We start from the raw sequence: 115,343 nt of genomic DNA on the forward strand, positions 1-115,343 counted from the left end.
ATCGGTTATATACTCAAATCTCTTTCGCATTTGGCGGAATGTGTTGAGAGATAGAGTAGCTACTCAGCTCCCGTTTGTCGACGGACAACGGGAGTTTTTGCTTATTGGTACTACATTTTTAACACATAATAGGAACGGCTCGAAAGAGCCTTATGTAACTGAAGTAACAAATACTGAAAACCTGCTTGTAGATGCGAGCAGGTTTTCTTTTTATTTATATTAAATACAGATAATACTTTGTGATAAAAGCATTTAAGCCATTCATTTAGAATAGTTTATTAAATTATTTGTCTGCTATTGAATTGTTATAAATTTATTTAACTATGGGCTAATTAAATTAGAAATAATCCTTGAATAATACGACTTTATGACTCAGGGGAGTTGAGAATTACACGTATCTTTGCTAATAACTACTGAAGTGCGTCTCGCCACCACCCATGAATAAAGATACTACACCGCGTAATTTTAGAAAGGCTAAACTTTTAGTGGTAGAAGATAACCCGGATCATTGGTTTTTAATTGAGTCGGTATTAAAGCAGCAGTTACCGGAGGTAGAAGTGATTTGGATGCCGGATGCTTCACAAACCATGACGTACCTTAATGATTGTAAGTCTAAATTACACGTTCTGCCTAAAGTAATTTTACTGGATTTGTATTTGCCCAGTTCGCAAGAAGGCTTACGTTTACTCCAAACCATAAAATCGAAAAACTCTTCGTTTTATCACATTCCAACCATCGTACTCAGCCACTCCAGTGATGCGACGGACATCAGCCGGTGTTATGAGACGGGCGGAAGTTCGTACATAATAAAACCCACGCTGATTCAGCAGTGGGTTGACTATTTTAAAGAATTTCGGCGGTACTGGTGGAATATCGTTTCTTTACCAGATCCTCAGTATCAATAAGTTCTCAGCTCTTTCACTGAGCCGAGAACTTATACTGACTATCATAGGCCAGGCCCAAACCGACACTCGAAAGTTTGTTTTCATCCGCCAGTGAAGCTTTCGGGAAAAGTCGGCGAAATTCCGATTGAATCAGTGGAACTTCTGTCGAGCCGCCCGTCAAAATGACCAGATCAATCGCTTCGGCCGAAACGCCCGCTGCCTGAAGACAAGCCGTTGCCGCTCCGGAAATTTTCTCAACTTCGTCGGTAATGGCTGATTCGAACTGGGATCGCTGAATGGGAATACTAAAATCTTTTTCCAAAAAGTCAAAGGGCATCTCGTGCTCCGTCAATGACGTGAGAGCGATTTTAGCTTGTTCAGCCGCTGCCAATAGGGTGTGGCCGGACTCTTGTTCGAGTACTTTCAACAGTCGTTGGTAGCGTTTGGGGTCCTGCGATTGCCCCAAAATTTGCCGGGTTTGCATGAGCATTTTCGGCGTATACAGAAAGTTTACCTTACTCCATTCCGCCAGGTCGTGAAAAGGCTTGAGGGGTACATCGAGTTTCTTCTCTCCAAACGTAGTTTTGTACCCCAGTTCGGGCATGATCTCACTTAGACTCAGATCTTTATCAAAGTCGTTGCCACCCACCCGTACGCCCGTATTGGCCAGAATATCCGAGGTACGATCGGCTTTTGTACGGTTTTTGGGTGATAAACGGATGACTGTAAAGTCAGAAGTACCACCACCCAAATCCACTACCAGGGCCAGCTTCTCTTCCGTCAAATTCACTTCGTGAGCAAAGGCGGCGGCGATGGGTTCGTATTGAAAATCAATGTGTTTGAAACCAATGCGTTCGGCGATGGCTTGTAATTCTCGCTGGGCCTGAGCATCCCCCGCGGGGTCATTATCAATAAAATGAACGGGCCGTCCCAGTACCACATGCTCAATGGACTGACCCGCATCTACTTCTGCTTTGTCTTTGAGTTGCAGTAAAAAAGTGGCGATGATGGTGCTGAAATTCATCAGGGTTCCATTCACAAAAGTACCCTGCTTCATAATGGACGTACCCAGCACTCGCTTAAGGCTTCGCATAAAACGGCCTTCCTCCCGATCCAGAAATAACTGAATGGCTTTGCGACCATAATACGTGTGGCGGTCATTGCGGCGATAAAACAAAGCACTCGGAATGGTAACCGATTCATTTTCAACGGGAACCAGATGAATAGTACCCTCGTGGGCTAGGGCAATGCTGGAATTAGACGTGCCAAAGTCAATCCCGCAGGAAATTTGGGTCATAGATAAAAGAATCTCAGTACTAGAAAGAATGGCAGGGAAAAGAAAGTGCCAGAATGTAATCTACTAAATTACAGACGGAAAAGTTCAGGTCAAAGAAAAGAAATGAAAGAGCAATCGAGAAAAGGAGACGGGAGTGGAAGGGTACTTAACAAAAAAATCCCGGTGACAAGCCGGGATTTTTTGTTCCTATTAAAAGAATCCTAATCCATGAACTTGATGGTCGAAACCGTCATCAGGGGTTGGATAGGTTTAGCTGTATCATTCTTGAAAACAAAGTACAAATCGTGTTGACCTTCCGTACTTTTCAGTTTCACCCGAACGGGGGGGCGGTAGAAGGGATCCCGTTTGGCAGGAACCTTACTGCCGGTCTTCGTGGTATCACCGGATTCGAGTTGGGCCATCACTTTTTCCACATCCACCGGGGGAGCCAGCGTTACTTTCGTTTCGCCCAAGAGGGGTCCGGTTGGAGAATCCAGGTGCACTTCAATGGTACCACCCACATTTCCTTCGCGATCCTGAACGGTCGCACCCATTTCCAGTTGTTTCACGCCCGTCAGGTCAATGTTCTTGAAACCAATGAGCGAGTTAGCGTAAGGGATTACGTTGGTACCCTTGCCCATGCCGCGTACTTTCAGGTCAGCACCCTGTACCACGGCGGCTTCGGCGGCATACATTTGCGGACTGTGCAGCACGATGAGTTGCTCAGAAGTCAGCATCGGAATGGTCTTCGCATTGATCGTATTGCCACGGTCGGTATACGCTACGCGAACCAGCACGGAACCCCGGCCGTTATCATCCTTCGGAATTTCCGGGGTGTACTTGCCTTTGGTCGGTAGGGTGCTGTAGGTTTTGGTCGTGACATTGAGAATGTAATTGACAATCACATTCGCGTCCGCTACCGACATCGCCGGGTGACCGGGCATGGCTACCTCACCCCAAACGCCAACACCACCGTTCCGAATTTTCTGTACCAGGCGGTCTTTCTCTTTTTCATCACCTTTGTACTTGTTGGCAATATCCGTAAAGCTCGGACCTACTGATTTCGTACTTACCTGATGACAGACTTTACAATCACTCTGACTGATCAGCGTTTGAGCAACGGCGTACTGGGTCGAAGCATCTACACTCCGTTGACCCTGAATGACTTCCGCGTAATCAAATCCTTCTGACGTATAGTCCATACTTAGAGCTACCCGGGCCGGAGTGATTTTCCCGTCTGCCAGACTTCCATCTTCCTTGTCCGCCACGTTTACTTCATACTGAATCGGCTGATTCGGGAAGAAGAAAGTTTTGTTACCCATGAGATTGATGGCGACTGCCGGAGGTTCATTGCCAGCCGTAATTTTCACCGACTGACTATTCGACGCTCCCTTGGCATCCGTCACGGTAAGGGTTGCCGTGTACACACCCGCTTTGTCAAGCGTGAGGGATGGATTCGCGGTGGTAAATACCTTGGGTGTACCGCCCGCCGAACTTACCTTCCATTGATATTTCAGAGCGTCACCGTCATAGTCTTTGGTACCATCAGCCGAGAGCGTTAGCTTCAGCGGAACGGTTCCGCCTTTTTTACTGGCCGATGCCTGGACGATGGGTTTGCGGTTTCCACTGTTATACTCGATGCGAACCAGCCGGGCGTTGTCACTTTTGCGGAACCAGTTGCTACCGTACTCTAGTACATACATATCACCCTCGGGACCAAACTTCATATCAATTGGTTCAACCGGATGGTAGCTGGGTAGTACCCGTTCCATCGACTGATAATCACCCTGTTCATTCATGGTGATGGCCATAATCCAGCCCCGGGAAAAATCCGTAACAATCCACTTGCCTTCGTAATACGCGGGCCAGGGACGTTTAGCTCCCTTGAAATCCGACTGGTGATAGACCGGTCCGCCGGTCGCACTTCGCGAACCCGTACCCACGAGTGGGAAGGTTTCCGAAACGCCGTAAGGATAGTAAATGAAGTTCGGAGCTACCGCAGGTAATTCCTTCAAACCCGTATTGTTCGGCGAATTATTCACCAATCGTTGCGGGTCTTTCTTCGCCAGTGGTTTATTATTTTCATAATCGTACACCGGAAATGCCTGATCGTTCCCGACAAACCAGGGCCAGCCAAAGTTACCCGGCTTACGAGCCTGGTTTAATTCATCGTAACCGCGAGGCCCAATTTCCGAGTCCTCCGTAGCATCCGGACCCACCTCTCCCCAGTACACGTAACCCGTTTTGCTATCCACCGAAATTCGCCAGGGGTTACGGTGACCCATCGAATAAATTTCTGGACGGGTTTGGGCGGTACCTTTGGGAAACAAGTTTCCGCTAGGAATCGTATAGGTTCCGTTCGCTTCCGGGTGAATGCGAAGAATTTTTCCGCGGAGGTCGTTGGTATTTCCAGCGTGTCCCTGATCGTCCCAGCTACTGCGACCGGGTCGTTCATCGGTTTGAGCCGCTTTCTGGTTCCCGGTATTGTTCCCAACGGTAAGGAATAGGTTGCCCGCTTTGTCCCAGGTCATGCCTCCACCCGTGTGGCAACATACTTCCCGTTGCGTCGGTACCTCAAGCAGTACTTTTTCGGAGTTTTCCTGCAAGTCATCTTCGCCCACTTTCCAGCGAGTTAACAGGTGTTTGTGCTCGGTGGGGTGGGCGTAATACAGGTAGATCCAGTGGTTTTGAGCGAAGTTAGGATCCACGGTCATGCCCATCAGTCCTTCTTCAGCTTCGGTAACTTTCCCTTCTTTACTGGTGTACTTGGTGTTAACCGGAATCGTCGCGAGTAGATCTACCGATTTAGTTTTAGGGTTGTAGCGTTTCAGTCCCCCTTTCCGTTCAATAATGAAAACGGTTCCATCTTTCATGACTTCAAACGTCATCGGCTCATCCAGGTCTTCCACGACGGTTACGGGGGTGAACCGGCTTTCGTCGGGTTTGTCCTGAACGTGCGTGTCCCTGGAAATAAACGAAGCCAAGCCCGCTGCCAGAGCGAGTTGGGCAGCCAGTGTAACCCGCCTATACGTACGGATTCGTTTCATAGATTTTGTCAGTTAAAATGCTGTTTAGAGTTAACAAATACTAGACTTGCGATCGGACGTTAATCGCTATTGAAATGAATAGATAAGTAGTTGCGGAATAGAAAATTAGCCCTTTTTCGATTTACTTTTAATCAATAATGAAGCAAAGATTGACCCGTATCAAACTATTGTATCAATTCGATACAATAATGCAGGTTGCGATTTTTGTTTCCAATTATTTTAATGTATTCTTGGAAAAATTGTAGAAAATAAAGTTGGTATTGGAAGCACCATGAAGTTTGGCGAAAACTGTATTCCTCAAGTATCCATCGATTGCGTCGTTTTTGGTTTTCACGCTCACCAGTTGAAAGTCTTATTACTACGAGTGCGGAGTATGGAATACTATGCACTGCCCGGAGGTTTTGTTGGACAGGAAGAAGATTTGGACGAAGCAGCTCAGCGTGTTTTACAGGAACGTACGGGCCTAACCGAATTGTACCTCGAACAATTTTACACCTTCGGCCAACGCAATCGAGGGGAGATAGAGATGCAGCAAAAACTGGCCGAAGTGAATCAACTCAAATCCGAGGGGTGGTTACAAAAGCGGTTTATTTCAGTAGGCTATTACGCATTGGTTGATTTTTCACTAGTGAAGGCAACACCTGATGAATTATCGGATAGCTGCGATTGGTACGACATCAATCAGCTACCTTTACTGATGATGGACCATCATCAGATGATACAGAAAGCGTTAGATACTTTACGTATTATGCTCGAATATAAGCCTATCGCTTTCAATCTATTACCGGAAAGTTTTACAATTGCTGAGTTACAGCGGGTGTACGAAACAATTTTAGGTAAGGAACTGATTCGTACCAATTTTCAACGCAAAATACTGAATCTGGAAATACTAGAGCGTATTGAAAAAAAGTATACGGGGAGAGCTCACAAAGCTCCGTATGTATACCGATTTAAATCCACAAAAAAACCGCATGAATCGTAGGCGATCCATGCGGTTTTTCTTCGACTAGAAAGTTACTTTTTGAGCGTAATCATAATCACGCCGTTCTTCGCTTTTTCTCCGTACTTTTCTACACCCTTGGCGTCTTTCAAAACGTTGATGCTTTCAATTTTATCGGGACTGATCTTCTCAGCGGATTGCTGATCCATTTCTTTTCCATCAACCAGATACAAAGCGGCGGGAAGTTCTGCTTTTTTCCCAGCTTTCGTACGAACGATTAAGATTCCATTCTCTGCCTTCGTTTTTCCTAATTTTTCAAGTAATTGAACAGGCTCTTTACCGGATTTAAAAACTTCAATAGAAGTGATATCGTCTGGGGATATCTTTTTTTCCAATTGTTCCGCGGTCCACTCTTTCCCATCCACAATAATTAATGGTGTATTCTTTCCAGTCAACTGGATTCGATTGGTGGCATTGGCGGATAAACGACTGTTCTCGTTTATCTGAATTTCTTTACCGGCACTGATTGGAGCAATGTCCGAACGCTTACTGCACGCACTCATTAGTAGGATACCAGCTACTACTAAAATCGGAGAAATTCGCTGTAGTGTATTCATAGCAATAAAAGTAAGGGTTTGAAAATGATTTAAATGTTTGATTCCGAAATTTAAGGAGTAATTCCGAAAATTTCGGAATTACAATGAATTTTTTTACTGCTGGAAAAAAAGGCATAAAAGAAGCACGGATGGATCGCCGTAGAGTTGCAGATTTATCCTGATGAATTAGTTAGAAAAATAGGAGGTATGTAACAGGTCAAAAAAATCACTGGAGAGCCTGGGGTAGGAGCGTACCCGCCGATGAAAAAAGCTTGAGAAAGTAACCTGTATCACCAATCTTCAAATTGGACAAAACAAAGAATAGCTGTACGATAGCTAGACTAAGTTCTTCAAACAAGGGCATTCGTGAGGAAATAAGGGCTTGCATTAAATCCGATGAGAATGCTTTATGCCTTTTATTATAGATAAGCGAGGTAAAATTACAAAATGAGAATGCCGCGAGAATCGCTTATACGCCCTAAATCCCGGATAGAATCGCTCTATCGAAATCTCAGCGACATGGTTTGATTGAAGTTTAGTGCCGTAAGATTCCTTGCACCGTGAGAGGTACGAAAAAGGTATACAGACCTAGTCAGGTTGAGCCAGATCTAAAGTGTTATAGTGTGTGAGTACACTTTGATTGTAGAGCTTTGAGCCTGACCATCTCACATGGAAGAGAACAGAGGTATTACCCTGCATTGTAGGCAGGAACAGGATAATCCTTCATCCGGCGTTGGGGTGCTCGATTGAACAGAGCAGGAGGTCAGATGCCAATCTTTAAAGGTGTATATCTACTAGAGCGTAGTTTCTAATGGGCCTGTTCCATAGTACTGGTTTAAATGAGAAAGGCAGATCAGAATTGGGGCGCCGATTGTTACAAGTTAAGAAGCTGTTCTACTGTGCGGAAAGACCGTTTTTGCTCACCTTGTATTCCCTGGATTTGATAAGGAACTAGGTGCTTGCAAGGGTTAAGTACTGGCTTCGGAAGGGTTCGGTTGAAGAGGCCGACTGGTACAGGTTTCCAAATCTGCACCAGTCACAATCATAAGGCAGCTGCTTAGCTACCGCCACTCCAGTTTAATGTCACCAGCTCGGCATGTCATTCCCAAATTCCTCTGCTGGGATGGCTTAATCTAACAAGGCAGTTATTAATTATTGGGTATTTAATAATTATGGTATAATATAACTATTGTATAATAGATGAATGTATAAAACTTGTAGTATATAAATTATTTTGAATACTCTAGAGTGGCTTGATGGAAGCGTTTGGTAAACCGATCGACGGCATTCCAGCAGGCAGCAGTGGAGCGTTGATTGACCGCAGATTGTGTAATACCCAGCATACCTGATATAGTGACTTCTGTATGCCCTAGTAACTTTAAATACATGATGTCAGCCTGCGGTCCCGTCCAGCGGCTGACGATGGTTTCAAGCAGTACCAAACCTGTATTCAACTCATCGTCGAAAGCCTTCCAGGGAGACTTTACCTCCACGCGATTGGGATGTTTTTTCATACCCGTTAAAAGTTGCTCCGAAGATTGAAAAGCCTCGCCGTCGGATTCGGCAACGTTCGGAGAGCGGTAGGTGATAGTACCCATACCTATGGAAATGCGGGCATCTATTGATTGTCCGGAATAGAAGTCACTCTTTAGATACGCCCGAATCAACAGGGCTACCCGTAAGGACTCGGCGGGTGTATCGACAATCCCTATAAAGCGATCGCCACGAAAGACTTCAAAGGGTAACTTTAGGTTCAATGGATTCTTTCCACCGAGGCGATGAAAGAGATCCTCCAGGTTTTTCTGAAGCTTTTTACGCTCGGGAATTTTTAAGGTTATAGAATCAATCACCTCGCCTGATAATACAGCAGCTATTTTCATAGATCGTTATTTTATCTTCAAATATAAGTCAATTATCTAATATTTCATAATAATAAGTATTAAGTCTTATAATACTAAAAAATTAGATTTAAAGCTAATATTTATGAAATTGAGGATCAATAGTGGTTTTCAATTTTATTTTCGACGTATAGAGGACCGTTGCAAAGAAATCCCCATCCATAGACACTTCTCTACAGGTACGATTTTCTTTGTCTACGAGCTGTCAAACAAACCTATGATTGTCATGAAAACCACAAAAAAAAACAATGTAGCCTCGGTTTCCGAGCAAGATTCTCCTGCTTTGAAAGAACTCTTCGTTGATGGCTTAAAAGATATTTACTGGGCCGAAAAGCATCTAGCCAAAGCCTTAACCAAACTTGCGAAAGCAGCTACGTCCTCTGATTTGAAAACGGCCTTTGAAACGCACAAACAAGAAACTGAAGTGCACGTGGAACGTCTGGAAAAAGTATTTTCCATGATCGATGTGAAGGCAGTCGCTAAGAAATGTGAAGCCATGGAAGGGCTTATCAAGGAAAGCGAAACCATTACCGAAGAAACCGAAAAAGGTACGATGGTTCGTGATTGCGGCCTGATCATGGCAGCTCAGAAAGTAGAGCACTACGAAATTGCGAGCTACGGTAGTCTACGTACGCTGGCCGAAAAATTAGGTTACCCTGAAGTAGCGGATCTGCTACAGACGACTCTAAATGAAGAGGGAGAGACCGATAAAAAGCTGACCGTCATTGCCGAAGAGTACGTTAACGAAGAAGCTGCGACGGAAGCGTAATAGTAAATAGTTTTTTAATACAATATATATTGTATGTAGAAAAAGCGGTATCCTACAAGGTATCGCTTTTTCATTTACTTTTGTCCCACACGAACAGCGTCATTTACTTCCATGAAAAAGATTATTCTATGGTGCTCGCTTCTGGCGGCAACCGTGAGTTTAACTCGTTGCGGCGTTAACAAGCAAATTGCCGAGGCAAAAGCCCTGGGAAATTGCCGATACGACATCGTCTCTGCCGACAGCATTTACCTGGCCGGCATTCCGATCCGCGAGTTGAAAAGCTTTGAAGCTCTGAACCCTTTGAAATACCCGCAGTTGAGTGCAGCATTACTCCGACAGAATGTACCCTTGGATGCTCGGGTCAATCTGGATATTCGGAATCCCTCGGGAAAAATGGCGGGTATCAATCAGCTTGAATATAAAGTATTGTTGACTGGACAGGAGCTAGCCACGGGTTTTATCAATCAGCGGATTGCCGTAGCTCCGGGCGGTCGCACGACGATTCCCATCCACGTATCGGCCAATGCTTTTCAGTTATTGTCAGACGCTAAGACGCGTGATTCCTTTATCCAGTTCGTGCAAAACCTGGCGGGTAATAAGTCAAGCCAGCCTAGTAAGCTGACCATCCGGATCAAACCTACGCTGTCGCTGGGTAACAAGCAGGTGAACTATCCCGGTTACATTACCATCGACCAAGAAGTAACGAATAAAATTCTGGTGGGCCGCTGATCGGTCTGATCATCCAGATAACGAAAGGGTAGAGCCAGGCTCTGCCCTTTTGTGTATCCATTAAAGCGAAGCAGCGTGACCATGAATCGTAGGTTTTTAGAAAGCTTTCAAAACTTTCTGCAAGAGGAAACGCCTCAGGAGAATTGGCAGAAAGTTGATGAGGTGATCTATGAAAATCAAACCCGCCGACTAGCCGTAGCCTTACGGAAAGAAGCAGATCCAATTGTACTTTTACAAGATTCTGAACGGTACGAAACCCGCGGCTGGCAATTGGTTCAGCTCTGGGAAGACGTATGGGTGACGCAACAAACCCTGGTTGAAAGTCGCCTGAAATCTTTAGTCGGTATTTCGCAACGCATACCCGCCCGACTGACGCTTATTCAGCCCATAACACCCGCTTTTTTTCAGGAATTTCTATCCCAGAATCATCTGCAAATTCCAGTGAAATGTGCGTTTCGATACGGCTTATTTTTGAAGGAAATGCATCAGAACGAACCGTTTTTAAACGATCCTACGATTGTTAACGATTGTGTAGCCGTAGCCGGATTTGGTCCCGTACGGCCCATGCCAAGTCGGGGTAATGACTATTATTCGGGCGAGTTAATTCGCTTTGCCAATGTGCGAAATCATACGGTAGTGGGGGGGCTGGATAAACTACTTAAAGCCTTTTTAGGGGAACATCCCATGCAGGATCTGATGACTTACGCGGACCGTGACTGGTCGACGGGAAAAAGCTACGAACGACTGGGGTTTGAACGCGTCAGTACCACGCCGCCGCAAGAACTCTGGCTCGATCCTGACGCGTTGATACGCTACTATCCGCACCGAGTTAAAGGCGAAAAACCCAGTCACTGGCGGTCGATTTTTAATACTGGAAATTACAAATACATCAAAAAACTGTAGCCGTCGTTTCGACGCATAGAATAGTTTGTATGCAGACACCAATCGTAGTACTGGGCCCTACGGCCTCTGGTAAAACCAGATTGGCCGTAGCCTTAGCCACGGAATTTGAAGGAGAAATTATCAGCGTTGATTCAAGGCAGGTATACCGAACTATGGACATTGGAACGGGAAAAGACCTGTCTGAGTATGGTACGATACCCTATCATCTCATTGATATTATTGAGGCCGGTAAGGCGTATAATCTGTACGAATTTCAGAAGGATTTTAAAGTAGTATATGAAGAAATACAGCGCCGGAATAAACGACCCATCTTATGCGGAGGTACGGGGTTGTATCTGGAAGCGATACTGAAAAATCACGCGTTTACCGCCATTCCTAATGATCCGGAATTACGAGAGCAGTTAAGTACGAAAAGCGATGAAGCCCTGCGTGAACACTTTCAGCAGCTTGATTCGCCGTATCACGCCGTAGCTGATTTGTCGACGCGTAAACGTACCCTGCGAGCCATTGAAATTGCGACGTACCTGCAGCAATTTCCCTTCGCTATTTCCGAAGAAAAACCCGCGTTAAATCCGCTGGTACTGGGTTTAAACCCGCCGGTTGAAATTCGGAGAGAGCGAATTACCAAACGCTTACACGAGCGTTTGCAAAACGGTATGATTGAAGAAGTACAGGGCTTACTGGATCAGGGAATTGCGGCAGACCAGTTAATCTACTACGGTCTGGAATATAAATTCATTACGGAATACTTGTCCGGCGTATGGGACTACGAAACCATGGTTGAACGACTCAATGTAGCGATTCACCAATACGCTAAACGACAAATGACCTTCTTCCGCAAAATGGAACGCGATAACTTACGCATTCATTGGCTAACGGACTCTTTCGAAGAACAGTTACTACAGGCCCGGCAGTGGGTGGAAGAAAAAAAGAATCGGATCGATTAAGGCTTTTATCCCGGTGGGAATACCCTGATCGATCCGATTCTATAGACCTAGTGCTTACTTAACGAACGACTTTAAAACACCGTCAGTATTGATAATGGATGTCAATTCGGCATACGGAATCAACAGCTCCGTGGGCCCTTCGGCGTAGGCTTTAATTTCGTACGGGTTGTAGCGAAACAATAGGCCTTCCGGACGAATGCTGAAATTATCGTTCAGGGCAAAAGCATTGTTTTCAAAAAAGTATTTTTCACCGTACGGATCACCTGCTTTCAGGCCTTCCTGCGTACGGAATAATTTCTCCGCCGTGGCCGCTAAGGTCTTCTCATAACCGGGCTTAAATAGTTCGTTCAATGTCAGTTGATGTCCTTTAGGTGTCAGGTTTACGTAAACCAGATTTGTGTTGGGATGAGCACCGCCCGAGTAGTTGTAGGTAAGCGTAGCCGCAGCGATACACTGGGGCGTTTGGTGGAGAACCTGCGTCCGGATGTCCGTTTCCCAGGCACTGCCCATGACGGGCTCATTGGGGAAGCGTTTCCGCTGATCGGCAATGAACGTATCGAAATCTTTGACGAAATCCTGAACGACCTGCGTAGGGGAAGCCTTCGCCTGAGCGGCCGTAGCATCGGGATTGTCGAGGTAGCCCGAGGCCGCTACCGAGTGTCGGAGAAGCGAATCCGTCAGGACCTGATTGCCTTCAAAAACCGGGTAGGTGAACTGAGCACGAGCACAGAGCGAGTCGGGGCGTACACAAAGCTGACTGCGAACGGAATCGCCCTTAATGGTGTACGCAAGGGTATCAGCTCCAGCGACCGATTGTTGCTCCGGTTTTTTCGATTCACAGGCCGCTAACAGCAGCAACAGGGGGAAGAAAAGGGAAACTTGTTTCATTACTAGAAAAGGGGATTGGGAATACAAGACTACCGAATTCAAAAAAAGGATGCAAGCAATAAAGAATCGGGATTGATTTTTAAGTAGTCCCCCTCTCTGGTTTCGGGAGAAGGGGACTGGGTGCTTAGGCTTTTTCCGCCCAGATCTGAGCGAGGTTAACGATGACTTCCACGGCTTTCTCCATATCCTGCCGGGATACCCATTCGTGGCGGGAGTGGAACGCGTGTTCGCCCGCGAAAAGGTTGGGGCAGGGCAGTCCCATAAAGGAAAGCCGCGAGCCGTCCGTACCCCCTCGGATGCTCATTTGGCGGGCCGCAATACCGCTGCGTTCAATGGCTTCTACCGCGTATTGAGCTACCTGCGGGTATTGATCGAGTACCTCTTTCATATTGCGGTACTGTTCAATCACCTTGAAATCTGCCGCTGAATTCGGGTACTGAGCCAGTACTTCCTCGGTCAGTTGTTTCAGAAAGGCTTCCTTTTCGTGTAGACCCGCTTCGGCGAAGTCCCGGATGATGAGTTCTACTTCGGCTTCCTCCACGGTACCGTGCAGATAAGTTGGGTGTACGAAACCCTCTTTGTCTTCGGTCGTTTCCGGAGAGAGGTGATCCTTGGGTAAGCGGGCTACCAGCTCCGAAGCGATTTTAATGGCACTTTCCATACGTCCTTTGGCAAAGCCGGGGTGCTGACTTACACCCTGAATGCGAATATGCACGGCGTCGGCCGAGAAGGTTTCGTCTTCCAGCGAGCCCAGTGTTTCGCCGTCGATGGTATAGCCGAAATCCGCACCCAGTTTTTCCAGGTCCACCTTGGCCGTACCCCGACCGATTTCTTCGTCGGGCGTAAAAAGGATTTTTATCGTTCCGTGTTCGAGTTCGGGATGGGAAATCAGGTAATGCACCGCATCCATGATTTCAGCCACACCGGCCTTATTGTCCGCTCCGAGCAGCGTGGTTCCGGAAGCCGTGATGAGGTCGTTTCCGATCTGGTCTTTCAGGTCGGGATGATCGCTCATGCGGATGATCTGGGCAGGATCGTCGGGTAGAACCAGATCTGAGCCGTCGTAGCGGGTATGAACGATGGGCTTCACGTTGGCCCCCGAACAATCGGGTGAGGTATCCACGTGCGAGCAAAAGCAAATCACGGGGACGCCCGTTTTGGCGGTGGTGGCGGGCAGCGTCGCGTACACATAGCCATAATCGTCGAGTTCGACCTCCGTAACACCCATCTGCTGCAATTCCTGCACCAGTACGCGACTCAAGTCTTTTTGCTTTTCGGTCGAAGGGTAGGTCTCGGAATGCGGATCAGACTGGGTGTCGATCTGTACGTAACGCAAAAAACGTTCGGTTACGGTAAAAGAATAAGGACTTAAAGGCATTGATAGTCAAACGAATAAAGGTTTTGTACAAAACAATATAGCAAATTAGCAAGTTTTTTTGGGGAATGAAGGCGGCTTTTTTCCCGCATTCAAATTTATTTTTGTGCCGGGTGAAGGGTTTTTGTGTATTTTCGCTGTCATCAAAACGTTGCCTCTCCTCATACTGGCCGTTGCCAAACAAATTTTTGCTTTATGTCTGATTTTGCAGAACTCTCCGTAGAAGGTAAGAAGGTTCAACTTCCCATTGTCGTTGGAACTGAGGCTGAAAAAGCCGTAGATATTAGTAAACTCCGCGATGAAACGGGTTTCGTCACGCTGGATTCCGGGTACAAAAATACCGGAGCAACCAAAAGTGCGATTACTTTTCTGGACGGTGAAAAAGGTATTCTGAATTACCGTGGATACAGTATTGAAGATTTAGCGGCTAAAGCGACTTTTCTCGAGGTCGCTTATTTGCTTATTTACGGGGAGTTACCCACCCAGGAGCAATACGCTGAGTTTGAAGACTCCATCCGTCGCCACACGATTGTAAACGAAGGCGTACGGGCCATTTTCGATAATTTCCCCGTAAACGCTCACCCGATGGCTACGTTGTCATCGCTGGTAAGTGCCCTGAGTGCGTTCTATCCGGATTCGTACGACGAAAAAGGAAAAGACGATCGTCACATCATTCGTTTGCTGGCTAAGTTGCCGACCATCGCTTCCTGGAGCTATAAGAAAGCTCAGGGACACCCAGTGAACTACCCCAAAAACGATCTCGACTACTGCTCGAACTTCCTGAACATGATGTTCTCGCTACCCGTTGAGAAATACGAGGTAGATCCCGTAGTTGCTTCTGCTCTGAACACGCTGCTGATTCTGCACGCGGATCACGAACAAAACTGCTCGACATCTACGGTACGTCTGGTAGGTTCTTCGCAGGCTAACCTGTACTCATCGATCTCTGCTGGCATCAGTGCCCTGTGGGGACCCCTGCACGGTGGTGCGAACCAGGAAGTGATCGAAATGCTGGAAGCCATCAAGGCCGACGGTGGCGATGTAAGCAAATATATCGACATGGCGAAGAATGCCAAGACGACGGGCTTCCGTCTGTTTGGTTTCGGCCACCGGGTATACAAAAACTTCGACCCCCGGGCTAAGATTATCAAGAAAGCAGCCGACGACGTGCTGACGAAACTGGGCGTTAATGATCCCGTACTGGAAATCGCCAAAGGACTCGAAGAGGCCGCTCTGAACGACGAATACTTCGTAGCTCGCAAGCTGTACCCGAACGTCGATTTCTACTCCGGAATCATCTACCGGGCCCTCGGTATTCCGACGAATATGTTTACGGTGATGTTCGCCATTGGCCGTCTGCCGGGCTGGATTGCTCAGTGGAAAGAAATGCGGGCGATGAAAGAACCCATCGGTCGTCCCCGTCAGATTTACACGGGAGCTACCCTGCGTGATTTCGTTCCCATGGAACAACGCTAATCATACGATTTTCAAAATGTGGGCACGTCCCACATTTTTTATGCTTTTTACTTTTTCATGGCTTTTATGGGAAAGGCTTTCTCGGTTCGGGAAAGCCTTCTTTGATTTCCGGGGTCAAAGTCGGGTAGCCTGCCTGACTACGCACAGCCAAATTTTTGAAAAGTCATTCCGCTGAAATTCCAAAGGTTGTTTTGGCCCGTGTCGGTACAGTGTTTTACGGGCCAATTGTATTCTTAAAACCACCAAATGCACTTTTTTAAGGCATTGAACGGGGGGAGAAAGAATGCAAAAATTTCAAACCGCCCAGCGGACAAATCTAGTACCTTAGCGGTTTAAGGCGTCTGTATAAATCAATCGAAAGACGCTCATTCAACAACAAACGTAGTAATGGAAGAGAAAAAAAATCTTCGCCGTCAGGACGCTCTGGATTACCACTCTAAGGGTCGTCCGGGAAAAATTGAAGTAGTTACGACGAAAGAAACGGCCACGCAACGCGACCTTTCCCTGGCGTATTCGCCGGGAGTAGCCGAGCCCTGTCTGGCCATTGCCGAAAATCCGGAAGATGTTTATAAATACACCGCCAAGGGTAACCTGGTAGCGGTGATTTCCAACGGTACGGCCGTGCTGGGTCTGGGCGATATTGGTCCGGAAGCCGGCAAACCCGTGATGGAAGGAAAAGGTCTGCTATTCAAAATCTACGCGGACATTGACGTTTTCGACATTGAACTCAATACCAAAGACGTCGATGAGTTTGTTCGGACGGTAAAAATTCTCGAACCTACCTTCGGAGGCGTGAACCTGGAGGACATCAAGGCTCCGGAATGTTTTGAAATCGAAGATCGGTTGCGGAAGGAGTTGAAAATTCCGGTAATGCACGACGATCAGCACGGTACGGCCATCATCTCTGGTGCGGCCCTGCTGAATGCTTTAGAAATCGTTGGGAAGAACATTCAGGACGCCAAATTTATTGTGAGTGGAGCCGGAGCCGCGGCCATTTCCTGTACGCAGATGTACGTGCAACTGGGAGCCCGCAAAGAGAACATCACCATGTTCGATAAGGACGGTGTCATTTGTCTGGAACGTACCAACCTGTTTGGCAAGCAAAAGGATTTTGCCGTTCCCACGCACATCACGATGGCTGAGGCCATTAAAGGTGCCGACGTATTCATCGGACTGAGTGCGGCAAACGTGCTTTCGCAGGACATGATACGCAGCATGGCGGACAATCCGATCGTATTCGCGATGGCGAACCCGACACCGGAAATCAGCTATGAAGACGCTACCGCCGCTCGTCCGGATATTATCATGGCCACCGGACGCAGTGACTACCCCAACCAGGTAAATAACGTACTGGGTTTCCCGTTCATTTTCCGGGGTGCCCTCGACGTACGGGCTACGGGTATCAACGAAGCCATGAAAATGGCCGCTACGTACGCTCTGGCTGAACTGGCGAAAGAACCCGTCCCAGATATTGTCAATATCGCTTACAACGAAAAGAATCTAACCTTTGGCCGGACGTATATCATTCCGAAGCCCATGGACCCTCGTTTGCTGACGACCGTAGCTCCGGCCGTGGCGAAAGCCGCGATGGAATCAGGACTGGCGACGCAACCCATTGAGGACTGGGAAGCCTACGAGCAGGTATTGGCCAAACGCCTGGGTCAGGATAACCAGTTGACGCGGGCCATTGTCAACAAAGCCAAGAAGGATCCTAAGAAAGTCGTATTTGCCGATGCCGAAAGTCAGACGGTACTCAAAGCCGTACAGCAGGTATACGACGATGGCATTTGCGAACCGATTCTGTTAGGAAACCGGGCTCGGATCGAAAAGATGATCAAAGAAGACCGACTGGAGCTGGAAGGTGTACAGATCATCGATCCGAAAGCCGACGACGTGCAACCGCTGGCTCGTGAATTTGCGAATGCCTACTACGAAAAACGGAAACGCCGGGGCGTAAGTCCCGCCGATGCCGAACAGATCATGCTGCGTCGGACGTATTTCGGAGCCATGATGGTAGAAACGGGTAAGGCTGATTGTTTGATTTCGGGTCTGACGCGGAACTATCCGGATACTGTTCGCCCGGCCCTTCAGGTGATTGGACGGCAGGAAGGCATTAAAAAGGTATCAGGTATGTACATCCTGCTTACTAAAAAGGGCCCCCTGTTCCTTTCCGATACCACGGTAAACTTTAATCCTTCGGTAACTGAACTGGTAGAGATTGCTGAACTAACGGCTATTTCCGTGGAAAGTCTGGGTATTAAGCCCCGCATCGCGTTATTGACGTACTCCAACTACGGTACCGCCGATGGGGAAGACGCCGAGAAAATGCGACAGGCGACGGCCATTCTACGCGGTAAACATCCTGACTGGGTGGTAGAAGGGGAAATGCAGGCTCACCTGGCCTTTAATACAGAATTGGTGAAGCAACAGTATCCCTTCTCTGATTTAGCCGAAGAAGGAGCAAACGTGCTTATTTTCCCGAACCTTTCGGCGGCGAACATTGCTTATAACTTATTGAAAGAGGTCGGCGAACTCGAATACATCGGTCCCGTACTCTTGGGTCTGAAGAAACCCGTACACGTCCTCCAGTTAGGAAGTACGGTTCGCGAGATCGTTAACATGGTGGCGATTGCCGTGGCTCAGGCTCAATAATTTTGATTGTATTTAGGAACGGGGTGATGATCCAACCATCACCCCGTTCTTTTCCAACCAACCAATCCGTATGAAAGACCTCTTTTCCAAACAATCGGATGCTTACGCGAAATACCGTCCTACGTATCCTACTGAACTATTCGAATTTATTTTGAAGTACGTACCGGGTCGGGAAGCCGCCTGGGATTGTGCTACGGGCAATGGACAGGTAGCCGTAGCTCTGGCCGATTACTTTGAACGCGTCGAAGCTACCGACATTAGCGAACAGCAACTGGCTCAGGCCGAGCCCGCTCAACGCGTACATTACCAAGTAAGCCGGGCGGAAGAGACAACCTTTCCTGCTGAGTCCTTCAATTTGGTTACCGTAGGGCAGGCTTTACACTGGTTCAATTTTGAAACTTTTCACTCGGAGGTAAAACGAGTACTTAAACCCGGGGGCGTACTGGCCGTCTGGGGATACGAGTTACTGGAGATCAGTCCAGAGATCGATCCCCTTATTCTTGATTTTTATACGACGGTGGTAGGACCCTACTGGGCTCCCGAGCGGCATCATATTCAGGAAAAATACACGAAGATTCCTTTCCCGTATCAGGAAGTGCAGGTTCCCGTTTTCTCTATGATCAAACACTGGAGTCTAGAGGAACTGTCCGGTTATTTTAGCTCTTGGTCGAGTGTACAGGCGTACAAGGAAGCCAATGGCGAAGATCCGGTTCCTGAACTCATCGATCAGATTAGTCCGTTGTGGGACGTTGATCAGGTACAGGAAATCGAGTTTCCCATCTTCATGCGATTAGGTATCAACGCCTGATGTAAAGCATACAGGTAACAAAAAAGCCCTCAACGTGTAGCGTTGAGGGCTTTTTATATAATGGCTCTGTTCGTTATTCCAAAGACTTCACTAATGCAGAACTAACCTTCAACACTGTACCATGCCGGATTCCTTTGGGAAATTCCACCTGATCGGATACATCTTCCCAGTGTTCCAGGTCTTTGGAGCGAATGGCCCCGTATTTGTGTTCGGTATACTTGTCGAAATACACGTACACATACGCACCGATTTGCACCGCGGTCGGACCTTCTGCCCAGTAGTTTCCCGTAATCGGAGCCGAAACTTCGGTCGGGTACGGCCCTGTGGCGTTACGCGATTTAGTGATGCGGATATTCTTCTCGGCGGGTTTCGGGTTTTCGTTTTTCAGGAACATGTAATACCACTTGCCTTTCTTTAAAAGCGTGGCATCAATCACGCTAAAGGTCGGATTGAAGAAAAGCTTCGTATCACTGAACGTTTTAAAATCGCGGGTGGTGACGTAGTAAATCCGGTGGTTGAGGCCCTTTTCCCGTTCCGACTCGGCTACATCCGAATGACGTCCGGGGATGGTCGTAGCCCAGTAGATGATAAACTGCTTCGCCTGATCGTCGTAGAATACTTCTGGAGCCCAGCTGTTCTTGGCCGTAGGTTCGTGCGTCATGACCGGAATGGCCTGTTGAGCGGACCAGTTTTTTAAATCTTTCGAGGAGGCATAGCCGATGATCTGGTCATTCCAGCCGGAGGTCCAGACCATATGAAAGGTTTGGTCCGGTCCCTGAATGACACAAGGGTCCCGCATGAGTTTATCTTTTCCGACTTCGGGTGTCAGGTACGAGGCTCCGTTACGGAGCGATTTCCAGTGCAGGCCATCGGTACTACTGGCCCAGTGCAAGCCGTCCTGACCATTATCGGTAAAGTAAGCAAAGAGATACGACTGAGCCTGAACCGTTAGACTGAACAGCCAGAAGCCGCAACTAAGAAGGGTACGCATAGATGTGTTGAAAAACGATGAATCAGAGAATGCCTCTGTTAAAGGGGACGGAAGTTTACGCAGAAATCCCTATTTTTCCGTACCTAAGATACTGGTATGATTTCATTAGAGAGTCAGCGTATCCTCTGATTGTCCGGCGGGCTGGGTTCATAAAGGCTAAAAAGAAATTCCATACGAGCCCTCTGCCGGAAGTCAGCACTGCGAACCCTGCTTGATTCCATCAACCATGAGTACCCCGAGTCAACCGAAACAAAATCTTCTTAAAAAAATCACCCATCAGGACGTCGAAAGTGCGGCTCTGCCCACCCTTGGTGTGTTTGTGGGTCTGCTGCTCGCTCAGATTCCGTTTTTCGGCCCTTTTGCCGGATTCATCGTCATGGTGATGCAGTGTTTGATGAATGTGCGTCCGAAGGGTACCTATAAAGAACGCTTACAGATTTTGAGCTACGTACTGCTGATTCTCTTGGGAACAACCCTCTGGGGGATCATTGGCACGTATCATTGGGTGAATGTCGTGCTGGGAGTTATCCTGCTGTCGGTGGCCCTGAGCTACTGGCGGCATTTTTTTCCGGACGACTGGCGAAGCATCAATGCCCCCGCCGCGGCTCTGTACTTCTTTTCACTAGCCGTCAAAGCCAACGAAATAGCCGTGGTAGCCGTATTGATCAGCGGAGTTCTGGCTATCCTGTTGCAGGCCCTGATGTGGCGGGTCTGGCCTTCCGCTTTTGAAAACCGATCGCCACTCATGCGACTGCGTAGTCGCCGGGCCCGCAAGCGTACCCATAAGCTGGATCTGTCGGTGGCTTCACTGAAACCGGACCTATGGCGGTATACCTTCCGCTTAGCTTTTCTACTGGTACTGAGCGTTTGGCTCATCAGCTATACGCATTCCTTTCATGCCTACTGGATTCCCCTGACGATTGTGATTGTCTTGCAGGACAATCACAGCGATACCCTCAAGCGGGTGGGGGGGCGAATCCTGGGAACCTTCATTGGAAGCATCATCGGGAGTTTTATCCTGGTGCTCCATCCCGAACCCGTCCTGGGCATGCCCTTACTGATTCTGTGCATGTTTACGTTCCTGTTAATCGTTAAACACAATTATCCAGTCGCCTGTATTTTCCTGACCATATACATTATCCTGCTGATTGGCCAGCAAACTACGCATTCGTTTACGGTGGCCATTGAACGCAGTTTATTTACGCTGGTGGGTGGTTTTCTGGTGTTCATTAGTTCGTTTATCCTGTTTTGGAATCGAAAACAGATACAATCTTCCTGAAGAAAACTGAACTTTAGGATAGACAACCGCCGTTACGGTATCTTTGTGAAAAGAATCGATGATGACTATGCCCCAAGTGCTTACCCCCGCTACGACACTACCCGTGATGGAATCCTTTTATACGCTGCAGGGCGAAGGCTTTCACGCGGGAAAATCCGCTTATTTTATTCGTCTGGGCGGTTGTGAAGTGGGTTGCCACTGGTGTGATGTGAAAGAAAGCTGGGATGCCAGCCTGCATCCTTCCTTTGGTATTGACTCCATTGTTGCGGGTGCTCTTCAGTACCCCGGACGGATGGCCGTGATTACCGGCGGCGAACCGCTCATGCATGACTTGACGGACTTAACCGCTGCTCTCCAAATCGCCGGATTCCAGACCAATATCGAAACCTCCGGCGTGTACGCCGTGACGGGTTCCTGGGACTGGATCTGTTTTTCCCCGAAAAAATTCAAGGAACCGCATTCCGATATTTATGAGCGGGCTGACGAGCTAAAAGTAATTATCTATAACAAATCGGATTTTGAATTTGCCGAGGAACATGCCTCGCGGCTTCAAACGGATGCCCAGCTCTTGTTGCAACCCGAATGGAGTAAACGTGACGTGATGCTGCCCCAAATCATTGACTACGTCAAGGACAATCCAAAGTGGCGGGTTTCGTTACAAACGCATAAGTACATGAATATTCCGTAATCCATGAACGCCATCCATCGAAGTCAGGAGTCCAGTCGGACCCGTATTCCCCAGGAAACGAAACGCATGTTACGCCGAGGAGGTCTCTTGCTTGGCCTGTTGCATGGGATATGGCTGATGACTCCAGAACTTCAGGCTCAGGATCGGCGGGCTCTGGACGCGTACGAAAAAGGACAGAAAGCACTCGCTAACCGGGATTTACCCGGTGCCCGGAAAGAATTTCAGCGAGCCGTGGAACGCGACGAATCCTACGGGGAGGCGTATTTTCGGCTCGCTCAATTAGCCGAGTACGACCGAAACCTGGATCAGGCGGCCGTACAGTACGAAAAGGCCATTACGCTCAAACCCGAGTCGCCGGAAGTGCAGCCGGCGTATCTCTGGCTGGGCAGTCACTATCTGCGTCGGGGACAGTATACGCAGGCAACTCCCTTACTTCAAAAGTACATTACGGGTCAACAAGCCCTGACCAAACCGACCGCCGCCCAGAAAATCGCTTTGAAGCGGGCCTCCCGCATGCTGGAGGTATGCCGCTTTTCAGAAGAAGCCATTAAACGTCCGTTGACGGTTCAGGTCAAACGCCTGCCCGATGCCGTGAACGGTTTCGAGTCGCAGTATTTTCCCGTCCTGACGGCGGATCGGCAAACGCTGTTTTTTACTGGCATTGAACAGGAAAATGGTGACGAAAACCTGTACACCTCCGCGTATACGGAAGAGGCTGGCTGGACGAAACCCCGCCTTCTACCCGGAGCTATCAATACCACGGAGAACGAAGGTACTTCCAGTATTTCTGCGGATGGGCGTACGCTGGTTTTTACGGTCTGTCAAAGCCGCTTACGCCACGGATTTGGGAACTGTGATTTGTACATCAGCTACCGAAACGGGCAGGAGTGGAGTGAACCCGAAAATCTGGGACCGGAAGTTAACTCCGGAGCCTGGGAATCTCAACCTACGCTTTCACCCGATGGTCGGGTCTTATTCTTCGTCTCGGATCGTCCGGGCGGTATTGGCAAACGCGACATCTGGATGAGTCGCAAGGATTCACTGGGTCGCTGGTTACCGTGCGTTAACGCCGGGGCGGCTATCAATACGACCGAAGATGAGGTTTCTCCTTTCCTGCACGCCAACGGCCGCAGTCTCTTCTTTGCCTCCGACGGGTATACGGGCCTGGGTGGTTTTGATCTGTGGCTGAGCGAATTTGACGGAACGCGTTTCTCGAAACCCGAAAATTTAGGCTATCCCATTAATACCCACGAAGATCAGGTCGCTCTGTACATCACGGCCGATGGCCGCAAAGGCTATTATTCCCAGGAAGAACGAATTCGGGCCGATCGCCATCAATCACGACTTTGGGAGCTGGACGTACCGGAAGCATTGGCTTCCCGTTTCAAACGAGCCAATGTACTGAAGGGTACTATTGTAGATGCTGCCAATCAAAAACCGCTGGCGGCTAATCTGGAAGTCATCAATCTGAAAACCAATGCTACCGAAGCCCTGCTAAGGAGCGATGCCAAAACGGGCGAATATGCGGTAGTATTGACGGATGGCAATGAATACGCCGTTTTTGTCAATCGTCCGGGGTATCTCTACAAAAGTTTGTCTTTCGATTTTTCGGGGAAAAGCACGGATAAGGTCCTCAATATGGCCTTGGAAAGTATTCGAAAAGACCAGCATGAAGTACTGAAAAATGTCTTTTTTGAATCCGGTCGCTGGAATTTGCAGGAAAAGTCGCAGGCGGAACTGGAAAAACTGGTCCGGTTGCTCAAAGAAAATCCTTCCGTATCCGTCGAAATCTCGGGCCATACGGATGATGTAGGCGAAGACAAAAACAATTTAGAGCTCTCCCTCAAGCGAGCCCGCTCCGTGATGGAATATCTCGCCGCTCATGGGATTGCGGCGACCCGGGTTAAGGCCGTTGGGCTGGGAGAGACCCGACCCGTGGTACCCAATACCAGCGAGGAAAATCGGGCTCAGAACCGTCGGATTGAGGTAAAGATTCTGTAGGAAATGCCTAGGGCGGAAAGATTGTTGGAAGCAGGAAAACCTTTTTTTACGGAAAATATGTTACCCTTGCGAGCCCAATACTGAAAACCGACAACCTTGATTTTCAGCAAGTCTTAAAAAAATCTTGCCTTTCCGGCTCGAATTGGCAATTTTTGTGAAAGCAACCGAGTTGCAACTAAGGTATTACTCCCATCATTTTATGTCAGCTGAACATATTCATTGCTTAATCATTGGTTCAGGCCCTGCTGGTTACACAGCCGCTATTTACGCTTCACGGGCAGGTCTTCAGCCAGTTTTATATACAGGTGCTCAACCGGGTGGTCAATTAACGACGACAACCGAAGTGGATAACTTTCCGGGCTATCCCGAAGGCGTAACCGGACCCGAAATGATGCAGGACCTGGAAAAACAGGCTCGTCGTTTTGGAACGGAAATTCGCTATGGTTTAGCCACGAAGGTAGATTTCTCGGATACTGCCAGTAAAAAAGTCTGGATAGACGATACGCACGAAATCTGTGCCGATGCTGTCATTATTTCCACGGGAGCTTCGGCCAAATGGCTAGGTCTGCCGGGTGAAGACATCTACAATGGTCGCGGGGTATCGGCCTGTGCCGTATGTGATGGCTTCTTCTATCGGGGTCAGGATGTTGTGGTTGTAGGTGGTGGCGATACCGCTGTGGAAGAGGCAAGCTATCTGGCTAAATTGTGCAAGAAAGTGTATCTGTTGGTTCGCCGGGATGAGTTACGGGCCTCGCAAATCATGCAGAACCGGGTAAAGACTATTGCTAACATCGAAATTCTCTGGAATACCGAAACCGAAGAATTGTTAGGTGACGAAACGGGTCTTACCGGTGCCCGTGTGAAAAACATTGTAACGGGTGAAGTGCAGGATTTATGCGTGACGGGCTTCTTCGTAGCCATTGGTCATAAACCCAATACTGATATTTTTAAAGATTTCATCGATATGGATACTACGGGTTACATCAAAACCGTTCCCGGTAGTAGCCGTACCAATGTAGCGGGTGTATTTGCCTGTGGCGATGCCCAGGACAATGTGTACCGCCAGGCCATTACTGCCGCTGGTACGGGCTGTATGGCCGCTCTGGACGCTGAACGCTGGCTGGCTGAAGTTGAAACGGCCGTAGCGGTAGGCTCAGCAGTCCTTTAAAACTAATCTTACGTAACTCCAGCTGCCCTTGGGTAGCATCAGCGGGGCTTTCGGAGCCAAGAACTCTCCTGAAAAGCTCCGCTTCTTTTTGGAGATCGACATACGAAGCCGTCAGAGACGCCCTGATGGCTTCCCTTTAGGCGTACCTAAACACATGATGAAACTAGTAACCGCTCTTTTCTTTTGTGGCATTTGTGTTTTTGCATCGACAGAAAGCTTTGCCCAACGAGAAAAAGGACTGTTTAAAAAAGCTCCCAGCATCAAGCCCAAGACGGATAGCAAGAAAACCGGTAACGAGTTTGAGCTTCCGCAGCAAACCACATCGAACTTACGTTTTTCGGAACAACTCGAACCTAAAAAGCCCGTTAATCCGGTGGTCAGCAACATGGACACCACACGGATCGACGATAAGACCGAGAAAATTCCTACGGAAACGGAAGATCAGGTTTACGACGATTCTGCGGGCGTATGGGTGACTACCCACCGCTACTTCTCCATCTGGGATCCCAACACGATTGATCCCTACAATATCAACCCACTTGATTTCGACGAGCCCGTTGAGCTTCAGTTGTATGACGATGCCAAAGGGCAATTCTGGGCAGCACCGCTGACGAAAGGGATTCTGACTTCGCAGTTTGGTCGTCGCTGGGGACGCTGGCACACCGGAGCCGACCTGGATCTGGATACGGGTGATGATGTATTTGCCGCTTTTGATGGCCAGGTACGGGTCGTTAGTTTCGACGGCGGTGGTTACGGTCGCTACGTAGTTATTCGGCATTATAACGGTTTAGAAACGTTATATGGTCATTTATCTTCCCAGTTAGTACAATCAGGCCAATTTGTAAAAGCGGGTGAAAAGATTGGACTAGGGGGCAGCACAGGCCGGAGTACCGGACCGCACCTCCACTATGAATTACGATACGAAGGGAATCCTTTTAACCCCTTAGAGGTTTATAAATTTCCGGAAAACGTAATTAAGTCCGACCGGTACCTGCTGACTTCTAAAGCGTGGGATTATCTGCGAGGCGGTGGAAATCGGGTTCAGTACGAGTACAACACCGGTGAGAAATCCAAACAGCACCGTCAGATTCGCTGGTACCGCGTACGTAAAGGCGATACGCTGTATGACATTGCTCACCGTTCAGGCGTTTCCGTATCCCAGTTGAAACGACTGAATGGATTACGGAATAGCAACCTGAGCATTGGTAAGAAATTACGGGTTAAGTAAGCCCATTGGTTTTCGCCAGCAACCGCAGGCACGCGTGCCTGCGGTTTTTTAGTATTTCCCCCTTCCGGATAGTTGAATTTATGAATTATGGTAGCATTCGCGGCTCCGGGGCCGCCTGTTGAGAGGTTCAGATGTTTTTTCAAAATACAATCAAAAGCGTTCTTTTTTTCTTGTGTTGGACTGCTGCATTGACGGTTTCCGCCCAGGAAAAGGGAGTTTTCAAAAAAACTCCATCCATTAAAGCTAAAGTTAACCCTTCCGTTTCCAGCCTTCCCGCCCGAATGGAACCCGTTCCCCTGCTTCATTCGCAACAACCCTTTGAACCTCAGAAAGTACTAAACCCGCTGGTTAGGAGTGCAGTGGATACCATGGTGGCTGCTCAATTACAGAATGATCAGTTAGTGGTGGAGACGATTCAGGAAATTCGGCCGCATGATTCGGAAAGCTGGGCGAAGGTCAGTGAGCGGTATCGCGTGTGGGATGAACACCACGTCAATCCGTACGGGTACGATATTCGGAACTTTGATGCTGCTATTTCCATTCAGTTGTATGACTCCACTCGTCAGCAGTATTGGTCAGCTCCCATGGAAACGGGTCGACCCACATCGGCCTTCGGTTGGAGACGAATTCGCTGGCATAAGGGCATTGACCTGAACCTGCAAACCGGGGACCCCGTAAAAACGGCCTTCGACGGCCAGGTACGGGTAGTAAGTTACGATAGTAGGGGATTTGGTCGCTATGTAGTAGTACGGCATTATAACGGTTTAGAGACCGTGTATGGCCATTTATCCAAGCAGCTGGTTCAGCCCAAACAACTCGTAAAGGCAGGAGAGATTGTTGGTTTAGGAGGCAATACCGGGCGGAGTACAGGTTCCCATTTGCACTTTGAGCTACGGTACGAAGGCCATCCGTTTAATCCGCTGGAAATCTTTGCGTTTCCAGAAAACATCATTCGCTTCAATCAGTATATTCTGACGCCCCGGGTATTTGCATACGTCACGGGTCGTAAGTTTGATGAAGTGCAGGCGGAAGGCGATAACGAAGAGGAAGAAGTAGAATATCGGGAAACGGATTGGTATACCGTGCGAAAGGGGGATACACTGGACGAAATCTCCCGACGTTCAGGCATCACCATTGCTCGCATTAAAGAATTAAATGGATTACGAACGACCCGACTGCAAATCGGGCAAAAATTGCGTATACGCTGATGAAATTAGATCTATTGGTGCTGGCCGCTCACCCCGACGATGCAGAAATGTCCTGCGGCGGTTTGATGGCTATGGAAGTGGCTAATGGCAAAAAGGTAGGGATTGTCGATTTCACCCAAGGAGAACTCGGTACGCGGGGAACCCCTGAAATTCGATTGCAAGAAGCAGCCGATGCGGCTAGAATGCTGGGCCTTTCGGCTCGTGAGAACCTGGGATTTCGGGATGGCTTTTTCGTCAATGACGAGGCTCATCAGTTGAAAGTCGTGGAAGTCATTCGCCGATATCAACCCGAAATTTTGATTGCAAATGCCATCGATGATCGGCATCCCGACCATGGAAAAGCGGCAGCTGTGGCCGAAACCGCTCATTTCCTGAGTGGTCTGCGTCGCATCGAAACGTTCGAACCGGATGGTACGCCCCAGGCTCCGTGGCGAGCGAGACAGGTTTTTCACTATATCCAGGATCGGTATATTAAGCCAGATGTAGTCGTCGATATTTCGGATTACTGGCAACAGAAAGTAGAGAGTATTAAGGCCTATCGCAGCCAATTCTTCAATCCAGACAGCGACGAACCGTCTTCGTATATCTCCAGCAAAGAATTTATGGATTTTCTGGTGGCCCGCTGGCGGGAGCTGGGACATCAGATTGGCGTAGAATTTGGGGAAGGGTATACTAATTACCGCCAGATCGGTGCAAAAAATCTGTCCTCGCTGATTTAAGCGTAGAATTTAATAAGACTTCATAGACGCCGGTGGTTTACAGAGATCATACTGTAAGCCACCGGCGTTTTGACTTTATGGATCAGAAGTAAAGCTAACCATTAATGTTATATATAACATTATAACGCTATTGAAACGTTAAAAAGCATTCTAAAGTTGAATAAAATGCTTTTGAAAGACTAAGTGAGCAGGACCGAGGTCATGGTCAGTGAGCCGCCAACGACTTTGTCATTGAAAAAATGGACCTCATCGGCTGATGTTTGCAGCCCGAGGGTGTACAGTAGGGGATAGTAATGGTCCGGCGTTGGGATGGCTAGCTGAGCAGCCGCTCCTAGCTTTTCGTACTGAATTAGCACTTCATGATTGCCGGAAGTAATGTGTTTTTTAAACGCTTCATTCATGGCAATGGACCAATCGTAGCCGTATTCGGGTTTATTAAGGTGTTCCCAGGCAACCATTCGCAGGTTGTGCACCATATTACCGCTACCCAAAATCAAAACCCCCTTTTTACGTAAGGCAGCTAATTCCTTAGCTAAGGCGTAGTGATAACTAGCGGGCTGATTATAATCGATGCTGAGTTGCAGTACCGGAATGTCGGCATCGGGGTACATGTGACGTACGACGGTCCAGGAACCATGATCCAGGCCCCAGTCGTGATCCAATCCTACGTGGGTGCTCGTGATGAGACGCTGGGTTTCCAGGGCGATGGGTAAGCTGCCCGGAGCAGGATACTGCACGTCAAAAAGTTCCTGGGGGAAGCCTCTGAAATCATGAATGGTCGGTGGAGTCTCCATAGCCGTCACGTGCGTACCTCTAGTAAGCCAGTGAGCTGAAATAACCAGTACGGCCGTCGGGCGGGGTAATTGCTGGCCCAGTTCCCGCCAACTTTGGCTGAAAAGGTTGTCTTCTATACCATTCATCGGTGATCCATGTCCCATAAACAATACGGGCATGGATTGAGTGGATGAATAAGAATCCGTTAGATTTTTAAGAGCGTGTAAATCCATATCGGTTAGGAATATATTAATCAAATGTAAAGTAATGGCCTGACGTTAAGGGGATTACTTCATACATACTGATAGTAGAAGTTATATGTTTTTACAATATATGTATAAACATATAAAAATAGTAAAAAATTCCCACAAGCTTATGATTAGCTTTGACGCTCCTTCACAACTTTAACCTATGCTCCGGTAGTGGGACTATGAAAATTGGTATCGAGGCCCAACGCTTATTTGACCCCCAAAAGCACGGTTCTGACTTTGTAGCCCTGGATTTAATTCACGCGTTACAAAAGATCGACCGGCGTAATGAGTACTTTATTTTTGCCCGGCCCGATGCCGACCGGGATTGTTTAGCCGAGGCTCCCAATTTCCACGTGGTAGAAATCCCCGGGTATAACTATCTGCATTGGGAGCAAGTACAACTGCCGCGTTACATGCGTCGGTTTCAGATTCACGTCTTGCACAGTACGGCCAATACCGCTCCCGTCCGTAGGGAGGTGCCCCTTATACTCAATCTGCACCATATTAATTTCATGGAAGATCGCCGAAAGACGGAAACCCGCTTTCAGCAGTTGAGTAATCGCTATCGGCGTTGGATTGTGCCCCGGGTAGTCGATCAGGCCGAACGCGTCATAACGGTATCGGAAGACGAGAAACAGCGGATTTTACAGAAATTTCCTAAAGTAAAATCTGAATGTGTACAGGTGGTCTACAACGGCGTAAACGAAGCCTTTCAGACGGTAGTACCCGAACGACAGCAATACGTCCAAACCCGCTATCGCTTACCCCAATCGTACGTATTAGGATTAGGAAGTACGGATCCTAAAAAAAATCTGACGGGTTTGCTTGAAGCTTTTTCACAACTAGCCGAAGCATTTCCTGAGGTATCGCTTGTCCTGTTGGATACCCCAGAATCCTTACTTAATGCCGCTTTAGGTTCACAGGTCCGACTTCGGTCACGAATAACGGCACTTGAAAACGTGGCTCATGAGGATATACCGGCCTTGTACCAGTTAGCCTCGGTGATGATTTATCCGTCGTTACGAGAAAGTTTTAGTGCTCCAGCTCTGGAAGCTCTAGCGGCAGGCGTGCCCTTGATATGTTCTGATTTGCCTTCGTTACGCGAGGTAGTGGGATCGGCGGCTCAGTACATTCAGCCACAGGCTCCTGACTCCATTGCTCAGGCATTAGCCGCACTGCTGTCCGACGAAAAGCTTCGCCATCAGCTAGTGGAGGATGGAAAAAAAGCCGTGCATCCTTTTACCTGGGAACGCACGGCTCGTCAAATGATCCAGATTTACGAATCATTTAAGTAAGTTGAACTTAAGGAGCTAAGCGTTCGATTGTCCAGCGTTCGTCTTCCGTCCATTCGTACTGAATACGGTCGTGGAGGCGGGAAGCCCGGCCCTGCCAGAATTCCAGCTGGCGGGGTAAAAGTCGGTAACCGCCCCAGTGCGGGGGACGAGGGATCGGCTGGTCGGCAAAGCGACTCATCATCTCTTGTTCACGAGCTTCCAGGATTTCCCGACTACTAATCACAGCACTTTGCGGCGAAGCCCAGGCTCCGATCTGACTGCCTCGGGGACGAACCGCAAAATAGGCGTCTGATTCTTCAGGGGAGACTTTTTTAACGATCCCTTCCACGCGTACCTGCCGTTCGAGTTCCACCCAGAAAAACGTGAGGGCCGCCCGGGCAGAAGAGGCCAGTTCCTGACCTTTTTTGCTGTCGTAATTGGTATACCAGACAAAGCCCCGTTCGTCCACCGTTTTCAACAAAACGATGCGGCCCGAAGGCTGACCGTTCGCTGCAACCGTGGCCAGGTGCATCGCGTTAGGTTCGGGAATCTGTAAAGAAGCGGCTTCGGTAAACCATTGACGGAACTGTTCGAGGGGATTGGCGTGTACCGTATTCTGGTCCAGAATACCCCTGGTATAGTTTTCTCGAAGAGCAGATAAGTCCAGCAGGGATGAAGCCATGGGTTTAAATCGTTGGTAAGAGGGGCAAAACAAATGCTTAATCCATAGAATTGAGCGGGGTTTCCCTGATTTTTATCAAAAAAAATGTTTCAAAACCTGCGGAATCGACGAAGCGACGCAGGCACTGGAGAAATTATTCTATTTTTGCCATTCCAATCAATGGGTAAAGGATTTCAATAATGATTGACGACAACCAACTGACCCCTGAAGAGCAACCTACGGAAGCGAATGCACCGGAAGGCCAATCTGCAGAGGAAACGACGCAACCCGCGGGTACGAGCGAACAACCCACTACTGAAGCACCGACGGAAGAAACGCAGGACGTTCCTGATTTTGGCGTTGAGGCTTCAGCTTCTGACGTACCTGCCTCTGAAAGCGTGACTCCCGATTTGGATTCTACGCCGGAAGTAGTAGCCGAGGCGGCTCCCGAGGTTGCGGAACCTTCTACGCCTACGTACGATACGAACGAATCAGAAGTCGTAGAAACGCCCGACGAACGCCCCGATGACACTACGGAAGAATCGGAAGAAATGCTTGAAACCCAAACCGACTACACGCATTGGTCGAAGCAGGACCTGGTAAATCTGGTGGAAACGACCCTGACGGCCGTGAAAGCTGGCACGGCCGACCTCAAGGTGACCGACGCCATGTTGCGGGAAATCCGTCCGGTATTCGATCATTTCAAGGTGACCGAACGTCAGGAAGCACTTCAGCGATTCATCGAAGAAGGAGGTGAGGAGGAAGGCTTTGCTTATAAAGCGGATGACTTAACGCAAAAGTTTGATCAGCTCTATGGTCAGATTCGTAGCGAACGTTCGCGTCAGTATCAGCAGGCCGAGAAAGCCCGTGAAGATAATTTTGCCAAGAAAACCGAGTTGCTCAACAAGCTGCGGGATCTGGTTGAAAATGAAGAAAAAAGCGGAGCAGGGGAGAAAAGCTGGGAAACCTTCAAACAGATCCAAACGGACTGGAAAGGTGCCGGCAACATTGCCTCGGCTCATAACAATACACTCTGGCAAACCTACCACGCTCTGGTAGACCGGTATTTTAACAACCGGAATATTTACTTTGAGCTGAAGGAACTGGATCGCAAGCGAAATATGCAATCCAAAATCGAGCTGATTGAACGTGTAGAAAAAACCGTCGCTTCCGTACAGGGTGGTGAGGAAGTTTCCGGTAAGATGCTCGACGAAGCTAACGAACAGTTCGAGGAGTTCAAGCACATCGGTCCCGCACCTAAGGAAGTAAACGAAGAACTCTGGCGTCGTTTCAAGGCGGCTCTGGATGTTTTATACGGTAAGAAACGCGAGCAAAACGAAACGAACAAAGTACAGGCCGAAGAAATCTATAAGCTCAAGCAGGAAATTGCTTCTCTGGCCGAAACCTTTACCAGTTTCCATTCCAATTCGATTAACGAATGGAATGATAAAACGAAAGCATTGCTAGCCGTTCAGGATCAGTGGAATGCGGTTAAAGGGCCAATGCCACGGGACAAAGGACGGGAGATGAGCCAGAAATTCTGGGCTGATATTAAAACATTCTTCCGTAACAAAGGCGAATTCTTCCGTCAGCTCGAAGCTAAACGCGATGAAAACCTGCGGCAGAAAACGGCTTTGTGCGAACAGGCAGAAGGACTGCTCGAAAGCGGAGACGATTCGGCTGAAGCTACGAATACGATCATTGAGTTACAGCGTCGCTGGAAGTCCATTGGTCATGTACCCGAAAAAATGCGGGACAAAATTTTCGACCGCTTCAAAAAAGCCTGTGATGCCTTCTTCGAGCGGAAGCGTAACAAAAACGCCGGTATCGAAAAAGAATACGAATCGAACCTGGAGCAGAAAAAAGCTCTTTGCGAGGAAATTGAAACGCAGGCCAAATCCGGTGAAACCGATCTGGAAAAGCTCAACGCGTTTAAAGCTCGCTGGGCCGCGATTGGGTTTGTGCCTCGTAAAGAGATGCAGAACATTCAGCAACGGTACATCAAAGCTGTAAATAGTTACGTAGCAGCAATGGGTAAACTGAGTGCTCACGAAAAAGAACAACTCGTGCTGGAAAGCGAAGTTGAGCTCATCAAGCAGGACCGCGGTCGGGGCGGCTCGGGTGATTTACGCGGACGGGAAAACGATATTCGCCGTAAAATCCGTACGCTGGAAGACGAAATCGCCCAGATGGAAAATAACCTGGCCTTTTTTGCCAACTCTAAAAATGCCGATAAGATCAAACTAGATTTTGAAAAACGGATTGATCGTTCGCGTAAGGATCTCGAACAACTCCAGCATCAGCTACGGGTCGTTCGCGAAGCTGAAGACTAGTAAAATAAAAAAAGCCTCACCGATACGTGAGGCTTTTTTATGAAAAATATCTTTGTGGATCAGCTACTTACAAAACTGCTCAAAAAAAATATAGCTGCAAGGTTGACAAGGGCTGAAAATTACTTTAGTTTTGCGGCACGTTTGAAGGAAAACAACACCGACAAACAAAATAAAGAGGCCTCCTTAGCTCAGCTGGTAGAGCAACTGACTTGTAATCAGTAGGTCATTGGTTCGATCCCGATAGGGGGCTCTTTTAAAGGTTACGTTGCGAAACGTAACCTTTTTTTATTGCCTGTGGTGGAATTAATGATGGTGATGGGTATCCAGGCAGGGGTCGTCCGGGCTTTCCGTTTCGAGCGTAGCATGTTGGATGGACAAGTGTTCCAGCGAATGCCGCAGCTCCTGTTTGACCTGGTACAGTTCAGTACCATTCAGTTCAGTAGCTATAACCACGTGGGCCGTTAACGCATTTTCGGTTGTACTCATGGCCCAGATGTGCAGGTGGTGGACATCGAGTACCGCAGGATTTTTCAGCATTTGGTTTCGGATGGTTTCTGGGTTCACGTTAGCAGGCACCCCATCCAGCGACAGCACCAAGCTATCCCGCAAGAGAGACCAAGTACTCGCTACGACCACCACGGCTACAACCAGACCAAGCACCGGATCCAGCCAGTACCAGTTCAGTCGGGGCATCAGTAAGCCCGCGACGACTACGGCGGCTGAAACCAAGGCGTCAGCCATCAGGTGTAGATAAGCTCCCTTCACATTCAAATCGTGTTCTTTCTGCCGGAAAAACAACAGAGCCGTCAGCGTGTTAATGACAATCCCAATCCCAGCTACCAGGGCAATAGTATCACCGGGTACGGTTTGGGGACTGTAAAAACGTTGAATGGCTTCGTAGCCAATACCACCCATGGCCACCAGTAGTAGTACGGCGTTACCTAGCGATACCAGAACAGTGCTTTTTTGAAATCCGTAAGTAAAACGGGACGTTGGCTGAGCTTTGGCCAGTCGAAAAGCTAACATCGACAGCAACAATCCCGCTACGTCCATCAAATTATGCCCTGCATCCGTAAGTAGAGCTAAGGAGTCGGTATACAAACCTGCCGCTGCTTCGACGAGTACGAAGGCCGCATTCAGTCCAATCCCCACTTTGAACGCCCGATTGATTTCGGCAGGGGCATGGCTGTGGCTGTGATCGTGGGAGTGACCCATTCGCTAAGTGTTTAAGGGGTTACGTATAATCTTTTTATTACTTTGCCGTAAAAGTATCGTCAGGAATCGTGCAACAGGGAATCAAAAAGAGGGTTTGTGAAGAAAGTTCAGTTTGATGTACGCTTGCCTTTTCTTCGCTCGTTGCTAAGCTTATAACTTGTACTGTATGAAATCAATTATTAACGGGGTGCTGCTTACCGGACTTGCGGGGCTACTCAGTTCGTGCTGGGCACCTAAGTGTCCGATGAAAAGTTGTCACGTAAAAATGGAGCACCGTCACGAAGGAAGGATTTACCGGGGTAGTTCCATTTTCGCTTCGCCTACGCACAGCTTTGGCTGGAAGATGAAAAACGCGAGGGGCGAAGCTGAAGAAAAATCACTGTATCGGGAGAACAAAGATCCTAAAACCAAGAAGAAGTTTAAAAAACTACTTCCCTGGGAAAAAGTATAGGCGAAAACAGAAGGCCCGTGAGCGTGGAAAAAAGGCCAAATCAGGCCCTTTGTCTTGCCGTTGGTGTATTCTTTTAAAAATACAAATAATAACGTCTCAGCGGGCCTGATTTGTTGGGTAAATCTTTGAAAAAACGGCAAAAAATCAGTATTTTTGGTACTTCTTACATAGAATCCCTCATTTGATCGGGAAATTCTGCAATTGATTTAAAATGGCTGAAACTACAGAAGACCATCTGCCCGAAAACAGTAACTCAGGTAACATTATTCCCATTAACATCGAGGACGAAATGCGAGGTGCCTACATCGATTATTCGATGTCGGTTATCGTGTCGCGTGCCTTACCCGACGTACGGGACGGCTTGAAGCCCGTACACCGCCGGGTGCTTTTTGGGATGGACGAGTTGGGCGTTAATTACAATCGAGCACATAAGAAATCAGCCCGTATTGTTGGAGAAGTTTTAGGTAAATACCACCCGCACGGGGATTCCTCGGTCTACGATACCATGGTACGTATGGCCCAGGACTGGTCCCTGCGATATCCGTTGGTGGACGGCCAGGGTAACTTTGGTTCGATTGACGGCGATTCACCGGCGGCGATGCGTTATACGGAAGCCCGTCTGAAACGGATCGCCGAAGAAATGTTAGCCGATTTGGGTAAAGAAACGGTTGACTTTCAGAACAACTTCGATGATTCGTTGCAGGAACCCACGGTAATGCCCGCTAAAATCCCGAACCTGTTACTGAATGGTTCAGCCGGGATTGCGGTGGGTATGGCCACTAACATGGCTCCGCATAACCTGACGGAAGTAGTGGATGGCATTGCCGCCTACGTAGATAATCCGGAGATTACGATTGCCGAACTGATGCACCACATCAAAGGCCCCGATTTTCCAACGGGTGGTACTATTTACGGTTTAAGTGGAATCAAGAATGCGTTTGAAACGGGCCGGGGGCGTATCGTCATCCGGGCCAATGCTACGTTCGAGCAAACCAAGACGGGCAAGGATCAGATCGTGGTGACGGATATGCCGTACCAGGTCAATAAAGCCGTTCTTCAGGAAAAAATTGCCGAACTGGTTGAAGATAAAAAGCTGGAAGGAATTTCAGCCATTCGCGATGAAAGCTCCAACCGCGAAGGCATTCGTCTGGTGATTGAGCTGAAACGGGATGCCGTACCCAATGTGGTACTGAATAACCTGTACAAGCATACACCCCTGCAAACGGCGTTCAGTGTTAATAATGTGGCTCTGGTGAAGGGTCGTCCGATGACGCTCAACCTCAAAGACATGATTCGACATTACGTCGAACACCGTCTGGATGTGATCGTTCGCCGGACGCGTTACGATCTGAAGGAAGCTCGCAAGCGGGCTCACATTCTGGAAGGTCTGCTGGTCGCCCTGGATCACCTCGATGCCGTTATTGCCCTGATTCGTAGTTCACGCGATCCGGAAGTAGCGAAAGCTGGATTGATGAATGGATCCTTCATGACAACCGCTCAACGCGAGGCGTTCCTGAATAATCCGGATCGTAGTCTGCAGATCGTTGATACCTTCAAAAATGAGGGAGCAAATAACCTCGTTCTGAGTGAAGCACAGGCCCGGGCTATTCTGGATATGCGTCTGCAACGTCTGACGGGTCTGGAACGTGATAAGATTCAGGAAGAATACAACGAGCTGATGCGTTTCATCGCTGACATGGAAGACATCCTGGCTCGCCCCGAACGTCAGTACCAGGTCATCAAAGACGATCTGACCGAGCTACGGGCCCGCTACGGCGATGAACGTCGCACGCAGATCTCGCACGCGGACGACGAACTGTCTATTGAAGACATGATTGCCGATGAAGAAATGCTCATTACCATTTCTTCGCAAGGCTATATCAAGCGTACGCCACTGGTGGAGTATCGGACGCAAAGTCGCGGGGGCGTCGGAGCCCGGGGGGTCAAAACTAAGGACGACGATTTCACCGAGCACCTCTTTACGGCAACCATGCACAATTACCTGCTGTTCTTTACCGACACGGGTAAATGCTTCTGGTTACGCGTATTCAACGTTCCCGAAGGGAACAAAGTAGCCAAAGGACGTCCCATTCAGAACTTGCTCAACATTGAAGCAGGGGATAAAATTCGGGCGGTCATCAACGTGAAAACGCTGACGGATCCGGATTACATCAACAATAACTTCATTGTGATGTGTACGGAACAGGGTACGGTGAAGAAAACTTCGCTGGAAGCTTATTCACGTCCCCGTCAGAACGGAATCATCGCCGTGAATATCAACGAGGGTGACCGTCTGCTCGATGTAGCTCTGACCAACGGTAACAACGAAATTATTATCGCCGTTGATGCCGGACGTGCAGTACGCTTCAATGAGGAAAAAGTTCGTCCGATGGGACGTACGGCTACCGGCGTGAAAGGCGTTGAACTGGCCGACGATGAAAAAGTAATTGGCATGGTGTGTGTAGTCGATCCGGCTACGGCCCAGCTACTGGTGGTTTCCGAACAAGGCTACGGCAAACGCTCGGATATCGAAGAGTACCGTCTGACCAACCGCGGAGCGAAGGGCGTAACTACCCTGAAAGTAACCGACAAGACTGGTAAACTGGTCGCCATCAAGCAAGTAAGTGACCGGGATGATTTGATGATCATAAATCGTTCGGGTCTGGCTATTCGCTTTGCAGTGGCCGATCTCCGGGTCATGGGTCGCAATACGCAGGGCGTCCGCCTGATTAATCTACGCAACGGAGATGAGATTTCGTCGATTACCAAAATCGAAAATGAAGAGCTCATCGAAGGGGTAGAGCAGGAGGGGGAACAGCCCACAACGCCGCCGGAAGAATCAACGGAGGCATGATTTTTTTGAACCTTGGGGATTAGTCTCCAAGGTTTTTTTATTCGGGTATACCTTTGCTCGTTTCGGGAAGTGTACACCAAATCTATTCCTGTGTACGTTTTCTTGAAAGCTAGAAAATCCTTTACTTCGCACAGAAAAGCAACTAAACCAAAATTAGTAGTACAATGAATAAACTCATTCTTCCGGCCTTTTTAGGCCTGTTATCAGCAACCGCCTACGGCCAGAACAGTGCATTATCGGCAATGGAAAGCGGTAAGCTCGACAAAGCAAAGGAGGAGATAGATAAAGCGGTTCAGGACCCTAAGTCAGGTGCTAAGCCTAAAACCTGGTTGGTAAAAGGTCAGGTATACGAAGCACTGTCTACGGATAAAAATTTGGCAGGTCTTGATTCGATGTCTTCTCTATCGGCTTACGAAGCTTACAAAAAAGCGATCGAACTGGATACGAAAGAAGGCAAACAGGGAAGCACGGCGAAAGATGCTCAGAAAGCCATTACCATGGCTCCTGATGCAAAAGAGAAAGTTCGGTTGTACTACGGTTTGATCGGACAGGGGAATGCTAAGTACCAGAACAAAAACTTCCCCGATGCTCTGAAGCTGTTGAAAACGGCGATGGAAGTTGATCCGAAAGATAGTACAGCCGCGATGTTCACGGGTATTGTAGCTCAGCAAACGGGTGACAATGCAACGGCGAAAGAAGGTTTCGGAAAATATCTGGAATTAGGAGGTAAAGATCCGGTCATTTTCTACACGCTGTCAAACATTCACCGTACGGAGAAAAATGACAATGAGGCCATCAAGGTGCTTAATCAGGGTATTGCTGCCAATCCGGAAAGCAAGGATTTGAAAAATGAAAAAATCAACATCTATCTAAGCTCTGGACGTACAGATGAAGCAATCAATGATTTGAAAGCTTTGGCGGATAAGGATCCGAACAACGTACAGAACGTGGTAAACCTGGCTATTTTGTACGATAACGCCGCTCAGACGACGCAAGAAGAGCTCAAGAAGTATGCTTCAGAAGCTCGGAAAGGTGGCGATTCAGAGAAAGCTGTTAAAACGGCCGAAGGTGATGTCAAACTGTACCAGGACGAAGTAACCCGTTTGTCAGCGGCCTTGAAGAAGAAGCCGACCGACAAAGAATTGAAACGTCAGCTGGGTGAGGTAAAAACGAAATTAGCCGATGCTCAGAAGAGTTTAGCTTCAGCTACTCAAGCGAAAGCAACCTCTGATCAGGCCAATGCGGGCAAAGTAGCCGAAGCAAAAGCCAAAGTAGCGGAGCTTACCAAGAAATTGGATGAGCAAAAAGGTCAGGCGAAAGCAGGTTACGAGAAAGCTTTGCAAATTGAGCCTAACAACTTCGACGCCAACTATAACATGGGCGTATATTACTTTAACGAAGGTGTACAGGTGAAGAGCAAAGTAGATGCCATGGATATGGCTTCTTACAATAAAGAAGGTAAAGCTGTAGAAGAAGAAACCGTAGCGAAGTTCAAGCAAGCGTTACCGTATTTCGAAAAAGCCTGGGCCGTTAAGCAGGAAGAAGCATTAAAGACTAACTTGCTGCAAACGTACAACATCCTGAAGCAATTGGATAAAGGCACCAACTACGACGCGAAAATTGCCGCTCTGCAGTAATCATTTCAATTCATACGTTGGTAATAAAAAAAGCTCTGCGAGAATTTCGCAGAGCTTTTTTTATTACTCAGTTAGCTATATGAGGGATTGTTATCTAGCTGTAGGGCATATGCAATTTGATTTATTTAACATAATATAAATTATAAAACAAGTATAAGTAGTTGATAATAAGGGTGTATCGGGCTATTTGACTGGTATATATTTGTATAAGAAATAAAGGCTAGCATCGTTTAGAATCCTAACCTAGCAAAAAGAAAAAGATTGAAAAAGAAATCGATCAGGAAGGCCAGCTGAGAGTTTTAATGAATGTTCCGAGCTGAAAAAATTTATTGCACGAATCGAATCCTACGTAGTAATACGAAATGCATCAGCTATTTAACGTAATCATTAAACGGGTTGCAGCGTGTGGTTGCTTTCGGAAATACATTTCAATCAACTATCCGGTGGCTATGGCTTATGGTAATCTTGAATTGAAGACGTATCGGCACGATATGATATAGCCATGTTGGCATTTCTTAAGGATCGTAGCGAACATTTTATTGAAGTTGAATCATTCGTCGCTGCAATCAAGAAGATCGGTCTGTAGACTGGTGACAACAGACATCACCAGTCTACAGGTGAAGAGACTTATCCTTCCTGTAAAATGGATTCCAGGTCAGCCGGCGAGTAATTAACGGATTTGAGCGTCTTATGATCTGATTTACGATAGACGAGCCATTTACCATTATCTTCATGATAGGCGGCCTCTGTACCATCCTTTGCCAAGTAGAATTCGACGGTAGCCTGAGCTTCGGCTTCAGTAGAGCAGGCCTTGCTCATATTGGAGCGGTGTACCTCGTTGAAAAGCTCTACAAACTTCTCTCCCAGACCAAATTCCAGTACCGCTCCCGAAAGCACGTACTGTAAATCACACAAAGCATCGGCTACGCCCACGAGGTCATTCGCCTCTACGGCTTCCCAAAATTCTTTGAGTTCCTCCGCTAATAAGGCGTACCGAAGTTTTGATCTTTGTTCGGAGGGGATCTGTGGATCATCTAGTACTGGAGCATGAAAAGTACGATGAAATTCAGCTACTTGTTGAAGAGAATTAAGTTGATCCATGTTGTATAATAACCTACTTTATGTTTAATAAGCGTTTTATTAAGAGGAAGCAGAGCCTTTATTTACTGATCAAATGTCCTGCTTGATGCATCAAATATACGCTTCCCTCCCGCCCTTTTCCCAGCTTTCCTCACCCTCAGCTTTGTAAGCCTACCCCGTTCCACGGCATGGAGATAGCTAACTTATTAGCTATTAACGAGTTACGATTCACGTGGAACAGTTATTTTTTTGCAATAAGTAATGCATTGATAAATAGGCATTTACATAGAGGTCCCTCAATGATCCCTGTATTATTTTAATAGCCCTTGGAAAGTCTGTTTATACCTTTATCCATTGATTGTAAGCCCAATGGATTTGAACTATATCTCACTATAGGCCTAGCGTTTTGATGATTGAAACGGATCTCATGCAGATGTAACGGCCTACTGTATTAATATTTTTCTTTTATCAAGAGAAGATTTAGTGCGTACGGGTTAGCTATGAAAAGAGCCTCGTTTTTGTCCATCTAATTTCAGGAATTTTTTCCAGAACGCACGCTGTGTGCTATGACCCCTTTATATAGGATCGTTCGTAGCTCTACCAAGCTATGGCTGGTGATTAATAAGATCAATCCAGCGTGACAAATAAGTGCAAATTATCTGATGAATAACCTATGATTAGACAGATGTCATAAGCCAGCTGTTCGATTCTTATACAAAAATGAATGAACTCGTGTAGGTTATTACTCGTGTTGCCATTCATCATCAGGCAATCATACTTTAGCCCTTTAAAGGCGTCACCTTATGAAGTTAACTACACATGGAGTCTGAGTCCAGTAACCCGGCACGAGAGACCTTCTAGGAAAAGTAGTGACCGAGCTCATCAAGCAGCTAGTATCTCCAATCCACTCGCTTCGCTATTCAGAATCGTAAAATTTCATAAACGAACCTATATTAAATGAATATTCATTTTTTAATGAACATTCACTAATAGATAGTTAAACAGTCCGGACTTACCTACATAATTTCCTGCCAGGTCTGATCAGAATAAAATACAATCATTTTGACGACATGTTTAGCATCAAAGGCATGATTATCGTCTACGCGAGAATGAGCTAGATCCGGCTTGCCTACGAATGCATTTCGTTTAGCGGATTCTGGAAGCTTTGCTGCGGCCGGAAATTCAGTAATAAAGGAAGCGGGCGTTTGGGCGATAGTTCGTTGTTCCGCCGAATCATCGCAAAGCCATTCATACGTAATTTCAGGATACTGCTTGACAACCTTTCGAGCAATATCCATACTGAGCCGGTTACGCTCAGAAAGAATATGAGAAATACTAGATCGGGGAATTCCGATCGTATCAGCAAATTGAGCAGCGGTTAAATTTTTGGATTCCAGTAGATGAAGGATCTTCTCTTTGTCAGTCATAAGAGTAACAATTGTGACTTATTACTGGATCAAAGGTATTTTACTTTTGTGAATTATCCAAATTACAATATAAACAGTTGTGAATTCATAAATGTAAATACATAGAAACTAATGTAAATTTACTTTTGTGCACAATTTCAATACTACAACTGATTGATTATCAATGTGATTTATTAATGTAAATAAGTTGATTTATAAATGTAACACAATTGTAGGAGGAGTAGCTTAATAAAAAAGGAGGGCATCTACCCTCCTCTATTCATTCATTATATATAACGCGATACTTATACCGCTACGTTGTTTTCGCGTAAAGCCTGATTGAGGGATGTTTTCAGATCCGTACTTTCTTTACGTTTGCCAATAATGAGTGCACACGGAACTTGGTATTCGCCCGCTGGGAATTGTTTGGTATAACTACCTGGAATGACGACCGAGTTTTCAGGAACTCTTCCGATGTATTCAACCGGTGATTGGCCTGTAACGTCAATGATTTTCGAGCTACCAGTAATCACCACACCAGCTCCTAATACGGCTTTTTTACCGATATGAGCCCCTTCTACTACAATACAACGGGAACCAATGAATGCTCCGTCCTCAATAATTACCGGTGCTGCTTGGGGGGGTTCGAGTACGCCTCCGATGCCAACACCTCCGCTTAAGTGCACGTCTTTTCCGATCTGAGCACAGCTACCAACCGTAGCCCAAGTGTCGACCATCGTACCACTATCTACATAGGCACCAATATTAATATAGGAAGGCATTAAGATAACACCTTTAGAAATGTAAGAACCGTAACGAGCAACCGCGGGCGGTACCACCCGTACACCCAGTTGATCGTAGCCAGTTTTCAATTTCATCTTATCGTGATACTGGAAGATGCCCACTTCCTGTACTTGCATCGATTGAAGAGGGAAATATAAGACGATTGCCTTTTTTACCCATTCGTTAACTTGCCACTCTCCGTTAGCAAGGGGTTGTGCTACCCGAAGCGTACCTTTGTCGACTAGATCTACGACTTGTTGAATGGCTTCTTTAGCTGAAGCTGTACTAAGCAATTGACGATCGTCCCAGATTTGTTCGATCGTAGTTTGTAATTCATTCATGGTGTAAATAGATATTTACGTAAAGGTAAGACGAAAGAACGAAATGCGATAACGTCATTTTGTCACTTCGAATAATACAATAAATGGTACAATATGAGTTGAATATTTTGTGAAGATCATTAAGCTTAATAAACAGATTGTTAGGGTATTAAGTCTTGTATTAGATTTGCTTATTAATACTGTATAGTACAATTTAGAATTTTATTCTCTATTGTTGTAAGGCTTTTGATGAGGCAAAGACAGTAGCTTTAGGTTTGAATATTTATCTATATCGGAACAAGAACTTCAATTCCTTTGCCTCCCCTACCTTGATACATAAAAATATAATACCACACCTTTTCCATTTTTCACATGCATTCAAATAGCATTCAGATGGGCTTGACTACCAATAGGCCTTAAAACGTTTTCTTAAAGGACTCTAGAAGCAAAAAGTAACAGCATTATTAACACTTTCGGTAATTAAATCTGCAATTCATCCTCATAGAATAGCTGTTTTGTATCTCTTCTTGCTGCATACCTTTCAGGATGCAATCTTAATTTTCAATAATATACCGTATCTTAAATAGACCAATAGAATAGAAGATAATTCATTTAGCAATAATGGACATTCACTTAGCTAAAATACTAATTACTAACATTATGCTAAAAATGTTTACGCTAAAATATAAGTTTTGCTAAAATATCCATATGCTTTTACTAATATATTCCTTGCATTACTAAATATTCAAATTCTACCAAATCAATTAATTTCTTTAATATTGCAACGAAAACCATAATCTATTTTCAACATGGCCAAAGTACGTGTCGCAATCAACGGGTTCGGACGCATTGGAAGACTCTCCTTCCGTCGTTTATTGGAAAAAGAAAACGTTGAGATTGTTGCTATCAATGATTTAACAGATAACGCAACCCTAGCTCATCTCCTTAAATACGATTCAGTACACGGTAAATTCGCAGGAACCGTTGAATCAGATTCAGAGAGCCTCACCGTTAACGGTAACAAAATTCACGCTTACGCTGAACGTGACCCAAAATTACTTCCCTGGGGAGATCTCAATATTGACGTAGTTATTGAATCAACGGGTCGCTTTGTAGATGAAGCCGGTGCTGGTCAGCACCTAACGGCCGGAGCTAAGAAAGTAGTAATCTCTGCTCCTGCGAAAGGAAACGTAAAGACGGTCGTATTGGGGGTTAACGACGATACACTGAACGCGGATGACAAAATCATCTCTAACGCTTCATGTACGACAAACTGCTTAGCTCCTATGGCAAAAGTAATCGACGACACCTTTGGTATCGAAAAAGGTTACATGACTACGGTACACGCGTATACGGCTGATCAGAACCTCCAGGATGCCCCCCACAGCGATTTACGCCGTGCTCGTGCTGCTGCTCTTTCGATCATCCCGACTTCTACGGGTGCTGCTAAAGCAATTGGACTGGTGTTACCTAACCTGAAAGGTAAACTGGATGGTTCTGCACTCCGCGTACCTACTCCTACCGGTTCTGTAACCGATCTGACGCTCGTATTGAAGAAAGAAGCTACGGCTGAAGAAATCAATGCTGCGATGAAAGCTGCTGCTGAAGGCCCCATGAAAGGATACCTGTTCTATGCAACGGATCCTATCGTATCTGCCGATATCGTAGGCGATTCTCACTCTTGTATCTTCGACTCAGAATTAACTTCTAGCCAAGGTACACTCGTGAAAATCGTAGGTTGGTATGATAACGAAGCTGGTTACTCTAGCCGCATCGCTGACCTGGTAGCTAAGATTGGTGCTTAATTACTGATAGCATTCGGTTTATAATAAAAAACCCTACGTCTTCCGACGTAGGGTTTTTTATTATAATTCATTAAGATCTGCTACCACAAACGTACTTCCGCCCACCACAATTAAGTCCCTAACCTCTGCCTGAGCACGAACGTAGGCCAATGCTTCATTTACATCAGGTATGGTCTCTCCACTTAAACCGTACTTAGCGGCTAATTTCTTCAATGCTTCCGCTGGCAAAGCCCGAGGCGTTGAGGCCTGACAGAATACGTATCGGGCCTGCGTTGGATATAAGGGAAGAATTTTTGACAAGTCTTTATCTGCTACAAAACCCAGTACAAACCATAAATGCTGATAATTGATGGAAGCAATCGTTTTGAACACTTCCCGAATACCCGGTTCATTATGCCCCGTATCCGCATAAGTTAAGGGCTGTGTAGAGAGCTGCTGCCAGCGTCCTTTCAATCCCGTTAAGGACACTACCTGTGCTAAGGCTCTCCGCGTATGTTCCTGGGTGATCTCATAGCCCAATTGAGTCAGTACACGCGTCGTTTCCAATACTCCCAAAACATTCTTAGCCTGGTAACTTCCCAAGAGATCCAGTTCTATAGTTTGAATCGCTTCCATTGATTCAATGGTAAGCACTTTCTTGCCTGCCTTTATTACTTCTGTTTGTACGGTATAGAGGTCCGAAGCGAACGTCAGAGGAGCCCCCAAAACATCGGCCTTGGCATGGAATACTTCGTTTGTTTCGGGTTGTCGTTCACTAATGACAACGGGTACCCCAGCCTTCATAATACCCGCTTTCTCGGCGGCAATTTTAGGTAGGGTATCTCCCAAAACGTCGGCATGGTCCCAGCCAATATTCGTAATTAAGGCTACCTCCGGTACGATTACATTCGTAGAATCCAGTCGCCCCCCCATGCCTACTTCAATTACTGCAATGTCTACTTCCTGTCGGGCAAATTCGTAAAAGGCTAAAGCAACACTTAATTCAAAGAAGGATGGCGTGACCGATTGAATAAACATTCGGTTCTCCTCCACAAAAGCAACCACTCGCTCGGGGTCAATAGCCACGCCATTAATCTTGAACCGTTCGGTGTAGTCTTTTAAATGGGGCGAAGTATACAACCCCGTTTTATAACCCGCTTCCTGCAAAATGGCCGAAAGCATGTGAGAGGAACTCCCCTTTCCATTGGTCCCCGCCACGTGAATAGTCTTAAACTTCCGATGGGGGTTCCCTAAATGTTCCAGTAAGATTTCGGTTGTAAGCAGGCCGGGTTTATACGCCTGCTTACCTGCCAAGTGAAAGACGGGCAACTGCTGATACAGATACGCGAGGGTTTCCTGATAAGTCATCGCTAAAAAAAATGCGTACAGACTGCACGCATTTTACTAGTACTATGAATGAATTGATTTTCTATTGTGAACGCACAACAAAGGTAATCGTTCCCGAAGACTGAGCAGCCCGACTACCCGAAGCATTCGTCGGTACAAAATCCAGGCGTTCGATTTCTCGTTCGCATTTCCGTACGTCGGCCGGACTAAGCGTGCTTTCCACGACCGATTTTGAAATCAGGTTCCCGTTTTCATCAATTTTGATACGGAAGACTACTTTTCCATCCGAAGTCAGCCCCTGCGGACTCGGGCGACGGCTCCAGGTCCAACCCGTCAAACTCAGGGAGGAGCCATTGCCACCCCCGCCCCCGGTTCCTTTGCCATAGAGACCCCGGCCATCCACTTTACCGTCTGGACTGCCGTAATCGCCTACGCCTTTATTACCCGCCGGACCATTGTTATTGCCCCCCGGATTGTCACTTGTCCCATTCGTGCCGTTTGATTTCGCTTTCCCGTACAATCCCTTCGTATCCACTTTAGGTTGTTCGACGGGTTTTTCAGCGGGTTTGGCGGGAGCACTTACTTTCGTTTCTACGGGCTTTGTTTCTTTCGGTTCGGGCTTGGGTGCCACCTTTACCGGACTTTCCGTCTTAGCCGTCTTTAAGGGGGCTTCCGGAGCTTTTACCACGGGTTTCTTAACGGGTACGACCTCCTTTACTTCGGGTTTGCGTACCGTACGTTCTTCACGTACCTCTTCCTTGGCTGGCTTTGATTCTTCCCGATTGGGTAGACGACTGGGTTTATTGTGCGTTTGAATATCACCACTGCCCAGTACCCCGTTACCCAGGTTCGCCAGCTCAATGCCGACCATCGGTTCGGGTGGAGGCGTCAATTTCCACATCCCCACGAACCATAACAGCAAAAACAAAAGAACGTAAATGACCGTCGTGACTCCCAGAGCCACCGAGCGATTCTTCCGTTCTTCCTGTTCGATTTGAGCCGTTGTATTCATACCGATTCAACTATTTTTTTAAGAACGCGAATTTGATCAAAATGTTACAGACCTGTATCGTATACCAACAAAAAACCAAACCCGACAGAGTTTGGTTTTTTTATTGTATCAATTTTCGAGGCTTAATCAACCAAGGATTTCAGAATCCAGAGATTATTATGAAAATGACTTCCCACTTTTTGAGCCATTTCCTGAGCCGCCGCCGCCGTGGGTAACTGTTCCCCAATGACTACTTTCACTAGACCTTTCCTGGGACGGAACATTTGAACCCGGAATCCATCTGCTTCAAGTTGTTTCTTCATCACGGTCGCTGACTTTACCCCACCAAAGCTTCCGGTTACAATGTAATAGCCTTTGGCAACGTCCGCTCCATCGAGTGTTTTCACCCGGGAAGGGACTACCAAAAACTTCCTTGTATTTTTCTTCTCTACTTTAACTTCTTCTTCTTCAACTTTTTCAACCGTAGCTACTAAGGGTTGAGGCTTCACCAACGGTTGAGCTACCGTAATCGCTTGGGCCGGTTGCTTGGGTAGTACTACCGCTACGCTAGCGGGTTTCTTCGCATTCAGCCAAGAGAAATCAAGGGCCGATACGGGGTTCATACTACTCAGTGTCGTTTTATTCTGACCCGTCACCCAGGCCCCTACTAGCGTCACCGCAATCAATACAACCGCAGCAGCAGCCCAACGGCTCAATCGCTTCACGGGCGTAATGCTTTCTGCGACTGGTGCGGGTAATTCCTCTACTTCGGGCTCCAGAATAACGGGAGTAACCGATGGAGCTATTACGGATTTGATCGGCCGCTTGTACGCCGGTGTAAATTCGCAGAATCCAAAGCTTTCCCCGTGAAAATTGATCTTTCCCGCGGGTTCAAATACCAGCTTACCTTCCACATTCTGGGTAAACACCCCCAGCTGATCAAATTGATACTGCTCTTGCTGGCGAATCTGCGAACGTACTTGATCCACGAATGCCCGCACTTTTACCTTGACCTCTTCCCGCGACCGATTTTCAACAGTGGCTACATAATTGGTCAGCAAACCATCATCGAACTGCAACATTTCGTTGAACACGAGTCGTTTCCGCGGTGGTAAGATTGAACCGCTGGGTAAAAACGTGGCAGAATCAAAATTGCCGATAAAGCCCCCGAATTCCGGGATAACGACGCAATCTTGTTCGAAAAGCAGTTTTTTGACGTGTTCAGGAATAGTAGCCATGCGATTATAAGAGGTTGAAACCGTGAATAGCTGATTTTGAAAGGACTGCACTTACGCTGGTCATTTCAAGGTTTAAAGGTAGGCTACACCACAACAAAAATCAAACGGCACTTTTGAAATAATTTCCCTTGCGGGCTCGTAGGGGCCGTTTTTCCTCCACTAACCATTGAAGTAATTCGGGCTAATAGTCCGTATGGTCAGTGGGTTACAAAAAAAGTCCGCTCAATGAGCGGACTTAAAAAATTTATAAAAAATAAATGGGTTTATTTTTCACTAAAACTGGTACGAAACGCCCGCCAGGAAGTTAACCCCCTGCTGTTTATAGTACTGATAGCGTTCGTAGTTTTTACCAAGAATGTTGTTGATACCCACAAAGCCCGAAATCCGATCAGTGATCAGATAGGTTGTCCGCAGGTTCAGGTCGAAAATAGCCGGTAGTTTACGAACCTGCTGTGAAACGGGATTACGTCCCTGCAAACCCGAGATCACGTAAAAATCCGTCGCCACAATCAACTTCTTATTAAAGGTAAGCGTATTACTCCAGGTAGCCGTAAAGTTCGGACGGTGCCAAGCCGTTTCCAGTTGCTTAAGTTCGTACCCGTATACGTCGAACTTGAGGAAGGACCGCCACCAGTCTTCGTGCTGGTAGTTGAGTTGTCCGGATACATTAATGACGTTGGACATCCCTCGATCCAGGGGCTGATCGTAGAGGACCTCGAAACGGGAGGTATCACGACCCGAGTTGTTAAATACGTACAGATTCCGGTAACGACCGAAAGACACCTTCGCCTCATAGCTAAAACCGCCCGCTATAAGTCCTTTCGTACCCAGGTAAATGTCGTGTACTTTCTCCGTATTCAGCAGCCGTACATTGGGAGCCAGGAATTGATTTTCGTCGGTCAAGCTGGCCAGCGTGTTCCGGTGTACATCCCCCTGGTAGCCCGCAAAGATGTGAATATCCTCGACGGGCATCAGATCCAGTTCCAATACTGGATACGCGTGCGTGGGTTTGGTCAACTCGTTCAGGTTATCTGTTTCGTGTACGACGTTGATTCCCGCCAGTACGCTGAAACGATCGGTACGGTACTGGAACGTCGGTTTGATGCGGAAGAGATTTCGACTATTGGTTAATGAATCATTCCGTTGGGTTACGTACGCATCACCGGCCAGATGAGCAAAGAACTGAGCATTGATGGGAAAGGTAGCCTTCAGGTTGGTACCCCAATCGTATTCATTCGCTTGGGTGAAGGTACTCAGCGTCCGTAAGCGAGTCTTGATCGAATAATCAATCACGGCATCCTTCTTCGTGTTTTCGATGCCAATTCCTACGTTGAAGTTATTGAGCGTTTGCCGGATGTTTTCCCGCGTAGGCGTTTCCGGGGTCCGCTGATAACCGTAGAAGTAAAACTGATTGCGATCGTAACCAATGGTACCGTCGAGCTTGAAGCTGTTTGTGGCGTACTTACCCCCCACCTGAATGAGTTGTTGACTCGTACCGGAGTTACGGCCGTCTACGGGACCGGTAGCCGTGGAGTTGTGGCGAGCCTTGATGTGAATGCCATACGGCAGATCATTCCGAGAATTCACATTGGCCTCCGCGTAGAAACGTCCGTAGTTCCCGGCTCCAATTTTCACTTCGGAGTTATACAGGGCCTGGTCGTTCTGCGATTTGGGCAGTTCCGTCACGACGGGATTGAACTTCTGCGGAGCCACCATCAGCTTTTGATCGGTGAACTGGTACTTCAGAGGTTGACGGTTGGGACGAGCAGCCTGACTAGCCGGGATTTTCTCGAAGTTCCGGTTTTGAGTCGTCAGCGAGATTTTCCGTTCGCGAACAATGTCAATTTCCCCCGATTGAATTTCGCCTTCCGCTGGCGTAACTTTTCCTCTATTCTGAGCGACCGCCGCAACGCTCAGTAAACTCACCAGTCCCAGCGAGTGGATGAAATGGCGAATTGTGATGTGATGACTCATATTTCGATAAAAAGATCTTCAGTGATAGGTTTTATTTCAGAGCAGCCAGCTTTTTGCGAGCTTCCTCCACGATGGTTTTATCCTCGGCTCCTTCGATAATCGTATTCAACAGAGCTTTAGCCTGAAATGCTTCGTTCAGACAGACGTACACATCCGCCAGCAACAAGAAACCCCGGTCAATCCACTGCTGATCGGTAAACTGCTCTTTCAGCTCATTAATAATTTTATCGCGAGATTCTTTACATTTCTTTTCCTTGTATAGAATCAGGGCTACGTTGTAAATCGCTTCGGCCCCGTAGGAATCCTTGGCGAGTTTAGCCGTTTTCTCAAATTCTTCGATGGCCTTCTTCGAATCATTTCGGGCCAGGGCAATCTTACCCGAAAACAGCTGAGCCCGGTTCTGAGCACCCATCACGGCGTTTCCTCCGTTAATCACGTCTTTGGCGTATACGGAAGAAGAGTCATACTTGGCGAGTTTGTAATACGCATCCATCAAACCCAGCTGAGCGGCTACCTGATCCTTTTTGTTGGTGGAGCTGCGTAACAGGGTTTGGTAGTTACTGACGGCTCCCCGGTAATTTTCGTTCTGGTATTCCAGTTCAGCCGCCCGTTGAGCTGCCCGTCCGACAAACTGCGTCTTATTATCCCGAATAACGCGGTAGAAGTATTGCAGAGCACTGGTGCGGTCTTCGGTGCGGTAGTACGAATCCGCCAGGTAATACAGCGCTTCGGGAGCCGAGCTACTATTGGGATATTTTTGCAGGAATTCCTGAATGGCGGTAATGGCCTGAGCGTATTTCTCGCTGAAGTACATATTCTTGGCCGCGTCGTACTTGATCTTCTCCAACGATCCATCCGAAGGATTGCTTTGTTCGTAACCCTTGATGATGGAGCTGAACTCTTCCGGACGACCCACGGAATTCAAGGCATCCTGTACGCCTAATAAAGCCGACTCGGCACTTTTGGAAGTCGCGTATTTAGTTAGAATCACCTGATAATCGGCAATCGCTTCGTCGTACTTTTTCAGGTTACTGTAGGCAATCGCCCGTTGCAGATAGCCGGCGTGCAGAATGGGACTCTGGGGTTGCCGCTGAATCAGGCGGGTAAACTGGCTTACAGCACCCGTGTAGTTCTGCTGGTTGAGTTCGACCATTCCCAGCTGGAACATCGCATCATCCACGTAAGCGGAATTGGGATACTGATTCAGTAACTGGTTGAGAGTCGTACGGGCCTCCGCGTATTTGTCCGTGTAGAGAAGCGAAATCCCTTTATTGTACAAAGCATTGTCCTTGTCCGACTTTCCGGTCACAACGACCTGATCATAAATCCGGGTCGCCTCATCGTAGCGTTTGGCCACCAGGTAGGTATCGGCCAGCCGGATCATGGCATCTTCGTAATTCCGGCGATCTTCGGCGGGCAGTCCCCGAACGGCGTCGGTATAGGCTTTAAACTGGGTAGAGGCCTTGTCGTATTCCCGCGTGTTGTAATAGGCATAACCCAAACCGTACCGACTCCGGATTCGGAAGTCGGGAACAATGGTCGAATTATCCGAACTGGCAATGAGCTGGGTATACTGCGGAATCACCTCGGCGTACTTCTGCTGAGCGGATATGGCTTCCGCCTTCCAGAAACGGGCGGCAACGGACAGATCCCGATTGTCGGTATACTTTAGTGATTTATCAAATGAGACGATGGCCTGATCAAAACGTTCCGCATTAAAGGCATTAATGCCTAGGTTATAGGCCGCCTGCTGGTACTGATTGCGTTGTTTGGCCGTCAGGTTACGCTCTTTATCCAGATAATCCAGAATCAGAGCGTAGTTATTAGAAAGCAGTAAGCCTTCCCCTCGCAGTTCCTTGCTTTCATTGAGGTAGGCACTGTTAGGATACGTTTTGATGAACTGATCGAATTCCTTGACCGACTCATTTCCATTACCCAGATCCAGCTGTACCTTGGCGTGGTTGAAGGCCGCATCTTCCTGTACGGATTTATTAAAGCTCAGTTTGCGGGCCTGATCCAGAGCCGCCAGAGAGTACTGGAGGTTTTCCGTATTCAGATAGCTGATGCCCATGTAATACGAGGAATACTGACCCACGGTATCTTTTGAAGCGGCCAGCGGTTTCAAGGCAGCGATGGCTCCGTTAAAATCATTTTGGCGATACAACGAGTATCCATATCGGTACGCCGCCGGAACGGGCAATTTACCACCCCGGAAATTCGTGTGCATTTTATAGTACTCGGCTGCTTTGGCGTAGTTTCCTTTCTGGAAGTACACATCGGCCACGAGTAACGACAGCTCATCAAGTCGCTTGCCCGATTTGTTGCCTTTCCGTAAAATGGGTTCGGCGTAGCTCAGCAGCGGATCGTATTGGCCCTGCCGATAGTACGAATGGGCGATCCAGCCGGGTACTTCGTTACCAAAGTCCTTGGAGTTTTCAATGCGGCGAAAATCGGAAATGGCCGCTGGGTAATTGCCATTGTTGTATTCAATGACGCCGGAGTAGTAGCTGGCCGCTGACGCGTATTCACTAGCCCCCCCTTTCACCGGATCGAAGGCTTTCAGAGCCGATTCATAGTTCTGGTTGTAGTACTGAGCCATCCCCAATTTAAAAGCGGCTTCGGTACCACTGGCTTTCTCCAGGTAGGGAATAGCTTTCGCATAATCGCCACTGTTGTAATAAAAATTGCCCAAATCAGCGTAGAGCTGACGGGCCGCTGGATGATCCCCGTGGTTTTTGATGAACCGCTCGGCCAGAATTTCGGCTTCGGCCTGATTCAGATACAGGGCCGACATGGCAATGTAGTACTCCGCATTGACCGCATTGAGGTCATTGCTCGTCAGCAGGCCTTTGTTGGTTTCGAGAAAACGCTGAAACTCTTGGCGGGCAGAAGCGTAATTTTTCTTTTCGACAAACTCGATACCAGATCGATAATGTGCATCGGGTGTGGTGTAATTGAGTGTATTCTGGGCCCACAAAGCCTGACCCGAATACAGCGATAGTAGGCACGATCCCACCAGGGACAAGCGACGTGTACGCATAGAAATAGGCTGATTGATTAACATCCGGAACTTTACTTACGAGAACATATACGGAAAAACCCGGTTTAATTCATTCACTGTCAAACTGAAATCAGCGGATTCTACCCGTGATTCAGTGGAACGGATGAAAAACCTACAAAAAAAGACAAATAAAACGGCGGAGTGTTCAAAGAGTTGGACTATTTTCACGGTTTAAACGCAAAGAAATACAAAACCGATATGATTCAACGACTTTTCGTTTTTGTCGTGTTCTTTCTTTGCGGTTTCGTTTCTGTGCCTGATTCCATGAGTCAAAATCATATAGAGTATACCCTCCGCATGCCGGAACCCGCTACGCATTATTTTCAGGTAGCGATGCACGTTTCGGAATTCGTTCATCCAACCATTCAGAAGCAAGGGTACATTGATGTTAAGTTGCCAGTATGGACACCCGGTTCCTATCTGGTACGGGAATATGCCAAGAATCTAGACCGCCTCGAAGCACACGCGAATGGAGTAAAAACCGACGTTCGTAAGATACGAAAGAATGTCTGGCGGGTTTCCCTGCCCGACGATACGCATGACCTTACCATTACGTACTACCTGTACGCCAATGAATTAACCGTACGGACGAATTTTCTGGACGATCAACACGGCTACGCTACCGGAGCCGCTACCTTCCTGTATGCCGACGAATTTAAGGATCAGCCCGCTGATCTGGTCGTTGAGCCGTACCGGGACTGGACCCGCGTATCAGTAGCTCTGCCTGCCTTACCCGGAAAACCCTTTACGTACCGGGCCGAGAATTATGATCTGCTGGTAGACTCCCCCATTGAGATCGGTACGCATCAGGTGCTCCATTTTGAAGCCTGTGGCATTCCCCATGAGATTGCCTTAGTGGGTACGCACGCTCCCGTGGATGAAGAACAACTGAAGGCCGATTACAAACGGATCTGCGAAGCCGCTCTGACGGTTGTAGGTACGCACCCCTGTCAGCGGTATTTATTCATCGTACACCATACGACCGGTGGCAGCGGTGGACTAGAACACCTGCACTGTACCACTCTTCAGACGAACCGGAATACGTACGCTCAGGAATCGTTGTATGCGAACTTCCTGGGATTGGTTGCTCACGAATATTTTCACCTCTGGAACGTCAAACGAATTCGGCCCATTGAGCTGGGGCCTTTCGACTACGAGAACGAAAACTATACGCACCAACTCTGGGTAGCTGAGGGCTTCACCAGTATGTACGACAATCACATTCTACGGCGGGCGGGCTTGAGTTCCGTAGATAAATACTTGGCCGACGTAGCCAACGATTTTACCTACGTGGTGAACACGCCCGGTACGCGGATGCAGTCGCTCGCGGAAGCAAGCTGGGATGCTTGGATCAAGTACTATCGACCCAACGAAAATTCGATCAATAGTCAGAGTTCTTACTACACCAAGGGAGCAGCCGTAACTACGTTGCTTAATCTGGAAATTCTCCAGGCTACTGCGGGTCAGCGATCCTTGGACGATGTCTTGCGATCACTCTACCAAACGTATTACCTCGGAGAAAATCGTGGCTTTACCGAGCAGGAAATTCAGACGGCGATTGAGCAGGTCGCGGGCCGGGGAATGGAACCCTTTTTCCAAGACTATATCTGGGGTACGGCTCCGCTGGACTTTGATCGATACCTGCAATACGTAGGTTGTCATTTGGAAAATGAACTCGATCCTGAACTGGCGTATCTGGGTATTCACTTGGCTGCTGGCCGGCCCACCATTCAGCACATACTGAAAGACTCCCCCGCCTATCAAATAGGTTTAAATGTCTTTGACGAACTGATCAGTATCGATGGACAACCGATCACGGATTTGCCGCGGTTTCTAGCGACCAAACAACCGAAAGAGGAAGTGCTCATCGAAGTTCGTCGGGCGGAAATGATTCGAATTTTTGAAGTGGAATTGCAGGCAAATCCAGTACAGAAATTAGTCATCGTTCGGAATGAAAACCCTAATCCAGAACAAATCGAATTGTTCAATAAATGGGTATGGCTAGGTTCAGAAATCGCTTAAAAAACAGGCTTACAAACCACCTAAAATCCTGCTAAATTTGTTTAGTATTTATTAGTTAGCACAATACTAATTACATAATAGCCTGATTATTCTGACTTTATAAGCCTGTCTACGTTTTTTACTCTTAATCTTCGATTTCTTCGAGGGCTTCTTCCCAGTCACGAGCCATGGATTCAAAACGAGCCATAACCTTGTCGATAAACGGACCTGTCAATAACTCTTTTAGGTCTTCCTCACTTGAAACATCGTATTCATTAATCTTGTAGGTCTGCTCCAAAGCCCCCGCCTCTATCTTGATGATATAGCGGTTGTTCCAGGAATACAGACTGATTTTGCAGGACGGATGCTGAACTTCACTAATAAAATGCATAAGCGTACAGTTTACGAATTAATAAAGCCTCAAGGCTTTCTTTTCACGAAGATGCGAACACTCCTTCCATTATTCCTACTTTTTTTGATGGCCGCCTGCGGAAAACAACGCGATCAGGAGGCTTATCAGTTTTTTTTACGCGGTAATGATCAACTTCTCCGACAAGATTACGCCCAAGCTGAGCGTTTTTATACGGAAGCCCTTCAGAAAAAACCGGAATTTCCGGAGGCTTTAACCAACCGAGGACTGGCCTATATTCAGCAGGCTAACTACGAGAAAGCCCTGAGTGATTTGAATAACTCCCTGAAGATCAACCCTAAATTAGGTAGTACATATCAGAACCGTGGGAACCTTTTCTCCATGCAGGGTGAATATGCTAATGCCCTACGCGACCTAGAAGAAGCAGTAAAATTCATTCCCGATTCTTCTACAGCCTGGGCATTCTTGGGTAACGCCCAGTATATGACGGGACAGGAAGATTTAGCCATGTCCTCTTTCCAAAAAGCGGAACAGCTTCGGCCTTCTGACTATACCACCTATGCTTTCCGTGGATGGGTGTACGTATTACGTAAAGAGTACGATAAAGCCCGACAAGATTTTGAGAGCGTGCTGAAGTACAGACCCAATGAACCGAGTACCGTTAATAATTTATCCATGGTCACTACGCAATTAGGTGATCCGAAGAAGGGACTTGAATGGGCTGATCGAGCCGTAAAGATTACGGAGGGCAAGCTCCTCGCCTACTCCGTTAATAACCGGGCCTATGCCTTACTTGAACTCAATCGGCTCGATGAAGCAAAAGCAGAACTCAATCGTTCCCTACGGTTGGACGATAATAACGCATGGGCGTACCGTAATCTTGGGCTATATTATTTCAAAAAGCAGCAGTTTGCCCAAGCCATGGATGCATTGAAGAAAGCAGAACAAATGGATCCATCCGTTGAAAACCTATACTTCTACTTGGGGAATACGTCCCAGGCCAGCGGAAAAAACCAGGAAGCCTGCACGTACTGGAAGAAAGGGGCCACGTTAAAGGAAAAGAAATCCATCGAGGCAGCGAAAGGCTGTTCCTGATGGATTTCTGTCTACGCTGAGAATTCGGTATTCCGCATCAATACCCAGGCGGTTGCTTTCTATCAAAATCTCAGACGACCGTATGACTACTAAAGCATTGCTTAAGTAACTTCATAAACTACTTACAATCAGACCATTACTAAACCATTTACATCGCTTTCATTAGCTCCTTAAATTGGTCAAATGTTTTTTGATTCGCGACAGGGTCACTACTGATTTCCAGCAACTTAGCTTTTTTATCCTCGTTTAAAAAGGAAGGTAAGGCTTTCACCAGTTCCTGCTCGTCGGCAATGGCATAGTACACCAGGCCTGCATCCTGTGCCGTGCGTTCAGCGGTGGTATGGTGCTGCGTTTCAAAATACGTTTCGAGTTCAGGCTGCTGACGCGGTCCGTCAATCATCCGGAAAATACTTCCCCCCGAATTGTTGATCAAAATGATTCGCAGGTTACTCGGTACGTGCGAATGCCAAAGGGCGTTGCGGTCATAGAAAAACGCGACATCCCCGATGAGAAGAAACACCAATTGATCAGTAGTAAGGGCCGCCCCTACAGCCGTACTCATACAGCCATCAATTCCGCTTGTCCCGCGATTGGAAAAAACGGTTACTCGCTGGGTCAGGCCGATATAGTTGGCGTACCGAACCGACATACTGTTGGCCAGATGCAACTGACTCGATTCCGGAATTTGTTCCAGCACCTGAGCAACGGCCTGAAATTCGCCGAAGGCTTCACGGGTCTGCAGAAAGTGCTGTATTCCAGAAACTGCCTTTTGTTCGGCCACTTCCCAGCTTTGTAGAAAGGTAGTGTCCCGGTCTTCGTCACCCTGCCGGAAGGCTCGTAAGTCCAGCGTTTCCAACAGCGTGTGAAAGAAGGCTTCCGGCTCGATCGCCAGTTGCTGGGTCAACGTTTGAAACGGATCAATCAGCTCCCGACGAAAAGAGATATGATAATGGTACCGGGGCTTATACTTCCGAAAGAATAACTTCAGATTTTTGGACACGAAGGAATCCCCAAACGTAATCAGTACCTCCGGACACCGTTCGTCCTGCGGTTGTGTACTACCCAGAAAAATATCCGGGTGCGTGAGGAAGGAATGACCCGACAGATTGGATAGCACCTCCCCTACTACCGGGAAAGCAAATTCATTTTTTAGCTGCTCCAGAATTTCCAGTAAGGCTTCACTGATCACCTGTTGTCCCGCCAGAATCAGTACGCGGTCGGTATCCTCCAGTAGCCCGAGCAGTTCTTCCCAGGTTTCCTGCGGCAGGGTTCGCTGCTCAACAACCCGGGTGATGGTACGCGGCGATCCGTAAGTAAAAGTTTCGTCGGATTTTGGATAGAAGGGCTCGCGGATGGGTACGTTCAGATGTACGGGTCCCCGGGGTTGTTCCTGGGCACTGTTAATGAGTTGATTTACCGTACGCTCGATAAACCAGCGACTATCCACATGCCCGTAATCGGCGGGTAAGGCATACGACTCCTTGATGTGTTTCCCATAGACCGCATCCTGATGGATCATTTGTCCATCCTGCTGGTGAATCCATTCGGGCGGACGGTCGGCAGTGAGTACCAACAGAGGTACACCAAGAAAATAAGCTTCCGTAACAGCGGGAGCAAAATTAAGAGCGGCCGTACCCGAAGTACAAATCAGTGCGACGGGCTGGCCCAGTTGCTGGGCCATACCCAGGGCAATGTATCCGGCAGCCCGTTCGTCGGGTATAACCTTGGTTTGAATATGCGGGTGACGGGCGAAAGCCAGCGTAAGGGCGGCGGAACGAGAACCGGGAGCAATGACGGCGTGATGAATCCCACGGCGTACACAAAGTTCGGCCAGATCCAATAAAGGTTGCAAGATCATACGCCAGCAAAGTTATAGGAAAACAGGATTGAATGGATAGATAACAACTGATACAAAAAAAGCCTCCGGATTGGAGGCTTTTTTTGAAACGTACTACGTTAGGGGATTAACCCAAGTACGTTTTTAAGGCTTTGCTACGCGAAGTATGGCGTAAGCGACGAATGGCCTTTTCCTTGATCTGACGTACCCGTTCCCGAGTCAGATTGAATTTTTCTCCAATCTCTTCCAAGGTCATGGCGTGATTTCCGTCCAAACCAAAGTACAGGGTGATTACGTCGGCTTCACGTTGGGTCAACGTTGACAGAGCTCGTTGTACTTCTTTACGTAAGGACTCATTCACTAAACCAGAATCTGGTTTGTCTTCGCCGTCATTTTCCAATACGTCGAGCAGGGAGTTCTCTTCACCTTGTACGAAAGGAGCATCCATGGATACGTGACGACCCGAGATCTTCAGGGTGTCGACCACTTCACCCGCTGAAATTTCCAGTACTTCAGCCAGTTCTTCCGGTGAAGGTTCCCGTTCGAAACGTTGTTCGAGTTCGGAGAATGTCTTGGAAATTTTGTTCAGAGAACCTACCCGGTTTAAAGGCAAACGTACAATCCGTGATTGTTCGGCCAAAGCCTGAAGAATCGACTGGCGAATCCACCATACGGCGTACGAAATGAATTTAAAACCACGCGTTTCGTCGAAACGCTGAGCGGCTTTAATCAAACCCAAGTTTCCTTCGTTGATCAAATCGCCCAGGGAAAGTCCCTGGTTCTGGTATTGCTTAGCTACCGACACTACGAAACGTAAGTTCGCTTTGGTCAGTCGCTCTAAAGCTAATTGGTCACCTTCACGAATTCTTCGAGCCAGTTCTACCTCCTCGTCCGGGGTGAGCAAATCCACTTTACCAATTTCTTGAAGATACTTATCAAGCGATTGGCTTTCCCGGTTAGTGATCTGCTTAGAAATTTTTAGCTGTCTCATCTGGCATCAGAATTTGCTTATGGGTTGCTGATGATTATGTAACATGAAAACATGAAAAAAATTCAGGAATCGTTATCTTTTGTAACGTAAATTAGTTACGGGGGCGGCGATTCTCGGAATTTCCCCGGTCCCCACGTTCCGGACGATCTCCTCTTTCAGGACGTTCGGGTCGCTCAGGCCGTTCCACATATCCTTCTGGTTTGGGCAACAGCACCCGCCGGGATAAACGGAATTTTCCGGTTTTCTGATCTACTTCAATTAATTTCACCTGTACTTCTTCGCCTACTTCGAGTACGCCTTTCATGGCAGGCAGACGATCCCAGGAGATTTCCGAGATGTGCAACAGACCATCACGTCCGGGCAGGAACTCAACGAATGCTCCGAAGTCCGTAACTGTTTTCACCTTACCCGTGTACACTTCACCTACTTCAGGAATTGTTACGATGCCTTTCACCCGACCTACGGCCGCATCCATCGCTTCTTTGTTCGTGGCGAAAATGCTGACGTAGCCTTTGCTATCTTTTTCTTCGATGGCAATCGTTGCACCCGTCGTCTTCTGAATTTCCTGTACTACTTTACCACCAGGTCCAATCACGGCACCGATAAACTCCTGAGGAATTTCCAGAATAACCGCCCGTGGAGCATGAGGTTTGAAATCGGGACGAACTTCGGTAAGGGCTTTCTTCATTTCGTTCAGAATATGAAGACGACCCCGCTTGGCCTGATTCAGAGCTTCGGCAACCACTTCGTACGAAAGGCCGTCGATTTTCATATCCATCTGGCAAGCCGTGATTCCGTTTTCCGTACCCGTTACTTTAAAGTCCATATCCCCCAGGTGATCTTCATCGCCAAGAATATCGGAAAGAACGGCGTACTTACCCGTTTCAGGATCGGAAATCAGACCCATAGCAATACCGGATACGGGAGCTTTGATTTTTACTCCGGCATCCATCAGAGCTAACGTACCCGCACAAACGGTCGCCATCGACGACGAACCATTGGATTCGAGAATGTCCGAAACGACCCGAATCGTGTAAGGGTTGTCCGCGTCGGCAGGCATTACCTTTTTCAGGGCACGCATCGCCAGGTTACCGTGACCTACTTCCCGGCGTCCGGGTCCACGGTTAGGTTTCACTTCACCCGTAGAAAAACCGGGGAAGTTATAGTGCAACAGGAATTTGCTGTAACCAGAAACTAAGGCCTGATCAACAATCTGCTCATCCAATTTCGTTCCCAGGGTGGCCGTGGTTAACGACTGCGTTTCACCCCGCGTAAATACGGCTGATCCGTGGGCACGAGGTAAGTAATCGACTTCGCACCAGATGGGACGAATTTCATCCAGAGCCCGTCCATCCAGACGACGACGCTCATTCAACACCAGGTTACGAGCCGCGTCTTTTTCAATATCGTGGAAATACGTGCCAACCAAACCCAGGTCTACGGTATGATCTTCGGGTAAAGTCTCCAGATATTCCTTACGAACGGCTTTGAATCCTTCTTTACGGATTGATTTATTGGCGTTACCCTGTGCGGCAACGGCATAAACCTTCTCGTAATAATTATCGTACAAAAACTTCTTCAATTCGAGGTCATGGGTTTCATGACTATATTCTCGCTTGACCGTTTTTCCTACTTCCGCTTCTAATTCTTTCTGAGCAGCACATTGAAGTTTAATGGCATCATGTGCCGTTCTCAATGCTGTCAGCATATCATCTTCGGACACCTCATTACTTTCACCCTCAACCATCAGAATGTCCGTGCTGTTACCCGCAACAATCAGATCCAGTTCAGCCCGACTCAGCATGGAGGTCGGCGGATTGATCAGATACAGGCCATCAATTTTGGCTACGCGTACTTCAGAGATGGGACCGTTGAAAGGAATGTCGGATACCATCAAAGCAGCCGAAGCAGCCAGACCCGCCAAGGCGTCGGGTTGTACTTCGGGGTCAGCCGAAATCATCACCACGTTGACTTGAACATCCGCGTGGAAATCACCGGGAAACGTAGGACGTAAAGCCCGGTCAACCAGTCGGCTTATTAAAATTTCGTAATCGGAAAGACGGCCTTCCCGGCGTTGGAAACTTCCGGGGATTTTACCCGCAGAAGCAAATTTTTCCTGGTAATCTACCGAAAGAGGTAAGAAATCAGTACCTGGACGGGCTTCTGGTGCGGCTACGGCCGTGGCCAGTAACATCGTGTCGCCCATACGGACTACTACTGATCCATCGGCTTGTTTAGCCAGTTTGCCAGTCTCGATGGTAATGATTCGACCATCGGGAAGACTGAGTTTTTTGGTTACAACGTTCATAGTTTGTCGTTTTGACCGCTTTTGAGACCGCTCTCCACCAAGTGAGGGACCGCTGTGTAGCTCATCTTGAGGAGGAACCGCTTTCAAGAGGTTAGCCGGGGAAACTCCCCGTAGTTGCATTCAGTTACCTCAACTATTCTATAAGAGTACAAAAACGCGAAGAAGTAATCAATTTGTCGAAGAAAAATTTTCAGGACAAACACAAAACAAGTCAGGGAATCCACTAAACGGAATTCCCTGACTTGCGTATCAACCGATTATTTACGGAGACCTAATTCAGCAAGAATGGCCCGGTAACGGGTAATATCTTTTTTGTGTAGATAGTCGAGAAGACGACGACGCTTACCTACCAATTTCAACAGACCCGCACGCGTAGCGTAGTCTTTTTTGTGTACTTTCAGGTGCTCAGTCAGTGAGCTAATCCGATACGTAAACAGAGCAATTTGCGATTCAGCCGAACCGGTGTCGGTTGCTGACTTGGCATGCCCCTGCGATTCAAAAATTTCTTTTTTCTTGTCGGCAGTTAGATACATGTGTTGCAGCTAATTTTAGTTGTGAAACGCAAAGATACTAAAATAATGCAGCAAACGCTTATATAGCTTCGCTTTTTTTCTTAAATAAGGGCGTTTTTTCCTTCCAGGCTACAAACCGCTCTTTCAAACGGTTCAGAGCTATACGATATACGTCCGCTTCAAAGAGTCGAGAATCGTTCAATGCCTTCGTTAGAAAATAGATTCCAAACCCTAACAATACTAGATTTGACATCCAGGCCGCCAAGGGTACCCACATGGTCCCTTCCTTCGCGTATTTATCTCCCTGAATGGTGAGTACATACATCAAAATAAAGAAAATAATGGCCACGAGTACGGGTAATCCGAATCCTCCTTTTTTGATGATGGCTCCCAGCGGAGCTCCAATCAGGAACATTACCAGACAGGAAATAGCCGTTGTGAATTTGTGATTCCATTCCAAATCATTTTTGTACATTGTTTTGCGACGGTCGTACATGAGTAAGTCGTCCGTCTCAATAGACGTCAAACGTGATTTAGCCGAACTCAAAGCGGAAGCTGTTAGATCGCTGTTCTGTAAAGTCGCCGGTAATTTCTCGCGAGCGGTAATTAATGAATCCACCCAGGTAGTAGGCATCTTTTTGGCCCCTTCCCCCATTGTCTGGAAATGGTAGGAATAGTACTGCGATGCCATCGTCACCATACTCCTTACGGCTAACTGATAATTCCGCCGTAACGAATCGCCATCATCCGACAACTGCCGAATGGATTTCATGATGGCGTGATTCTTGAACTGATCTTCATCCGTAGGGGTCATTTTAAAAGACCGCATGTTGATAAACTTCTTGGTATGGCTAAACGAGTTCTTAGCGAAGTCACTCGTATTTCCATCCCCCGAAGATTTATCCACGTCTTCTACGTAATCGACGCCTTTAAATAATTCAAAGACCAGATACGTACCTCCCAGAATCGTGTAGGTTCGGGCTGAATCCGCTACGGTTACGTGACGGTTGCCACTATTTTCGGAGTGGTCGTAGATCAGCACATTCTTTAAAGAGCCGTCGGCGTATTTCTTGGATATTTTTATACTGTACCCCGGAAGATCATTGTTAAAGACGCCCTCTTTAAAGCTCAGGGTAGCTTTCGTGGTTTTAATATCCCACAGCAAACTGTACCCTTTTAAGTTAGCCCAGGGCTGAATCGTATTATTGAACCACAGAATAAAGCCGGTAATGAAGACAATCACTACGGAGACGGGACGAATCACCCGACCAACGGAGATTCCGGCACTCTTCACGGCGGTCAATTCGGAGAACTCTCCCAAGTTTCCGAAGCACATGAGCGAGGAAAGCAATACGGCCAGGGGCATGGAAACGGGTACGACCATGAGCCCGAAGTAAAAGAAGAGTCTTCCGTACACATCAAAGCCTACGTCACGCCCGGCAATTTCATCAAAATAGAGCAGGATGAAGCGGGTTAGAAAAATAAATTCCGTTACCGCAAAGGTGACCAGGAAAGGTCCCCAGAAAGCTTTTAATACTAATTTATCTAATTTTCTCATGGCAACTCCGTCAATCAGGCACAAGTATAACCCGAAACAAACGTATTCATTTCCTAGCTAAGCCTGATTTAACAATTCCTAACAATCATCCTCCAACGACTTCCCGCAGCGTATCAATGAGTCCATCCCAAAGAGCTCGCAAGTCTTCTTCGTCGGTATTGTCTGAGTAATCGGTGATTTTTAAAAATGTCGAGTTAGTAAGATCACTCTGATCCAGCCGAAACTCCATGTAATTATGTTCTTCTTCATTCGCATCGGGCGTAAAATCGTATTTAATGCTTTTGTTCTGACGCATGGAAACGATTTTAGCCGGGTGATTTTCACCATCCCATTCAAAAATCATGGATTGGTTTGAACCTACGTTTACCTTGTTAGCAAACCACTGCTGAAGACCGGAAGCCGTACTAACGTAGGGGAAGAGCATTTTTGGAGAAGCCCGCAACTCGTACTCAGTAACAAATTTATGCTTAGTCATAATTTTTTTTGTCAAAAACGTATCCCGTCAATTTACTCAAAATCAGTCCAGTATCAAGTGCGTCGCCGACACGGCCTGAAAAATTTAAGTTTTTTTTTTCACAAGGTATGGATTTTGGCCGAAATACGTATACTTTTGCACCACAAAAAAACGGCGGGGTAGCTCAGATGGTTAGAGCGTCGGATTCATAACCCGGAGGTCACGAGTTCGATTCTCGTCCCCGCTACAAAAACGGAGCAGTGAAAACTGTTCCGTTTTTTCTTTTTACAATGTTAATTCCAGTTTTTCTCCTAGCTGGCAAGTCGCGGATACGCTTAACTCTTCGTCCTAACCGATCCAAAGTAGTCCTGCTTTCTATTTCTGCACAATCCTCAGCAAGTAGGACAAATGCACCCCATTTTGTTCTGCTAAATTAGCCTGCTAAAAGGCTTCTGTTGCTTCGATTAAACGAACTGTGTACCCCAAGCCGCACTTTTACGCAAGTGTCGCTAGGGCACAGTTTTATTACTGACTTTCAACCCTAAATTAAGCTTATTCAATCCGTAAACGCCTGTAAATGAGTGTGTAATTTTTTCAAACAATAGATAAAAAAAGTGATCTGCCATACTGTCCGCTTAAAGAAAAGCTACCCATTGATGGGTAGCCTTGTCCATTTTAGGTCAATTGGACCAAAATTGAGATAAATTAGTGTAAAATCTTAAATATCAGATCTTTAAGAATTACTTCCTCACTTATTACCCCTACTTCCACGCCTTTAGACTGGGCGTCGGCCTGTCTCAGATATTTAATCACGCTTACTGTTTTATCGAGCGAGAAATTGCGACTAGCCGTTACGTAATCTTTCGCAAAAAATGGATTTACGCCCAGCGTACTGGCCAGATTGCGTTCGCTTTTATCGGCCGTAGCATGGGTCAATAAAAGCTTGCTAAAAAAATTATAAAGAATGATCAGGGTAGGCTGAATGGGATTGTCTTTGGGGTTGCGGGAAAAGTGATAAGCAATGAGATTGGACCGAGCCACATCCCGGTTCAATAGGGCTTTCTGTAATTCAAAATTGTTAAATTCCCGACTGACACCAACGAAGCGTTCGACCGTTTCAGCCTGGATTGATTCATCAGCTCGCAGGTTCAGAATGATCTTATCCAACTCATTGGCAATTCGCTTTAAATCGTTTCCAATGAATTCAGATAACATTTGTAACGCCTTGGGAGAGATCTTTACGCCTTTTTCGTGACAGTAGGAGGCGATCCAGTCGGGGATTTTGTTGTCATATAACTTTTTGGAAGGAACGTATACTCCCTTTTTATCCCAAGCCTTCACCCAGGCCTTCCGTTCATCCACGTTCGACTTGAAACACAGAACCAGAATAGTGGAAGGTAGCGGGTTAACAATGTAATCTTCCAGAAAACGGACCGTATCCTTCGCATCGAGTCCCTGCATGTCCTGGGCTTCCTTCACCAAAATTAACTGACGATCAGAAAGCATGGGAAAACGCTTGGCATAACTTAACAGCGTACCTACATTAATATCTTTTCCATAGAGCACGAACTGGTTGAAATCCCGGGCCGAAGCCGGCAAAGCATTTTCTTCCAGATACGAGGCAAGTTGATCCGTATAATAAGGTTCATCGCCCGCCAGTAGGTATAGCGGAGCATATTGATTCTTTTTTAATTCTTTCCAGACGGTTTCAAAAGTCTGAGGCATACCTGCTAATCAATTAATGGAAGATAAATAATCGAAACACCGCTGGCTTAAGTCAGGCCAGAACTCTTCGAAATCGGCTTTAAAAAACGCGTAATCCCGTTGCAGTTGAGTGATGCTCCGTTCAATGCCAGCAGCCGGGGGGAAGCGTCGGCCAATTCCCCGTAGCGACCATTCGATCCCCGCCAGGGTGGCATAGTTCGTAAACCAGTCGCGAGAAATCATGGATTGAACCGTGCTTTGCATGGATGCCGGTAGAAACGGACGGTGCTGCTCGACGGCCTCGTAAAATTGCTGAGCAAAGAGCGGAAGCGGGAGGACCGAATACGTCGCCCATTCGCGGGCCAGTACGTAGTCATAGAACATATCGACCAGAATGCCCGACAACAAGCCGTACTCATCAACCAGACGACTTTTGCTCCGCCGGGTTATGGGATGGTGATCCGTAAAATCATCGATAATCCGGTGCAATCGCACGCCCACGAGCATGTCCGTAGTAATGCCCGGCGGGTGGTAATTTTCCAGCCGTCCCTTCACAAACTCACCCAGCAAATTGCCCACCTGCACGTCGGAATTCTTTCCTGAAAGTAGCGTATGTGCCAGAAAATTCATGAATAAGGGATTATAAGCTTTTCTTTGGAATAGTTATTTGGGATACAAGGTTCACTCAAAACGGTCTGATAAAAAAATCTTTTTGTCAGTACTTTTTAATTAGCCGACGTATTTACGGTACGTTTGCAAAAAAACAACGCTCATGGAAATCACAAAAAACAAGGTAGTTCTTCTTACGTACGACTTATCCATCAAAGGTCCCGATGAAGAGGAATTTGAATTGGTAGAAGCCATTGGAGAAGACGAACCGATGGGCTATATACATGGAATGAGTGGCTATCCAGAACGGTTTGAAGACAATCTGGAAGGACTTAAACCAGGCGATACCTTTGATTTCTCCATTTCACCCGATGAAGGATACGGACAACGCGATCCGGAAGCCGTCGTAGACCTTCCACTGGATGTTTTCCGGGTAAACGGAGAGATCGATCAGGAACTGATTCAGGTAGGCAATGTATTACCGATGACCAACGATGAAGGCCAGCAAATGAATGGTCGCATTGTAGAAGTTAGTAATGATGCCGTATGGATGGACTTTAACCACCCTCTGGCTGAAATGCTACTTCACTTCACGGGTAAAATCCTCGACGTTCGGGAAGCAACACCTACTGAACTCAGCCACGGCCACGTTCACGGAAATGGTGGCGTCCATCACTAAGAATAGGTGTCAATGAAAGATTATGAAATCCATTCATAATCTTTCATTGCTTACTCTACAGGTGTGCGGTATTCTTCAACCTGCACGCCAAATTTTCGCAGGAACTCTACGCCTTCATCTACGCCGATCCCTTTGTACTTCGCGTACGAATCCTTGAAAATAACGCGGCGAATCCCCATCGAGTAAATAATCCGGGCACAGGCGATACAGGGCGAAAGCGTTACGTAAATCGTGGCTCCTTCAATACTCGCTCCGAGTTTAGCCGCGTATAAGATTGCATTTTGCTCGGCATGCAAGGCTAAGGAACAGCTGCCTTTCGAATCACGCGGGCAACCTACTTCGGGAAATTCTTCATCACAATTGTGCGTACCCGCGGGCGGTCCATTGTAACCAATGGATATAATGCGCGTGTCTTTGGTAAGTACCGCCCCTACCTGAGCTTTAATGCAGTGGGATCGCTTGGCCAAGTTCACGGCCAGATCCATAAAAATATCGTCAAAATGGGGTTTCAATGGATTCCAATCTTCGTAGGTTTCAGCTGATTGATTTTCAGCGATTTTCCCTACTGGGTTAATAAATTCGGCGGTAAGGTATCCCATACCAGCCCTTTTCATCGTTTATTTTTGCCGAAAGTTCCGACAATAAAACGACGTACGCTTACTTAAACTATGAAATTATTTCATTTCGTTGGCATGGGCTGTTTAATGGCTTTCTCCGTACAGGCCCAAACGGATTCCACCGCCAAGAGTACCGCCGCTGAAATTATCCAGCCGCAGCTACGGCCCAGCCCACTGGCTTTGGCCCAGTACAAAACGGAAACTTGTTACCTTAAGCTTACGTACGGACAACCCATGCGAAAGGGGCGGGAAATTTTTGGTAAGCTGGAACCCTACGGAAAAATCTGGCGGACCGGAGCAAACGAAGCTACGGAATTAACGCTTACAAAAGAGGTGAAATTGGCCGGGCGATCGGTCCGACCGGGTACCTATACCCTTTTTACGATTCCAAACCCGGATTCCTGGACGATTGTCCTTAATTCGGAACTGGGTCAATGGGGAGCATTTGCCTACAAGGCCGAAAACGATTACCTACGCGTGGATGTCCCGGTTCAAAAAAACGATCAGATTTACGAAGCTCTTACCTTTCGCTTCGAGGAAACTGAAGCCGGTGCCGATCTTCATCTGATGTGGGACGACGTTCGGGTACGCATTCCTTTCACGTTCGTTAAATAAAGCAAAGGCCCGAGGGATTCGAATCCCTCGGGCCTTTGCTTTCTGACTATCGTTTAGCCTCGACTAGGCCGTAACCAGTCCGGACGGTTAGTCGTTACTACGGCTTTCAATTCGTTAAGAATCGAATACAGACCAAAGTAGGTGCGATTTACGTACAAGCCATGTTGACTCCCCCGGGCTACTTTAGATTTCCGAATTTCTTCGACCCGCTGTAACTGATCGGCGAAGGCATATACCTCCTGGAAATACGCATCATTGCCAAAATCAAAGGTTTCCTCCTTGAAGGGTCGTCCCAGCAGATGGATCATTTGAATGAATAGTCCCGAAAATAGCTGCTTTTCGTGATCCGAATCGGACGGATACAGAAATTCCAGATTATAGAAAATTTGTTCCGTCCGCTCGCGATCCGCCACCGTATCGGGGTTGATCAGGGCGAAATAGTTATCGTAATAAAAGGTCGGAATGTCTTTGATACAGCCGAAATCGATTACACCCGTCGTTCCATCCGGCCGCAGCAGAAAATTACCCGGATGCGGATCGGCGTGTACCTGTCGGAGCGTGTGAATTTGATAATCGTAAAAATCCCAGAGCGTCTGTCCAATCCGGTTACGTATCTCCTGACTGGGATTCGTTGCCAGAAAATCGCTGAGGTGTTTGCCTTCCAGCCAGTCCATCGTCAAAATCCGACGAGCCGAAAGTTCCGGATAGTAGATTGGAAAGACCAATCCGTCAATATGAGCACAGGCCTGGGTAATCTCCCCACCCCGGCGTAATTCCAGTTCATAATCGGTTTCTTCCAGCAAGCGTAGCTCTACCTCTGCTGTATAGCGGTCTACGTCCTTTTCATTCAATCCGAAAAGAGTTTTTGCCATGGGCTTCACCATCTTCAGATCGGAACTTATACTATCCGCCACACCGGGATACTGCACCTTTACCGCTAGGTTCTTTCCGTCTTTCGTAGCCCGGTGTACCTGGCCAATGGAGGCCGCGGCAGTCGCTTCCACATCGAAGGTGTCGTACAAGGCCGAAGGCGATTTGCCGAAAAACTTTTGGAAGGTTTTTACGACCAGCGGAGCCGACAACGGAGGGGCCGAGTACTGCGACAGTTGAAAACGTTCGGAGTACTGCCGGGGCAATAGATTCCGATCCATAGATAGCATTTGAGCCACTTTCAAAGCCGAGCCCTTCAATTGGCTCAACGACTCGTAGATATCAACGGCGTTATCTTCGTGTAGCTCATCCCGACTCAGATCCGGGTTCACCAGCTTCTTTACATTATGCTTCAGGTAATTTCCTCCAATTTTGACTCCTGTTTTTACGAATTGCGTCGCACGGGCTACTTTGGAGGTTGGAATCGATTGTTGGGATTTCATAAATGGTGGGCCTTGTTAACGATTTTGGTAGAGAAACTTGGCCAGATCCAGTACCGAATCCAAAGCCGATACGCCAATCAAATCAAAGGCCGTATTGACGGCCTTTTCGATGGCAGTATCCGTTTTCTCAAAACCTTTCGAAGTGTCTTTACTCCAGAAATCGAGTAGCCACATCGTCTGGTACCAAAATGCAGTAGGATATTTAGTTTCGACCAGCTGCCGGGACTTCACTTCCTGGCTCTCCCGCCCTTCAGCCATCAGGTCTTTGATGAATTTTTCGAACTGATATTTAAATTCTTCCAGAGCCGCGGGCGTACGCATGGATCGCTGCATACGAAAATCTTTCAGGCTACGCAGTACGAAGCTGCGGTTGCTGGTGAGCACTTCGATCCAAGTGTAGTAAAACGCCAGTAGCTTTTCCCGAACGGAATACGTGTGAAAAACCTCGTCGCTTTTCAGTCGGACGAGCGTCTGTTCGAAAAAGCCGGCCCATACCCCGCTTTCAATCTGTTCGAATGAATTATAGTATTCGTAGAACTCGGTCTCTTTGACCTTAAGTTTCTTGGCAAAGGCATAAATCGACGCTGGTTGCTGCCCCTCTTCGAGCAGATACATTATATAAGCGTCTTTGATTTTATCGGGAGAAGTAGCCATAAAGATCGTTTAAAAGAGTACGGGTAAATCTATCTTTTCAAACGATAATCTGGTACCAGTAGTTTCTCGGAAAAAGAATATTCAGTCAATAATTTATAAGCAGCCGATTTTTATACGTGAATTCAGCTTTCTTTGCTTTCAAGACCTATTCGTTCAACGAACCCAGCGTACGCTGCATTACATCTTTCCATGAGGTTTCTTTATCTGGCCAGTACCGTTTTACTGGTATCCATCATCTGGCTTACCATTAACAAGTATCGCGATCTGGCATCGCCGGGAGCTTATACCGAACCGGATCATCTCGAAGAGCTACTCGCTGACGTCAAAAAAAAGTTACCCCCCGGTGCTAGCCTCGGTATGAAAGCGAATGTTGCTCCCGACCGGGTTGACATGCTTTATTTTAAATCAACGCTGGTGTTAGCCCCTATGGTAGTTGAGCTGGCCGAAAGGGATACCATGCTCATCCTTGAAGAACCCGGACTCCCCCCCCTTGCTCTGGATAACTACGAACGTATCGTTAGTGGGGGCAATCAAGAGTTAACCTATCGTGTAGTACACCTGAAACGTTAATATGTTAATCTTTGCCTGTATTGCTGCCACCATCATTGCTTTTATTGAGGTCAGCTCTTTTTTGCATAAAGGAGACCGATCACGGGGAGGTTTAAGCTATCCCTTTGCTTTTGCCCTGCTGCTTGCCCTGGTCGGTTATACCTATTATCTGAGTTTAGTCGCTTCTATTCCTTACCCGTTCGTATTAGCCGGACTCGTCGTTGTTCCTGGAATAGCCCTTGCCTTATACGCAGTCCGCCACCACGATCGCTCCTTGTCGTTACCAACATTCGAACGGCCAGGCCGGGTGCTTCTTCTGCTCGTCGGGCTGTTGGCGGCCACACTACCGTTCAACAAGCAAATCTATCGCTGGGGCGATTGGGACGCGTGGGCCATATGGAACCTTCATGCCAAATACCTTTTCTATCCCGAATACTGGACTAATTTATTCACCAACAAGTTAGTCAAAACGCATCCGGATTACCCGCTGATGCTGCCATCGCTGGTAGCGTATATGTGGAGAGGTGTGGAGACGGCAACGCCGCTGGCTCCGATGATTTTGGCTCATCTGGTCTACTTTGCCATTCCGGTAACGGTATTTCTCGGACTGACCCGCTTCAACTATGTGTTTCCGGCGATTGTCGCTCTGTGTGTGTTTGCCCTGGATACTAAATTCATCGAGATTGCCCGCTCGCAGTATTCTGATACCCTGCTGGCCTTTTTCATTCTCATTGCGTTTGTGATGTACAAGGAAGCACAACACGGAATCGACCGACGGCTGTTTTTTCTATTGGGCTTCATCGCCGGTAGTACAACCTGGATAAAAAATGAAGGAGCATTGTTTTTCCTGACGTTCTCGTTCGCGGTACTTTGCTTTCATTTCAGAAACTTCAGAACGATTCTGCATTACGCGGCGGGTGCGTTGATCCCGTTTCTTATCCTGGTCCACTTTAAGGTGGTGTACGCTCCCGCCAATGACCTGATTCACGCAGGTCGAGGTACCGATCTGCTGGATCTAATTGGCAATCCGGATCGCTACGGGTTGATCATTACCTATTTCTTTAGAACCGGTTTTATGTATTATTCAGTAATACTTGTTTTACTGACTTTGCTGCTCGTAAAGAAAATCGCCTTTGTGAAGTCCCTGCCAATGCTAGTCGTAGGCTTACTACTTTCGGGTTATTTTGTGATTTACCTCACTACGCCGAATGACCTGGAATGGCACCTCAGTCAGTCTATTGAACGTCTGTTTCACCATATCTATCCGGCCTGCCTGTATCTGCTTCTTTTAAAAATAAGTACACAATCGCCCGGATTTAAAACCGTCACGATTTGACTAGAAAAGGATACTGCAATAAAAAAGAGAAAGCTGCGTTTGAGCTTTCTCTTTTTTATTGCGGTAAAACCAAAATCAGCGTTTATAATCATCGATGTGAATCACCCTATACGCACAAATAGCTCTGAATATCAACATTATATTTTTGACAGGTGCCTGTAAGAAAAGCTGTCATGTTAAGGTATTTACCAAGCAATGTGATCTGTTTCAGGATTTATCTCTTCGCTAAAGAATTTTCCGGTAGGCCCATCATTGTCAATCAAAGCATATTTTACTATTCGTTTTCCCGCATCTTCTACTTTACCTGTTCCAATGTGATTACCAAAATCTGTATCTGTATAACCAGGACAAACCGCATTTACTTTGAAGACAGTATCCTTCAACTCATAAGCCAGATGGACTGTAAACATATTCAGTGCCGTTTTTGAAGAATTATAGGCGAACAATTTCACCTTATAAAATTGATAATCCGGGTCACTGTGCAACGTTAAGGAGCCTAAGCTTGAACTCACATTCACGATACGTGGTTCATTTGATTTTTTCAATAAATCAATAAAATTCTGAGTAACGCTTATAGCACCGTACACATTTGTTTCATACACTTCCTTTAAAACGTCAATGCTCACATCCGATGCCGATTGAGGAAAGTTTCCCAAAATTCCCGCATTGTTTATCAGAACGTCTAATTTCCCTTGTTCTTTTTCAATAATCCTTTTTGCCGACAAAATTGTTTCGGGATCAGTCACATCCAGTACAACTGCTTTCACATTTTGAAACCCATTCTTATTTAGGTCTTTTACAGCTTCATTTCCTTTTTCTTTATTACGACTACCCAGATAAACAAACAATCCGTTTTGTAGCAGTAATTTGGCTGTTTCAAGTCCAATACCTTTATTACCACCTGTAATTAATGCTGTTTTCATTTAAAGGTTTAATTTGTTGCGTTACAAAGTAACATCAACTAAACATGAAAACATTTCACATATGTGAAAAAGCAATCAACGAATACTTTTTCTTACTCTGCTCAAAGATTGCTGCCTGATTCCCAAATAAGAAGCAACATACGACAATGGAATACGATTGACTATATTAGGATATTTATGAAGAAAAGACAGGTAACGTTCCGTTGCATCCTGGGAAACTAAAGGACTTCGTCTGTCGAGTTTTTCAGTTTTGTGCTTGGTAATTATCTTTTGAATGATGCCATTCCAACAAGCGATATTATCGGAAATATCTATCCAATCTTTTTTCGAAAAAACGACGAGTTTACAATCTGTAATCGCTTGTAAGTTTGCAACAGGAATAAAACTTCCGTCTGAATTTTCCCAATCTGTAATTAAATGATTTTCTTCAATAAAGTAACTGGTAACCTCTTCCCCCTTATGGTTGTAATCATAAACACGCAACACCCCTTCCGTGATAAAACCAACATGTTTTGAAGCCTTTCCAATCTCCCAAAAATGTTCATCTTTGAGAAGTACGGACGCTGTTGCCTTACTTTCCACATAGGCAATTTGTGGTTGAGTTAAGTTACCATTGTTCAACAAAAAATCTATAAACTCTTTCATTTTCCAAAGTTAACCATTGTCTTTTTAAAATCCCTTGTACTAAAAAGCAGTGAGTTATCAGGTTGATTGGTTTGGCCAAAAGACTTCTTCGCCTGCTTGTCAGGCAAGACCAAATATGTATTTATTAGCATAGCGGGCGTAACCTTTTCGGACTGGGCTTGCAGCATCATAAAGCGTCTTTGAAGAGGTGACCAAACGGTAGAATGTATCTTGATTAAGAAGAACCTGCTTTTTTGCTAAGTATGCTGAGAGTCCATGTAGTTTAAACAAAAAAGGCACACTTGCGTGTGCCTTTCGTGATTCCGCTGGGATTCGAACCCAGGACCCATACATTAAAAGTGTATTGCTCTACCAGCTGAGCTACAGAATCGGTACTTTCTAACAAATAGAGGATTAAAACAAACTTCGGATGGTAACGAAGAGACGCTAAAAAGCGTTGATTTTAACTCTAAACTGTTTTGGTGATTCCGCTGGGATTCGAACCCAGGACCCATACATTAAAAGTGTATTGCTCTACCAGCTGAGCTACAGAATCGGTACTTTCTAACAAATAGAGGATTAAAACAAACTTCGGATGGTAACGAAGAGACGCTAAAAAGCGTTGATTTTAACTCTAAACTGTTTTGGTGATTCCGCTGGGATTCGAACCCAGGACCCATACATTAAAAGTGTATTGCTCTACCAGCTGAGCTACAGAATCATTATCTTTGCTTGACAGAAAATCTTTCCGTTTTTGCGAGTGCAAAAGTAGTGTTATCAGCAGCCGAACGCAAGTGTTACGACTTAAAAATTTACATTTCTCTATCTTTTTTTTCTTTGCCAGCCTGCAACTGTCTGCTGCTCAGAACGTCGCACAACGACTTATTCACGCCGATTCTCTGTTCGAAATTCATAGTTTTCGGAAAGCAACCCTGGCCTACGAACAAATTCTGAAGACTTCGCCCCGAATTTCTCCAACTATTTATTTAAAACTGGCTTATCTCTACGAACAAAAAAAAGATTGGCTTCAGGTACAATACTACCTCAACCTGTACTACGAACAGATTCCGGACGAACGCGTACTGCGAAAAATGAATGAGATTGCCCGCGACCAAGGCTGGAAAGGATACGAGCTGGATGACTTTAATTTGCTCATTCTACTCTTCAAACAGTACTCGGGCTATCTCATTGGACTATTCCTTGTCATCGGGGTGTACGTTTTTGCCGTTTTACTCAGTAAACGAGTCAAGCATCAGTACATTCCCTTCCGACATAAAATGATCTTCTTTTTCTACTGGGCGGGCGTTGCTCTCTTAGTTAATCTGCCGGGCCGTTACCGACAGGCCATCATTCGGAAAGAGGGTTCGATTCTTCGGAGTGACCCTTCAGCGGCAGCCCCCCCGACCGAGATCGTTAAAGAAGGTCACCGCCTGAAAGTGGTCGGAAAATCGGATATCTGGTACCAGGTACTCTGGGAAAATCAGCTTGTATACGTCAAATCCTCCGATGTCTGGATTGTCCGCTAGCGTTTTCGCAGGGGTGAATTCTCTTCCTTGGCTAATTCGTTGTAGACCATGGTATCCATAAACTTTGGGAAAAGCTTATTCAGCCATACCGTGAGCTTACCCTGCGAGGTCAGAATCAACTCCCGTTTGCGTTGAACGATGGCTTTGTAGATACGAGCAGCCACTTCCTCCGCCGACATCATTTTTGCTTCATTCCGCATCGTCTCTCCCATTTTCTGCCCATCTTTTCCCAGCGAGGCGACGCGAATATTCGAAGCTGTAAAGCCCGGCGAGGCCGTTAGTACGTGTACGCCGGAATGCAGTAATTCGGTACGTAAAGCTTCCAGGAAGCCATTCAGGGCAAACTTTGAAGCCGAGTACCCTACGCGTACCGGCAAACCCCGATACCCCGCGATAGACGAAATGCCTACGATACTGCCTTTGCTCTTGAGCAGGTGCGGCAAAGCCGCTTTGGTTGCGTAGACACTGCCGAAGAAATTAATATCCATGACTTTACGGATGACTTCAGGATCAAGATCTTCGAACATGGCCCGCATCGAAATACCAGCGTTGTTGATCAGTACATCGAGCTGACCAAACTGAGTCATAACTGCTGCTATTACGGCTTCGTTGTCTGCCTGCATGCTAACGTCAGAAACCAGACTCAGGTAGGTGATGCCTTCGTTTCTCAGCAGTATTTCGACTTCGGCTAATTTTCCGGCATCCCGACCCGTGATCACTACTTTACTACCTTTTCTGCCAAATTCCACCGCTAATGCTTTGCCAATCCCGGAAGAGCCGCCCGTAATCAGTACCACTTTATCTTTCATTGCCTTTTCGTTCAAAACTGCTAAAATACGGGTGGTTCTACACTTTAGATACGACCTACCCTACCGTAAGAGGTTCACCACCCCCTTAAACTGGCGTTTGGAATACTTTATGACGTAGTAGTACTGTCCAGTGGAGAAGTCTTCGCCCGTCCAGCGAAAATTGTGCTTGGTATCCCGGAAGACGCGTTTACCCCAGCGGTTAAAGATCTCGACGTACTGGAATTGCTCAATACAGTTATCCAGCGGCAGGTCGTCCACAGAAAAATGATCGTTTTTACCGTCGGCATTGGGCGTAAACACATTAGGAGGCAGAAACTCATAGTCTACCATCTGATCCCGAACTACCAGTTCCACCTTTACAGAATCGTACCGATTGGGATTGCAGGAGTTATCTTCGGTAATGAAGTCCACAATAAACGTTTTCTCGGGTAGACCTTCCATGAGTTCACAGGTTGGTATCCATTCGAACGGGCCACTCACCGTACCCGTACCCGACTGATCACTCCATTGCATGCCCGCTCCGCCCAAGGCAAAGCCCCTTCCCTGCCCCCGCAGTACCAAGGGATCTCGTTCTGGATCCTGAGCATTGACCTGAAAACGAATGGGTTGACCAGCGATTCCCTGTAGGGTTACAGTAGCCGTATTGCCGGGTAAGGTTGTTGCCACCGACGGGGGCTGACTAGGCCTTCCCGTGGTCGTTAACTCAACACTGACGGAATCCGTCAGGTTACGACCACAGCGAAGATCGATGACGTAGAAATCAACGATGTACGGTTCCCGTCGTACGGCCGCACAGGGTAAGGTCCAACTAAAGGGTGAACGAGCTTTCCCCAGTCCTTGGGAGGGTGTAAAGTTCATCCCTACACTAGCCAAAGAAAAACCACGACCCCGGGCCTCTAGCCGAATACTGTCCGGGTCCAGATCCAAACCGTCGATATTAAAATCAAGTTTCGTTCCTACCATCACCGTAGCCCGATTATTGGCTAGGGTCGTCGATACCTGTGGTTTCTGATTGGCTCTTGGCCGAACGAATACGCTGATCGTTAACGTATCGTGTTGCGGAAGGGGGCAGCTCTCATCACTGGCGATCACTTGAAAACGTAAGGGACGGCTATCAGCACTCTCGGCACATTCTCCCAGGCAGATTTGAGCCCGAGCCGTATCACTGCCCGTCGTCAGTGTCACTTGGGTGGGCGTAATGGTATACTGTAGCGGGTTCGGATGTAAGGCTTGTACCTTTAAATTCAAGCGGGAATTGGGGTCTTTGTCCGTAAAGAACAGGTCGATACACCGCTGCTCGCCCACCGTCATTTCCATAGTTTGGCCGGGTTTGTAAAATTCTTTTTTTCCCTGCTCACGAGCCATTACCACAGGAGGAGCACTCATGGGGCAGTCAATCACTTTCAATTGGAAATCCCGGCGAACCAGCCCAATGCGTTTCCCCGCCCGAAACTCCTCCACCATCACCGAAAACACGTGCAGTCCCAGTTGCGTAGCCGTTACTGACAGCTGCCCCGTACGCGGGTTGATAGTCAGCGGTGGATTCCCAATGATTGCCGTCGTCGCCGAAAATCCAGCCCCCCATGTGATGGCGGGGTACGACGAACTCGGCTGAGCCAATGGTCTAGGATTGACGGTGTTACTATACCCATTCAGTGGCGTAACGAGGGAATAACGCAGACTGTCTCCATCGGGATCAATGGCACTGAAATCGAAGGTAAAGGGACGATTCAGACAGATAAAATCCCCTTTTACGGTCGTAAATTGGGGAGAAGAGTTGACGTAGGGTCGACTATTCTGGTACAGCGGTGGCATTTCGAGGTAAAATACGGTAGCCGCATCCTGAGGTCGTACGATGTTGGTAATAATGTTGTTCCGACAGCAGCGTTCCCAGACGATGTAATAGCCCTGCGGATCATCAAATTCCTGTTGTCGGAAAATGACGTCGGAGCTGTAGCGAATGAGTCGCGTACGCAGCGACGCTCCCGCCGACGTACAGAGCGGATTGCTGTAGGGAATCAGAGCACTGGCTACCCGGGGCATTTCCAGATCACCCATTCGGGCATTATCGCGTTTGCGGAAAACCGAAATCACTACGGTTAAATCATTGGCTCCGGGTTGGCCGTTAATGTCATCGAAGTACAAATTTAGCGAGATGCGGTGTGTAGCTCCGTTGATACTGCTTCTCAGTGATTCAAATTGCAATTCCCCTCCCACAATGTGCGTAGCTCGGGCCAGCAGTACACTCCATACCAATAAAAAAGTCAGGTAAATTTTTTTCATAGTACAATAGGATCAATTACGGAATTTACGGTTTAGGGCTGAATCAGCAAAGAATCCGACGATGCGGGGACTGAAATAGCGTAGAGGCTCCGGAAAATGTCTAATTTTGTGGGATCAATGAGAAAGAAACAACAAAAAGCCCCGGTGATTCTGGAAAATCTCCGGGTTGAAGATTTTGCCGCCGAAGGAAAATGCCTGGCCCGTAACGATGGGCAGGTGATTTTCATTGAGGGAGAGGTAGCCCCCGGTGATCTGGTCGATGTTCGCATATATAAAACCAAGTCCAGCTTTCGGGAAGGCCGGGCTATTGCGGTACGAGAGTATTCTAACCTCCGCCAAACGCCCCGTTGTCAGCATTTTGGAACCTGTGGTGGCTGCAAATGGCAGCATGTACAGTACGAAACCCAACTGGATTTTAAGACCCGTCAGGTACGCGATTCGTTGGAACGACTGGCGAAAATTCCGCATCCGGGCATCCGGCCTATTATTGGTTCAGCCCACGAATATGGCTATCGGAATAAATTAGAATTCACTTTTTCGACCAACCGCTGGTATACAGATGCCGAGATTGCCTCGGGTGAGACGCTGGAGCGACGGGCGGCGGGTTTCCACATCCCTAAACGTTTCGATCGGATTCTGGATATTATGCAGTGTCATTTGCAGCCAGAACCCTCCAATGCGATTCGTCTGGCCATCAAGCATTACGCGGAAGAACGCGACTGGGCTTTCTATGACCTCATTAAGCACGAAGGATTCGTGCGTAACGTAGTCATCCGAACGGCCAGTACGGGACAGGTGATGGTGATTGTACAGTTTGGTCAACCCGACTGGGAAAAGATTGACGAACTGATGCGTTTTCTTCAGGAGCAGTTCCCAACGATCTCGTCCTTACACGTGGTCGTCAACCAAAAGGTCAATGATACCTTTCAGGATCAGGACATCATTCACATCGCCGGTACGCCGTACATTGAAGAATCCATGGAAGGGCTGATCTTCCGCGTTGGCCCCAAGTCTTTTTATCAGACGAATTCAGAACAGGCGTATGTCCTTTACAAAATAGCCCGCGATTTTGCTCAATTGAAAGGCGACGAGCTGGTTTACGATCTATACACAGGCACCGGAACAATTGCCAACTTTGTGGCTCACCAAGCCCGCAAAGTAGTAGGCATTGAGTACGTACCTTCGGCGGTTGAAGACGCCAAAATTAATTCCGAGATCAACGGTGTAGCGAACACTTCGTTCTACGCCGGAGACATGAAGAAGCTACTAAAACCTGATTTCTTCGCTGAACACGGCAAACCCGACGTGATCATCACCGATCCCCCACGAGCGGGCATGGATGCGGATGTAGTAGAAGCCATTCTGGAAGCCGCTCCCCAACGCATTGTTTACGTGAGCTGCAATCCGGCTACGCAAGCCCGCGATGTAGCAATGATGGCCGAGCAGTACGAAGTGAAAGCCGTACAACCGGTAGATATGTTCCCGCATACGCACCACGTAGAGAACGTCATGTGGCTGGAAAAGAAAAGTGTATAAATGAAGAAGGGCCTAATAGTTAGGCCCTTCTTCATTTATACAGATACCTGATCGTTTGATCTGTTTCAGCCCTACCGCTTCGGGCTTGAGACGTTTATGTAGGATTAATTTAATAAATTAGCCCGATCATCCGTCAGTCCTTAAATAAGCACCGTAACGTGCGGTACTCATGAAACGTATTTTACGTATCCTTACCCAATTGAATCTGAATACCATTCGATTCAATTTCAAGTATTTGCCCTTTAGTCAAGCCATTCGTTTTCCGGTTTTCGTTGCCAAGCAAGTGTATCTGAGTAATCTCCAGGGTGAGATAAAAATTGAAGGACATGTATGGCCTGGAAAGATAAAAATTGGCTACGGTGAAATTGGAATATTTGATAAGCAAAAATCCCGCTCTATTTGGCAAGTTGCCGGTAAAGTAGTCTTCAAAGGAGCCTGTAATCTTGGACACGGATCTAAAATTTCCGTAGGTGATTACGGCGAAGTTATTTTTGGAGAAAATTTTTCAATCACGGCCGAAAGTTCTCTGATCTGTTACAAAAAAATTACGTTTGGATCCGCTTGTGTACTTTCATGGGATATACTTCTCATGGATACCGACCTTCATTCCATTTATAATGCTCAGGGTGAACTTATCAATGCTCCCAAAGAAATTAGTGTAGGTGATCACGTCTGGATTGGCTGTCGGTGTACCATTTTAAAAGGAGCCCGGATTGGTTCTAATAGCATCGTCGCCGCGGGGACAACCATTAACAAAACGCTTCTCAACGAAAACGTCATTTTAGGTGGAAGCCCTGTTCGGGTGTTAAAAGAAGAGGTCTCCTGGCAGGTATAAATGGTCATACATTCACTTTTCCGTATTTGCGGGAAGCAATCTGTACTATTTCCCGAATGTCATGGTCTTTGATAAAGAACCATTGCAATACCATGTACATAACCACACTCCCACTGACTGTAACGACTAATACAGTTAGGGTATCTTCTGTGTACAGGTAGGTCAGATTACGGATGCCAAAAAAGAGAAATCCAACGAGGACGTTTTGTAACAGGAGTTTCCAGGGAAACGTTAGTTTAATTAATCGCTGGGAAAAAATAAACAACAGTAGCGTGACGATACTTTCGGTCAGCACCGTACTGATGGCACTGCCGATGTGATGGTAAATGGGAATCAGGATTAAATTGAAAACTACGCAGACCGCTACACCCGCCAGCGAAGCAAACATGATGTATTTCTCTTTATTAAGCGGAATTAGAATTTGGTAGTAGATCTGAGCCAGGCTAATAATAATCACAACACTCGCCAGAATTTTCAGTGATAAAGCGGCTTCGGCAAATTCTTTCCCCGAAATCAACATGACCAATTCTTTCGATAAACAAATGATTCCTAGGGCCAGCGGAACACTGATTAAGAGCGAAAAACGGAGGGCTTTATTCAATAAAAGGGTTGCTTCATCCCGTTTGTTTTCGTTCAGTAAATTGGATAACCGAGGTAATAACACGCCCACTAAAGAGCCAATGATTATTAAAAATAACTTACTGATTTTCAGTGAAGCTGCGTAAAAAGCAACCTGCATACGCGTCGAAAAGAATCCTAATAAAACGGTATCCATCAACACGTACAGACTGGTAATAATCGTAATGGAGAGGAGAACCAGTAATTGCTTGATATGCGGAACCAGCAATAGATTTTTCCATCTAAAGTTTACGTATCTTCTTGCGAAGTACATATTGATGATTGCTGTAACTACCAGACTGAATAAATTAATTCCGTAGTAGATGGACTTGTCATCCGGACTTTTAACAAACAGGAATAATAAGGCAATACAGAAAACCCGTATGGCTAGTGATCGAAAAACGATCAGTTTAAAATTCTCATTACCAGTAAATAGCCATTCGATGGTAAATACGTTACTGATCACAAAGCCAATTCCGATTTTACAGAGTGTTAAGTCCGTGTGGAGCTTGGCGACGTTGATGGCCAGCAGCCAGTAAAGCAGAGCCATCATCATCGAAATCAAGAAATGGATTGTTAATAGCTCCGAAAAGAGCTTGCTCATTTTTTCCTTGTCCTGCCTTACTTTAGCAATTTCGCGTACGCCGTAAATAGGAATGCCCAGAGCACTGAATAGCATAAAGTACTGCGTAAGATTCTCAACAAAACTTACCGATCCCATCCCTTCCGGAAGCAACACGCGGGAAGCGTACGGAAAGGTGATCAGCGGCAATAGTAACTGGCTTGCTGAGAGCAAGAAATTATAAATAAAATTCTTTCCAATTGTACGATCCATAGGCTGGGTTAGCGAATATCGAGCTGCATAAGCGAATCCTAGCACTAAAAGTACTGAAAAGTTTACAGGAATTTTTCAAAATCCCTAACCCATTTTGCTGGATTTTTCTCAAGCGTACGTAAGTATTAGTTACTAATCGTTTGCATTGGTCATAAAAAAGGCCAGTGAGTGCAATAGACAATCACTGGCCTTTAGCTGTAATAAGCTGATAGTTAGAAGGGTACGTCGCCCATATTAGTACTGAAACTACCAAATTCGCCCGGTGGAGGGCTTTGCGTCTGCTGATTGACCTTGCTACCAAACGTCTTTGCCGGAGCTTGACTCTCAAAGGATCCAATCGAGTCACTAGTTTCTACAGTATTGAAACGCGGAGCCTCGATCATTGAGAAATCGCCCCCGCCCAGATCCGCAAACTTGGTAAACTTATTAATGAATCGGAGTTGTACCGTTTCCGTCGAACCCGAACGGTTTTTACCAATGATTACTTCCCCTACGCCAGTAGTTGCCTGACCGTTCTCATCCTGCGTGATCCCGTAGTATTCGGGTCGGTAGAGGAACATAACCATATCGGCATCCTGCTCGATGGAGCCCGATTCCCGTAAATCCGAAAGCTGGGGCTTCTTTTCTCCACCCCGCGTTTCTACGGCCCGGCTCAACTGCGACAGGGCGATCACGGGTACGTTCAATTCCTTGGCCAAGTTTTTCAGAGCCCGCGAAATCGAGGCAATTTCCTGTTCACGGTTTCCGCCACCTTTGCTACTATCGCCCTGCATCAATTGAAGGTAATCGATGACGACTAGCTGAATGTCGTGTTGTTGTTTCAGACGGCGGCACTTGGCTCGCAATTCCAAAATGGAGAGAGCGGGCGTATCGTCAATAAAAATCGGAGCCGAGTTCAGTTTACCAATTCGGGCGTGCAACTGAGCCCACTCGTGATTAGCCAGACTTCCTTTCTTGATTTTTTCGCTTTCGATCTCCGCCTCCGCTGAGATCAAACGATTCACCAGCTGCACGGAAGACATCTCCAGCGAGAAAATAGCCACGGCCTGATTCCAGTCGACCGCAGCATTCCGGCAAGCGGACAGAATAAAGGCCGTTTTCCCCATGGCCGGACGAGCCGCGATAATAATTAATTCGGATTTCTGCCAACCGCCCGTTACGCGGTCCAGAGCCGTAAAGCCGGACGCTACGCCCGTTAAACCATCCTGCAGGTGTTTCTTGGCTTCGAGTTCTTCCAGAGCCTGTTTGACAACCGCATTCATGTCCGAGAAATTTTTCCGAATGTTCGATTCAGAAATACGGAACAAGTCTTGTTCGGCTTTATCAAGCAGATTGAATACGTCGGTGGTATCCTCGTAAGCCAGCTTGAGTACTTCATTGGACGAAGTAATCAAATCCCGCTTAATGGAATTCTCGGCAATTTTTCGAGCGTACGCTTCCACGTTCGCTGCCGAGCTGATCCGGCTGGTAAGCTCGGCCAGGTAGGCCGATCCCCCCGAAAATTCGAGCGTACCGTCATTCCGCAAGCGTTGCGTTACCGTTAACAAGTCAACGGGTTCGGAATTATTAAAGAGCGTGAGTACCGCCGAAAAAATCTTTTGGTGGGCTTCGCGATAAAAACTTTCCGGCTTCAGGATGTCCACGACGTTGGTCAGAGCATCCCGTTCCAGCATAACCGCTCCCAACACGGCTTCCTCCAAATCAACGGATTGCGGGGGTATCTTTCCTAAGCCCGTATCCAGCCAGCGATTACCGTTGGCAAGTCCTCCTACTGAAGTCGTTGGTTTTCTTGCAGTTATGTTTTTTCGTTTATCGTCCATACTTACAATGTTACGCAAAAAGAGGGTCTAATTTGCAGGATGGTCCTGCATTTTTTTATGCGAAATCGATAACTTCCTGATACTGAAAATTGAACGAAAGAGCGGCTTTACTGGTTTTAAAAAAATAACAAATAAGCCTGCAAATCGTTAGAAAAAAAGATTACTTTGGGCAAAGAAACGATTCACAAAACCTCTTCATAGTTTGATCGAAAAAACCATCACACTCGACGAAGTTTCCTTAGTTGATTTTTTAGGCGTCGAGAATACGAATATCCGGGAGCTCTCAGCAGCTTTCCCGATGAGTAAAATTATTTCGCGGGGTAACGAAATTACCATTCGCGGTACTTCGTCAGAAATCAATCGCATCACCGAAATTCTGGAGTCACTCCAGCAGCATTATTTACGTTACGGGAAGATTACCTCCGACAACGTAAAATCTTACCTCAATCAGACCGAGGACGAGCCAGTAACCACCGCTGCTCCAACGGACGATGACGTGTTTCTCTACGGAAACAAAGGCGTCGTTATTCGTATGAAAACGGCCAACCAGTTGGCGATGGTCGAAGCAGCTGCTAAACACGACATTGTGTTTGCGGTAGGTCCGGCGGGTACGGGTAAAACGTATACGGCCGTCGCTATTGCTGTAAAAGCTCTCAAGAACAAGGAAGTACGTAAAATCATTATCACTCGCCCGGCCGTAGAAGCCGGTGAAAATCTAGGCTTTCTACCGGGAGACTTGAAAGAGAAAATTGATCCGTACCTGCGACCGATCTACGATGCTCTGGATGATATGATTCCGGCTGAAAAGCTGAAACTGTACATTGAGAACCGGACCATCGAAATTGCTCCGCTGGCCTACATGCGGGGTCGTACCCTTAACAACGCTTTTATTTTGTTGGATGAGGCTCAGAATACGACAACGATGCAGTTGAAGATGTTCCTGACGCGGATGGGTCCTACGTCGAAGACCATTATTACGGGTGACCGGACCCAGGTGGATCTCCCGACTAAAATGAAATCAGGACTTAGTGAAGCCCTGGGCATTTTGGATGGAGTACCTGGTATTGGTTTTATTCAACTCGATGGCCGGGACGTGGTTCGCCACAAGCTGGTTCGTCTGATTATTGAAGCCTACGAAAAGTCGGAAGCTACGCATGAGTCCAGAAAATAAACAATCTTATTATTTCTGTAAAAAGCCGCTCTTATGCGGCTTTTTGCTTTGCCTGCTCAGTATCTCCACTACCTGGGCCCAACGCGTACGGGACTGTGCGTTTTCCCCCGTTTACCAGCAACACGTACAAAAAATCAAGGGGGCGGCCGTACGGCGACAGGCTTTTGAGGATTCCATTCAGGCCTTTGTTGAGCAACGAAAAAACCGAGGTGGCCGTACGGCGGACCGGATCATCCGGATTCCGGTGGTCGTTCACATCATTCATAATACGGCGGATTCAAACCGAATCGGTGGAACGGGTAATGCCAATATTTCAGTAGCCCAGATTGAATCACAAATTCGGGTGCTTAATGAAGATTATCGTCGGCAGGAAGGTACGCGGGGCTATAATACCAATCCTGTGGGAGCGGATATGGAAATTGAGTTTTACCTGGCCAACCGCGATCCGAATGGGAATCCTACCAACGGAATCGTTCGTCGCTACCGAAATCAGGCCGTTTATAACATTCAGTCCGACCTTGAAACCGTTAGTGCCCTTAGCTACTGGCCTTCCAATCGCTATTTGAACATTTGGGTCTTGCCGGATATTCGTAACTATCTTGGTTACGGGCAGTTTCCAGCTTCTACAGCCGTGGAGGGACTAGATGCGTACTACGAAGATTTCCCGCAAACCGACGGCGTATTCATCGCTCACCAATATTTTGGGGATACGGGCAATCTGGCCGACGAAGCCTACAGTTATGGCCGTACGCTCACGCACGAAGTCGGTCACTGGCTGGGTTTAATTCATACCTGGGGCGATGAGTACTGCGGAACGGATTACTGTGATGATACGCCACCAACCGAGTCGGCGAACAACACGCGGTTTTGTAATGATCGGTATTCGACCTGCGTAAGCGGTCAGAGCACCCGCAACATGATCGAGAATTTTCTCGACTACTCGCCCGACGCCTGCATGAATACCTTTACACTGGATCAGAAAAATCGGGTACGGGCGGTACTGGAACTGAGTCCGCGTCGTCGGCAACTGGTAGCTACTACGAATTTGCTCGAAGAAACCGAAAAACTGGTGCTGAAGGTATACAATCACCCTATCCGAACCCAGACCATCACCTTTGAAGCGACCTTCAAGGGCATTCAACCCATTGAGTATTCGCTCTTGGATCTACAGGGCCATGTAGTATACTCGGCCCGTCAAAGCAGTCAGCCCAGCAGTATATTTTCGATTTCGGGGGTACATTTAGCCCCTGCCGTATATGTCCTGCGTTTTACCGCTGGAACTGAGACCCATAGTACGCGTCTTGTGGTGCAGTAACCGTTACCTCAAATACTCACCTTTCCTTTGTACCGCGTGGGTACGAATTCCATCTTTGGGCATACCTCTTTGTTGACCCATGTTCTGGAATTCGTACCCGCTTATTCGGTATACGCTGGCCTTTACGGCTGGAATCATTCTCTATACGCAGACTTCACTGCCCTTAATAGCTCTAGTCCTTACCGGCTTCGTCACCCTAACCCTTTACCTCTATTTCCATTTTTTGGGAAAACAGTTATCCTGGCTGAGTGGACCGGCTGGTGTGGTGACAGTCGGGATATTAGGCTGGCTCTTTACGGCACAGGCGGACGACAGTACGCGTCCTGACTATCTTGTTCATCTTCCAGGCCCCGTTGAAGGTTATCGGGCGGTACTGAGTTCGGCGGTAGAAACGAAAAGCAATACGTTTCGGGTCACGGCTCAGGTAGAACAAGTACGCATTCACTCCCGCTGGCTGCCCGCTCGTGGCAAAGTATTACTCTTTATAGACCGCAACGTTCCGCACAAACCGGCTTACGGCAATGAGCTTCTGGTACGGAAAGCCCCCAAACGCGTAGAGCCGCCGCACAATCCAAATGAATTTAACTACCAACAGTATTTGAAATACCAGGGTATCGACTACCAGCAGTACCTGCACGTCGGCGAGTTTGTACGATTGGACAAACGTCCACCTTCCCGGTTCGTACAACTGGCCCTTCAGGTTAATGAATCCGCGACGGCCCTACTAGCCCAACAGCTGACTTCCCGAAACGAACTGGCCGTTGCCTCGGCCATGCTTCTGGGCGTACGTGACGAACTCGACAGTAATTTACTGCGAGCGTATTCGGCTGCGGGGGCGGTGCATACGCTTTCCGTATCGGGTATGCATGTCGGCATTTTGTTTCTAGTGCTGAGCTGGTTCCTACAACCCTTACGCAAAGGTTCGTCGTACAAAAAGTGGGGCTTCGTTGGGATTGTTTTTACCTTTTTATGGGGATATGCCTTACTCACGGGAATGTCTGCTCCGGTACTCCGTTCGGCGATCATGCTCAGCGTATTTGTCATTGGAGATACCTTTCGGCTTTCGCGGAATTCATTTAATACGCTGACTTTCTCGGCTTTGGTGATTCTGGTGTTTAATCCCTACGCTTTATTTCAGATGGGCTTTCGTCTTATCTATCAGTAGCGGGGATTCTGTACCTGTATCCCAGGCTGCACTGGCTCTGGCAACCAGTCAATCCGCTCTGGGCCGAGCTCTGGAGTTTATCCTGCGGGGCGGTAACCGCCCAGGTGGTTACTTACCCACTGGCCGTGTATTACTTCCACCAATTTCCAACGTATTTTCTACTCGTCAATCCACTCGTTTTAGGGCTTTCGAGTTTAGGGTTGATTGTGGGAATGTTGTACCTGTTATTATCCTTCGTCCCCGTGTTAAACGATTTTCTGTTGTATTGCCTTAAACTTTCTTTTGGCTTACTAAATCAATTGGTATTTCGTACGGAAACCTGGCCCGGTGCCCGATGGAATCGTCTGATTGTTACGGATCTTCAATTGGTACTCCTCTACGGCATACTTACTCTGTTGCTTTTGCTTTTCGCAAACCGGAGGAAAATCTATTTGTGGCCCTGTATTGCCTTGGCGTTCGTCTTTGCGTCAACCAAACTGTACGCGTACCAGCAACAGCGGAAACAACACTGGCTAGTTGTACATCACTTGAAGAAACATACGGCCGTTAGCTTCATTCAGGGTCGTAGGCTACACTTGCTTGCTGATTCCCTGCTTTATACGGACCGCCGTATGCAGGAACTTCATTTGGAGCAATTCTGGACGGCTCAGGGTATTCACCAAACGCACCATACCCTTGTTCAAACCCTCACTCCTTTTGGGCAAGCCCTCTGCTGGCAGGGTAAACGCGTACTCTTGATTCGGCACCCCCTTCCCCGCCGTACAATTTTACATAGTCAACAGATAATTGACCTTTTACTGATCAGCAACAATGCTCTACGCTACCCGCCGGATTGGCTAAGTGAATTTCCTGTCCGGCAAATTGTGCTGGATGTTACCAACAGTCGAAGCGTAGCTGAACGCTGGCGAACGTTCTGTACTGATCGAAATATTACTTGTTACGACGTTCGTACCCGGGGAGCTTTCGTAGCCTCCTGGTAAAAAATAACCCAAGAATCTTATCGGGCTGGAGCAAGCTGAATTAATTTGCGGTACAAACCGAACGAAAGCAAATGAAAAAAATTGGTGTTATTCTGCACGGCAGCGGTGTTTTTGATGGTTCCGAAATTCACGAAGCGACGCTTTCTCTCCTAGCGATTCGGGAAGCCGGAGCGGTGTACGAGTGCTACGCCCCCGATGTCGATCAATACCACGTGATCAATCATACGACGGGAGAAGAAATGCCCGAAAAACGGAATGTGCTGGTGGAATCCGCTCGCATTGCCCGGGGTGAAATCAAAAATCTGATGGAACTGGACCTCGACGCAGTCGATGGTCTGCTAATTCCGGGAGGCTTTGGAGCGGCTAAAAATCTGTCAACCTGGGCCTTCGACGGTCCCGCCGGTAGTGTACTCCCCCAAATGAAAGAAGTTATTTTAGCGGCGGTTCGTAAACAGGTCCCCATTGCTTCACTCTGCGTGAGTCCAGTAGTAGTTGCAAAAGCCTTAGAAGGCAGCGAATACCACCCTCAGCTTACGCTCGGTACGAGCAAGCAGGCATCACCTTATGATATTGCGGGATTTTCGGCGGGAATCGAAAGCGTAGGAGCTGTAGCCCAATCGGCTAGTATTGAAGAAGTCTGGGTAGACTCTACCTTGAAAATTGTAACGGCTCCCTGTTACATGATGGAAACCGACATTTTAGGCATTCGAGCCAATACAAAGCAAGCCGTTGAGCGATTACTCGAGCTCATCGGATAGCCCCTACAATCAAAAGTAACAAAGGGTAGTTAGCCGTAGCTAACCACCCTTTGTATGATGCGTCTTCTAGAAAGGCAGATCGTCCGTATCGTTGTCGGCCGGAGGCAAGGTGGGCGAAGACGGCATGTGTGTTGGCTCACTTCCGCCGATAAAGGCGTTGGTATCGACCGCATCCACTCGCCAGGCCCGGGCTTCCGTGTACCAGCGACCGTTATATTCCCGCGATTCCAGGTTAAAGGAAACCTTGATTTTATCGCCAGGGGTGTATTGTTTAAATTCAGCTACTTTGTCTCCCCAGAGAGAAAAGTTTACTTTCTTCGGATACTGTTCATCCGTTTCGATTACAAAATCCTGTTTTACCCAGGAATTACCGCTCTTGCTGGTACCCGTCACTTCCGGCAGCACTTGTTGCAGCACACCTTCAATTTCTAATGCCATTTATTTTTTCGATAAGAGGATTTGATTATCAGCACGTAGGCACTAAACCTGCCCTATGCCGATGCAAAAATAACATTCCAGACTTGCTTTTGCTTTCAAAAAAATATACTTTTGCACCACATTCATCAAGGGGCGTTGTGGTGGAATTGGTAGACACGCTACTTTGAGGGGGTAGTGCCGGTTCCGGCATGGGAGTTCGAGTCTCCCCAACGTCACATATGTGTGGGATAATATCCCGAACAAACCCGATAAATCAGCTATAAAACGCTGGTTTGTCGGGTTTTCTGCGTTTAGGCCTCTACCTCAATTTCGATACATAACCGTTATTTTCTATGCAGCGACCGCACCAAATACCATCCTACAGTTTCTCGTCAAAAACTCATTTGACCGCACCTGACCGCACCTGATTTTCTCCCTTCCATTTTCAACGTTCCTACTGATGAATATTCAATTTAAGATTCGCACCGACAAGCCTGAAAACTCAGATGGCTTTCCCATTTACATGACCCTTTATTATATGCATCAGCGGTACCTGTACTCTACCCAGTGCCGGTCTAAGACTAGCGACTGGGATTCGGTCAAGGGATTGCCTAAGAAGAAACATCCCTTTCACGAGCAGATCAAGCAAAGGATTGACAACCTTCAAGATCGAACTAAACGTCTTTTTATGGTTCGTGCTCCTTTTGGTTTTCCGTCGAACGAACAGTTACGTAGCTATCTTGACGGAGTGGATGTGCATGGGATGGCTTTATTACTTTCCAAATTCGTTGAATATCCTGGGATGTTCTTCCAGGCAGCTGACTCACTCCGGGACTTCTTAACCCTTCACCTGATTGATGTCTTACAGTTCGATAGTCACAACTACCAGGCTTATGAGAAAACCATCCGTCTTCAATACGATATTACTATTGCTGAAGCTTTACTTTCCTATACGCTCCAATTACTGGAAGGAATTGAGACGTTCGTATCCACTCCTATTCCCTGTTTACATTCGGCTCCTCAATATGATTTTTTTGAGGAATACGATCGTTTTATGGCGGATGGTATTCTGATGGGAAAGAAAGACGGTACCATGCGGCCGTACAGGGCCTTGCTAAAACTCTTGAAAAAATTTGACGAAATAAAGCCTGGCACACTCATTATTAGCGAGTATACGGCAAGTGTACACCAGAGTTTCCTGCGTTATTTGATGAGCCTTCGGGATTATCACCCCAACTATATTTCAGGCATCTGCAAAAACCTGACTGCGTTCTTTAATTGGTGTATCAAGCAAGGATATCCTCTACACAAACAGCACGCCAAGATTTCTCAAAAATACATTGAACCTCCCCGGTGCGTACTAACGATGGAGGAAGTGACGCAGATCATGGGTGTAAACGTGTTTCGCTACAATGATTATGTAGCTGCATTAAATCCAGAAGATCGATTGGGTATTCCTATGTGGAAAACAGTTGAAAAGACACGGGATAGCTTTGTGTTTGCCTGTTTTACGGGTCTACGCTACTCTGATCTTTCCAGACTTTCCGAATCGCACATTGTAGATGGAAAAGACTATGATCTGATCATTCTCCACCCTACAAAGGCCGTAACTACCCGATCAGTTAAAATTAAGAAGGTAGTCATACCATTAACGGATATCCCCCAGTCCATTCGGAACAAATACAAGAATCGACACTCAACCATAGTTCCTGTGCCTGCTGCCAGCTATTACAATTCAAGCCTAAAGATTCTAGCGACGATTGCGGGCCTTAAAGGGAGTTTTGAAACGATCGAATACGAACGAAATACACCTAAGATTGTAAATGTGCCCAAGGTCGAAGCCATCACCTCACACGTGGCCCGGCATACCTTTGCCACCCTGCTTGCCGGATTAAACATCCCTCAAAAGTTTATCCAGGACACGCTAGGCCATTCTGATCAGCGACAAACAGCTATTTATACCCACTACGTGGAAAGCGAAGCTTCGAAGCAAATTGTTCAGGCTTTTAAGAAAATAGCTTCCAGGGACCTAAGTATGCTTCTTATTAATGAAGCCTTTAAAGATTAGTTCTTACTTAGAATATGATCGCTGGGAAATGTTACCTAGTAAAAATCAGTAAATTTTTAAATAAAATATTTCCTGTTAGTACTTAATAACATACTATGCTTGTCATTTACTTATGATACATACCTATTAATAGGTATAGTAACTAACATATACAATTTTGAATTTTACATTTTAAACTTATCAATTGTACATACTAAATCAGTAATAATAAATGAATAAGCTATATCCATTATTATTTGTGCTATTTTTAGCTATATACGGATGCTCTAAAAAAGGCACTCCAATTGATAAGACAGAACCTGGAACACTTAAGCCTATTGGAAAGACAGGTCTTGCTCCAGGTCAGATCATCTTACATTCTTCTACTTCATCTTTAGTAATGCTCAAAGGCGAAACTACCCGCCTGACTCTCAGACAGGAATCCTCTATACCCTCAGATACCATACCTAGAAACTTAACTTATTTTAGCTCTAATTCATCAATTGCTACATGGCAATCTGGAGATATAGTTGCTAAAGATACAGGCACTTGTATATTAACAGTGAGAAATATCAATAGTAACATTGTCTTAATTCAAGTTTCTGTTCAGTTGCCATCCAATACTATTTTATCGCTAAGTCAACCGATGTTCGCTGATTTTAAAAAAGATATACTTATTATAGACACTGACAAGTCAAAATCAGTCGATGTATCTTCATTAAACAGAATAGGTAAGCCTGTAAAAAGCGAAATAAAGTTGATCTTTTCTAACCAAAAAGGCGATTTTGAAACAGCCCCAGGGGGACGCACAAAAGATCTTCCAGAAGAAGGATTTTACAGAGTTAGAGCTAAAGTTAATGACAAGTACCTACAAGGCGAATCTGCAGCTATTATTATAAAGTCGTCCAACTCGCTCTTATTTAATGACACAACCCTTCAAGTCTTTAACATTTTTTTAACAAAATATCCTACATTCTTCACTAGAACTAATATCCAATCTCAAAGTATTCAAGGAAATGTATTTCTTGTAAAACCTACAAATAATAATGGTAAAATAGATTTACAGTACAGTACTTTGTTCTCTCAAGTGTTAAATATAGAAACAGAAAACAATCAGATTATTTCTTCTAACGGCAGTACACTAAGTTCTGTCAAAGAAGGCTTTGGCCGTTGGCGTCCAATTTATAAAAATTTCAAAGGGCCTTGGTACGCTAGTCAAGTTTTCGTTGATTTTTCTGGAATCTGGTATTGTGAAAGTGATAAAAAAGGAAATGAAATTAGTTTAAATATTCCATTTATTCCTGAAAAAGTATTTTATGATGGTTCTGCAGGAGGTCCTTTTGAAATTTTTAAATACTACAAAATAAATGATAGACAAGTAGCTTATGCTCAATTAAACCTCGGAAAAGCTCAAATTAAAAACAAATTTAGTCCATTTAATATTATAAACACTCAAGTAGAAATTGGCCCAGTTACGGATTGTTTGATTTGCACGAATACTCCAACAACGCCTCAAAGACAGGATTGGCCCTTTGGAGCCCTCAATTTACTAAATCAGAACAGATATGGAACTTTATTTTATTCAAGTAAAGATAAGTTTATTTTAAATGACAATGAAAACTCTAGGATAGAGTTCATTAGAAAGAATGCTCAATTCGAAGAGCAAGATAAACCTGAAAAGTTCACAATTGAAGGTGTCGAAGTTTATGGAACCAAAGGAATAAAAGGAATAAATTTAATTGGAGAATATAAAGCTGAAACAAAAAATCACCTTTCTTACCAAGGGGTTAAATACCCTAACCTACCCTTGATTTTAAATCCTGACAACTCAGGTACTTTTGTTGAAAATGAAGATTATGAAGTATTAATAGTATCTACAACTACGAATAAGACTCCCTTTACTTGGCGAATTCTAACGGACGATAATGGGAATCCCCTTATGGAAACCAGAGAAAGTAGTCGATTTAAAGGGAAATCTGGATTGATCTCAATAACAATTCATAAAAAGGATGTTTCAAAAGAAACAATCTTTTATGAAATTTATAAAGATAACCTAGAACGGTATGGCTCACAATCATTCATATGGCCAATTATCATAGATGAATCTAGAAATGAAATAATTATTGAAAGGTTTTCTGGCATACTCTCGTCCTATAACGAATATGATATTAGGGTAAAAAGATTAAAATAGCAGTCAGTATCTTTATTGATGCCTTTATTTTAAACATTAAACTTATAGAATAATCACTTGATAAAAGAAAAGGCTACTAGGTAATTTATTAAAGCCGTCAGCAAATATCTGACGGCTTTAATAAAAACAGCATAGCTAGTTTATGAGTGGGTGTGGTTTCCCCTTTACTAATCCTACTTTATACACTAAAGCTGATTTAGCAGTAATATCTTTACAATCTGATCGAGCTTATCCTTATTGACCTCTATAAACTTTTCAGATACTGCTTTCATTTTCGCCATCGCCTCAGGACTGGCATCGTCCATCTTGATACCTGGCGAATCAAAGTCCAGACGGATGTATCGCTCCTCGGAATCAAAAAACCAGTACAACAGATTGACAATGAAGTCCACGACCTGAAAGGAGCCAGACATCTGAATACCGATAATGCTCTCGACCATCATCAAAGCCATCTTACCGACCAAAGTACTTTTTTTGCCCTTCTCAGCTCCTGTTCCCCAGCTGATAACGTAGGGCAGCTCTTTACAGCCCTTATTGGCTTTGAAATACTCGGCGAGCGTCATCAGCGTTGGGTTCGCTGCGAACATGCCTCCATCAATAAGCGTATACTTGTTCCATGCTTTCGAAGTAATCTCGGCAGGTTCGAAGTACGTAGGAGCCGCCATACTGGCCAGCGTAGCGTCCGCCAGATCGAAATCAAAATCAGGATCCTGTAAGGTGGTACGCTTTCCTTCGTTGGGCGGGTGATAGAAGACCGCCTGCGGGTACTGAGCCCGGAGGTAGTTGCAGACCTGAATCTGCACGTGATCCTCAAGGCCCAGATACTGTTCATAGGGATTTCGTTTGGGGTACATGATTGATCGGGAAGTTAATACTGAGGGCTTTCATTAGATTGCAAAGTTCCGTTTTCACGATATTGTTTTGGGTGAGCTTGCCTCTATCTGGATAGAAATACTCCTCATCTTTGGTTTGCTGTTGCATGGATTTAGTTTTCATTACATAAACAACGCTATAGTATATACGTTTTTGGTTTCTGGCCTGTGATGAGTGTTTTGCTGAATATTTTTAATATTCCAAAAAGTTCATAACATGCAATCACTTACCTTGCATAGCCTAATTTAACCACACATGCTATGTCTGCGACTCCTCAAACCACACCTAATCATCTGGTTGAGTATTTAATAAAACTTAAAGGTGATACCAATTACTGTACAACTATCGAAACGTTTAACAGATTCTTAACTTCTGACGGATCTATCGTCATTGAAAATAATCTGATCAAATTCAAGGGTATTGAAATAAATTATACTTTAAAATCAGGCCCAATACCCAACAAGAGTAAGATATACTATCATTTAATCTTCAAATGTCCATATACAAGTGACATTGAAATATATCTCGATTTCTTAAAACATATAAAAACATTATTGGCTTTAATATCTGACTCTCACAATATTCTCACTTTATGGGATGATACAAGCTTTTATTATGCTCAAAAATCATACCCTCTTATACATGAGATAGAAAACTTAATGAGAAAACTATTTACAAAATTCATGGTCATAAATTTAGATACTGAATGGAGTAAAAGCAGAGTTCCGTCCGAAATAAAAGCAAAAAGTGAATATAAACAATCAGGCAATTCGGATGATTATTTATATCAAACAGATTTCATTCACTTAAAAACCTTTTTGAGCACTGAAATAACGACTCCCAAGAGTCAAGATCTATATAGTAAAATAAAAAAAGCAAATACACTTGATGAATTAAATCTAGAAGAACTTAAAAGCTTTATTCCTGTTTCAAACTGGGATAAATACTTTAAGAGTATCATTAGTTGCGATCTTGACTTTATAACTTCAAGATGGGATGAATTGTATCAATTAAGATGCAAAGTTGCTCACAATAATTTCCTAAACAAAGCCGAATATCAAACAATTATAAGATTATTTGAAGATTTGAAACCTAAAATATCACAAGCAATTGAATCTCTTGACTCAATTGAAGTAGATGAATCCGATGCTAAGGTCATTACTGAAAATATAGAATCGAGTATTGAGGAATCCAATACAATTCCATCCGGTTTTGTAAGTTTAAATGAAACTTTGGAAAATTTATATACAAATAAATATATTGATGTTTTTTTATTTACTAAAATAACTGAGGGATTGATTATTAATCCAGAGTCTATTGATACGATAGAAAACGACAGTATAAAGAGGGAAATGCTACAAAGAGCCATAACTAGTATTGATCTACGTATAGAAAGATATAGAGCTCAATTACATTTCCAAGAACTAAACAGGGATAATTTTATGGAAAAGATGACATCAAAAGCAAGAATTGAAGATTTGAACCAAACAAGAAAAAAACTTATAGAAGTTTTGAGCAGATTCAATAATGAAAATGAGGAAATTACTACAAATGTAGAAGATAAATAATTTTATTAATCACTAATCTTTATAAATTGGTCACAAACGCCTATAGCAAGGATCGATTGTAATGCAGGACGATGACTATATCCTTAACAAGCGAGTTTAGAGGAACTTTTTCGTTTGTGCTAAACACGCCGATATAGCACTTGCACTAGCAGCACCATTTGACGTCATGCCTGGTTTGTTTTACTACCATTTGTAGGACTAGTCTTTGAGAACGTTTCCCTAAATCTCAAAGTCTCATCATCTTCTCCCTCTTTATTGCCAAATAGCGTAAGCCACCGCGGCACATAAGAGGGTGAAGATGATATACCGCATTATTCTGTATCGGATTGAACAAGTTGAGGTCCCTCGCCTCCTTGCGAATGCAAAAGCATTCGTTGCTGCAGGTGCTTATGAAGGTCCGGGTTATTGGTATCATTAGCGTACCGCATCAAGTTTCTAAGCTCTGATGAAACGGCACTTTTTCCGGCCCCTTCCCGTGTTTGATACCAAGGATCAATCTGTTTTTGAAGTCCTTCCAGCGTGCTGATCAGTTCCAGATTTGCTTTAGCATCAAGAAAGTGATAGGTGTAGGCATCTTCATCATCATCACCGGACGTGAAACCTTGATAGCGACGGTGTCTTTAGGCATTTCACTTAAGCCTACCGTCAGGGTACTTTTAAACGAATCTTCGATTAAGACAAAGCTCATATGGGTAGTTGTAAAGGGTTAACGATAAGTGGGTAACCGGGCTCTAAGCGTGCGGATGTTTGATTTTAGAGATACAGGACAATCCAGCGGTCAGGCTTTACCTGGATTGATACGATGGCCTTGATAAACTCCCCTTCTTTCATTTCTACCCATAGCTCACTAATGGAAGGGACCCGCTTTTCTATTATCCGTATACCCATCGGTTTTCGGGAAACACGAATCTTACTGTACCGACATCCAAGGATTTTGATTAAGGCCTGCAAGTCGTTTACGAAAGCCTCTCCTTTGATTTTTGTTAGCAGCCGAAACATGCGTTCATTGCTGACCATGTTGAGCTTTTGGGCTTCTCTGATAAAGTCCCGATACCCAGCCATGATAGGGTCTTTGTAAGTCATGATCTTGGTTTTGATAGTGGTCGTCTTTCATTTGGATCAAATGCGAAGCATGGGAAGGCCTCCTCTCCTTTGACCCAGACACTACAGGTCCCGGCCTGCATTTCGTACACGACCAGTTCTTTGAGTCCATCAAGCCGCTGGAGCGTGAGTGTGTAGCAGGTGTAGCCTTCTACGGGCCGCTTCTGCTTGGTGCGAACAATGGCAGTAATGAGATACACAGTCCCCGGCCCCTTCTTTCCCTTGTTCACTAGATACCTGCCGGGCTCGGGGACTGGATGCCCTTCGCCGATGTAGTAATACAGCTTTTTGGCTTCCCGCATGACTAATACGCTTTACCGTGCTTTCTTTCCCGGGTAGCGTTGTAAGCCATCTTCATGCGGATGTGCCAGTCCAGGTGCATTCCCTTAGAGCTTGCGTAGCTGTAGCAGCAGGAAATCAGGCTCTGCAAACATTCCGAGATGTTATTTTTATTGTACTGCCACATGATGATGCTTATTGTGGACATGATAAACTCGGAGATGTTTTCGAATTCGGTCGGTGCATGAATGGCCGTAATGTCCTCCGATTCGATCTGGTGACCGACGAGCGTATCCATGCAGCGAATGACTACGTCGGCCAACTCATCCTCTACCGTGTCTTTGACGGCAATTTTGAAGAACATTGGATCAAAGTGTGCATTCAAATCATTCATGAGCATTCGTCGCTCCTCAGATGAATTGATCTTGGCCATGGTTTTCCCAACCCGATCGGCTTCCAGGGCTTCAAACAGCTCCCCGATAGCCAGGGCAATGCATTGCTTGAGCGGTGGGACTTCATCCCAGAAGCCATTGTTGCGATTGATTTGGTGGGCTTCTTTCGCGAGGCCAGTAAGTTCAGTAATCATTGTGTTAGGGGTGTTTGGTAATAATGATACGTTTGTAGAGAATGGCTACTTTGTTTTCAGGGTCTGTAGGATGCTCCGCATACTCACAGACAATCCAATAGGGTGGCGGATGAGGCCCATAACCTCTTGGGTAAGCGTTTACGTCCCTTTTCCAGCGTTTGCCGATGGTAGTACCGGTGGGAATGGAACAGGAGTATTCGGGCAGCCCATCAAATTCCCTTTGGGTGAGCCGGATAACGGGCCAATCTTTCGTATTCAGCATAATCGCTATTTGGTGTGGCTGTAAATAGTGAGTTTTAGAATAAGCTTTGCTGCGTGCCTGATGTCCGAACGATCTCCTTCTCTAGCCTGTCAATCAGGACTCTGAACACATCGATGCGATGCTGAGCGACGTCGAAGGATACCTTACCCTTGCTGATCCAGTCAGGATACACCCGTATTCTCGTATCCAGCTCCCTTTTTAGCTCTTTCAGGGATTCTTCGAGGGTTTTGTGTTGGGGAATGGTGCTGAGCTGTTTCATCCTTGCCTCCCTTCGCCAAAGCCTCCACCCAAACCTTTGGAAACACAGGAGGCACGCTGTTACCAATGTATTTTTTCTGATCAGTCTGGGAGCCAGCCAAGTAGTAGTTAGCCGGAAACCCTTGAATGAGTTTAAGTTCCTGCACCTTCAGCATACGCATTTTGATGTCTACGATGCCATACTCGGCCATGAAGGCTTTGATTTTTCGTACGGGTTCCGAATCGCTTTCGTAGACCAGAATGGCAGGCAAGGGTCCTTTCTCCACCGTCATCACATAGGCCCAGTGACTATCTGCTGTAATCGTTGGGGCTGGACTATCCAGGGGCGTACCTACGTTAGCGAAGTTGGTGCTCATCAGATAGTGATGATTACCTGTCAAAAGCGTGGGCCCCGCCTCATCCAGTGAAGTACCTGGATTCTTGTGCATGTTGGTAAGTAACCATTCGGGCGATACGATTGATGCGGGAGCCTTGTCCTGCCGGGCGATGATCGTGTGAGCGGGCTTTTCAATGCTGTGAGAGTGGCCGCCCCACTGCGGGTCTACGATGAAGGCCTGCACCAAAGCACTATGGGGATTGACGGTAATGCAAGGGGCCGGGTCCTCAACACTCGACGGCTTGGACTGACCGTACTGTTGATCGATGAATTCAGCCGTCACGACCCTGTGCTTGGGTACAGCAGATAAGAGCAGATGCCGGAGCGTTCATGGACTAATCCTGCTGACCTTGCGAGTACTGTAAGGCAATGAACTGCTCGGCTTGCACCACACCCATTTTATCCTTGGTTGTGATCGTAGGACAGGGTTGATTCAGAGCCGTTGATTGGCTATTGCTGTGGTAGCTCAACAGGTATTCCGACTGGACCAGTCCGACGCGGTCCGTGGTCGTCAGCGTGGAGCAGGGGCTATCCGAGCTAAACGTATTATCGCCCGTTCCGTGGTATTTCATGCAAAAGGGTTCCGGACTCACCAATGACTGATTATCGCCTGCCGTAATTACCCGCGAAGGGTTTTCAACCGGATACGATTTTGCGGATGCTTCACCGCCGTAGGACTGAACTACGAAGGGTTCTCAGCTGACCAGGGCAATGGTGTTTTCAGTCATCAGGGTTTGAGCGGGCTCATCCATGCTTTTCACCCGGTTCTCAGGCGACCCGCTGTTGTAAGTCATAGCAAAGGGCTCGGGCGTTACCATCGCGTGCCCGTCCTGGGTAGTAATCGTACGGGCCGGGCGGTCGCTGGGATAGGTGTTATGCCCTTTGGAGTTAGCTCCGAATACCTGCGTCATAAAGGGCAGGACTGAAACCAAAGCCTGATGATCGACGGTCGTAATGGAAGCTGCGGGCTGGTCAGCGGAGAAGGTCATTCCCGGTCCGGAGAAATATTTGGTCAAGAATTCCCGGCGGCCACCCCCTACGTGACGGATCAGGCCTTCGAAAATCCGCTCGTAGGTTTTATCCGACAGGGGTGGGTTTCGAAAGATCGTGCGTCCCTTGTCTTCGAGTTGCAGGCACTCCCGGATGGGCCGCCACTTTTCAAGCTGCTTGCCAAACATTCCTACTTTCGAGGGGTCTTTGGCATGCGTAGGCTCGGGCCAGGCAATGGGAAGATTGCCCTTGGCAAAGATGCCAAACAACCGCGTGCGGCTCGTGTTAGCCCCGTAATCTGCTACATTACACAGGCGGGCATCGTAGCGATATCCCATTGCTTCAATACTTTGATACCAGCGAACGTAATCCGATCCTTTCTTTCTCGACACCGGCTTGCCGTTTTCATCGAGCGGTCCCCAGCTCATGAACTCCCGAACGTTTTCGATGGTGAAGTAATCGGGCATTATCACGATCAGATACATCTCCATGAAGTCAGCCAGCATGCGGCTATCGGGATCTCGAGGTTTTCCGCCTTTGGCATTGCTGAAATTCGTGCATTCCAGCGAGGCTTGAAAAACGATTTTAGCGTTCGGATATAGCTTACGACCTTCTTTGATCACGGCCAGTACCCGCTCGGGCAGGGATGAATCCCGGATATCCTCAATGAAGTGGGTTGTTTCGGGATGGTTTCTGGCGTGGGATTCGATAGCCCCATTGTCGTGATTGATGCCTACGCCCACTACGGCTATCCGGTTTCCATTTTCATTCGTTGCGTTTTCGACGCCTTCGGTTACTCCACCCGCTCCGCAGAAGCCGTCGACGTAGTAGTACTCAACCTCTTCGGGTACGATGGGTGGTTTAGGTAATTTTCTATTGCTCATTGGTATTTACTTCCTCGTCTTTTACGGAAATCCACTCGGATTCCTGGATGGTATAATCGCACATTTCGCAGTCGTGCAGGTAGGTGGGAAAGGGGTAACTATCCCGGATAACCGCGTGCTGAACGTGTCCGCAGTCGGGGCAGCGGATGACATCTGTTACGTCCATGATGATTGAATTAGAAAGTACTTTTGTACGGATTTCCTATGCGAAAAGTCATTGTTCTAAGGGCCTAAAACCACCAACTTAGGGCTATCGAAAGAGGGGTTCTGATAGGTGGCAGTCCATTTAGGTGGTTTTCTTGGTTTGACATAAATCTCAGCTAGGGTCTAGCTGGGATTTATTATTTTGCAATTGAAGAGCCTGGCAGTAAGCTATGCTAATTTCTGGCAGGCGATGGCTTCTTCAACCATTTGTAGAACGACTCCTAAGGCGTATAGTGAGCCAGGTAAGTGATCGGGCTGCACTCCTGACCAATCCCCTAATTCCTCTTCACTGTAAGCTTTAATCTTTTCAAGCTTTACCAAAGTTGAATCAGTAGACTTAGAGCTATTTTCTTCAGGACTAAGTAGGGATTTGTCAGCCTCTAACTCCTTGACGTGCTTAATAAAATGCGGCCACAGGTAATTAAAGAACCCTCTCAGCATCGGCGTATGATCATCGCCTAGACTAAATGCTTCGCCATCTGGATAGACCTTTACAAAGTGCTCGCTTTCACGATACAACTGGTGGACTACCTGCTTTCCATCATAATTTCGGCAAGAGTCCTCTACTTCTTTGATAGCCAGCTTGCCGAGCTTGGCAGGTACTGTACCGTCTTTGACATGGCGTTTAATGTCCTTAATCACCCGCTGTTCAAACAAATCGCTTTGAAAGACCTTACGTTCAAAATTACCCATCAAATACGGGTCATTGGATTTGGTTAGAAAGCTTTTCCAGCTCTCACCCGGGTGACTCCACCCACTTCCCCAGCAGCCGTAGTTTGAATTAATGGTGAGTGTAAAACCGTTGCGGTGGTGATTGGCATCAGGCCATTCGTTGATAAAGAAATAAGCCCAATCCCCGTTGTGATGCAGATAAAAGCAGAGTGGGGTTTTGTTTTCAATACTCATACTTCCTGTAAGTTTTGGGGTTGCAAAAAATGGTTTTGAGAAAGCCAGAGCTCATCGAGTGGATGGAACTTGCCGTTTTCGGCGATGTCCTTCTCCCGGGCCAGCCGCTCGGATAGCTCACGCTGATCGGAATCCCGGGTGGCTTTACGGGTATCTTTAATCAGGTAGACGATGTAGCCGAAGCCGATCGAAATAGCGAGTACTGCATAAAAATTTTCCATTACTAGAATTTCAAAGGTTAGTTTTCATCACTCATGGTCACAGAAGGCCTCAAACTTGGGCTAGAAGCCTCGAACTCTATCCAGTTGAACATCTCCCCCAACCGATCAGCAAAACGCCCGCCATACGCCTTTTTCAAATCTTCCAGACTTCCGTTGGTGGTGGCATGGAATCGGAAGTACTGCCCGACGCACTTGCTGTAAATCTTTTCGAGTAGCCCCTGCATCACGTTCTGGCGATCGGAAAAGTGGTGGCCTTCGCCTTCCGTACCCAGATCATCAAAGCACCAACCAATGGCATCATGCCAGTACTGCGAGCGGTAGGCGTTGGGAGCAGGACGAGTAAATACGGTAATGCCTTCTTCTCCTCCACCCTTGCTACTTTTGAACCGCTCGACGACATCACGAACCGAAAAGACATTGAAGGGCTCTACGGCAAAGTTTCTGTCCCCCAATTGCAGGTTGCCAAGGATTTCCATAAGCCTGGTCTTTCCGCAGCCTACAGGCCCAGTGAGCAGCAGACCTTTGCTAAGCGAGAAGTTTAATCCTGCCGACCGGCCTAGTTCCTCAAAGCGGGGGTCTTTTGCCAAGTACAGACACAACAGCGGCAAGATTCCTCCGTAGACCTCAGCCGAAAAGGGCTTGTCCCAATGTTCAGCCACTGCTTTCAGCTTTCCTGCTTCGGTGATCAGTTTAAGGATCTGGCTTGAGCTTAGTTCGGGCTTTAAGCTTTTAGGCATCCGTACGGCATCCAGGTAAGCAGCATTGCGACGATGAATCTGCAGGCGTTCCCGTTTTCTCTCCCGTTCTTTCTGGACATCTTCCTGAGTAGGCTCCCGCTTAAGCTTTAATCGCTTTTTGAGATTTTGCATTTCGTACTCACTGAGCTCAGGCAGATAATCCTCATCCACAATCTCAAGGATCGAGCTGGATGTGGTCCCAGCTTCGGGGTATGGACTTTCCCTGCTCTGGCTTTGGCCGGGATGTACTGTCAACGGGGATGTAGGAGCCGGATTTGGGTTTTGATTTTCCATGGGTTTGCGGGTTATCTTTTGCTGGGTTAAAGCCGTTCAGGCGGGAGATCATTTTCATGAAATGTTCAGCTGCACTCTCGAAGCTATCCCACTGCACGTTGCGGGCACCGTTGTAGCGAATGAAGTGAGCGATGAGATCGCGGTAGTCCTCATCCGAGTCCCGTTTGATGGATTTGATTTTCAAACAGGCGTGCTCGCGGCACTTGGCATTTTCAAACAGCCATCCAGCGACTTCCAACGGAGAAGGGCCCACGGGGATGAGGTTTTTGATCTGCTCCCGATTGGCCTGAACAAAGTGCGGCGTTTCGCCTTTTTCAAAACATTCAGAATCGCCTTTTTTACCTTCTTCTTCTAAGTTTTCTTTTTTACTTTCTTCTTTACTTTCTACCTTATATAAAGCACTGAACCATAGTTCAGGGTTACCCTGAACTATGGTTCCATGTAATTCCGAACTGTGGTTCAGGGTAAGTTCGATTGACACTGAACTAGAGTTCATAGTAGAATCACTGTACCCTGAACTGTGGTTCAGCGTAGTTTTATCCGAACCTGAACTGTGGTTCAGGGTGAGTTCTAACGTATCATTGTATACGTCTGACACTGAACTACAGTTCAGTGTTCCTATTTTGATAATACGATTCTTGCCTCCACTTGTTACCAAGTAGCCAGCAGCTTCCAATTCTCGTATCATCAAAATCACATATCGTTCGCTAACTGAGAAATAAGCAGCAAAGTGTTTATTCTTTGCGGTACACTTACCATTGTCACGGCATAGCCCCATTACATGACCCAAAAAGAGCTTGTGAATTGGAAGAATGGGCAATGCCATAACTTCAGCAGGTACCCATATGCCGGTAGACTTACTCATAAGGCGGATTAAAACAATTCTGAAAGCGTAATGGATCGTTCTTTACGATAGATCGTAGCCTGATTCGTATCGTGCATTTTCATGAGCGTATACGCAGTGGACCGGGCCATGCTGAAACCAGTGGCTGCCTGGATAATACCCGCGACCATGACCATGTAGAGAAGATCATCCGACTCTATGTTCTGATCGCTCAGACATACAATCCGTTCCCGAGGCTTTACTCCTGCACGGATTAGATCAGACGACACCTTTTGCAGAGCAAGTTCTCTTAGCGAAGTATTTACGTCTGTCTCTAAATCGATACTCGCAAAAGGATTTGCTTTTAAGTCAGCCTCTCCATGGGTTTCTTCCTCCGCAACAGTCACCTGCGTTGTGCCTAACAATCCATCGATAATCACTTCGATGACCGCTGGCATGAGAAGCGACGTAGTCCAGCAATTGCCCAGTTGCCAGCCACTATCACCTTTACGAATGATCTTCTCTTTGACCAGAAAACTCCTATTCTGCAATTCCTTTAAAAGGCCGTCGGGCATACGAAACTGCTTGATGATGGCAAGCATTCCACCCTCTACCTTGGAGAAGTAATACTTGGATAGATTCTTATCCACCCAGCCTACAAACCCTTGTACATCCGGTTGATTGTTCATTGATTTATCAAATTAAGGTATAGTATTCCCTGCTCATCCGGACCGGCATAGCCAGCCGGAGAGTGTGCCATCCAACCCATTCCGTTTTCTAACGGATGAGCAGGGAATGAATGCGTTAGGCCGCTTTGGCTGGTTCGATGATTTCTAGTATTGGCGTTTTTTTGACTTCCAGAATCTCCCAGTCGGTAGACTTACCCCAGGCTGCAATTACGTCTGCCACCGCATCGAGTACGCTATTGGCCTGAACGAGTACCACCGTCTTGGTGAGCTTGATTTTCTTGCTCTTTTCGTTAAAGGTTTCAATCCCTACAATGGCCTTGTAAAAGGGCAGACTACTGTTTTTTTCATTGTAGATAATCTCTGACACCTTGTACTTGCGTACGGCATCCACGTTGACGCCGGATCCTGCGTACTGTACCGTGGTGGCCTCCGCGTCGGTAATGCTGACAGCCTCAGCTAAACGCTGATCTTTAAAGGTTTTCATCTTTCCCGAATGCGGGTCAACGTCAGTCCGGAAGGAGGTGGTTAAATATTTCATAGGTAGTTAAGTTTGGGATTCTAGCGACAAGGACAGGATTCGAACCTGCATTGGGTCACTTACGCTTTAGTGATTTCGAGGCTCTATCGTACACCTCTCAGTCTCTCGCTATCGCCGCCCATCCAACGATGATTAGATTGCGTCTACCCGTTCCGCCACCTTGTCCGTTTATTACTCTTCCAGTGTCATTCCCGGCCCGTTTGGCTGCTCCAGTAAAAGCAGCGTAGAAGGCAGGGAGTCTGCGAGTAGTTTATTCCTAGCCTGGAGCTTTTCGTTTTCCCGCCGCAGATCCTTGATCTCCTGCTCATAGGATTCGCAGCTACAAAATTTCAGGTTCAAAGCCAGTAGGATTCCGCTAACGATGATCCCTATAGGTAGCAGCCGTTTCACTGGCTTACCCAGCGGGCGGCTATCATTCCTACAATAAACACAGCCAGGCAAAACAGACTCCAGAAAACCGCCAGCAAACAATCCGGGGCGTTGAAGTAAAACGCGATCAGATACACCGTAAGGGCAAATCCGGCCAGCGTGCCGATAATAAACAGCGGAATAATACCGGATTCAAACTCCTCTTCAGTGGTCCGGATTCCTTTTAAAACCGCCCAGCTACACTTGCAGCGACAGGCTAAAGCTTTTACAAAAGGCAAAGAGGCGACATAGCTACGCATATCCCGCGTGGCAGAAAGAATGAGATGCATAGTGATAAGAATGAGGCGTTGATTAATAAAAACGGGCAATCAAAACACTATCGTAGGTAACCTGAACTTCGGTACGTTTGAGGCCTTCGACCACTTCATAAGTCGTTTTCGCCCGGTCGATTTCGCTGAGTCGCTGGATTTGCTCGCCAATAACTCGGAGTAGGAAATCAAAATCCTGTACTCCCCGTTTCCATTGCCAGTAAGCTTTATTCAAACTAATGAACAACGTTTTATAAGCGGGAATGAACTGAGCCCTGTACTTGTGGTAGTAGATGGCCTGGTACTTCATAGGTTTTATGGTGTGGTACACCGTTACGTTTAAGTGTGGATCGACGATGGTAATCAGGTACTGTTCCATAACGTTGCAATGATTTGGGTCCCTGTACTCGCCTTAGAGCAAAACCCCAAGGGAGTAGAAAAGCATACTTAAACGCTCGCTTACCGCCAAGTCAGCGAGTACAGGGCCCTTATGCGTGGAGAGCCTTACGGGACTTTGCTAACCAGAACTCTCGGTTGCGTTGTGCTTTGGCCTCAGGGGTATTGCGTTCAATCCATTTTTCAACTTCCGATAGCCGGGCTCCTTTGCTTTTCCCATTCAGAGCTATCGAAGGAAGGTACTTAGGATCCGTCACCGGTAGTTTCATGTACTTGCCCACCGTTTCGACACTTTTAATGTGGAGCCGATCGGCTATCTGAGCAATGGTCAGCACTTCTCCGTTGAGTTGATCTTTTAGGGTTTCAATTGATTTCTGGGCAGAGACTAACAGGGACAGTAGTTCCGTTCGCTGTTTTTTCGAGTAGACTGTCTACCTCTGCTGCTGTATAGATTTGAGCCATGATCTTATGCCAGGTACCGATTTAAGAATTTCGAATGCGAGTAACTTGATTGTCGGGCCAGGTGAGCAACAGTTCATATTCCGATTGTCCTACATTTTTACAATCAATCATTACTTTCACCGATGGGGCCCCTTCTCGGATAGGCTCAAACATTTGCACAAAACTTTCAACTGCAGCCTTCATCAGCCTACAGGTTGCTGACCTTTTGGCTTGTTCAATCTTCTTGTCGGTCATAGTGCCTAACATGGTTTGTTACTTAGGTTTCTAGGTTGCTTGACTTTCGTACGTAAAGGGCCTTAATTTTCAGGTGCATCTTTTGCAGCTCCTCAGTGCACCACGTAGCCACTTCTGTTAGGGTGGTCGACGGATTTACAATCCAGCTTTGAAGTGCTCTACGTCGATACTTTTTTTTCTTTTCCCCAAATTCCTGTTTCAGAAACCGATTCGTGAATTCTGACTTATCGTTAAAATTCAATTTCCGGTAATCCTCCACCCAGACCGGAAAAAGGCTCGTTTTCGCCGTTTGGTCGTAATTTGTTGGGATTTCCTTCATTTTGCATTTGTTTTACATCACATTGACATTACAAATATTTACATAATTTATGTATAATGAAATAATTTATGTAAATATTTTCACTTATCATGCTCTATAAAAATGCAAAATATTGAATCACAGCGCATTAAAGAACTAAGAGGGACTGAAACATTGAGAACTTTTGGCGAAAAGTTTGGTCTTTCACATTCTACAGTTGCTGCTATTGAGCAAGGGAAACAAAGTATATCGATACCAATGGCTAAGAAAATAGCTGATATTTATAATGTTTCATTAGACTGGCTGTACGGTCTGACCGACCAAAGGGAGATTAATTACATAAAAAATAACCAAGAATTCACAGGTACTGTTGCAGAAAGTAACCAAGAGCACAAAGGTGGGATGGGTGCTGATGGGTGGAGTCGCCTAATAGAAGAGAAAGACAAGCAGATCGAGCTACTGACTTCGTTTTTGAAAAACCGTGAACTAGACTTAGCGGATTGCAGAAATCAGGTATCCTACTTTAAGAATTTGTACGACCAGAGCTCTTCCTCGAAGTAACATTCCAAAATATTCGACGAGTGGTTTTGCTTCTATTTAATAACTCTTTACTATTGAACGTATATTCTTAATTTGCTTTTACAAGAGTAACCCGCAAATCTAAATTTATCCCAGTACTGTTAACCTTTTCATAGGTCTACAGATATACAATTAACCCAAGAACCTATTTCAAACACCTTTATTTGAACTCTATTATGTCCGCCAACCAAATTGATGCTCTTGAGCGATTGGCATGTCTCAAGGAGCAGGGTATTCTTATAGGATGGAAACATACTGATAAGAAAAATTTCTTCTCGACTTCTTTTACCACCCATCTACTATAGAAAAATTAGATAAACGGTTTTGTATTTATCTAGTAAGCTTCTAGTATTGAAAATTATCCATTTACTCAGAACTGTCTAAAAAACTTTACCTATACTCCTGTGTATTGCTTAATTTTCTTTGCATTAAAACTATTCTCAGGCTCAGCTTTTGAACTCTCACAAGAAATCAAGAGATCTGTTCTTTTTAAATTAGTAAACCTTATTGAAATAGAAACTAATGATTACTCCAATACCCACAGAGACACTGGAAAATTCTTAGTTTTTAGATACCACATTAGTCATAAATATATTAAGGATTCCAGTCACATATTTTCTCCTCAACGTCACCACACATGACAATGCCGAAACGTTCTCTCAAAAACCAAGAAATAGTTAGAATAGAGAGCTGGGGCTAAATCTCCGTTTATTTTGCTATTTATAAGAGAATACAAAACGTACTATGGGCTTTAGATACTTATAAAATAGGTTCAAAACATTCTTATACAGCATATGAAAGAGGCCTTTTATTTTGCTTTTCATCGAAGCTATAAAGAGTTTCGTCTATCTAATGGATTAAAATTGCAACGACTCATTTAAAGATGCACCTTGTTATAATTATATTTTTCTATTCACTTAAAATAAACACAAACCATGCAATCATTACAACCTGAAATAATTGGATTGATATCAGCTATAATTGGAGCCATTGGAGGTTTCATTGGAGGCATTCAATATCAAAAATCAAAAACAAATCAAAAAGACATTACATTGAATGCTGGAAATAATTCTAACCAGAACATTGCTGGTAGAGATATAAGAGGAAAATAAAATCATATGATAAGGGGAACCACTACTTTAAATGCTGGAAATAACAGCAAGCAGTATTATGCTATGAGAGACATTGTAAATAACAATGTTGAAATTCATTTTACAGCTTCTTTAAACCCAAACACTATTGGCAATTTATTAAACCAATATAAACATGAGTTACAGGATCCTAGCTTTAAAAGGCAAAATGATTTCATTAAGAGGCTACAAAGATTCCTTGTAAATATTTCTACAGCAAAAATCCAAACTCTAGAAGAAAAATTAGTAGAAGGTGGATTTGACGAGAACTTAGAGTATGCTCTCTTAACAAAAGAAGAATTTAGTAAATTTTTACTAGAATACAAATTCTCTCCTTCTATTCAAAATATTAATGCCATTTTTCTAGGGAAGATTTTTGACCAGTTTAATATGTTTATACTACCTGAAATAAGAAAAGGGACAGATCATATTGTTATTAATGAATTAATTAATTCAACAATAATTGCCCCAATTGAAAGCTTAATATTAGACAATGATTGCGATATCGATATATTGACACATCATATTAGAGGAATGATATTTTTTTTAACCGGCAAATGCCATATTAAATGGAACTAATATGCTTGTATATCATCCAAGTTTTGATATTTATCACACTGCCTATCGAATTTTAAAAATACTCTACGATAATAGAAACATCGAAATCGAAAAGGATAGAATGAGAATCATTGATTTCATTCTATTATTCCCTCAAGAGCTGAATAATTTCAGAGTCCCTCAAAATGCTAGCAAATTTAAAAATTTATATAAAATAACTACATACAATAAAATACCGGATAAGAATAGAGTTTTCCAGCAAACAAGAAGTTTTTATGAAATATCACTACAATGCTTGACCAGTAGGGACTTGTTGGATTTAGACCAATACAAACAAGGGATTTTGAAATTAAATTTAACATCAATTGATGATGGTTTAAAAACTGAACTTAGCCGTACTGACTTGATAGACCAAACTATCTTAAAAATAATTTATGATCATTTTATTAAATTACCTACAAAGGATTTAATTGAACGCACATCTTTAGTTGACAACAAATATGCAATCTATAAAAATCAATAAACTAGTTGTTTATAAAAAAAGTAGAATTGTTTATAGTCAAGATTATCATTCTGGGCTAAATATCATTAGAGGCAAAAATGGCTCTGGAAAATCCACTATCGCTAACTTCATGTATTATGCCTTAGGGGGAGATTTTATCAATTGGCTCCCTGAAGCTCAATCGTGCGACTATGTCATTATTGAAGTTAATATTAACGGGAAAATATTAACTTTAAAGAGATACATTGAAACAAACACCATGCAGCCGATGGATATATACTATGGTAAATACGAGAATGCAATATCTCAAAAACTAGACGGATGGAATAGATATAACTTTGGAAGAAAAGATGCTAAGGAAAGTTTTAGTCAAATAATTTTTAAATATTTAAATTTCACTGAAGTCTCAACCGAAAGTGGGGATTTTATCACTTTCAATCAAATATTAAGATTATTATATATTGATCAAATAACTCCTATTATTAACATAATCAAATCAGTAGATTTCGATAGCCCACTTATTAGGAGAACAATTGGATACTACCTTTACGGCTCACATGATGATTCTTTAGTAATTGACGAAAAGAATCTAAGGCTAAAAAAGAAAGAGATTAATGACTTAAAAAGTCAACAAAAAATTTTCGTAGATATTTATGATTCCAAACAACTAAATTCAACAGATATCGACAAAGAAATCAATAAACTTACAACACAATTAGAAAAATTAAATTCTTCAATAGAAAAATCACAAACATCTAGAAATACAGCATTTAGTGAAGCCAACAAAAAGTTCAATGATAAAAAAGATAAGTTGGTTACTCTCAAAAATGAATATATTCAAATTACCAAAGACATCAATACTTATAAGATTGAAATAAGTGACAGTATTGATTTTATTAACGAACTAAAGAGCCAATCTAAATCTTTAAATACATCAATTATAACTAGAAATATTTTAGGTTTAATGCCTGTTAGCTACTGCCCATCTTGTTTAGGTAAATTAAAAGAAAATACAGAACATAATACTTGCTCATTATGCGGCAATATACAAGAAGATGATGCCGTAAATAAAGCCACTAAGGTTAAGGAGGAAATTGATATTCAAATTAGCGAATCTGAGAGACTATTAAAACTGAGACAAGATCGCCTAATCAAGCTAATTGATTTAGAAAACAAAACCAAAACTAATCTTTATGAAACACAAAAAGACATAGACCTTTCTGTAAAAGCTTTTACCATTTCTTACGACTTGAAATTATCTGAGTTACTTACAACCAAAGGAGAAGTTAAAGTAAAACTTTCTCAACTATTTGAGAAGCGACAGAAAGCAATCAAGTTTGAATACATAAATGAGAAAATCAATACTTTAAATACAGATATTAGTTCTTTATTAAAAAGCATACAAAATAAAAGAATAAGTCAAAGCAATAATTCTATTAAAGTTGAAAACAAGATTCGAGATTATACTATAAAGATACTTAAAGAAGATTCTAAAGATGAAGTGTATGAATCATCATTCGTTGACCCAGAAAATGTCAATATAGATTTTGACAAAAATTCATTTTCTATAGATGGAAGAAGTAATTTTTCAGCAAGCTCAATGGTTGTTTTGAAAAATGCTATTAGATTTTCTATATTTTTTGCTTCACTAGAATTACCGTTCATGAGGTACCCTCGATTTATACTTTGTGATAACATTGAGGATAAAGGAATGGAACCCTCAAGAAGCCATAAATTTCAAAGGACAATTGAATCCATTGCTAAGAAATTCAATAAGGAAGATTACCAAATAATATTTACCACTTCGATGATGGATGAGTCTTTGGATATAGATAAATACACCGTTGGCCCCTCATATAACGGTAGCAATAAATCATTAGATATTCAACCTATTAATAAAAACACTGAACCATTATCTACGAATGATCAGCGTCCTAATCTAGATTCAGACAATGACATGGATGAACTATTTAGTGATTTACCATTCTGATCTATTTAAAATTAAATTCATTTTTATTATAGAATCATATCATATTCATTCAATCTTTAATTATCGCTCTGTGTACTTAATCAGGTAATTTTGAGGAATATTAAAACATTAATCCTTAATTATATAATTGTAAGTTTAATAAATTTTTGATCTATCTATTCAATAAATTAGTTCCCATATTTTATTGAAATTTACTTTTGCTTAGTTTTAATGGCTTATTCTTAATTCACTAATAGTAGATTAGCTCAACATGAGGTATAGTCATAGTTTTATTGTAATTCAAAGAGTGGCGGCTCTTTTGTTAGCTACTTGTTGCTGATCTCTTGCTGCTTGCATAATGTGCACATTAGCATAATGTATCTTTCATTTTGCTGAGTACGCTGTTCAAGGGTAAGCTCTGTATCTGGCATAGTGAGACCTCGAACCAGAAGAGACTCTATGTCTTTTTGCCAAGCATCGGCTAGTTGTAATTCTAATAATTGATTTAAGTGTTGAGTACAGCGGTCATTCATAGTGGACATAGTAAAGCGGTGGTAAAAAATTGATCAGCCTTCCTTAGTTAAGAGGAATCAAACATAGCCCATCTCTTAATGAATGTCAATACATTTGAATAATATTTTTACACTTTGTCTATGTTTTTGCTTTAAATATTTAAAGCATCAATCTACCTATGCATCATTTTTTATCCAAGATTAACCATTCCCAGTATCTTTTACTCGGTGTATTTCTCGTATTAACTGGCTGTAAAAAGCAAGAGGCTCAGCCTGAACTCCCTTTGAACGCGGCCTTGGGTTACCCTTCGCAGGCCTCGAAAGTGTATGATTACAAAATTGCCGAACGTTTTTTGGTTGAAAAACCTGAATACAGTCTGTGTTATTCAGGACCCGATGCTGCCGCACTCTGGGCTTCGTGGCATTTACAGAAAAGTGATTTAGGTAACGCCGTAAGACAAGATTATTTTAGAATGGACCCAGAGGCAACCTTTGCTATTGTAAAACCTAATGACTTCACAGGAACCGGATTTGACAGAGGTCACCTCTGCCCATCAGGCGATCGCACTTCCAGCCAGGCAGCTAATTCCGCTACATTCCTTATAAATAATATCATTGCACAGTCGCCCTCGCTAAACCGAGTCGTCTGAAATGATTTGGAAGAATACTGCCGCAAACGGGTAAAGGAAGGCAATGAAGCCTATATCTATGCTGGTGGAAACGGAAAAGGCGGCTGGGGCACAAACCCTACAACCATGTATACTGGGATTTCCTTAAGTTATTACGAGGGCAGATTTTCCATGACAGTATATGAAAGCTGCTGGAAGGTTGCCCTCATCCTACCTGAAGGAAGCGATGACCTCAATAGAATCTCAAAAGAAACAGTGGAGGTTATTGCCGTCAACATGCCTAATAGCATGGAAGTAGCCGGAACCACCTGGCAAAAATGGAAGCTTTCGGTTAAGGAGTTAGAAAGCTTAACCGGATTAGACTTTTTCTCAGCCTTGCCGCAGTCAGTTCAAGATAAATTAGAAAAGTAATCGATCAATTCTCCAAATAACTCCGTCTAACAATGAAACACTTGTTTACCTTTCATATCTTCACTATTTCAACGTAAGATACCTCTGCTTAGATAGGCATTAGCACCTATACGCCTCACCCAGCAGAGTTATTAAATGTTGCTTCAAGTGACAGGGGCATTATTATAACAAGGGTTACGGAAGATAACAGACATGGAAGTCCAAGAAAGCCCACTGTTATTGAAGACATACTAATTTATACTACAGATAGTGAAGCAGGTATCTACATGAATAATTTCAACTCTTGATATTAAAATGAATATAATAAATGGCATGATTTAAACAGAGCGCAGCACAATTCTTGAAATAAAACTTAGGTTTATAAAGCATTTAGTAACT

The 115,343-nt window shown here is 45.9% G+C and carries 99 protein-coding genes, 7 tRNA genes and 2 pseudogenes; 47 read left to right on the top strand and 61 right to left on the bottom strand.

Annotated elements, in window-relative coordinates; translation table 11 throughout:
* The first annotated feature begins 437 nt into the window (after nt 1–437).
* Nucleotides 438–905: a response regulator gene (locus tag C5O19_RS09040; protein WP_104711489.1), complete on the top strand. Its 468-nt coding sequence runs from the start codon at nt 438–440 to the stop codon at nt 903–905.
* Nucleotides 906–918: 13 nt separating this feature from the next.
* Here the strand turns inward: C5O19_RS09040 and C5O19_RS09045 are convergent, their stop codons facing one another.
* Together C5O19_RS09045 and C5O19_RS09050 are read right to left on the bottom strand one after the other, a co-directional pair.
* Complete coding sequence (locus tag C5O19_RS09045; RefSeq protein ID WP_104711491.1) at nt 919–2,181, bottom strand: Hsp70 family protein; 1,263 nt, start codon at nt 2,179–2,181, stop codon at nt 919–921.
* Between the two features lie 200 nt (nt 2,182–2,381).
* Nucleotides 2,382–5,207, bottom strand: a complete 2,826-nt coding sequence (locus tag C5O19_RS09050) for a PQQ-dependent sugar dehydrogenase (RefSeq protein WP_104711493.1) — start codon at nt 5,205–5,207, stop codon at nt 2,382–2,384.
* Nucleotides 5,208–5,478: 271 nt separating this feature from the next.
* Between C5O19_RS09050 and C5O19_RS09055 the strand changes: the two genes are divergently transcribed.
* Nucleotides 5,479–6,189, top strand: a complete 711-nt coding sequence (locus C5O19_RS09055; RefSeq protein ID WP_104711495.1) for an NUDIX hydrolase — start codon at nt 5,479–5,481, stop codon at nt 6,187–6,189.
* A 32-nt stretch (nt 6,190–6,221) separates the two neighbouring features.
* Here the strand turns inward: C5O19_RS09055 and C5O19_RS09060 are convergent, their stop codons facing one another.
* Both C5O19_RS09060 and C5O19_RS09065 read right to left on the bottom strand, forming a co-directional pair.
* Nucleotides 6,222–6,764 carry a SusC/RagA family TonB-linked outer membrane protein gene (locus tag C5O19_RS09060; protein WP_133163333.1) on the bottom strand — a complete coding sequence of 181 codons (543 nt, stop codon included), beginning with the start codon at nt 6,762–6,764 and terminating at the stop codon, nt 6,222–6,224.
* Between the two features lie 1,208 nt (nt 6,765–7,972).
* Nucleotides 7,973–8,623 (bottom strand): hypothetical protein, encoded by a 651-nt coding sequence (locus tag C5O19_RS09065; RefSeq protein WP_104711497.1) that lies wholly within the window; start codon nt 8,621–8,623, stop codon nt 7,973–7,975.
* Between the two features lie 244 nt (nt 8,624–8,867).
* On the opposite strand from C5O19_RS09065, the gene C5O19_RS09070 reads away from it, so the two are divergent.
* The 4 genes from C5O19_RS09070 (at nt 8,868) to miaA (ending at nt 11,989) form a co-directional block, all read left to right on the top strand.
* A complete protein-coding gene (locus C5O19_RS09070) occupies nt 8,868–9,410 on the top strand; it encodes a YciE/YciF ferroxidase family protein (protein ID WP_104714016.1) in 543 nt (180 codons plus the stop codon).
* Nucleotides 9,411–9,521: 111 nt separating this feature from the next.
* Nucleotides 9,522–10,139 carry an LEA type 2 family protein gene (locus C5O19_RS09075; protein ID WP_104711499.1) on the top strand — a complete coding sequence of 206 codons (618 nt, stop codon included), beginning with the start codon at nt 9,522–9,524 and terminating at the stop codon, nt 10,137–10,139.
* Nucleotides 10,140–10,220: 81 nt separating this feature from the next.
* The gene (locus tag C5O19_RS09080) at nt 10,221–11,042 is read left to right on the top strand and encodes a hypothetical protein (RefSeq protein ID WP_104711501.1); all 822 of its coding nucleotides are present in this window, start codon (nt 10,221–10,223) and stop codon (nt 11,040–11,042) included.
* A 29-nt stretch (nt 11,043–11,071) separates the two neighbouring features.
* Nucleotides 11,072–11,989, top strand: coding sequence for a tRNA (adenosine(37)-N6)-dimethylallyltransferase MiaA (miaA, locus tag C5O19_RS09085; RefSeq protein WP_104711503.1), 918 nt, complete (start codon nt 11,072–11,074; stop codon nt 11,987–11,989).
* A gap of 54 nt (nt 11,990–12,043) precedes the next feature.
* Here miaA and C5O19_RS09090 read toward each other — a convergent pair whose 3' ends face one another.
* Both C5O19_RS09090 and pepT read right to left on the bottom strand, forming a co-directional pair.
* Nucleotides 12,044–12,877, bottom strand: coding sequence for a DUF3298 and DUF4163 domain-containing protein (locus C5O19_RS09090; protein ID WP_104711505.1), 834 nt, complete (start codon nt 12,875–12,877; stop codon nt 12,044–12,046).
* Between the two features lie 124 nt (nt 12,878–13,001).
* Nucleotides 13,002–14,255 carry a peptidase T gene (gene pepT, locus C5O19_RS09095; protein ID WP_104711508.1) on the bottom strand — a complete coding sequence of 418 codons (1,254 nt, stop codon included), beginning with the start codon at nt 14,253–14,255 and terminating at the stop codon, nt 13,002–13,004.
* A 192-nt stretch (nt 14,256–14,447) separates the two neighbouring features.
* On the opposite strand from pepT, the gene C5O19_RS09100 reads away from it, so the two are divergent.
* From C5O19_RS09100 to C5O19_RS09110, 3 genes are all read left to right on the top strand, one after another.
* Nucleotides 14,448–15,728 carry a citrate synthase gene (locus C5O19_RS09100; RefSeq protein WP_102199777.1) on the top strand — a complete coding sequence of 427 codons (1,281 nt, stop codon included), beginning with the start codon at nt 14,448–14,450 and terminating at the stop codon, nt 15,726–15,728.
* 387 nt (nt 15,729–16,115) lie between these two features.
* A complete protein-coding gene (locus C5O19_RS09105; protein WP_104711510.1) occupies nt 16,116–18,380 on the top strand; it encodes an NADP-dependent malic enzyme in 2,265 nt (754 codons plus the stop codon).
* A 70-nt stretch (nt 18,381–18,450) separates the two neighbouring features.
* Nucleotides 18,451–19,188: a class I SAM-dependent methyltransferase gene (locus C5O19_RS09110; protein ID WP_104711513.1), complete on the top strand. Its 738-nt coding sequence runs from the start codon at nt 18,451–18,453 to the stop codon at nt 19,186–19,188.
* 73 nt (nt 19,189–19,261) lie between these two features.
* Here C5O19_RS09110 and C5O19_RS09115 read toward each other — a convergent pair whose 3' ends face one another.
* Nucleotides 19,262–20,179: a glycoside hydrolase family 43 protein gene (locus C5O19_RS09115; protein ID WP_104711515.1), complete on the bottom strand. Its 918-nt coding sequence runs from the start codon at nt 20,177–20,179 to the stop codon at nt 19,262–19,264.
* A 226-nt stretch (nt 20,180–20,405) separates the two neighbouring features.
* Between C5O19_RS09115 and C5O19_RS09125 the strand changes: the two genes are divergently transcribed.
* From C5O19_RS09125 to bshB1, 7 genes are all read left to right on the top strand, one after another.
* The gene (locus C5O19_RS09125) at nt 20,406–21,458 is read left to right on the top strand and encodes an FUSC family protein (protein ID WP_104711518.1); all 1,053 of its coding nucleotides are present in this window, start codon (nt 20,406–20,408) and stop codon (nt 21,456–21,458) included.
* A gap of 58 nt (nt 21,459–21,516) precedes the next feature.
* Nucleotides 21,517–22,146 carry a 7-carboxy-7-deazaguanine synthase QueE gene (locus C5O19_RS09130; RefSeq protein WP_243406363.1) on the top strand — a complete coding sequence of 210 codons (630 nt, stop codon included), beginning with the start codon at nt 21,517–21,519 and terminating at the stop codon, nt 22,144–22,146.
* 3 nt (nt 22,147–22,149) lie between these two features.
* A complete protein-coding gene (locus tag C5O19_RS09135; protein ID WP_243406364.1) occupies nt 22,150–24,147 on the top strand; it encodes an OmpA family protein in 1,998 nt (665 codons plus the stop codon).
* Between the two features lie 199 nt (nt 24,148–24,346).
* Nucleotides 24,347–25,315: a thioredoxin-disulfide reductase gene (gene trxB / locus C5O19_RS09140; protein ID WP_104711520.1), complete on the top strand. Its 969-nt coding sequence runs from the start codon at nt 24,347–24,349 to the stop codon at nt 25,313–25,315.
* A 154-nt stretch (nt 25,316–25,469) separates the two neighbouring features.
* Entirely contained in the window at nt 25,470–26,543 is a 1,074-nt protein-coding gene (locus C5O19_RS09145) for a peptidoglycan DD-metalloendopeptidase family protein (RefSeq protein WP_104711523.1), read from the top strand.
* A gap of 281 nt (nt 26,544–26,824) precedes the next feature.
* Nucleotides 26,825–27,751, top strand: a complete 927-nt coding sequence (locus C5O19_RS09150; protein WP_165795984.1) for a peptidoglycan DD-metalloendopeptidase family protein — start codon at nt 26,825–26,827, stop codon at nt 27,749–27,751.
* Entirely contained in the window at nt 27,751–28,470 is a 720-nt protein-coding gene (gene bshB1, locus C5O19_RS09155; protein WP_094810354.1) for a bacillithiol biosynthesis deacetylase BshB1, read from the top strand. The genes C5O19_RS09150 and bshB1 overlap by 1 nt, the downstream gene beginning before the upstream one ends.
* A 179-nt stretch (nt 28,471–28,649) precedes the next feature.
* Here the strand turns inward: bshB1 and ygiD are convergent, their stop codons facing one another.
* On the bottom strand, nt 28,650–29,477 hold the full coding sequence (gene ygiD, locus C5O19_RS09160; protein WP_104711527.1) for a 4,5-DOPA-extradiol-dioxygenase: 828 nt from the start codon (nt 29,475–29,477) through the stop codon (nt 28,650–28,652).
* Between the two features lie 197 nt (nt 29,478–29,674).
* Here ygiD and C5O19_RS09165 point away from each other — a divergent pair, with 197 nt between their 5' ends.
* Nucleotides 29,675–30,790 carry a glycosyltransferase family 4 protein gene (locus C5O19_RS09165; RefSeq protein ID WP_104711529.1) on the top strand — a complete coding sequence of 372 codons (1,116 nt, stop codon included), beginning with the start codon at nt 29,675–29,677 and terminating at the stop codon, nt 30,788–30,790.
* A 7-nt stretch (nt 30,791–30,797) separates the two neighbouring features.
* Here the strand turns inward: C5O19_RS09165 and pdxH are convergent, their stop codons facing one another.
* Entirely contained in the window at nt 30,798–31,451 is a 654-nt protein-coding gene (gene pdxH, locus C5O19_RS09170) for a pyridoxamine 5'-phosphate oxidase (protein WP_207766396.1), read from the bottom strand.
* A gap of 179 nt (nt 31,452–31,630) precedes the next feature.
* Between pdxH and C5O19_RS09175 the strand changes: the two genes are divergently transcribed.
* Together C5O19_RS09175 and C5O19_RS09180 are read left to right on the top strand one after the other, a co-directional pair.
* Complete coding sequence (locus C5O19_RS09175) at nt 31,631–33,763, top strand: DUF349 domain-containing protein (protein WP_104711530.1); 2,133 nt, start codon at nt 31,631–31,633, stop codon at nt 33,761–33,763.
* 177 nt (nt 33,764–33,940) lie between these two features.
* Nucleotides 33,941–34,013, top strand: a tRNA-Thr gene (locus C5O19_RS09180).
* 53 nt (nt 34,014–34,066) lie between these two features.
* On the opposite strand, the gene C5O19_RS09185 is transcribed toward C5O19_RS09180, so the two are convergent.
* Nucleotides 34,067–34,978 (bottom strand): cation diffusion facilitator family transporter, encoded by a 912-nt coding sequence (locus C5O19_RS09185; RefSeq protein WP_104711532.1) that lies wholly within the window; start codon nt 34,976–34,978, stop codon nt 34,067–34,069.
* Between the two features lie 166 nt (nt 34,979–35,144).
* On the opposite strand from C5O19_RS09185, the gene C5O19_RS09190 reads away from it, so the two are divergent.
* From C5O19_RS09190 to C5O19_RS09200, 3 genes are all read left to right on the top strand, one after another.
* Nucleotides 35,145–35,429 (top strand): hypothetical protein, encoded by a 285-nt coding sequence (locus C5O19_RS09190; RefSeq protein WP_133163334.1) that lies wholly within the window; start codon nt 35,145–35,147, stop codon nt 35,427–35,429.
* A gap of 211 nt (nt 35,430–35,640) precedes the next feature.
* On the top strand, nt 35,641–38,283 hold the full coding sequence (gene gyrA, locus C5O19_RS09195; RefSeq protein WP_104711536.1) for a DNA gyrase subunit A: 2,643 nt from the start codon (nt 35,641–35,643) through the stop codon (nt 38,281–38,283).
* A gap of 164 nt (nt 38,284–38,447) precedes the next feature.
* Nucleotides 38,448–39,920, top strand: coding sequence for a tetratricopeptide repeat protein (locus C5O19_RS09200; RefSeq protein WP_104711538.1), 1,473 nt, complete (start codon nt 38,448–38,450; stop codon nt 39,918–39,920).
* Between the two features lie 627 nt (nt 39,921–40,547).
* Here C5O19_RS09200 and C5O19_RS09205 read toward each other — a convergent pair.
* From C5O19_RS09205 to C5O19_RS09215, 3 genes are all read right to left on the bottom strand, one after another.
* On the bottom strand, nt 40,548–41,021 hold the full coding sequence (locus C5O19_RS09205; protein WP_104711540.1) for a pyrophosphohydrolase domain-containing protein: 474 nt from the start codon (nt 41,019–41,021) through the stop codon (nt 40,548–40,550).
* Between the two features lie 995 nt (nt 41,022–42,016).
* Nucleotides 42,017–42,427: a helix-turn-helix domain-containing protein gene (locus C5O19_RS09210; protein ID WP_104711542.1), complete on the bottom strand. Its 411-nt coding sequence runs from the start codon at nt 42,425–42,427 to the stop codon at nt 42,017–42,019.
* A gap of 284 nt (nt 42,428–42,711) precedes the next feature.
* Complete coding sequence (locus tag C5O19_RS09215) at nt 42,712–43,530, bottom strand: 2,3,4,5-tetrahydropyridine-2,6-dicarboxylate N-succinyltransferase (RefSeq protein ID WP_104711544.1); 819 nt, start codon at nt 43,528–43,530, stop codon at nt 42,712–42,714.
* Nucleotides 43,531–44,318: 788 nt separating this feature from the next.
* On the opposite strand from C5O19_RS09215, the gene gap reads away from it, so the two are divergent.
* Nucleotides 44,319–45,314, top strand: coding sequence for a type I glyceraldehyde-3-phosphate dehydrogenase (gene gap, locus C5O19_RS09220; RefSeq protein ID WP_094810378.1), 996 nt, complete (start codon nt 44,319–44,321; stop codon nt 45,312–45,314).
* Between the two features lie 60 nt (nt 45,315–45,374).
* On the opposite strand, the gene C5O19_RS09225 is transcribed toward gap, so the two are convergent.
* The 5 genes from C5O19_RS09225 to C5O19_RS09245 form a co-directional block, all read right to left on the bottom strand.
* A complete protein-coding gene (locus C5O19_RS09225; protein WP_104711546.1) occupies nt 45,375–46,661 on the bottom strand; it encodes a bifunctional folylpolyglutamate synthase/dihydrofolate synthase in 1,287 nt (428 codons plus the stop codon).
* 61 nt (nt 46,662–46,722) lie between these two features.
* Entirely contained in the window at nt 46,723–47,652 is a 930-nt protein-coding gene (locus tag C5O19_RS09230) for a hypothetical protein (RefSeq protein ID WP_094810382.1), read from the bottom strand.
* Nucleotides 47,653–47,774: 122 nt separating this feature from the next.
* The gene (locus tag C5O19_RS09235) at nt 47,775–48,869 is read right to left on the bottom strand and encodes an HU domain-containing protein (protein WP_104711547.1); all 1,095 of its coding nucleotides are present in this window, start codon (nt 48,867–48,869) and stop codon (nt 47,775–47,777) included.
* A gap of 273 nt (nt 48,870–49,142) precedes the next feature.
* Nucleotides 49,143–50,843, bottom strand: coding sequence for a TonB-dependent receptor (locus C5O19_RS09240; RefSeq protein ID WP_104711549.1), 1,701 nt, complete (start codon nt 50,841–50,843; stop codon nt 49,143–49,145).
* Between the two features lie 31 nt (nt 50,844–50,874).
* Entirely contained in the window at nt 50,875–53,883 is a 3,009-nt protein-coding gene (locus C5O19_RS09245) for a tetratricopeptide repeat protein (RefSeq protein ID WP_165795985.1), read from the bottom strand.
* Nucleotides 53,884–54,168: 285 nt separating this feature from the next.
* Between C5O19_RS09245 and C5O19_RS09250 the strand changes: the two genes are divergently transcribed.
* On the top strand, nt 54,169–55,926 hold the full coding sequence (locus C5O19_RS09250; protein WP_165795986.1) for a M61 family metallopeptidase: 1,758 nt from the start codon (nt 54,169–54,171) through the stop codon (nt 55,924–55,926).
* Nucleotides 55,927–56,050: 124 nt separating this feature from the next.
* Here C5O19_RS09250 and C5O19_RS09255 read toward each other — a convergent pair whose 3' ends face one another.
* Nucleotides 56,051–56,296, bottom strand: a complete 246-nt coding sequence (locus C5O19_RS09255; RefSeq protein ID WP_104711553.1) for a hypothetical protein — start codon at nt 56,294–56,296, stop codon at nt 56,051–56,053.
* Nucleotides 56,297–56,347: 51 nt separating this feature from the next.
* Between C5O19_RS09255 and C5O19_RS09260 the strand changes: the two genes are divergently transcribed.
* Nucleotides 56,348–57,370, top strand: a complete 1,023-nt coding sequence (locus C5O19_RS09260; RefSeq protein WP_165795987.1) for a tetratricopeptide repeat protein — start codon at nt 56,348–56,350, stop codon at nt 57,368–57,370.
* A 148-nt stretch (nt 57,371–57,518) separates the two neighbouring features.
* Here C5O19_RS09260 and menD read toward each other — a convergent pair whose 3' ends face one another.
* The 6 genes from menD to C5O19_RS09290 form a co-directional block, all read right to left on the bottom strand.
* Nucleotides 57,519–59,228, bottom strand: coding sequence for a 2-succinyl-5-enolpyruvyl-6-hydroxy-3-cyclohexene-1-carboxylic-acid synthase (gene menD, locus C5O19_RS09265; protein ID WP_104711555.1), 1,710 nt, complete (start codon nt 59,226–59,228; stop codon nt 57,519–57,521).
* Nucleotides 59,229–59,334: 106 nt separating this feature from the next.
* Nucleotides 59,335–60,198 carry a sigma-70 family RNA polymerase sigma factor gene (locus C5O19_RS09270; RefSeq protein ID WP_094810398.1) on the bottom strand — a complete coding sequence of 288 codons (864 nt, stop codon included), beginning with the start codon at nt 60,196–60,198 and terminating at the stop codon, nt 59,335–59,337.
* Between the two features lie 91 nt (nt 60,199–60,289).
* Nucleotides 60,290–62,506, bottom strand: coding sequence for a polyribonucleotide nucleotidyltransferase (pnp, locus tag C5O19_RS09275; protein ID WP_104711556.1), 2,217 nt, complete (start codon nt 62,504–62,506; stop codon nt 60,290–60,292).
* A 257-nt stretch (nt 62,507–62,763) separates the two neighbouring features.
* Complete coding sequence (gene rpsO / locus C5O19_RS09280) at nt 62,764–63,039, bottom strand: 30S ribosomal protein S15 (protein ID WP_104711557.1); 276 nt, start codon at nt 63,037–63,039, stop codon at nt 62,764–62,766.
* A 58-nt stretch (nt 63,040–63,097) separates the two neighbouring features.
* Nucleotides 63,098–64,576, bottom strand: coding sequence for an LptF/LptG family permease (locus tag C5O19_RS09285; RefSeq protein ID WP_104711558.1), 1,479 nt, complete (start codon nt 64,574–64,576; stop codon nt 63,098–63,100).
* Between the two features lie 85 nt (nt 64,577–64,661).
* Nucleotides 64,662–65,051 (bottom strand): START-like domain-containing protein, encoded by a 390-nt coding sequence (locus tag C5O19_RS09290; protein WP_104711560.1) that lies wholly within the window; start codon nt 65,049–65,051, stop codon nt 64,662–64,664.
* A 152-nt stretch (nt 65,052–65,203) separates the two neighbouring features.
* Here C5O19_RS09290 and C5O19_RS09295 point away from each other — a divergent pair.
* Nucleotides 65,204–65,277: transfer RNA gene (locus C5O19_RS09295), tRNA-Met, on the top strand.
* A 458-nt stretch (nt 65,278–65,735) separates the two neighbouring features.
* Here the strand turns inward: C5O19_RS09295 and holA are convergent.
* Together holA and C5O19_RS09305 are read right to left on the bottom strand one after the other, a co-directional pair.
* On the bottom strand, nt 65,736–66,755 hold the full coding sequence (holA, locus tag C5O19_RS09300) for a DNA polymerase III subunit delta (RefSeq protein WP_104711562.1): 1,020 nt from the start codon (nt 66,753–66,755) through the stop codon (nt 65,736–65,738).
* Between the two features lie 9 nt (nt 66,756–66,764).
* A complete protein-coding gene (locus C5O19_RS09305; RefSeq protein ID WP_104711564.1) occupies nt 66,765–67,364 on the bottom strand; it encodes an acyl carrier protein phosphodiesterase in 600 nt (199 codons plus the stop codon).
* Nucleotides 67,365–67,506: 142 nt separating this feature from the next.
* Between C5O19_RS09305 and C5O19_RS09310 the strand changes: the two genes are divergently transcribed.
* Complete coding sequence (locus C5O19_RS09310) at nt 67,507–68,022, top strand: FKBP-type peptidyl-prolyl cis-trans isomerase (protein WP_104711565.1); 516 nt, start codon at nt 67,507–67,509, stop codon at nt 68,020–68,022.
* Between the two features lie 50 nt (nt 68,023–68,072).
* On the opposite strand, the gene C5O19_RS09315 is transcribed toward C5O19_RS09310, so the two are convergent.
* Nucleotides 68,073–68,507: a deoxycytidylate deaminase gene (locus C5O19_RS09315; protein WP_243406402.1), complete on the bottom strand. Its 435-nt coding sequence runs from the start codon at nt 68,505–68,507 to the stop codon at nt 68,073–68,075.
* Nucleotides 68,508–68,690: 183 nt separating this feature from the next.
* Between C5O19_RS09315 and C5O19_RS09320 the strand changes: the two genes are divergently transcribed.
* Complete coding sequence (locus C5O19_RS09320) at nt 68,691–69,254, top strand: DUF2911 domain-containing protein (RefSeq protein ID WP_243406365.1); 564 nt, start codon at nt 68,691–68,693, stop codon at nt 69,252–69,254.
* A gap of 53 nt (nt 69,255–69,307) precedes the next feature.
* Here C5O19_RS09320 and C5O19_RS09325 read toward each other — a convergent pair whose 3' ends face one another.
* Nucleotides 69,308–70,627 carry an ABC1 kinase family protein gene (locus C5O19_RS09325; RefSeq protein WP_104711569.1) on the bottom strand — a complete coding sequence of 440 codons (1,320 nt, stop codon included), beginning with the start codon at nt 70,625–70,627 and terminating at the stop codon, nt 69,308–69,310.
* A 15-nt stretch (nt 70,628–70,642) separates the two neighbouring features.
* Nucleotides 70,643–71,281 carry a TetR/AcrR family transcriptional regulator gene (locus C5O19_RS09330; protein ID WP_104711571.1) on the bottom strand — a complete coding sequence of 213 codons (639 nt, stop codon included), beginning with the start codon at nt 71,279–71,281 and terminating at the stop codon, nt 70,643–70,645.
* A gap of 189 nt (nt 71,282–71,470) precedes the next feature.
* Between C5O19_RS09330 and C5O19_RS09335 the strand changes: the two genes are divergently transcribed.
* Both C5O19_RS09335 and C5O19_RS09340 read left to right on the top strand, forming a co-directional pair.
* Nucleotides 71,471–71,851: a hypothetical protein gene (locus C5O19_RS09335; protein WP_102199758.1), complete on the top strand. Its 381-nt coding sequence runs from the start codon at nt 71,471–71,473 to the stop codon at nt 71,849–71,851.
* A gap of 1 nt (nt 71,852) precedes the next feature.
* Nucleotides 71,853–73,166 carry a hypothetical protein gene (locus C5O19_RS09340; protein ID WP_104711572.1) on the top strand — a complete coding sequence of 438 codons (1,314 nt, stop codon included), beginning with the start codon at nt 71,853–71,855 and terminating at the stop codon, nt 73,164–73,166.
* Between the two features lie 185 nt (nt 73,167–73,351).
* Here C5O19_RS09340 and C5O19_RS09345 read toward each other — a convergent pair whose 3' ends face one another.
* From C5O19_RS09345 to C5O19_RS09365, 5 genes are all read right to left on the bottom strand, one after another.
* Entirely contained in the window at nt 73,352–74,089 is a 738-nt protein-coding gene (locus C5O19_RS09345; RefSeq protein ID WP_104711573.1) for an SDR family oxidoreductase, read from the bottom strand.
* Between the two features lie 75 nt (nt 74,090–74,164).
* The gene (locus C5O19_RS09350; RefSeq protein ID WP_104711575.1) at nt 74,165–74,734 is read right to left on the bottom strand and encodes a Crp/Fnr family transcriptional regulator; all 570 of its coding nucleotides are present in this window, start codon (nt 74,732–74,734) and stop codon (nt 74,165–74,167) included.
* 297 nt (nt 74,735–75,031) lie between these two features.
* Nucleotides 75,032–75,104: transfer RNA gene (locus C5O19_RS09355), tRNA-Lys, on the bottom strand.
* Nucleotides 75,105–75,193: 89 nt separating this feature from the next.
* Nucleotides 75,194–75,269 (bottom strand) — tRNA-Lys (locus C5O19_RS09360).
* Between the two features lie 89 nt (nt 75,270–75,358).
* Nucleotides 75,359–75,434, bottom strand: a tRNA-Lys gene (locus tag C5O19_RS09365).
* 73 nt (nt 75,435–75,507) lie between these two features.
* Between C5O19_RS09365 and C5O19_RS09370 the strand changes: the two genes are divergently transcribed.
* Nucleotides 75,508–76,239, top strand: coding sequence for an SH3 domain-containing protein (locus tag C5O19_RS09370; protein WP_104711576.1), 732 nt, complete (start codon nt 75,508–75,510; stop codon nt 76,237–76,239).
* Here the strand turns inward: C5O19_RS09370 and C5O19_RS09375 are convergent.
* The gene (locus C5O19_RS09375; protein ID WP_104711578.1) at nt 76,236–77,048 is read right to left on the bottom strand and encodes an SDR family oxidoreductase; all 813 of its coding nucleotides are present in this window, start codon (nt 77,046–77,048) and stop codon (nt 76,236–76,238) included. The two genes, C5O19_RS09370 and C5O19_RS09375, sit on opposite strands and share 4 nt — an antisense overlap.
* Before the next feature lie 60 nt (nt 77,049–77,108).
* Nucleotides 77,109–79,331, bottom strand: a complete 2,223-nt coding sequence (locus tag C5O19_RS09380) for a T9SS type B sorting domain-containing protein (RefSeq protein ID WP_104711580.1) — start codon at nt 79,329–79,331, stop codon at nt 77,109–77,111.
* Nucleotides 79,332–79,448: 117 nt separating this feature from the next.
* Between C5O19_RS09380 and rlmD the strand changes: the two genes are divergently transcribed.
* Nucleotides 79,449–80,867, top strand: coding sequence for a 23S rRNA (uracil(1939)-C(5))-methyltransferase RlmD (gene rlmD / locus C5O19_RS09385; protein ID WP_104711581.1), 1,419 nt, complete (start codon nt 79,449–79,451; stop codon nt 80,865–80,867).
* Between the two features lie 169 nt (nt 80,868–81,036).
* Nucleotides 81,037–81,702: an acyltransferase gene (locus C5O19_RS09390; RefSeq protein ID WP_104711583.1), complete on the top strand. Its 666-nt coding sequence runs from the start codon at nt 81,037–81,039 to the stop codon at nt 81,700–81,702.
* Between the two features lie 4 nt (nt 81,703–81,706).
* Here the strand turns inward: C5O19_RS09390 and C5O19_RS09395 are convergent, their stop codons facing one another.
* A complete protein-coding gene (locus C5O19_RS09395; protein ID WP_104711584.1) occupies nt 81,707–83,155 on the bottom strand; it encodes a flippase in 1,449 nt (482 codons plus the stop codon).
* Between the two features lie 212 nt (nt 83,156–83,367).
* On the bottom strand, nt 83,368–84,975 hold the full coding sequence (gene dnaB, locus C5O19_RS09400) for a replicative DNA helicase (protein WP_104711586.1): 1,608 nt from the start codon (nt 84,973–84,975) through the stop codon (nt 83,368–83,370).
* A gap of 202 nt (nt 84,976–85,177) precedes the next feature.
* On the opposite strand from dnaB, the gene C5O19_RS09405 reads away from it, so the two are divergent.
* The 4 genes and pseudogenes from C5O19_RS09405 (at nt 85,178) to elbB (ending at nt 90,364) form a co-directional block, all read left to right on the top strand.
* A complete protein-coding gene (locus tag C5O19_RS09405; protein WP_104711588.1) occupies nt 85,178–86,146 on the top strand; it encodes a PhoH family protein in 969 nt (322 codons plus the stop codon).
* A complete protein-coding gene (locus C5O19_RS09410) occupies nt 86,130–87,461 on the top strand; it encodes a zinc metalloprotease (RefSeq protein WP_104711590.1) in 1,332 nt (443 codons plus the stop codon). Before C5O19_RS09405 ends, C5O19_RS09410 begins: the two co-directional genes overlap by 17 nt.
* Before the next feature lie 79 nt (nt 87,462–87,540).
* A pseudogene (locus C5O19_RS26250) lies at nt 87,541–89,606 on the top strand (ComEC/Rec2 family competence protein).
* Between the two features lie 71 nt (nt 89,607–89,677).
* Complete coding sequence (elbB, locus tag C5O19_RS09425) at nt 89,678–90,364, top strand: isoprenoid biosynthesis glyoxalase ElbB (protein ID WP_104711595.1); 687 nt, start codon at nt 89,678–89,680, stop codon at nt 90,362–90,364.
* Nucleotides 90,365–90,430: 66 nt separating this feature from the next.
* Here elbB and C5O19_RS09430 read toward each other — a convergent pair whose 3' ends face one another.
* The gene (locus tag C5O19_RS09430; protein WP_094808997.1) at nt 90,431–90,802 is read right to left on the bottom strand and encodes a DUF3127 domain-containing protein; all 372 of its coding nucleotides are present in this window, start codon (nt 90,800–90,802) and stop codon (nt 90,431–90,433) included.
* Nucleotides 90,803–90,933: 131 nt separating this feature from the next.
* Between C5O19_RS09430 and C5O19_RS09435 the strand changes: the two genes are divergently transcribed.
* The 3 genes from C5O19_RS09435 to C5O19_RS09445 all read left to right on the top strand — a co-directional run bounded on the left by C5O19_RS09435 (nt 90,934) and on the right by C5O19_RS09445 (nt 95,019).
* Nucleotides 90,934–91,017, top strand: a tRNA-Leu gene (locus C5O19_RS09435).
* A 224-nt stretch (nt 91,018–91,241) separates the two neighbouring features.
* The gene (locus C5O19_RS09440; protein ID WP_104711596.1) at nt 91,242–92,849 is read left to right on the top strand and encodes a site-specific integrase; all 1,608 of its coding nucleotides are present in this window, start codon (nt 91,242–91,244) and stop codon (nt 92,847–92,849) included.
* A gap of 211 nt (nt 92,850–93,060) precedes the next feature.
* Nucleotides 93,061–95,019 carry a hypothetical protein gene (locus C5O19_RS09445; protein WP_133163336.1) on the top strand — a complete coding sequence of 653 codons (1,959 nt, stop codon included), beginning with the start codon at nt 93,061–93,063 and terminating at the stop codon, nt 95,017–95,019.
* Between the two features lie 185 nt (nt 95,020–95,204).
* Here the strand turns inward: C5O19_RS09445 and C5O19_RS09450 are convergent, their stop codons facing one another.
* Nucleotides 95,205–95,873, bottom strand: a complete 669-nt coding sequence (locus C5O19_RS09450) for a patatin-like phospholipase family protein (RefSeq protein ID WP_104711600.1) — start codon at nt 95,871–95,873, stop codon at nt 95,205–95,207.
* 279 nt (nt 95,874–96,152) lie between these two features.
* Here C5O19_RS09450 and C5O19_RS09455 point away from each other — a divergent pair, with 279 nt between their 5' ends.
* A complete protein-coding gene (locus C5O19_RS09455) occupies nt 96,153–97,460 on the top strand; it encodes a HEPN domain-containing protein (RefSeq protein WP_104711601.1) in 1,308 nt (435 codons plus the stop codon).
* A 526-nt stretch (nt 97,461–97,986) separates the two neighbouring features.
* Here the strand turns inward: C5O19_RS09455 and C5O19_RS25985 are convergent.
* The 20 genes from C5O19_RS25985 to C5O19_RS09540 form a co-directional block, all read right to left on the bottom strand.
* A complete protein-coding gene (locus C5O19_RS25985; protein ID WP_165795988.1) occupies nt 97,987–98,148 on the bottom strand; it encodes a hypothetical protein in 162 nt (53 codons plus the stop codon).
* Between the two features lie 65 nt (nt 98,149–98,213).
* The gene (locus tag C5O19_RS09460) at nt 98,214–98,543 is read right to left on the bottom strand and encodes a hypothetical protein (protein ID WP_104711603.1); all 330 of its coding nucleotides are present in this window, start codon (nt 98,541–98,543) and stop codon (nt 98,214–98,216) included.
* Nucleotides 98,540–98,863, bottom strand: coding sequence for a hypothetical protein (locus C5O19_RS09465; protein WP_104711604.1), 324 nt, complete (start codon nt 98,861–98,863; stop codon nt 98,540–98,542). Before C5O19_RS09465 ends, C5O19_RS09460 begins: the two co-directional genes overlap by 4 nt.
* A gap of 2 nt (nt 98,864–98,865) precedes the next feature.
* Nucleotides 98,866–99,426 (bottom strand): nucleoside triphosphate pyrophosphohydrolase family protein, encoded by a 561-nt coding sequence (locus C5O19_RS09470; protein ID WP_104711606.1) that lies wholly within the window; start codon nt 99,424–99,426, stop codon nt 98,866–98,868.
* A gap of 4 nt (nt 99,427–99,430) precedes the next feature.
* Entirely contained in the window at nt 99,431–99,688 is a 258-nt protein-coding gene (locus tag C5O19_RS09475) for a hypothetical protein (RefSeq protein ID WP_104711608.1), read from the bottom strand.
* A gap of 161 nt (nt 99,689–99,849) precedes the next feature.
* Nucleotides 99,850–100,605 (bottom strand): DNA cytosine methyltransferase, encoded by a 756-nt coding sequence (locus tag C5O19_RS09480; protein WP_104711609.1) that lies wholly within the window; start codon nt 100,603–100,605, stop codon nt 99,850–99,852.
* A gap of 52 nt (nt 100,606–100,657) precedes the next feature.
* The gene (locus C5O19_RS09485) at nt 100,658–100,894 is read right to left on the bottom strand and encodes a hypothetical protein (protein WP_104711611.1); all 237 of its coding nucleotides are present in this window, start codon (nt 100,892–100,894) and stop codon (nt 100,658–100,660) included.
* A 123-nt stretch (nt 100,895–101,017) separates the two neighbouring features.
* On the bottom strand, nt 101,018–102,196 hold the full coding sequence (locus C5O19_RS09490) for a DNA cytosine methyltransferase (protein ID WP_104711612.1): 1,179 nt from the start codon (nt 102,194–102,196) through the stop codon (nt 101,018–101,020).
* On the bottom strand, nt 102,186–102,362 hold the full coding sequence (locus C5O19_RS25990) for a hypothetical protein (protein WP_165795989.1): 177 nt from the start codon (nt 102,360–102,362) through the stop codon (nt 102,186–102,188). Before C5O19_RS25990 ends, C5O19_RS09490 begins: the two co-directional genes overlap by 11 nt.
* A 206-nt stretch (nt 102,363–102,568) precedes the next feature.
* Complete coding sequence (locus C5O19_RS09495) at nt 102,569–103,306, bottom strand: hypothetical protein (RefSeq protein ID WP_104711614.1); 738 nt, start codon at nt 103,304–103,306, stop codon at nt 102,569–102,571.
* The gene (locus C5O19_RS09500; RefSeq protein ID WP_104711616.1) at nt 103,303–103,527 is read right to left on the bottom strand and encodes a hypothetical protein; all 225 of its coding nucleotides are present in this window, start codon (nt 103,525–103,527) and stop codon (nt 103,303–103,305) included. The genes C5O19_RS09495 and C5O19_RS09500 overlap by 4 nt, the downstream gene beginning before the upstream one ends.
* A gap of 17 nt (nt 103,528–103,544) precedes the next feature.
* The gene (locus C5O19_RS09505; protein ID WP_165795990.1) at nt 103,545–104,396 is read right to left on the bottom strand and encodes a P-loop NTPase family protein; all 852 of its coding nucleotides are present in this window, start codon (nt 104,394–104,396) and stop codon (nt 103,545–103,547) included.
* Nucleotides 104,397–104,439: 43 nt separating this feature from the next.
* Entirely contained in the window at nt 104,440–105,423 is a 984-nt protein-coding gene (locus tag C5O19_RS09510) for a helix-turn-helix domain-containing protein (protein WP_133163337.1), read from the bottom strand.
* Between the two features lie 8 nt (nt 105,424–105,431).
* Complete coding sequence (locus C5O19_RS09515; RefSeq protein WP_104711622.1) at nt 105,432–106,070, bottom strand: hypothetical protein; 639 nt, start codon at nt 106,068–106,070, stop codon at nt 105,432–105,434.
* A gap of 115 nt (nt 106,071–106,185) precedes the next feature.
* Nucleotides 106,186–106,608: a DUF4494 family protein gene (locus C5O19_RS09520; protein WP_104711624.1), complete on the bottom strand. Its 423-nt coding sequence runs from the start codon at nt 106,606–106,608 to the stop codon at nt 106,186–106,188.
* A 24-nt stretch (nt 106,609–106,632) separates the two neighbouring features.
* Nucleotides 106,633–106,773 (bottom strand) — tRNA-OTHER (locus C5O19_RS25995).
* A gap of 6 nt (nt 106,774–106,779) precedes the next feature.
* A complete protein-coding gene (locus tag C5O19_RS09525) occupies nt 106,780–106,998 on the bottom strand; it encodes a hypothetical protein (protein WP_104711626.1) in 219 nt (72 codons plus the stop codon).
* Complete coding sequence (locus tag C5O19_RS09530) at nt 106,995–107,306, bottom strand: hypothetical protein (RefSeq protein ID WP_104711628.1); 312 nt, start codon at nt 107,304–107,306, stop codon at nt 106,995–106,997. The genes C5O19_RS09525 and C5O19_RS09530 overlap by 4 nt, the downstream gene beginning before the upstream one ends.
* A gap of 22 nt (nt 107,307–107,328) precedes the next feature.
* Nucleotides 107,329–107,664 carry a hypothetical protein gene (locus tag C5O19_RS09535; protein ID WP_104711630.1) on the bottom strand — a complete coding sequence of 112 codons (336 nt, stop codon included), beginning with the start codon at nt 107,662–107,664 and terminating at the stop codon, nt 107,329–107,331.
* Between the two features lie 109 nt (nt 107,665–107,773).
* Nucleotides 107,774–108,016: a hypothetical protein gene (locus C5O19_RS09540; RefSeq protein WP_104711632.1), complete on the bottom strand. Its 243-nt coding sequence runs from the start codon at nt 108,014–108,016 to the stop codon at nt 107,774–107,776.
* 782 nt (nt 108,017–108,798) lie between these two features.
* Here C5O19_RS09540 and C5O19_RS09555 point away from each other — a divergent pair.
* The 6 genes and pseudogenes from C5O19_RS09555 (at nt 108,799) to C5O19_RS26255 (ending at nt 114,965) form a co-directional block, all read left to right on the top strand.
* Nucleotides 108,799–109,236, top strand: a complete 438-nt coding sequence (locus tag C5O19_RS09555) for a helix-turn-helix domain-containing protein (protein WP_104711637.1) — start codon at nt 108,799–108,801, stop codon at nt 109,234–109,236.
* A gap of 953 nt (nt 109,237–110,189) precedes the next feature.
* A complete protein-coding gene (locus C5O19_RS26000; RefSeq protein WP_165795991.1) occupies nt 110,190–110,366 on the top strand; it encodes a hypothetical protein in 177 nt (58 codons plus the stop codon).
* A 63-nt stretch (nt 110,367–110,429) separates the two neighbouring features.
* The gene (locus C5O19_RS09560) at nt 110,430–110,963 is read left to right on the top strand and encodes an ABC-three component system protein (RefSeq protein ID WP_133163338.1); all 534 of its coding nucleotides are present in this window, start codon (nt 110,430–110,432) and stop codon (nt 110,961–110,963) included.
* Between the two features lies 1 nt (nt 110,964).
* The gene (locus tag C5O19_RS09565) at nt 110,965–111,465 is read left to right on the top strand and encodes an ABC-three component system middle component 5 (protein ID WP_104711641.1); all 501 of its coding nucleotides are present in this window, start codon (nt 110,965–110,967) and stop codon (nt 111,463–111,465) included.
* Entirely contained in the window at nt 111,443–113,434 is a 1,992-nt protein-coding gene (locus tag C5O19_RS09570) for an AAA family ATPase (protein ID WP_104711643.1), read from the top strand. The genes C5O19_RS09565 and C5O19_RS09570 overlap by 23 nt, the downstream gene beginning before the upstream one ends.
* A gap of 670 nt (nt 113,435–114,104) precedes the next feature.
* Nucleotides 114,105–114,965, top strand: a pseudogene (locus tag C5O19_RS26255) (DNA/RNA non-specific endonuclease).
* Nucleotides 114,966–115,343 lie beyond the last annotated feature (378 nt).

The organism is Siphonobacter curvatus (assembly GCF_002943425.1).
GTDB classification, from domain to species: Bacteria; Bacteroidota; Bacteroidia; order Cytophagales; family Spirosomataceae; genus Siphonobacter; species Siphonobacter curvatus.

Bases quoted from the DNA above. Each gene is read 5' to 3' on its own strand.
- C5O19_RS09040 (WP_104711489.1), top strand. From the start codon at position 438: ATGAATAAAGATACTACACCGCGTAATTTTAGAAAGGCTAAACTTTTA.
- C5O19_RS09045 (WP_104711491.1), bottom strand. From the start codon at position 2,181: ATGACCCAAATTTCCTGCGGGATTGACTTTGGCACGTCTAATTCCAGC.
- C5O19_RS09050 (WP_104711493.1), bottom strand. From the start codon at position 5,207: ATGAAACGAATCCGTACGTATAGGCGGGTTACACTGGCTGCCCAACTC.
- C5O19_RS09055 (WP_104711495.1), top strand. From the start codon at position 5,479: ATGAAGTTTGGCGAAAACTGTATTCCTCAAGTATCCATCGATTGCGTC.
- C5O19_RS09060 (WP_133163333.1), bottom strand. From the start codon at position 6,764: ATGAATACACTACAGCGAATTTCTCCGATTTTAGTAGTAGCTGGTATC.
- C5O19_RS09065 (WP_104711497.1), bottom strand. From the start codon at position 8,623: ATGAAAATAGCTGCTGTATTATCAGGCGAGGTGATTGATTCTATAACC.
- C5O19_RS09070 (WP_104714016.1), top strand. From the start codon at position 8,868: ATGAAAACCACAAAAAAAAACAATGTAGCCTCGGTTTCCGAGCAAGAT.
- C5O19_RS09075 (WP_104711499.1), top strand. From the start codon at position 9,522: ATGAAAAAGATTATTCTATGGTGCTCGCTTCTGGCGGCAACCGTGAGT.
- C5O19_RS09080 (WP_104711501.1), top strand. From the start codon at position 10,221: ATGAATCGTAGGTTTTTAGAAAGCTTTCAAAACTTTCTGCAAGAGGAA.
- miaA (WP_104711503.1), top strand. From the start codon at position 11,072: ATGCAGACACCAATCGTAGTACTGGGCCCTACGGCCTCTGGTAAAACC.
- C5O19_RS09090 (WP_104711505.1), bottom strand. From the start codon at position 12,877: ATGAAACAAGTTTCCCTTTTCTTCCCCCTGTTGCTGCTGTTAGCGGCC.
- pepT (WP_104711508.1), bottom strand. From the start codon at position 14,255: ATGCCTTTAAGTCCTTATTCTTTTACCGTAACCGAACGTTTTTTGCGT.
- C5O19_RS09100 (WP_102199777.1), top strand. From the start codon at position 14,448: ATGTCTGATTTTGCAGAACTCTCCGTAGAAGGTAAGAAGGTTCAACTT.
- C5O19_RS09105 (WP_104711510.1), top strand. From the start codon at position 16,116: ATGGAAGAGAAAAAAAATCTTCGCCGTCAGGACGCTCTGGATTACCAC.
- C5O19_RS09110 (WP_104711513.1), top strand. From the start codon at position 18,451: ATGAAAGACCTCTTTTCCAAACAATCGGATGCTTACGCGAAATACCGT.
- C5O19_RS09115 (WP_104711515.1), bottom strand. From the start codon at position 20,179: ATGCGTACCCTTCTTAGTTGCGGCTTCTGGCTGTTCAGTCTAACGGTT.
- C5O19_RS09125 (WP_104711518.1), top strand. From the start codon at position 20,406: ATGAGTACCCCGAGTCAACCGAAACAAAATCTTCTTAAAAAAATCACC.
- C5O19_RS09130 (WP_243406363.1), top strand. From the start codon at position 21,517: ATGATGACTATGCCCCAAGTGCTTACCCCCGCTACGACACTACCCGTG.
- C5O19_RS09135 (WP_243406364.1), top strand. From the start codon at position 22,150: ATGAACGCCATCCATCGAAGTCAGGAGTCCAGTCGGACCCGTATTCCC.
- trxB (WP_104711520.1), top strand. From the start codon at position 24,347: ATGTCAGCTGAACATATTCATTGCTTAATCATTGGTTCAGGCCCTGCT.
- C5O19_RS09145 (WP_104711523.1), top strand. From the start codon at position 25,470: ATGATGAAACTAGTAACCGCTCTTTTCTTTTGTGGCATTTGTGTTTTT.
- C5O19_RS09150 (WP_165795984.1), top strand. From the start codon at position 26,825: ATGGAACCCGTTCCCCTGCTTCATTCGCAACAACCCTTTGAACCTCAG.
- bshB1 (WP_094810354.1), top strand. From the start codon at position 27,751: ATGAAATTAGATCTATTGGTGCTGGCCGCTCACCCCGACGATGCAGAA.
- ygiD (WP_104711527.1), bottom strand. From the start codon at position 29,477: ATGGATTTACACGCTCTTAAAAATCTAACGGATTCTTATTCATCCACT.
- C5O19_RS09165 (WP_104711529.1), top strand. From the start codon at position 29,675: ATGAAAATTGGTATCGAGGCCCAACGCTTATTTGACCCCCAAAAGCAC.
- pdxH (WP_207766396.1), bottom strand. From the start codon at position 31,451: ATGGCTTCATCCCTGCTGGACTTATCTGCTCTTCGAGAAAACTATACC.
- C5O19_RS09175 (WP_104711530.1), top strand. From the start codon at position 31,631: ATGATTGACGACAACCAACTGACCCCTGAAGAGCAACCTACGGAAGCG.
- C5O19_RS09185 (WP_104711532.1), bottom strand. From the start codon at position 34,978: ATGGGTCACTCCCACGATCACAGCCACAGCCATGCCCCTGCCGAAATC.
- C5O19_RS09190 (WP_133163334.1), top strand. From the start codon at position 35,145: ATGAAATCAATTATTAACGGGGTGCTGCTTACCGGACTTGCGGGGCTA.
- gyrA (WP_104711536.1), top strand. From the start codon at position 35,641: ATGGCTGAAACTACAGAAGACCATCTGCCCGAAAACAGTAACTCAGGT.
- C5O19_RS09200 (WP_104711538.1), top strand. From the start codon at position 38,448: ATGAATAAACTCATTCTTCCGGCCTTTTTAGGCCTGTTATCAGCAACC.
- C5O19_RS09205 (WP_104711540.1), bottom strand. From the start codon at position 41,021: ATGGATCAACTTAATTCTCTTCAACAAGTAGCTGAATTTCATCGTACT.
- C5O19_RS09210 (WP_104711542.1), bottom strand. From the start codon at position 42,427: ATGACTGACAAAGAGAAGATCCTTCATCTACTGGAATCCAAAAATTTA.
- C5O19_RS09215 (WP_104711544.1), bottom strand. From the start codon at position 43,530: ATGAATGAATTACAAACTACGATCGAACAAATCTGGGACGATCGTCAA.
- gap (WP_094810378.1), top strand. From the start codon at position 44,319: ATGGCCAAAGTACGTGTCGCAATCAACGGGTTCGGACGCATTGGAAGA.
- C5O19_RS09225 (WP_104711546.1), bottom strand. From the start codon at position 46,661: ATGACTTATCAGGAAACCCTCGCGTATCTGTATCAGCAGTTGCCCGTC.
- C5O19_RS09230 (WP_094810382.1), bottom strand. From the start codon at position 47,652: ATGAATACAACGGCTCAAATCGAACAGGAAGAACGGAAGAATCGCTCG.
- C5O19_RS09235 (WP_104711547.1), bottom strand. From the start codon at position 48,869: ATGGCTACTATTCCTGAACACGTCAAAAAACTGCTTTTCGAACAAGAT.
- C5O19_RS09240 (WP_104711549.1), bottom strand. From the start codon at position 50,843: ATGAGTCATCACATCACAATTCGCCATTTCATCCACTCGCTGGGACTG.
- C5O19_RS09245 (WP_165795985.1), bottom strand. From the start codon at position 53,883: ATGCGTACACGTCGCTTGTCCCTGGTGGGATCGTGCCTACTATCGCTG.
- C5O19_RS09250 (WP_165795986.1), top strand. From the start codon at position 54,169: ATGAGTCAAAATCATATAGAGTATACCCTCCGCATGCCGGAACCCGCT.
- C5O19_RS09255 (WP_104711553.1), bottom strand. From the start codon at position 56,296: ATGCATTTTATTAGTGAAGTTCAGCATCCGTCCTGCAAAATCAGTCTG.
- C5O19_RS09260 (WP_165795987.1), top strand. From the start codon at position 56,348: ATGCGAACACTCCTTCCATTATTCCTACTTTTTTTGATGGCCGCCTGC.
- menD (WP_104711555.1), bottom strand. From the start codon at position 59,228: ATGATCTTGCAACCTTTATTGGATCTGGCCGAACTTTGTGTACGCCGT.
- C5O19_RS09270 (WP_094810398.1), bottom strand. From the start codon at position 60,198: ATGAGACAGCTAAAAATTTCTAAGCAGATCACTAACCGGGAAAGCCAA.
- pnp (WP_104711556.1), bottom strand. From the start codon at position 62,506: ATGAACGTTGTAACCAAAAAACTCAGTCTTCCCGATGGTCGAATCATT.
- rpsO (WP_104711557.1), bottom strand. From the start codon at position 63,039: ATGTATCTAACTGCCGACAAGAAAAAAGAAATTTTTGAATCGCAGGGG.
- C5O19_RS09285 (WP_104711558.1), bottom strand. From the start codon at position 64,576: ATGAGAAAATTAGATAAATTAGTATTAAAAGCTTTCTGGGGACCTTTC.
- C5O19_RS09290 (WP_104711560.1), bottom strand. From the start codon at position 65,051: ATGACTAAGCATAAATTTGTTACTGAGTACGAGTTGCGGGCTTCTCCA.
- holA (WP_104711562.1), bottom strand. From the start codon at position 66,755: ATGCCTCAGACTTTTGAAACCGTCTGGAAAGAATTAAAAAAGAATCAA.
- C5O19_RS09305 (WP_104711564.1), bottom strand. From the start codon at position 67,364: ATGAATTTTCTGGCACATACGCTACTTTCAGGAAAGAATTCCGACGTG.
- C5O19_RS09310 (WP_104711565.1), top strand. From the start codon at position 67,507: ATGGAAATCACAAAAAACAAGGTAGTTCTTCTTACGTACGACTTATCC.
- C5O19_RS09315 (WP_243406402.1), bottom strand. From the start codon at position 68,507: ATGGATCTGGCCGTGAACTTGGCCAAGCGATCCCACTGCATTAAAGCT.
- C5O19_RS09320 (WP_243406365.1), top strand. From the start codon at position 68,691: ATGAAATTATTTCATTTCGTTGGCATGGGCTGTTTAATGGCTTTCTCC.
- C5O19_RS09325 (WP_104711569.1), bottom strand. From the start codon at position 70,627: ATGAAATCCCAACAATCGATTCCAACCTCCAAAGTAGCCCGTGCGACG.
- C5O19_RS09330 (WP_104711571.1), bottom strand. From the start codon at position 71,281: ATGGCTACTTCTCCCGATAAAATCAAAGACGCTTATATAATGTATCTG.
- C5O19_RS09335 (WP_102199758.1), top strand. From the start codon at position 71,471: ATGAGGTTTCTTTATCTGGCCAGTACCGTTTTACTGGTATCCATCATC.
- C5O19_RS09340 (WP_104711572.1), top strand. From the start codon at position 71,853: ATGTTAATCTTTGCCTGTATTGCTGCCACCATCATTGCTTTTATTGAG.
- C5O19_RS09345 (WP_104711573.1), bottom strand. From the start codon at position 74,089: ATGAAAACAGCATTAATTACAGGTGGTAATAAAGGTATTGGACTTGAA.
- C5O19_RS09350 (WP_104711575.1), bottom strand. From the start codon at position 74,734: ATGAAAGAGTTTATAGATTTTTTGTTGAACAATGGTAACTTAACTCAA.
- C5O19_RS09375 (WP_104711578.1), bottom strand. From the start codon at position 77,048: ATGAAAGATAAAGTGGTACTGATTACGGGCGGCTCTTCCGGGATTGGC.
- C5O19_RS09380 (WP_104711580.1), bottom strand. From the start codon at position 79,331: ATGAAAAAAATTTACCTGACTTTTTTATTGGTATGGAGTGTACTGCTG.
- rlmD (WP_104711581.1), top strand. From the start codon at position 79,449: ATGAGAAAGAAACAACAAAAAGCCCCGGTGATTCTGGAAAATCTCCGG.
- C5O19_RS09390 (WP_104711583.1), top strand. From the start codon at position 81,037: ATGAAACGTATTTTACGTATCCTTACCCAATTGAATCTGAATACCATT.
- C5O19_RS09395 (WP_104711584.1), bottom strand. From the start codon at position 83,155: ATGGATCGTACAATTGGAAAGAATTTTATTTATAATTTCTTGCTCTCA.
- dnaB (WP_104711586.1), bottom strand. From the start codon at position 84,975: ATGGACGATAAACGAAAAAACATAACTGCAAGAAAACCAACGACTTCA.
- C5O19_RS09410 (WP_104711590.1), top strand. From the start codon at position 86,130: ATGAGTCCAGAAAATAAACAATCTTATTATTTCTGTAAAAAGCCGCTC.
- elbB (WP_104711595.1), top strand. From the start codon at position 89,678: ATGAAAAAAATTGGTGTTATTCTGCACGGCAGCGGTGTTTTTGATGGT.
- C5O19_RS09430 (WP_094808997.1), bottom strand. From the start codon at position 90,802: ATGGCATTAGAAATTGAAGGTGTGCTGCAACAAGTGCTGCCGGAAGTG.
- C5O19_RS09440 (WP_104711596.1), top strand. From the start codon at position 91,242: ATGAATATTCAATTTAAGATTCGCACCGACAAGCCTGAAAACTCAGAT.
- C5O19_RS09445 (WP_133163336.1), top strand. From the start codon at position 93,061: ATGAATAAGCTATATCCATTATTATTTGTGCTATTTTTAGCTATATAC.
- C5O19_RS09450 (WP_104711600.1), bottom strand. From the start codon at position 95,873: ATGTACCCCAAACGAAATCCCTATGAACAGTATCTGGGCCTTGAGGAT.
- C5O19_RS09455 (WP_104711601.1), top strand. From the start codon at position 96,153: ATGTCTGCGACTCCTCAAACCACACCTAATCATCTGGTTGAGTATTTA.
- C5O19_RS25985 (WP_165795988.1), bottom strand. From the start codon at position 98,148: ATGAGCTTTGTCTTAATCGAAGATTCGTTTAAAAGTACCCTGACGGTA.
- C5O19_RS09460 (WP_104711603.1), bottom strand. From the start codon at position 98,543: ATGACTTACAAAGACCCTATCATGGCTGGGTATCGGGACTTTATCAGA.
- C5O19_RS09465 (WP_104711604.1), bottom strand. From the start codon at position 98,863: ATGCGGGAAGCCAAAAAGCTGTATTACTACATCGGCGAAGGGCATCCA.
- C5O19_RS09470 (WP_104711606.1), bottom strand. From the start codon at position 99,426: ATGATTACTGAACTTACTGGCCTCGCGAAAGAAGCCCACCAAATCAAT.
- C5O19_RS09475 (WP_104711608.1), bottom strand. From the start codon at position 99,688: ATGCTGAATACGAAAGATTGGCCCGTTATCCGGCTCACCCAAAGGGAA.
- C5O19_RS09485 (WP_104711611.1), bottom strand. From the start codon at position 100,894: ATGAAATACCACGGAACGGGCGATAATACGTTTAGCTCGGATAGCCCC.
- C5O19_RS09490 (WP_104711612.1), bottom strand. From the start codon at position 102,196: ATGAGCAATAGAAAATTACCTAAACCACCCATCGTACCCGAAGAGGTT.
- C5O19_RS25990 (WP_165795989.1), bottom strand. From the start codon at position 102,362: ATGGACGTAACAGATGTCATCCGCTGCCCCGACTGCGGACACGTTCAG.
- C5O19_RS09495 (WP_104711614.1), bottom strand. From the start codon at position 103,306: ATGAGTATTGAAAACAAAACCCCACTCTGCTTTTATCTGCATCACAAC.
- C5O19_RS09500 (WP_104711616.1), bottom strand. From the start codon at position 103,527: ATGGAAAATTTTTATGCAGTACTCGCTATTTCGATCGGCTTCGGCTAC.
- C5O19_RS09505 (WP_165795990.1), bottom strand. From the start codon at position 104,396: ATGCAAAATCTCAAAAAGCGATTAAAGCTTAAGCGGGAGCCTACTCAG.
- C5O19_RS09510 (WP_133163337.1), bottom strand. From the start codon at position 105,423: ATGAGTAAGTCTACCGGCATATGGGTACCTGCTGAAGTTATGGCATTG.
- C5O19_RS09515 (WP_104711622.1), bottom strand. From the start codon at position 106,070: ATGAACAATCAACCGGATGTACAAGGGTTTGTAGGCTGGGTGGATAAG.
- C5O19_RS09520 (WP_104711624.1), bottom strand. From the start codon at position 106,608: ATGAAATATTTAACCACCTCCTTCCGGACTGACGTTGACCCGCATTCG.
- C5O19_RS09530 (WP_104711628.1), bottom strand. From the start codon at position 107,306: ATGCATCTCATTCTTTCTGCCACGCGGGATATGCGTAGCTATGTCGCC.
- C5O19_RS09535 (WP_104711630.1), bottom strand. From the start codon at position 107,664: ATGGAACAGTACCTGATTACCATCGTCGATCCACACTTAAACGTAACG.
- C5O19_RS09555 (WP_104711637.1), top strand. From the start codon at position 108,799: ATGCAAAATATTGAATCACAGCGCATTAAAGAACTAAGAGGGACTGAA.
- C5O19_RS26000 (WP_165795991.1), top strand. From the start codon at position 110,190: ATGCAATCATTACAACCTGAAATAATTGGATTGATATCAGCTATAATT.
- C5O19_RS09560 (WP_133163338.1), top strand. From the start codon at position 110,430: ATGAGAGACATTGTAAATAACAATGTTGAAATTCATTTTACAGCTTCT.
- C5O19_RS09565 (WP_104711641.1), top strand. From the start codon at position 110,965: ATGCTTGTATATCATCCAAGTTTTGATATTTATCACACTGCCTATCGA.
- C5O19_RS09570 (WP_104711643.1), top strand. From the start codon at position 111,443: ATGCAATCTATAAAAATCAATAAACTAGTTGTTTATAAAAAAAGTAGA.